Consider the following 115,343-nt stretch of genomic DNA (forward strand, 5'->3'; position numbering starts at 1 on the left):
TAATGGAGACAGTCATGACAGAAGGGTCGCCTATGAATCGAGCTTAACAGACTGTTCAACTTAAGGTGTGAAGCTATCAGGCCTCACATCATGACACCGTTCGCTTCAAGAAAAGTCACATCTTATCTAGACGCTAAACTCATCAGACACAATTTACATATAAAGAAGAGGCTCGGGCTTGTTCAACTCTGAATAAAGCTGTCGGCTGCGCGACAGCTATTCTTATTTGTTAGAGCTTTCCCTCTAACTCGCTCCTCACAGAACGGGGTTTAAACCCTACTCACCGTTGGGCGCCTTTTGCCCTTAAGCCAATGTTTCCAGCGGATGGGCATCATAGGCACGATAATCAGTAGAATGCCTAAAACGGTGTAACTGTCTGGCACTTCATCAAACCAAATCACCCCAAAGAAGGTGACAAACGCCAAGCCAGAATATTCCGCCAGAGCGATCTGGCTTGCCGGGGCTTGCTGAAATGCCTTCACCACCAAAGCGTGGTAGGCGAGCACAAACAGATTGATCGCCACAATCCATAAAATATGTTCGAAGCGAATCGCACTCCATTGCCAGTAGGCGAGGGCAAACGCAAAGGGCAGCGTCATCAAGGTCGTCCAAAAAAGTGTCGAAATCAGCGACTGTTCGGCAGGCACTTTGCGGATCAGAATATTGCCTACCCCCATGGATAACGCGCTGCCCAGCGCGACGATGGCAGCCCAGTGAAACTGCTCGGGGCGCAGCACAATCAGCACACCAACAAAGCCCAATAGCGTTGCAACCATTTTCCCTACGGCAGGGCGTTCCCCCAAAAAGACAAAGGCCAGTGGCAATACCAACAGCGGGCCAACGTAGAACATGGCATTGGCGGTCGCTAGTGGCAAATGGGTGATCGCTATCATGGCGCACGCGCTGCCGAGCAAGATCAGCTGCGCGCGCCAAAAGGTGATCCAGTCGCAGCCCTTTTTCCACTGCGATTTTTCCATGCGAAGCCAGAAAGGCAACAGCAGCACAAGGCTGATGGACTGGCGAATAAACACATATTGAAATGTGGGCACTTCGCCATTCAAAATTTTGAGTGACACATCAGAAAGTGAGGCAAGCAAATTGGCCGCCACCAGTAAAAAGATGGCGCGAGAAACGGTTGGGTTGTTCATGATACGAAGTGCTAATGGCTCGTCTACTGCCGCGTTGGCGAGTGTGTGAATAAGGTTAGTGGCGCGATGCTATCAGAGAGCAGCAGAACTCGAACCTGCCAAAACCGCAGAGTTGGATCTTGCTCACGATTAATTGAACCGTCGTTTTAAAAATATTGTTTCTGAGTTTTGTTGCTGCAATAATAGCAGCAATTACGTTAAGGAGACATCCTATGAATCACATCAATCGCGTTGCCATCATTGGTGAATGCATGGTTGAACTGAAAAAGGTCAACGGCGCGCTACAACAAGGTTTTGGTGGGGATACGCTCAACACCGCAGTTTACCTTTCCCGTTTGACCCAGCAATCCGGTGTTTCAACCTCTTATGTTACGGGATTAGGACAGGATCCATTTAGCCGAGAAATGCTTGCTGCTTGGCAAGACGAAGGTATCAACACGGATATGGTGTACCTTTCTCAAGACAAATTGCCAGGCATTTATGCCATCGAAACAGCAGACAATGGCGAGCGTAGCTTCTTCTATTGGCGCAACGATTCGGCGGCGAAATACTGGCTGCGTGACCGTGCCATCCTGACGCTGGCGAAAGAGCTGTGTCAGCATCAAATGATTTATCTCAGTGGTATCAGCTTGGCGATATTGTCGCAAGATTGCCGCGAAGCGCTGATCAAACTGCTCGCGCTTTGCCGCAGCGATGGGGTGAAAATCGCGTTTGATAACAACTTCCGACCTGCGCTGTGGAACAACGTGGCGGAAGCACAAGCGTTCTACCAGCAAATTCTGCAAGTCACCGATATGGCGTTTCTCACCTTTGATGATGAGATGCTGTTGTGGGGCGATAGCCATGAAGATCAAGCAATTGAGCGCACCAAGGGGTTTGGCGTGAGCGAAATCGTCATCAAACGTGGTGGGGATGCGTGTTTTGTCGTTACAGAAGCGGGCCGTCATGCGGTTGCTCCACTCAAAATTGACCATGTTATCGACACCACAGCCGCAGGAGATTCATTCAGTGCTGGCTATCTTGCAAAGCGTATTCTGGGTGGTGATTGTCAGCAAGCTGCTTTTGCTGGTCACACTGTTGCAGGTCATGTTATTCAACATCGTGGCGCGATTATTCCTCGCGAAGCGATGCCAACTATTTAAGGATTCAAACAAATGAAAGATTTAAATCAACAGCTTGCTGAAATCAAAGTGGTTCCGGTTATCGCCATCAAAGATGCCAACAAAGCGGCAAAATTGGCGCAAGTGCTGATTGAAAATGGCCTGCCTTGTGCCGAAGTGACGTTCCGCACTGCAGATGCGGCGTTGGCGATCAAAAACATGCGCGAAGCGTACCCAGAAATGCTGATTGGTGCGGGTACGGTACTGACGTCTGCACAAGTGGATGAAGCGATTGACGCAGGTGTGGATTTTATCGTCAGCCCAGGTTTCAACCCAACCACAGTGAAATATTGCCAACAGCGCAACGTGACCATTGTTCCGGGAGTGAACAACCCAAGTTTGGTTGAGCAAGCGATGGAAATGGGCCTACGTACCTTGAAATTCTTCCCTGCAGAGCCATCGGGTGGCGTGAACATGCTGAAAGCGCTAACGGCGGTTTACCCAGTGAAATTTATGCCGACGGGCGGCGTTAGCCCAAGCAACGTCAAAGATTATCTTGCTATCCCTGCTGTGTTGGCGTGTGGTGGCACATGGATGGTTCCGGGTGATTTGATCGACAACGAGCAATGGGACGATTTAGCGAAGCTAGTACGCGAAGTTGCGGGCATTATCGCTTAATTCCCCCCTGATTTGGCTCCCTTCACTATCTTCATAAATCGAAGATATTTGCTTTAGAAATCGAAGATATTTGGCTCTTCTTTGCCACGCCTGCACTGGTTGCAGGCGTTTTTCTACGCCCCTAGCGGCGAATTTGTGACCTCGGCAAAGTTTTAGGGCGTAGGGAGTGAGAAGGATGTGTTTGTTATTCCGTCGTTTTATTCTGAGCGTGATAAAAACGATCAAACGTCTACCCTTTTAAAGCGCCATAGTTTTAAGTATCTATTGGTTTAAGCATCTGTTGCGATTTGAGAGGGTAAGGCGTGAACAACGGATTGAACGATGAAACTGAACGCCATAACCCTAACTTTGCTCCTTAGCTCGGCAGCGGCGATTGCCGAGCCGAATTTAACCATTTCAACCACCACCAACAGCCGAGATTTTCCGCTCAGTGCCGAGCAGCCATTAGTGGTGTCGCTGGTCAAAGACAGTTATCAACTGAAAATCACCGGGTTGGAAGGCGATTGCCAAGCGCCCGATGCGCAGGTGATCAAGTTCAATCAACCCATGGCGCTGAACTGCGGTAAAGTGACGGAACTTCCGCTAAAAATTCGCTTTACGGGTGACTACAGCTTTGAACTGGACGCGAACGCCCACACGCTGACATTTAAACGTGAAGCGAAAAAGGTCGCCAAAACCGAGTTCAAACGCCCACTGCCGCAGGTGACTTGTGAAGTCTACCAAGGCGGAGAAGTGACGATTGAACTGGGCGACAGCTTCAAAGAGGGCACCTCACTGCGTGACGCCTATAGCGGCCAAGTGGTGAGCGTTAAGCAGGGTAAAGTCAGCTTAACGCCGTCGGCGCAATCCGGCGGTTTGGTGCTATTGGAACCGGTTAAACAAAACAAAAAAGCGCGCCCATCCGATTACCGCAACGCGAATATTTACTTCGTAATGGTGGATCGCTTTAACAATGGCGACTCCAGTAATGACCAAAGTTATGGTCGTCAGAAGGACGGCAAAGAGGAAATTGGCACCTTCCACGGCGGAGATCTTAAAGGCGTGATTGAAAAGCTCGATTACATTCAAAGTCTCGGCACGGATGCGATTTGGCTGTCACCGATTGTGGAACAAGTGCATGGTTTTGTTGGTGGTGGCGACAGCGGCTCTTTCCCATTTTATGCCTACCACGGCTATTGGACGCGTGATTTTACCAAGATCGATGAAAACTTTGGCCGCGATGAAGATTTGAAAACATTGGTGGAAGAAGCGCATAAGCGCGGCATCAAAATCTTGCTTGATGCGGTCATCAACCATTCAGGGTACTCAACGCTGGCGGATCTGCAATTTGATGGGATGCAAGTGACGGCAAAAGAAGCGAACTTGCCAGAAAAGTGGGCCAATTGGCAGCCAAAAGAGGGTGAAAACTGGCATAGTTACCACTCTGCGATCGATTATCAAAGCCAAAACTGGTCACAGTGGTGGGGGGCAGATTGGGTGCGCACTGGGCTGCCGGGTTACCAAAAACCGGGCAGCAGCGACATTACTTTGTCTCTCGCTGGGTTACCTGATTTTCGTACCGAGTCGACCCAAGCGGTGACGCCGCCACAGTGGCTGTTAGATAACCCCGGTACGCGTGTGGTGGCGCGTGACAACTACACCGTCAGCGACTATTTGATTGAGTGGCAAACCGATTGGGTGAAACGCTTTGGCATTGATGGTTATCGGGTAGATACGGTCAAACACGTAGAAGGCGAAGTGTGGAAGCGTCTGAAACAAGAAGCGACGAAAAGTCTCGATGCGTGGCGCAAAGCCAATGGTCAATCGGGTGCGCCGTTTTGGATGATGGGGGAAGTGTGGGGCCATTCTGCTTACCGCAGCCCTTATTTTGACGACGGTTTTGACGCGCTGATCAACTTTGATATGCAGAAGAAGCTCGATAAAGGCGCAGCCTGTTTTAGCCAAATGGCTGACACCTATCGCGATTACGCCAACACCATCGCGCAGCAAAGTGACTTCAACCCAGTGAGCTACATGTCCTCACACGATACTGAGCTGTTCTTTAGCCGTTTTAAAGACTATACCGTGCAGCGCAACGCCGCGAACGCATTGCTCCTCAGCCCAGGAGCGGTGCAGATTTATTATGGTGATGAAGTGGGGCGCAATATTGGCCCATATGCCGATGATTTCCATCAAGGCACCCGTTCAGATATGGTTTGGACACTGTCTGACGAACAACAACGCTTGCTTAACCACTGGCAGACGTTAGGGCAGTTTCGTCAAACACACCCTGCCATTGGCGCGGGTGTGCATAAAGAAATCGAACAAACAGGCGCGTACGTTTTTTCTCGCACGCTGGGGGATGACAAAGTGGTGATCGCCTTTGTCGGCAGAACGGAAAAATAACCCAATGCCGCCATCGTTATCGGTGGCGGCTTATTGTGCCAAACCGGCACAAACGCGTTGCAGTTTTTCTTTCACTTGCCCGGCTAGCCCCTCGATGCCGGGTTGATCCACCATGCTGAGCACCGCAGACGGGTCCATAAACGCCACCGTCACGCTGTCGTCTTCTTCCACCCGCACCACCACATTGCACGGCAGTAGTAAGCCAATATCTGGCTCGGCGGTGATGGCTTGATTGGCCAAGTGAGGGTTGCAAGCGCCGAGAATCACATAAGGTTTTCTATCCACATCGATCTTTTTCTTTAAGGTCGCTTTGACATCGATTTCGGTCAAAATACCAAAGCCTTCTTTGGCGAGCTCTTCGGTCACTTTGGTAATCGCTTGTTCATAGCTGCCAGCAAACTGAGTGCTAAATCCGTACATGTTTATCTCCTTGATGGATAAATTCTGTTTGAGTATAGGAGAGAATGTCGGCGTTTGAGCAATGGCACAAGGTGTGCTGACGGCGCGAAAGTTCGATGATCGCTGCAAATCTCTTTTATCTCGCTAAAGAAAAGCGACGTTTGCCGCAAAAGATCCATAAAAATTGCTAGCGCACTGTTATGAAATGTGGGGAATTTGGTTTCCAATTCGCTTGATTGTGAATAGATTAAAAAACCTAATTTGTGATATTAATTAATATAATATGTTAATTGTGATGGTTATCAAAAAATAATATTTCAATAGTGGCTTATTTAATCGTTTGGCGTGGGGGTTGACCCTGATCAGTATGTAACCCGTCTTCTACGTTCAAGATCCTATGCGTTCAGTTCCACAACCATAGGTGAATTTATGACAACTCCTGTTCAAACAGAACGCAAGGTAACGATTGGGAGCTACATTGCTCTCGCGTTCGCTGTTGTGTTCTTCTCGGGCCTACTGCAATCCAATCAGTGGTATGGCGTTTTTGACTTTACAACGCTAAACGGTGCGTTCGGTAAAGTGGCGTACGGCGTGAACGAAACGGCCGATGGCGTACAAGCCATGACCACCTCTTTCCGTGGTACAGGCGGTAGCGGTGCGCGTGATGGTTTCATCTTCGCGTTGACCTTAATTCCAACGGTGATGTTCGCATTGGGTATGATCAACGTGCTTGAACATTACGGCGCATTGGACGCAGCACGCAAATTGCTGACTCCGCTACTACGCCCATTGATGAACATCCCAGGTAACACAGGTCTTGCATTGATCGCCTCTCTACAAAGTACCGATGCGGGTGCGGCGATGACACGTCAGTTGAAAGACGAAGGCCACCTGACCAAGCGCGAAACCGATGTATTCACCATGTTCCAGTTCACTGCCGGTGCCACCATCGTTAACTTCTTCTCTTCTGGCGCGGTGCTCTTCACCCTCACCATGGCAGACGGTTCACCAGCAGTAACATCGTCTATCGGCCTAGCGGTTGCCGTGATGTTCGTCTTCAAAATCGTCGGCGCGAACTTGTTCCGCATCTACCTAAACCTAACGGAAGGTAAAGAAGACAAACAAGACAACGCGGATCAAGACAAACCACAAACGCTAAAAGAAGAGGCAGCAAAATGAGTGAAGTAAAAGCAAAGAAGCCAATTGTGACCGACATTTTTGTTGAAGGCGCGAAAAAAGGCTGGGTTATTGCCACCACCTCGACCGTTCCTAACGTTCTGATGGCGTTTGTGATCATCAAAGCGCTGCAAATCACGGGCACACTTGATTTGATGGGCAGCGTATTCTCACCCGTCATGGCAGTGTTTGGTTTGCCGGGTGAAGCGGCGGCGGTATTGATCGGCGCATGGATGTCGATGGGCGGCGCAGTGGGTGTGGTGATCAGCTTGTTTGACCAAGGCATCCTTAACGGCACTCACATTGCGATTTTGGCACCAGCGATCTACCTAATGGGCTCACAAGTTCAGTACGTTGGCCGTATTTTGGGTCCTATCGGCACTGAAGGCCGTTACATTCCAGTGATGATCGCAATTTCAGTATTGAACGCCTTTGGCGCCATGCTGGTCATGAACCTGTTTGTCTAGGAGTAAGATATGCAATTTTCTCTCGAGCATTATCTGGAAGAGTTAAAACCGCTGATCAACGTTGATTGTGGTACCTACACCCTAGAAGGCATCGAATGTATTGCCAGCCAGTTTGAGCAAAAGTTTCAAGCGATGAAGGGCTGGCAGATCAAGCGTGTTGACTGCGGTAAAGCCGGTGTCGGCCTTGAAATTCGCAACCAACCGGATGCCGCGCAGATCGATGTGATGATGATTGGTCACATGGATACGGTGTTCCCAGTCGGGACGGCCGCGGCGCGCCCGATGTCGCAAGACGCTGAGAAAGCGTACGGCCCAGGCGTGTCGGACATGAAATCTGGCTTGCTCAACATCGTATACGCGATGCGCAATTTGGACCAAGCCGTGCTGGATAAGCTTTCTATCTGCATTTGCATGAACCCAGACGAAGAAACAGGCTCTGGCGATTCGGTTGAATGGATTCAATCGGTCGCCAAACTGGCCAAAAACGTGCTGGTGGCAGAAGCCGCCCGCGCCGATGGCGGCTTAGTGAAAGCACGTAAAGGCATGGCGGGTTACAAGATCAACTTCAAAGGCATTGCGGCCCATGCGGGTAACGATCCTGAAAAAGGCCGCAGCGCGATCACCGAAATGGCGCAGTGGATCATGGCAATCAATGCGATGACCAACTTTGAATCGGGCACCACCTTAAACGTGGGTGTAGTATCTGGTGGTGCGGGTGCCAACATTGTGCCGGAACACGCGCAAGCGGTAGTCGACGTACGTTTCTGGAACAACGCAGAATACGATGATGTAGACACCAAGCTCAATGCTATGGCGCAAACACCCTTTGTGGACGGCGTCGGTGTCACCATCGAGCGCGATGCGTACAAGCCGTCTATGGTGCCAAGCGAGCAGACGGAAGGTCTGATGCAGTTGGTGGAAAGCGCCGCGCAAGAGCTGTCGATTGATCTGAACTGGCACGCGGTGGGCGGTGGCTCTGATGCGAACAACACGGCGATTTTGGGTGTTCCTACCCTTGATGGTTTGGGCCCAATTGGCGCGGGTTTCCACAGCGATCAAGAGTATCTAGTGCTGGCCTCGATCGAACCTCGTATCCGTATGCTGATGCGTGTGCTTGAAAAGCTGGCAGCCTAAACGCTTAACTGTTTAATAAGGCATTAAATTAAAACCCCGTGGTATCGCATGACCACGGGGTTTTTGTTTGGCTGTGAGTTTGTGCCACAGGTTTCAATCTTGAACCTGTCATTTCTACTTGGTCTCTTCTACGCTTTCATCAATGTATCCACAAAGGAAGTACTCACTATGACTATGAAAGCATTATTGATCACTCTGGTTATCGGGCTGGCAACGTCACCACTGGCGTTGGCTGAGAAACCGAACTGGGCAGGGGAAGGCAAACCCAGCAAGGAAGCAGTGGAACAACATGCCGAAGAAATGATGCAAAAACACTGTGACAAGAAAGACAAAGAGTGCCTGAAAAAACGAGAGCAAGAGCAGAAACAAGCCGCCAAAGAAAAAGGCAAGAAAGAAGAAAAAATGGCGATGAAAGAGCAAAAAATGCAGGACAAAGAAGCGCGTAAACAGGCGCTGAAAGAGAAAAAGCAAGCGTTAAAAGATCAACGCGAAAAGCTTGAAATGGAAGAAGAAAAGATAGAAAAAGAGCTCAAAAAACTGGAGGAAGATGACGAGTAAATTGTCGCCAATTTCTCATCGCTTACCTCGAGGTGTCTCTCTTTGCCATTCGCGCAAGGAGAGACACGACTTCAATCTGTTCCTGCCAACAAATATACCTTGCGCTGTCTATAGTAGATTACATTCAATTCCAAATTGGGATTATACGTATTCTATTTATTCATTTCTGTCATCACTCTGGTTTCCCTACACTTTCCATTGCCAATAAAAATCACCAAATTAAGGTAATTGAAGATGAAAAGAACACTCTTAGCGCTAACGCTGGTGACGGCGTTTTTTGGTAGCCACGCGGCTTTTGCTGATACTAACAGCACTCGAGATCCCTATATTACAGAGGCAGATGTGAGCGCGGTCCACGGCGTAAACTGGGACAATTATGTTCAAGCAGAAACGGATTGGAATTTCCGCCAAGTGACCGATAAAGTGGGTGTGAATCAGTGGATTCACGATGCACCAGTGAGCAAAGATAACCAAACGGTGATCCGTTCAAACCGCGATGTGGTCTATTCCATCGCAGTGGTGGATGTAAGCAAAGGCGCAACGTTCAGTGTGACGGACAAAAATAACGATGAGTTTCAGATTATCCACATCATCGACGAGAATCACTTAACCCATAAAGTGGTGCGCAGAGGGGAATCCGTGACCATCACCCCCGATGATCTTTCAGGCGGAAACTACGTTTACCTTTTAGCGCGAACCAAAGACAACGGCAACTTAGCGGATACTCAACGTCGTCAAAAGCTGCTTTCGTTTACGGCAAACTCCGCCAAACCCTATCCTGCTAAAGGTTTTACTGAGCAAGATGTGGTGGATTATCGCCTAAAACTGATCAACAACGTGATGACGGGGAAGGTGACAGTCGAGGGGGTGAAAGGTTTTGGCCAAACCTTGAATGATGTGGTCGATAAGGATTACCGCTATGCTGCGGCGTACGGATGGGGTGGGCTAATGCCGACGACAGCGCAATATTTAGAAGCGGTACCGGGACAAGGGGCGCCCGAATGTCAGGAATGGCGTATTCCTCAACCTAAGCTTAATCGCGAACTGGGAGGTTATTGGTCGGTCACCACTTATGGGCCAGATGGTTGGATCGCCAAAGATAAGTTCTACATCGCGGGAGAGAACACGAAGGATAATGGTGATGGCACTTCATCCGTGTTTTTCAATTGCGGAGGTGAGTTAGCCAAATACTCGTTGGATGTGATGAAGAACTGGGCTGCTATTGTCCGTTTCTACGAACCGAGTGATGTGCAAGAAACACTTGATTATTTACAGACGTTACGTGGTATCTCGGTAAAACCAGTGCAGTAATGACGATGACGCTAAAAAGCTGCCGATTAGAAGGCAGCTTTTTGTTTTTCGGCACCAAAGGTGTTGAGTTTTGGTGCATTTAATCTTTTTGGCTGGTCAGTGCGTCAATAGTGCGGCCAAGTACTTTATTGAGCCACAGTTGCATTGGGTGGCGGCGTTTATTGTGCGATTCCACCACCATGACGTGTGACACCTCTGTCGGTGTATGAAACGGGAACGTGACGCAAGCATATTGATCGCGGAGTTGTTCAGCCAGCAGCGAAGAACAAGGTAAAACCAAGTCACTTTCGTTGAGCAGAGCCAGCAGCATGTGTAGATAAGAGCTGCGAACCTGAGTGTTGACGGTAATACCATGTTGCTCAAAGTAGTAGTTGATGTAAGGCTGGTTCTCATTCCAACCTGGTACCACCAAGCTGGCAAACGCGACTTGTCTGGATTGTTCAATCGTCATGGTTTTTCCCGCCAGTGGATGACTTTTTCGCACTAATCCGACGTAATGATCTTCGGCTATTTTCCGCTGTGAAAACTGCTTGCTCGATTCAATGGGTGAATAGTTGATTGCGCAATGAATCGTACCCTCTTTGATCTTATCGAGTGTATTTGGATCCCAATTGATGATGTTTACCTGCGCGTTGGGTGCTTCTTGCAACAAGGTGTGGCAGAGGCTGGCACCCAGCCAGTTCGAAATAAACCCATTCATCGCGATGCTGATACTGCCCTCAAACCGAGCCGGTTCAAAATGAGGCGTATCGGTAACTACCTCGTCCAGCATGGCAAGGAGTGTTCCCACCTGCTTACCCAACTCGATCGCACGTGGTGTAGGCTCCACACCGGAATGAACGCGGGTAAACAGTTCATCACCAAAATAGAGGCGTAATTTGCTCAGAGATTTACTCACAGCCGATTGACTGGTCGCCAATGCTTCGGCGGCAACACGAGTGTTCTTTTTTTCTAACAGCACCACAAAGGTACGCAGTAAGTTGAGATCCAACTGTTTCATTTATCAGCCTTTTGCGCATGGAGAGAAAGAATGACTTGGCGAATACGTTGTTGTAACCATTGCCCCACATCTGAAGATTGGCTGTGGTGAGTGGCATGCAAAGCAATGTGATAATCGGGGAGAGTGATTTCGTTGGGGATCGGACTGAGTATCAACTCTTCTGGCAAAATATGTTGGACCAATGAACAAACGGGCATCACGGCATCGCCACTACTCACGATCGATAAGCACATATCGAGCTGATCACATCGAGCGATGACTTTTCCTTCCAATCCCGCAGATACCATCATTTTCTCTGCAATACTCAGCTTGTTCGCATAGCTTGGCATAACTAATACCGTTAACGGAGTGCTAGCGAGTTGTTTAATGGTGTAGCCCCGCTGGGCGAAAGGATCGTCATGGCGAGAGCACAATTGAAACTCCACAGGGCAGAGGTTAATGGCCTGGATATGAGAAGAGGTATCGAGTGGCGAAAAGTGAATCCCCATGTCGATTTGACCATTGAGTAACTTGACTTCTGCATCCCAAGACCAGTTGATAAATCGAAACACGGCATTAGGCGCTTCTTTTCTTAAAATGGGATAAAGGCGCGGGATCACCACGCGGTATAACAACGGATTAATGGCAATGCATAGCTCTCGATGAATGCTGGCAGGGTCAAACTGCTCTTGCTTATTGAGTAGCAGTTCAAAACTCTCCAGCAGTTTATTCACTTTGGGCATGATAGAGAGGCAGTAGGGCGTTGGTGTCAGGCCATGCCTTTCACGGGTAAACAGCTCATCGTAAAACAATTCTCGTAGTTTGCTTAGCGATTTGCTCACCGCCGATTGCCCGACAAACAAGCGTTCAGCTGCCAGACGAGTGTTTTGTTCTTCAGCGAGAACCCGAAGAATTTTGAGTAGATTTAAATCAATCTTATGCCAGTCGATGTCTTTCATAGGCGCGCGTGAGAGTGTATTAGTAAGTCCTGATAATCATATCTGGAGGTTAGATAAGTCATTTCAGGAAGTAAAGTTGTCTGGGGTAAATTTGCTGAACAATTACACAAAACAATCACACGCAAAACAACAAGGCAGGTCCTACGATGAAGAAAACCTTACTCACTTGTGTACTCACCACTCTTTCTATTTCTGCGTTTGCTGCGCCTTTTGATTCCATCCCACCGATTGATTCCAGCGATTGGGCGGTGAATCCGGTCACTCTGGGGATGACGGCGGAGCAGTTCATTGAAGCCGAATCACTCAACTTTATGGCTGGCATGGCGGCGCGAAATGGCATTAACCAATGGTTCCACTTCACCAGTTTAGCTGCAGCGGAAGATCGCTGGGTTGTCTCACCCAACAACGATGTGATTTATTCCATGATCATTGTTGATGCCAGCAAGGGTTTTACCCTTGAGCTGCCTGACACAGGCAAGCGCTATATTTCGGCGCAAATTGTCAGCCAAGAGCATATGTCGACACAAATTAAAGGCGGTGGTACCTACCGATTTACTGGCGAAGAATTTGAGGGCTCTCATGTTGCTATTGGCATTCGAGTTGGTACGGATGGCAGCAAAGAGGATATCAAAACCATCGTTGAACAGCTCCAACCTAAGATGAATGTGACGGCGTATTCAAGTAATCCAGTGCCAAGTTTTGACAAAGAGACGTTGTTGAAAGTACGCGCTGGCCTGATGACCGAATACGACAAAATGGACGACACTTTTGGCTTAATGACAGACAAAGTCACCAAAGTGAAAGATTGGGAGCGCTTTGTCTACGCGACGGCTGGTGCTTGGGGATTATCGGAAGACCAATATGCTATGTACATTCCTTATGCTTTAAAAGGGGTCAAAGCATCAGAATGTTATGTGGCGACCTATCCGCAGCCTAAGGTGAAGTATTTCTGGTCAATCACTGCGTACAATCATGATAAGTATTTGATGTCGAACCAAAGCAACATCGTTAACACGGGCAATGTGAAGCTCAACAAAGACAATACATTTACCGTGCACTTTGGTGCGTGTGATGGGGTAAAAGGCGTGAAAAACCACATTATAACCACAGAAGATAACTGGAGTTTCTTAATGCGAGCCTACGGTGCCGATGTAGAAGCGTTTAAACACTACCAAATGCCAGAAGTTCAGAAAGTCGTGAAGTAAACGCGATTGGAATGATGCCTGATCGCATTCGTTTTAGAGAAACCGCCAGTCTTATTTTGGGTAGGGCTGGTGGTTTTTACATAACCATTCCTTCTCATTTTGAAAAACTCAGAATATTTACTCAGCACCTATTAAGTATTTCTTTATGCTGGTGTCGATCACATCATCCCGAATGAGCCCTATCATTTCCCAAATGTTTTGCACTAATTGCGGATTCTCTTTGGCAAACTCATGGCTGAAAATAAGGTAGTAATCCTTAGTCGATATTGGTGGGGAAACGCGTTCAACGGTCGAAAGATGGTGTTCATTTATGTAACTGCTGGCAATGTTGCTTTGAATAGCAATGGCGGTTAAGCGTCGTTTGCCGAGCATCTCGAATAGCTTTTCTGTGCTGCCGATTTCGAGGATATTGACGTTACTCTCCTTCAGTCTCTTTGTAATGGAAAAACCAGTATGAGCCCCTACGGGGACGTCTCCAATCGAGCTCAGTTGTAGACCGTCCCATGTGAACGGTTGCTCTTTTAGCTTGTAAAAATAGTAGTCTAGTGTGGCGATGCGCAAGGTGTGATCGGCTTGCTGATCTTTCATCGGATAGCGCGCGTATTGAGCTCGCTCTTGACTGTAAGAAAAAATAAATCCTCCATCCACTTGGTTCGTTTTGATCTGGCTTAACACTCTTTTACCAGGAACCCTGACATATTTGATTTTGATGTTGAGCATACGGGCGGCTTGTTCGATGACATCGATGGCTAAACCAGGCGGTTCGACAACCAAGTTGCCATTGCCCATTTGAAAGGGAAAGGATTCGACGTCTCCATACGCCAGCGTTATTGTCGTGACGGGCGAAGCTTGTGGGCTGAATGGACTCAGCAACATGCAAAACAGGAACAATAGATAGCGCATTCAGTTTGCTCTGGATTCGATGATTGTTATTTTTCTCAGTATAGAACTCAGACGCGCATCATGCCCCGATTCGCTGAGAAAATGAGCCATTTTTCAAGATGTTGATTCGGGAGCGTATTCTACTCAAAGCACCGCCTGCTTATACCATTGCTCGCTTCTACCTTATCAGGCAATAATTTCGAGCTGGCGATCGCTGCTTCCATTGCGGTGTTTGGACTCAATTCATATCAAGCGTTTGCTGGCGTGATCTCTTTGTCATCTCGCCTTCGTTATTCATTCATTTTATTTCTTAAGCCAATCTTAAGTTTCGCTCGATATGATTCGCCTTGTTAAAGCACACACAAGGACGCAATCATGAAAAAAACACTTCTCTTGACCACCACCGCATTGATTTCATTGGGCAGCGCAACCAGTGCATTGGCCGATCCGCAGTGCACGAATGCACCAGAATCGCAATGGATTAACTTTGAGCAAGCCAAATCTCAAGTGGAAGCGATGGGGTACAAAATCAAAGTGTTCAAAAAGACCAAAACCGGTTGCTATGAGTTGTATGGTCACACCAAAGAGAACAAACGCGTCGAAATCTATTTTGATCCCACCGACATGCGCAAAGTGAAGGAAGAGTTGGATGACTAACACCTTTAAATGGGATTGGGTTGTGCGAGCAACCCATTGGACTGTGGCAGTGCTGTTTTTTGCCAACTTTTTTGTCTTGGAAGAGGGCAGCGAGTGGCATCACTGGGCGGGGTATTTGATCCTGCTGAGTTTGAGCCTTCGCTTTGCTTGGGGGTTAGTGGTGGAGTCACCAGCACGTTTAACTCGCTTTCTGCCTTCGGTTTCAGCCGCGCTGACGCATTTAAAAGAAGTGGTGAGCGACAGACAAGATAAGCACCTTGGTCATAACCCCGCAGGCGCAGTGATGATTTGGCTATTGTGGGGTTTGATTATCGCAACTGCTGGCAGTGGTTGGTTGACCGAGAGCGATCTTTTCTGGGGAGAAGAGTGGTTAGAGGAAGTGCACGAAGTGCTTGCCAACCTAACCTTAGTGGCCGTTGCAATTCACGTCTCGGCCGTGATTTTTATGAGCAAATGGAATCGCAAAAATTATCTCAAATCGATGCTGCCTTAGCAGCACATTCGCAGGGCTGTAAATGCTCTGCGCTGGTTTTGTTTCACATTGAGTTTAGTTGTTATGCAGCGAATTTTAAAAAATACCCATTTCTCGTACGTTGGCATCACATTGATGTTGGCGAGCTACTTTGCGTTTTTGGTTAACATCCCGATTTACGCCACGTTGCATTCGATCTTAAGTGGCTTAGACAGCGTTAAGATCGGCTTTGTTATTTCTATCCCGCTGTTTTTTCTCGCAGCGTTTAATTTGCTGTTTAATCTGTTTAGCTGGCCTTGGATCACCAAGCCCTTTTTTGTTGTATTGCTGCTGGTTTCAGCCGCGGTGAGTTATGCGGGCTTTAACTACGGCACCTTGTTTGATTCCGATATGATCGCCAACATTCTTGAAACGGACTCTGCCGAGGCGAGCTCATATCTCAGTGCCTATTCTGTGCTGTGGATCGGTTTGATGGGCGTACTACCTGCGGTGCTATTGGCGGTGATGCCGATTCGCTCAAGTGGGTCATGGCTGCGATTTGTTGGCCGCAAACTTGTCTCGATGGTGATTTCTCTGGCGGTGATTGTCGCGATTGCAGGGCTTTACTACCAAGATTACGCCTCCGTTGGGCGCAATAACCCTTACCTTCGTCAAGAGATCATTCCCACTCAACTGGTTTACAGCATCGGTAAGTATGTTCACCGCACGTACTTCTATCAGCCTATGGCATACCAAAAGTTGGGTGAGGATGCGCAGCAGTCGTCACAAGCGTTACAACAAGCGAAAACCAAGCCGACGCTGATGGTGTTCATCCTTGGCGAAACCGCGCGCTCAAATAACTTTGAGTTGAACGGTTACCCGAGAGCAACCAACGCGTACACTAAAGATCTGGATGTGATCTCATTTAGCCAAGTCTCGTCGTGTGGAACCGCAACGGCGGTATCGGTGCCTTGCATGTTTTCTGCAATGAAACACGCGAACTATTCGAAGAGCGTGGCGGATAATCAAGATAACGTCATCGACATTCTCAAGCGCGCCAACGTTGACCAATTGTGGCTTGAAAATGACGGCGGTGACAAAGGCGTAGCGCACAACATTCAAAAATCGGTGGTGGATCGCAACGCAAAAAATGCCTTCTGCGATGGCAATACCTGCTACGACATGGCGATGTTGGAAGACTTCTCCCAACGAGTGGATGGCATGCAAGGAAACCGAGTGGTATTTTTGCATGGTATGGGCAGCCATGGGCCGACTTATTTCCGACGCTACCCAGAGCAGCAGGCGGCGTTTCAACCAGATTGCCCTCGAGCTGACATTGAAAACTGCAGTGTCGAGCAGATCGTTAACAGTTACGACAACACCATCTTGTATACCGACTACGTGATTGCACAGACGATTGAACAGTTAAAAGCGCTGCAAAATCAGTTCAACACAGCGCTGTTTTATGTCTCTGATCACGGCGAATCATTGGGTGAAGATGGGCTCTTCTTGCACGGCATACCGTATGCGCTTGCGCCAGAAAACCAAACCAAAGTGCCCATGCTTTTTTGGGCATCCAACGGCTTTGCCAAGGAAAAAGGGCTAGACAGAAAGTGCTTAGCCAATGAAGCCACACACGGCGCGTTTTCTCACGACAACCTGTTCCACTCAATGCTTGGCATTATGGATGTGAAAACTCAGGTTTATCAAAGCGATCTGGATATTTTTGCCCAGTGCCGAAGCTGAGTTTGACCGCAAGTGAAAGCCGTTTCTAGGATCCATCGACCCTAGAAACGGTATCCGAAGTTTAAGGTCATTGAGTTGCGTGTTTCACCTTTATTGTAAAGGAAAGTCAGGTTGTAATTTTTGCCAAACTGTTTGTTAAAACCAATCAAATAGGCCCACTCTTCCATTTCCAAGCCGACGTTGTACTCAAACGGTTTTCCACCAATTTCTACGCTATCAATGGTACCGCTGATGGTTGGTTTTAAACCTTGGTACTCCGCTCCCACAAACAGCTGCGCTCGGTAATCCACCAGTTGATAACCCAACATTGGCTGAATGGTAATGATGGGATCGCCCCAATTCTCATTCCCTTTAAGGAGAGTGGTGGTGTAGGTGCCAGTGAGTGAGGCAAAGAACTCTTTATAACCGACCGAAAGGGTTGTACCAGCGCCGATGACATCGTATTCAAGATGCAAAGGCAGATGCACATTGCCTGGCTGACACAGTTTTGGTTCTTTCAGGCACAGCAAACCTAAAGGTGTCTCTTTTAGCGCGCCGGTGTAGTGTGCATCCACGGTGGCATCCACGTTCACTTTACCGATAATGCCGAACAGATTCCAAAACGGCAGAATGTTGATGTCTCCCCTAAGCGATAAACTCTCGGCGTTAACATGGCCGAAGGATTCTTTCGGGTCGAACAGCGCATTTAAGCCAACGCCCATGATGTGGAAATCAGTAAAAGGCAAGTTCATTTCTTGCTGACGGTAGGCAACAGAAAAACCGTATGGCAGCGGCAGATCGATGCCTTTTTGGCGAACCATGTCACCCATTAAAGGGAAAAGGCTATCGAGCTGATCGAAGCGGATCGTCTGTTGGTACGAATCGATTTGATGTCCCTCGTAAGAAAAGGGTTTCGCGTTGGTGATCACCATTTTCTGTGGCACACGGTTTTTGACCGTAATGGCCACCTTCATAAAGCGAAAGTATGCAATGTCTTGAGGGAGGCCGTATTTCGAGTAATTAAAGCTAACGATCACAGTCTCATCCGCCAATGTTTGCACTTGCACAGTGGCTGGGTCGTAGCTTTGCACGTAGTCGCGCAGGCGATATTCCGTTTTCGTGTTGCGTTCAATTTCATCGATCGCGTCGTCACGTTTATCCACTTGAGACGGATTGTATTTGATGCGCAGATCAATATTCCCTTTGGTGTCGGTTTCTTTGACCAGAAAAACTCGGGAAACGCGCTCGCTATCGCCGACTTTGATGCTGCGAGTGGTTTGCTCTACAAGGTGTTCACCCGCGGTGAGCGAGCTGAGGCTTAGTTTGATTAACTTCTCGTCAATGCCGTATTGAGCAAACACTTGTGAGCCAGTTGACGCTGTTTGCGCATACTCTGCTGTTGTGTCGCTCTGTGCAATAGAGTCGCTGGCAAAAGAAGAAGCTGAGAACAACGCGCTAACCAAAAAGGCGAGTGAAATAAGTGGAGTCGTACGAGTTTGAGCCTGTTTCATTTTACACCTCAATCGTGCTTCACCTCTGTGAAGAAACGATGATTACGTCTAAGTTGAACCTCCGTGTTCAACGAGGGTATCGCTTGGTATCCCCTTCCTACTTGAAGCTGCAGCGGTGTTGGCGACGCTCGTTCACTGGCACGCCAGCCCGGCCCAATCACATAGTCTGTCTATGTTCATGGGGATGGCCTCACTTGCCGCCTACCTGCAACTCCAAGTAGTTTGGGTATATAGGCGAAGCGACAGCACAGTGGTTGGGATAAGCACAGAGTAATGGGCGTGAAGCAAACTCGATAATCGCGTTTGGAGGATGAGATCCATCATGGCTTGGCTATGAGGCACTGAGTGAGCAGAGTAAAATGCAAAAAAGGCCTGCGTTGTGCGCAGGCCAAATAACATCTAGGTCAGAATAAAAATTAGGACAGAATAAAAATGAAAAAGTAACAATGGGCTTATAGATAAACTTTGTAGTTAAACCATACGCGAGTTTCGTCGATATCGACCGTTCGGGTATCGGACTCCATGCTGCCGTAGGTGTTCTCGAACTTGATCTGTCCCCAACGTGTTCTATCTGCACTCAGTGGTGTTGCTGCCATAAAGGTGGTTTTTACGGTAGACGACTCGATGTCACCACTGAGGTAAGTGAACTCAGGGTATAGTGCCAAAAAGGTACCGTCTTGCCCCGTTTTCCACACGGCATAGGCAGCGCCCATCCCCCCAACTAGGTTGCTATCGGTCACGCCAAAGTTGCTCAGTGCAGCATCTGAATATTTACCGGTTAACGCCCCAACACGGCCAAAGAAGGTGAGTGACTCAATAGGAGTACGGAAAATAGAGATAGCACCTAGGGCGGCGGTCGTCGCGGTTTCGTTATCAATCACATCCAATGAAACAGCAACACGAGGGGTAACCGCGTTGTTGATGCTGAAGACATGGAAGTATTGCAGGCGGCTATCACTGTATTTGCCTTCTTTGTTCATGGTGCCTTCTAAAGAGACCATAGACTCCATGCCATTGTCATAACGGTAAGAGAGAGAGCCCGATGCTTTCACGTCACCGTTATTGCTGGTTCCCACATACATGTTGGTATAAGCGCGAGTCATGTCGGATGCGTCAAGATCTTCTGCTTGCTTGTTGTCGCCAGCGAAAGCTCCGGCGGCCAGTGTGCTGCCGATAAGTGTTGTGATTACTGCTCGCTTAAAATGGTTCATTGTGTTGATTCCTGTTGTTGTCTTGATGTGCTCATACTATGAGGAAAATACAGGGCGAGTTAATCGCATATGATGGATTCAATCCTTCATTTAAATTGGAGAGAATCGTTGAAATAGAAACAAAAATGTCACTATTACTTTTTGATTAACAAAGAGATAGCTAAGTTGAAGTCAGCGTGGGTTGTCGTTGTAAGCGAGATTCCCTAAACACATACTCTCAATGAAAATCCGGTCGACGCACAAAAAATTTCGTCCGTTCTCAGCCGAAGGGAAGGGCGAGAAATAACTAAAACGGATAGCAAGAAAATTGAGGAGAGAAGAAAAGCGAGGAGAAAATTAAGCGTAAGCCGACCATCCCGGTGTGGAGTGGTCGGCGGTGGAATCAGTGGGGTAAGTGATAACGTGCTTTGGGGTGGAAGAGGCCAGCAAAAAACGAGGAAATCATCAAAAGAAGCAACACATAGACAACCATCATCGCGGGCAAACTGAAACTGTAACTGGGCGTTAAGTTTTGCGCACTGGAAGACAGCACCAGCAATAAGTTCACAGCAAGAACGCGAAAGATGCCCAGCCGAGCGGTATCAAACACCTTCCAAATGGCGACAACATTGATAAAGTAAAAACTCGCCAACTGCCATAGCTCCGAAAAAGAAGGCATAAGAAACACATACTGAACAAGATAGAAACTGCCTAGCCCAATGGTGCCCCAGAAGGCGTCTTTGATCGCGCTGGGTGGCAAGGGCGGTATGTTGGTGGCAAAAATACCGGCGATCATCGGGAAGACAAATCCTCCGGGGACGGGGAGATAAATCCAGAGCAAAACGGCCGTCACAAACATCGAAACGCCTTGCAGCACTTTCAAACCATCATCCTTAATGTGCTGTTTTACGCTGCGAGGATAGGAGAAAGGCTTGTGCTGTAGGTGGCGTTGAGCGCGCTCAAAAAGCGGTGATGGAATCAGCGGAGTGATGGGCGTTTTGGCATCAAACTGAGCGAGTAGGCGCGCCACTTCAGGCAAATAGTGGGCGAGGTTGTGACGATCTTTACAGACACTTTCGAGTAAGTGGGTGATGACCAGAATCTCACGCAACCGCTCTAACCACTCTTGCTGATAGAACTGCAAATCATAACTGCCGCTGTTTGGTAGCTCCAATAGGTGGTGCAGTTGTTTTGCCGATTGTTGCAAGGGCAAAATCTCATCACCAGAAAGTGTGCCCTGCTGTGCCTGTTCGACCGCTGTCTTCAGTGCGGTGTGCAGCGTTGCATAGTGCTGAGTGAACTTACTTTGTGTCGTTACCGGCCAAAGCAGTTTGTAGACAAGGATAAACACCACGATGCCCAATAGCGTTTCTTGAATCCGTAACATCATGTAGTGAAAGGTATAAATGCTATCAAAACCTCCCATGCAGCAGATGATGGTGCACACGGTGTAACCTTGCACAAAGATATAGCCTCGTTTTTCATCACTGGCCATAAAGAGGCTAACGGCAAGAAAAAGAGTATAAAAAGCAATAAACAAGAAGCGATCTTGTGAAAAAAGCGTAATTAAGAACAGCGCGTATCCCGTGCCCATCAGTGCACCTATTATGCGGTTCTGCCCCTTTTGCAGGGAATGGGCAAAGGTTTCATTGAGCGCCATCACCGCAACGGCAATGGCGGCCCAGTAGGGTTTATCCCATTGGAACCACATGGCTAAGCACAGCGCGAATACAATCGCTAATGCTGCTTTGATCGCTTCTTTCGTGGATGCGCTCAACATGGCTGACCTCACGACGCTTTGATGATTTTAATGGATGCTGTCATGCCGACACGCAGTTGAAACCCTTCTGGTCGTGTTTTTAGCGTGATTTTGACGGGGATGCGCTGCGCAAGGCGAATCCACTGGAAATTCGGATTAACGTTCGGCAGTAACTCATTGCCCGTTACGCCATCTTGTTTTGCCACACCGTATCCAATGCTGTTCACTTCACCAGTCAGCACTTGTTTGGAATCGCTTAACAGTGTCACGTAGGCGGTATCGTGCGGATCGACCCCTTCAAGATCGGTTTCTTTAAAGTAGCCCTCAATCCAGAAGCTATTGGCATCAATTAACGCCACCACTGGTGTGTTCGCAACCACCTGTGAGCCGACGCGAAGGTGAAAGTTGGTAATAAAGCCATCGGTAGGCGCGTAGACCTTGGTGTACTGCAAGTTCAACTTCGCCTCTTCCACCATCGCGCTCATCAAATCGAAGTTGGCACTGGCCGCTTCAACGGCATTGTGAAGATTGTTCAGAGTCAAAATCGGCACTGAGCCCGGCGTGCGTTTTTGTAGTGCTTTGGCGCGTTTTTCTTCATTAAGTGCTTTATCCAGTGCGGCTTTGGCTTGCGCTTGAGACGCGATGGCTTTGTGGTAAGCGACACGATAAAGGCTGTCATCAATTTCAAACATCACATCGCCTTGTTTCACTTCACTGTTGTCGGAGAGGTGAACTTTGGTGACTTGGCCTGTCACCCTCGGGGTAATAGAGACAATGTGCGCATTAACGCGGCCATCTCGTGTCCAAGGGTTTTGGGTATAAACACGATAAAAATTGGCGAGTACCGTGCCAGCACCCAGCACAAGTAATAGGGTAAGAAAGTAACGTTTAAACACAGTGGGCGGCCTCAAAAGATGTGAATAAATTGGCCAATAAGGCCAGTGAAGATGACGACAAGGCTGATTTCCGCGATCGCGGGGTGCGCGATATAGCGATAGAGGCCCGTTTTCACCACCGCGCTCGTTACCAACATGGTTAAGCCATAGGCGAGCGCGACAACGAGCAGTAAAGGTGGGAAGTAAATCTCTCCCCAGACAAGTTCATGTGGGATAGGAAGCATAAAACCTCTCGGCAGTCGCTGAATAGGACAAGGCTATAGGTAATGGCGAACAATCCACACTCGCATATGTAGGGTGTCGTCCATCAAACGCCGCGAGAACGTGTTGGACGGGGTGGGTGGAAAACGGACAAGAAAAGAAATGAGGCGAAAAGAACGTGGAGCTTACCAATAGCAGGCTACCTTTTACTAGGGAAGATCGCCTTTTGTAGGGTTGTATCCTACAAAAGCGATTGGTTAAGGCGATTTTTTTTAACGATACTGAGCTCATCGAAAAGACATTCACCCACCAGTTTCTGACTAAATCGAGGAATCTCGTTATGACAAAGCAATCAAAGCTCTTTACCAGTATCGCTTCTGCTTTGGCACTCAGTGCCAGTGTTTCCGCTTGGGCGGTAAACGATCAAGACTTCAGCTCAATGCAAATGAAAGGCGTTGAACAAGTAGAAGTGAAAGTGGATCTTGAAGGCGCGGCACAGCGTTTATCTCAAGCGGTTCAATTTCCCACCATTTCTAATCAAGATCGCAGTGATTTTGACGAAGATGCCTTCAATCGCTACCACAAGTTTATTGAGCAATCTTACCCATTGGTGCACAAAACCTTAAAACGTGAACTGGTTGGTGAGCCACGCCCATTTAGCCTTATCTACACATGGGAAGGGAAAGATCCGTCACTACCCCCTGCGATTTTCATGGCGCACCAAGACGTTGTGCCGATCGCACAAGAATCACGCGACCAATGGGAAGTGGAACCTTTTTCTGGCTTGATTAAAGACGGTTATATCTGGGGCCGTGGTTCTTTAGACGATAAGAACCAAATCCACGCGATTTTGGAAGCGGCGGAAATGAAGATCAAAGAAGGTTTCCAGCCAGAGCGCACAATTTTGTTTGTTTTTGGTCATGACGAAGAAGTGGGTGGCCCAGAAGGGGCAAAACACGCGGCCGATATCATCGAACAGCGTTACGAAAAAATTGCTTTTGTTCTTGATGAATCTGCCCCTTTGATTCCTGGTGTGTTTCCTGGTATTCGTGAAAACACCGCGCTGATCGGCATTGCGCAAAAAGGTTTTGTCAGCTTAGAAATCGCCATCAATGGCGTGGGTGGTCACTCATCGCAACCGGGTACCGAGTCCAACATCGTGGCATTGGCGAAAGCAGTGACTAAAGTAGAAGCGGCGCAATTCCCATACAAAATTCACGATGCAGTGCGCTACCAGTACCGATTCATGGGGCCTGAGTTACCAAAAGAACAGCAACCCATGTACAAAGCGGTTGCCTATGGCAACAACGATTCCGTTAGTGATCTTGAGAAGAAATTCCTTGATGTGATGTCGCAAAACCAAGTGACACGCGCGATGCTGCACACCACCACCGCCGTGACCATGTTTAATGCCGGTATTAAAGATAACGTATTGCCACCTGCAGCGACCGCCGTGGTGAACTTTAGACCGATGCCTGGTGACACGCCAGAAGTGATCATCGAACACGTGAAGAAAGCGATCAACGATGACCGTATCACCGTACGTGATATTTCGGCTTCGACACCAGCGACTAACGTTGCCGATCCTAATGGCGAGGGTTACAAAATGCTTGAAAAAACCATTCGTCAAACTTGGGGGAATGATCTGATTGTGTCGCCATTCTTTGTGATTGGTGGTTCGGATTCAAAACACTTCCAAGCGCGTGCGTTTGCACCTGATGTTTACACAATGACGGCACTGCAGTTGGAAAGTGTAAAAGAGTTTGAAGGTTTCCATGGCGTGAACGAGCGAATTCTGGTTGAAGAATATGGCCGCTCAATTGGTTTCTTCTATCAGCTAATGGATAACCTAGGTCAGCTTTAATCCGCTCATCCAACGTTAATCCGCGAAACAGCGTACCCAGTGGCCAGCGTTATCGCTGCCACTGGGTGGCTGTCAATGTGAATTTCCGCCTGCCTTTTTGTGTCCATTTCTGCCTTTGGGAGCTCTGCAATGAAACCGTTACTGTTAATGATCGCGCTGTCTATCGCACCTTTGGTTAATGCCGCTGAAACCCTAACATGGGATGCTTTGCGTCCTGTACAAACGGTACAGGAAACCATTTCACCGAGCGATAAAGCATTGATTACCGAGATCTATCTTTATGAAGTGGCGCAGCGGACGAGAAATCTTAGCCCATTAGAGCACGATGGTTATGTTCAGCGTATCGCACTGGCGGAAAAGCTGGGGCTTAACGTGAGAGAGCAAATTGATCACTTGGTGACGGGCAAACAATCGTCCAGCGCGGTGATTCACGATCTCGCGATCGATGAGATGCGTCTCGGTGGTTACTTGGTGCCTTTAGAGATGGAAGGTCTTAAAGGAACTCAGTTTATTTTGGTGCCCACTGCAGGGGCGTGCATTCATACGCCACCACCGCCAGCCAATCAAACCGTGTTGGTGGAATTTCCACAAGGGTATGAGCTGCAAAGTTTGTACACCCCGGTTTGGGTCAAAGGAGCGATCAAAGCGGATGTTGCTTCCGCCTCGGTTGCGCTGTCAGATGGTGATCAAGCCATCGAAACCGGTTATGTGATTCAAGCCTCTCGCATTGAAGCGTATCAATAACCCACTCGTTTCCATTTTATACGGCGGGCAACTTCCCGCTTTCCCCTCTACCAAAATAGGTAGAGGCAGACAAATCATCATAAGAGATCGGGCGGCAGCATGGCTGCCATGACCCACCATCCCTCTGCTGTTGTTTAGGTTTAAAAGTAACTATGAAAGGCATTATTTCTATTCAGCCCCACACGGTTTTTGGGCATGCAGGAAACAGCTCTGCGGTATTTCCGGTGCAACGCATGGGAATTGAAATGTGGCCAATACACACGCTTCAGCGCTCAAACCACACCCACTATTCGCAAGGCTGTGTCGAGGAAGCGTTCTCAGCTTGTGACATATTAAAATTGGTGAAAAGGTTGGACGATCTTGAGCAACTGACAAACTGTGAGGCGATCATCTCAGGCCAGGCGATGAACGATGAACAGTGTCGGGCGGTTTGTGAAGTGGTTGAACTGGTGAAATCACGCAACCCGCAAGCATGGTATGTGTGTGAGCCAACGGTGGGCACGACTCTGGAGCAGGATCTGTTAGCGCACGCCGACGTCATTGTGCTGGGGGCGAAAGCGCTAAGTCACTACACTGGAATGCCGATTCAGACGCTGGATGAAGCGGTGTTGGCCTCTCAAGCCGCGTTAGAGTTTGGCCCCAAAATGGTGCTGGTTAAGGAGCTTGAGTTCTTTGGTGAGGGGACTTCCTCTCTGTTGCTGACCACGGCCAAAGTCACCTATTTATGCCAACGCCCACAAACGGAGATGGAGTCGCAACTTGTTGGCGTAGAAGATTTAATTACGGCAATATTTTGCGCCTGCTTGGTCAAAAAAATGTCACCCGTGGCGGCGTTGCGCCATACCAATAACGCGGTATATGGAGTGCTGGATCAGACTCAAGAGAGTCACAGTTTAGAATTAGAAACGGTGAGTGCTCAGTATGAGTTTGTGGAGCCAACGTTCGATTTCCCCGTCACCAAGATAAATGTGTAAGCCAGCACATCTTATTGTTTAATTTGGTGATACTGAGATAAATGGTGCTATCTTTTAGCCATTACTCATAGACATTGCTCAATGCACAGAGAATTGCATGAATTTTAGCCTAGAACAGTTGTTGGCGTTTGTTACTGTTTACGAGAAACTCTCTTTCAGTAAAGCCGCCGTGAAACTCAATAAACACCGTACCACCATCGGCCAAGTGATCACCAATCTGGAAGACCAATTGGCGGTCACCCTTTTTGAACGCATCGGGCGCGCGGTTGAACCGACGGAAGATGGCCACCTTCTCTACCATTATGCAAAGCAAGTGATAGAACAGGCGAGAGCGTTTGATAAAGTTGCGTTAAGTCTTTCCTATGGCACCTTGGGGCGTGTGGTGATTGCCTATCCAAGTTTCATTCCTCATCAAGCACTGTATGTCATTCGCAAACAGTTGGAACGAGATTTCCCTGAAATGCGTGTTGAGTGTTTAGTGCGAGATCGCGAGAGCATCAAAAAAGGCATTGTGGATGGCTCCATTCATTTTGGTTTGGTGAATATTCACGACAGCACGGCGATACACAGCATGGATTCAACCTTTACTGGGCACGTTGAGTTTCTTCCTTACGTTCAAACCAACGGAAAGCTGTACACGATGGACAAAAGCAGCGTGGCCAACGCGTTGCAAACAGACCGGCAGTTAATACTTAAATCGTTGATTGATGAAGGGCTAGGCGACAAATTTCTCTACTCTGCCAATAATGAGCAAGTTGACCAATTGGCGCTTGTGGTCGAAATGATCAAAGAAGGGCTGGGGTGGGCATGGTTGCCTAAAGCGTTGTCAGAACCGCAATTTGCCGTTCAGGGCATTTCGCCCCTCTATCTTGATATGATGCTGGAGGGGGTGAAGTTGCCCATTTCGCTCTGGTGTCCTCATGCAAAAAACGTCAAAGAAGTAAAAGCCTCGATCATGAAAGCCATTCGTGATCATCAGCAAAAGAACCCACGCAAATAACCTCCATCTTGTTGCTTACGTAGGATGAGATCCTACGTAAGCGATTCAACGAAATCGGCTGTGGATCGTAAAGTCTCATCATTCGATGCGCAAAAATTGCAACTATCAATCTCCTTTGCTCACCATGAGACAAACGTTATGACCAATAAATCTTCCCCCCTCTTTCTTGTTTTAGCAGGCATGCTCACCTCGAACATGGCGCATGCCTCGTTTTTCGACCAGCAGGATGGTCGATTTGATATGGGGCATCATATTGCGGAAAACGCAGTGGGCTTTTTGCCCATACCGATCCTGATAACTGAGCCTGCGCTGGGTTATGGTGGTGGTGTTGCAGGCCTCTTTTTGCACGAAGATGACGAAGCCAAAGAAAAGCGCAAACAAGCCGCTTTGGCGGCCATCGATGGTGGTGCGCAACTCGTACCCGCTGCGATTACCTTGGCAGGTGCAGCCGGCACTGAGAATGGGTCATGGTTTGTCTTTGCTGGGCATCGTCACTCATGGCGAGAAGACCGAATTCGCTATACGGGCGGCGTAGGTTTTGGTCAAGCTAACCTCGATATTTATCAACATTTATCAGGTGGGCCGATTGGACCTCTGCCACCATTCGATGTGCCAGTGCATATCGCAACCAGTACAACGGGCGCAGGTTTAATGCAGCAGTTACAGTTTCGTGTCGCAGAGACTCCACTGCTATTGGGCGTAAAGCAGGTGTTGGCGAAGTCCAGCATTGAGGCGGAAAATTCGCTGGTGGATAAGCTACTGGAGCGGCTGCTGGGAAAAGAGTCGGTGACCTCTGGTCTTGGCATCGTGGCGGATTATGACAAACGCGACAATTTGTTTTATCCCACTCGCGGCTACTCACTTACCGCGCAATACATGGTGTATGACGATGCGTTGGGCAGCGATCAGGAATATCGCTCGTTTGCTTTGGATGGAGAGATCTACCTGCCACTGAATGATGATTGGAACTTGGCTTTTGCGGGTAACTACCAAAACTTTTCCAGTGACAGTGCAGTCACGCCAACGGCTAAACCATACGTTGCATTACGTGGTGTCTCTTCCTATCGATACCAAGGGGATGAGGTTGCGGTGGTGCAAACACAGCTCAGTTATGACATTGATTCACGATGGAAAGTATCGGCGTTTTATGGTTATGGAGAAGCGTCAAGCCGAGCAAGCATAGAGGAGGCGTCGTCTGTTCATGCGTATGGCGCAGGCTTTCGCTACCAGATAGCGAGACGCTATGGCCTCCATCTTGGCATTGATGTGGCGTTTAGTGATGAAGAGAGCGCCTTGTATTTCAATATTGGCAGCGGTTTATAGGTTGTCGCTATCCATCTGAGGTGGTTGAATTACTGCGAGCGAAAGTAATGTTTCAACGTTTCTCTTAACCATTGGTTGGCAGGGCTGTTTTTCTCTCGGTTGTGTACCATCAAACGGTAAGTGATGGGCAGTCCCGACAAAGGTGCCTCGATCACTTGTAAACCAAGAACATCGGCAAACTGTGTGGCCAGACTTTTTGTTACCACGGCAATGCAATCGCTGCTGGCGACCAAAGACATCTGAACCATCATCGAGTCACATTCGGCGGCGACCTTGCGTTCGTTCAGCAGTTCCTCAGTAAAGTAATCTGCCAGGTAGACATCCTCACGACGTAACTTGAGTGTGATGTGTTTTTCTTGGTAGTAACCGAGTGGCGATAGTTTGCCAGTAATCCTTGGATGCCCCTTTCTGGCGATGACGCAGATTTCATCTTCCATTAATTTTTCTGAGAAAAACGATGCAGCGGAGTGATGAGCGAAATCAATCACCAGATCGGCCTGCTGTTGATTGAGATGGGTGAGCTGCTCGCTCAAACTGTGCTGCATTGGATGCAGTACAATCTCGATATTGCCTAAGGTGGTGTCTTGCTCCAGCTTTGGTAACAACACCAACATCAAAGGCTCAGGGACATAAATGATAAATTTGCGATGGGTTTGTGGGCCAAATGATTCCAACCCTTCAAGTGCATTGTGAATTTGGCTGAGTGCTGGCTCGACTTGTCTTGCCAACTCATGTGCATGGTGTGTGGGGGCAATCCCACGGCCATCCCGAGTAAACAGGGTGACGCCAAGTTGCTCTTGTAGGCGTTTTAAAATGCCACTGACGCCTGGCTGGGTTAACCCCATGGCGTCAGCCGCCAAGGTGATCGAACGGTGGCGATACACGGTGACAAATACTTTCAGTAAGTTGAAGTCGATCGGGTTATCCATAGCCTTAATACATCGCGTTTTGTTATGTTTTGAGCTAAGTTTTATAGAACTTTAGCGATGAGTCAATGAAGGTTTTGGCTCAACAGTGAGAGGAGGCGGAAAATGATCTCTGTTCGTTTCACTGTCATCAGTCAAAAACACAACAAAGATGAGCATAACAATAGGGAGTTCACATGGATGAGGTGATTCAATCCGCAATCCAATTGAGAAAAGCTGGGCAATACGATCAAAGCCGGGCGCAATTAACCACCTTGCTTCAAGACGCGCACTACAAAGCGCTAGCGCATCTCCATATTGCTTGGAGCTATGATAATCAAGGGTTGGAATCACAAGCGGTGCCCCACTATTTGGCGGCAATACAAGGTGACTTGACTGGAGATGACCGCTTTGAAGCCCTGTTTGGTTTGGCCAGTACATTGAGAAGCTTAGGGGACTATCAAGATGCACAGAACTGGTTTGAGAAAACGCTGCAGGAGTTTCCTGAGCGAAGAGAAGTGATGCCGTTCTACGCAATGTGCCTTTATAACTTGGGCAAACATCATCAATCGACCGCGTTGCTACTCAATCTACTGGTGGAGACGACACAATCTCAAGCCATTCTGGGTTATCAAAGAGCCATTTCTTTGTATGCGGAAGATTTGGATCGTGTCTGGCCTAAGGGCTAAAGCGCGCGATGAGGTATGGAGGAATTTCTTGATTGAGTGAATCGTTAAAACATCGCGATTCGTGATGTTTCAAATAAACATTCATGCATGTATCTCTATGTGTTGTTTTTCTAAAGTATGCCCATAACAACGCACTGAGAGAGATAACGTTATGAATATCCGCTTTGTACCCTCAACCCTTACCCTTGCTTTGATGGTGTCTTTTGCTGCATCGGCGGACTACGCCAGCTTAGAAAACTATCAAGGCAAGCCAGCAACGACGCACACAAAACAAGCCAATGCTGAATTGGCAAAGCAGTTGCCTTGGCATGATACTTCGGCATTTGAGCGCACTGGGCGTGGGCTCATTGCTGAGTTCGGAAGTCACCAAGCTGGCGAGTTAAAGCAGCGCTTTGACTACATGGCAGAAATGAACGTAGCACAGCTGCCAGACACGGTGAATCCTTCGATTTGGCGTCAAGGCATGCTTAACTACACGGCAGGCGGCTTGTATGAAGTGACGGATGGGGTGTATCAAATTCGTGGTGCTGACCTCTCGAATATGACCATTTACCGCACCAACAATGGCTACGTGATTCATGATCCACTGCTTTCTCGAGAAGCGTCAGCGGCGTCTTGGGAATTTGCCAAACAGCATCTACCGAAAGTGAAAGGCGGCCACAAAATAATGGGCATGTTCTATTCACACATGCATGTTGACCACTTTGGCGGCTCTCGCGGCATTCTCGATTCCGGCGATATGGTGAAAAATGCGCCTATCTATGCGCCGAAAGATTTCATCAAAGAGTTGGCCGATGAAAACATCATTGCCGGAACCGCAATGGGGCGTCGTGCTAACTACCAATATGGCACCACGTTGGGTAATAACCCAAAAGGTATTGTCGACAACGCACTGGGTTTAGGCACCTCTCGAGGAGAGATTACTCTTGTTCCTCCAACGCAAGAGATTCAACCTCGTGAAAAAGAGATCACGATTGATGGTTTAACTTTCCTCGCGATCAATATGCCAGGCGCAGAAGCTCCAGCAGAAATCGTGCTTTATGTCCCTAAGTATCGCTCTCTCAATACCGCAGAGCTGACTTACGATGGCATGCACAATATCTACACATTCCGCGGCGCGAAAGTGCGCGATTCCCTAGCGTGGACCAAATACCTCACCGAGCTAAAACTGCGTTTTGTCGACAGCGGTTTGGTGGACAACATCCACGCTGCGCACTCAGCGCCAGTGTGGAATGATCCGAGCACTGAGGTGAATGAGATTTCACAATACATGACATTGCAGCGCGACAACTATGGCTTTATCCATAACCAGTCAATGCGCTTAGCAAATCATGGCGTGACCATTCACGATGTGGGTCGTGAGATTGAGAAAATTGTGCCTCAAACGCAAAAAGAAACTTGGCACACCAATGGTTACCATGGCTCCTACAGTCACAATGCGCGTGCGGTAGTGAACTTGTATCTTGGTTATCACGATATGAATCCAGTGAACACCAATCCATTGGAGACTCAGGATAAATCGTGTGTTTACGTCGAAGCTGCGGGTGCAGAGAGATTGTTTAAAGCTGGCCAAAGCCACTTTAGCAAAGGTGAATATCAACAAGCATCGCAACTGTTTAACGACTTAGTTCAGTGTGAGCCGAACAATATTCAATACCGTTTTGCCTTAGCAGACAGCTTTGAACAGCAAGGCTATCAGTCGGAAACCATGGCATGGCGTAACTCCTATCTGCAAGGTGCTGTTGAGTTGAGAACCGGAGAAATTCGTCCGTCAATCAAAGCGGCATCGGCAGACGTGATTGCCAATACTCCAACGGGTATGTTCCTTGATTTCGTTGCGGTGAAGCTCAATGCAACAAAAGCAGAGCAAGCGGGTTTGGATTTCCGTTTTGGTGTGTCACACCCTGAGCTGAAAGAGCATTACTATGGTGAAGTGTCCAACGCGAATATGGCCAATATTCAAGTAGATAAGTTACCAAAAACGGATGTGACTCTATCCATCAGTAAGAGTGACTTAACGCAAATCGTACTAGGCAAAACAACGTTAGATAAGCTAGTGAAAGAAGGAAAGGCAAACCTGAAAGGGGATGCCCGACTGATAAAAGCATTGTCGGAATGTTTAGATGAGTTTGATGGCTTGTTTGAGATTCTTCCAATGCCGAATAAAAAAGCATAGGAAATGCTAACCCCATATCCCTCAACTTCGGTTGAGGGATTTTTTCTTAATTCCCGTCGTTGAATCAAAAAAAGTGCAAAAAGTGGGCACTGAATGGAATAGCGACAATTCCCAATTGATTAGAACGATTTTGTAAAATGCTGAGTTTAAACGACCAATAAAACAAGGCTCTACATCATGTCTACCTCTGCAGAAACCCTAGTGCCAAAGGAAGGTCTAGGCATCAAAATAACAAGGTTTGTTATGGGCATCCTACGGTTTATTTTTAAAGCCCTACTGGTGATTGGCACGTTAGTCGGCTCGTCACTTGCGCTATCCAAATTGGGGGCCATTCACGGTAAAGACTTGCCTGAAAGCTATTTTTCTCATGGCTATCCGAGCATATTGCGCCTGTTGGATTCTGAGATCTTTATGGGATTCATTTTCTTTGTCACCGTCGCCGTCCTTATCTATGTGGTTTATCTTTTTTGGCGTTTACACGAAGTGGCGGTTCATCGAGCCTCTGAAATGTCGAGTGCTCACACCCAATTGGTCTTTGCTTTATCACTGTGCGGGTTATTTGTCGATAAAGCATGGTGGGTGTTGGCGATCATTATTGCCTTTGCACGTTGGGATGTGTTGGCCAAAGAGCTCTCTAACATCATCCGCAATGGTGTACGAAACAATAAATCAACAGAGAATAACGCATGAAAGAGATAATGCTGCCCTATGTGTTCATCTGCTGGCTGTTGGTGAAAACAGGCTTGGTGAAGTGGACGCTGAAAAACGCCGTGATCATTGTTGGTATTGGTGTGGTGTTGGCGTTGGCTCTGTTTACTGCCCACCGTTTTTGGTCTCCAGCGGATCTAACCAATAGCACCACAGTCAAAGCTCCTCATGCAGTGCTCAGCCCACTGATAGGACAAGAAGTGGAAGCGGTGTTTGTCGATCACAACCAAATGGTGAAAAAAGGCGATTTGATCTACACGCTGCGTACCGAAGATACGGAATCGCAGATGAATGGTTTGCTGGCGCAAAAAAAAGCGGCGCAAGCTGAGATTTTGGCGCTGACTTATCAAATTGAAAATGACGAAAAGAACCTGCAGAGGCTTGAAAAACTGCACGACTATGCGCAGGAATTTCAACGAGATGATGTGCGCACGCGCATTGAATCCACTGAAGCAAAAATCGCCTCGGTTAATGCACAAATCCTCAATATTGAAGCGCAAATGGCAACCGCGACTTGGCAAAATGAACGCCGTGAGATCCGTGCGCCGTTTGATGGCCAACTGTCGATCACCAACATCGTCAGTGGTACGCGTTTAGGTAACATGCATCTGTATGACACTAGTAAGAAGTTTGTCGAAATGCGTATTGCCGATCAGACCTTTAGAGGGATTGAAATTGGCCAATTTGCTGAGTTCTATGTGGATGCCTATCCGGGAGAAATCTTCCGTGGGCGAGTTCATAGCGTAACGACGGGGACGGGAGAAGCGGCGGTCTCGGTGATCAACGGCTCGCAGCATGTTCGTCAGCACGTTGGCAACAATATGGGATCGCATGGTCGTACCATTATTATTGAGTTTATCGAACCGGCTGGTTACAACGTGCCAATTGGCGCGACTGGGGCGGGGTGGGTGTCGGCCAAAAAACCACATCCACTGCTTGGATTTATGGATATTATTGGCGCGGCAACGGTTCGCTTAAAAGCGTATAAGTCCTATTTGTCGGCGATGTAAGTGCCTCGTTTTTCGCAACAATGAGCGAGTGTGGGTGGTTAAAATCAAGGCCATGAGCTTAAATGCGCGTGGCCTTGTTTTGTGTTTCACCAATGTGTTTGCAATCCGGTTTGAAAAGAGGAAATGAAAGGTTTAAATCGTGAGCTTGCATTGGTTTGTGATTACGCGTGATGTTTATTGCTCCAGCGCGTTTTAATATTGTGTTCCACCACTGAAATAATGAGATCAGTGAGCCATTTTTGTTTTGCCGCATGGCGAAGAGAGGCTTTCGTAATGAGTGCGACATCAATATTCAATCGTGTCTGTTTGGTAGAAGAAAAATGCGGTTCATAACGCAAGGTATAACAATCTTCCATTAACTGCATCATAAGTGCGTGGCTATCAACAATAATGCCAACATTCGTCTCCGGTTCGAGCATTTTAAAATGATCACTGTATTCGTTTACTCCTGAAACAATAAATTTCACATACTCGCCTTCTTTATTGCCTTCAAAATATCCTGCACCAGGATGTATTCTTTTTTGATAGAACGCTTGAGGCTTATCATTAATAATGTGCAAGCCAATATCGACACTCTCATTTAGAATAAGAGACTCGCTGTGTTCTCCCCATTGCCTAATTTCAATTTTGGCCTTGGTCTCGGATCGAATAGCTTCAATGAGTGCTTTGCCGATCTGAATCAAATAAGGTTCAACAATGTGTAAGGTGACTTTATCAAGCAGAGAAGGATCAAACTGCTGTGGAACGAGTGCAGAGTCGATTTGTTCTAAGGCGATACGAATCTTAGGTTCTATGACGTTTGCATAGTCAGTGGGCACTAACCCTGTACTTTCCCGTAGAAAAAGTGGATCGGCCAACTCTTCCCTCAACTGCGCCAAAACTTTTGAAACGTAAGATTGTGAACGCCCTAATTTTTTTGCACAACGTTGTGTCGAACGAGTTTGCATTAATAGTAGGAATACGTGGAGGTTATTTAAATTGTTCATAGCCTTCTTCTTATCTTGTTTTGAACAATAATAATATCCAATATTTTGTTTTTTCGTGTGTGGTTATTGTAAGATAAATTCAGTGTTCTACACTATCACTTGTTGATAACTATATAATTTAAAGTAAATAATTTCAGGTCAAGGTGCGGAAAGGAATAACCATTATTCCAAAATGGAAAGTACATCAAAGTAAAATTAGGTTTATTTTTAAAAGAATCTAAGTATGAAAAATATCTTCTCTTCTGTTTTGAGTGACCACGACAATAGGGAGGAAGGTGGCACTTTGCGCCCTTCCAACTGGCTAACATTTTCACTGCTGAGTGTCTCTCTTTTTACTCCTTTTCCCGCCATCGGCAGTGGCATTTTTCTGCAAGAAGCGGTCATCGCAAACGCCGGTACTACGGGCGCAGGGGATGGTGTGTATACGCAGTCGGCGGCGGCAATGTGGGCAAATCCAGCAACCATGCCGTGGATGGGCGAGACACTGACAACCGTCAATGTCACGGCGTTTGACTTGCAAATGAACTATCACGATCAATCGGGTGTCGGTGATGGGCAAGCGGCGTCTTTGATGCCATCTGCTGGCCTGTTTCATGTTCGCCAACTCAACGAAGACGTGCACTTTGGCATCGCGTTGGGCACGGTGGGCGGCTCCAGCCTAGATTACGGCTCTGAGTGGCAAGGTGCGGCACTGATGACGGATATTGCATTGGCGGCAGTGCAAATCAACCCTGCACTCGGTTTTAAAGTGACCGACCAGCTTTCTTGGGGGATCGGCGCGCAAATCAGTTGGGCTTCTTTGGAAATGGGCATGGCTAATGCTCGACGGCTTGAGCAATCTTCTGATTGGGCCTACGGTTTCAACGCTGGCGTGATGTATCGGGTGAGTGAGCGGTGGAATTTGGGGGCAAGTTTTCGTTCCAAAGTGAATCATGAGTTTTCAACTGAGCTCAGTGGTGGGCAACGTGCACTTCCAGTAGGCACGGATCTGGTTGTGCCCGCGATTGTGGATGTGAGTAGCAGCTACGCAGTGAATCCGAAGCTTAAGTTACTCGCTTCGATCCAATTACACCGCTGGAGTGAATGGGATGAGACAGTGTTTGATTTTGGCCGTGTAGATTCAAATCCTCTAGGGCTGAACTCGATAGATCGCCAGTGGGAGGATGTCTGGAAGATAGCCATTGGTACGGATTACCAGCTCAATGCCGATTGGCGTTTAAAGGCCGGTTTCTCGTACGAATCTTCACCACAAGATGATCCCAGCAAACAGTGGGTCGATTTGCCCGTTGGTCAGCAATATCGTTACTCAGTTGGTGCTACGACGCAGTGGGATAGTTATGTCCTCGATGTTTACTACGAGTATGCAGATCTAGGAGAAGTGGATATTGCTCCGCGGAAAATAGCGAATCAAGATGTGGGTATAAGTGGCGCCTTTGAAGGCCGTATTCACTTTGTTGGTTTGAGCGTCAGCTTTAAGTAAGCGCATCTGCTCCGAGTTTTTGAGCTCGGAGCTTTCTTGATCCGGTTAAAGTGTTCGTAAAAGTGGTGAGGCCGCGATAAAGTGTGTTCTTCCATGGATTTAAAAAGAGAGCACCTTCCATGCCCTATTCCCCAGTAAAAACCGCCCTCATCGGTTACGGTTTTTCCGCTAAAACCTTCCATCTGCCATTTATCGAATCTTTACCTGAGTTAGCCTTGTGTGCGATAAGCTCCAGCCAGCAAGCGGCTGTGTTAGCCGATTTTCCGCAAGCAGAGTGGTATGGCGATGCTTACCAAATGCTGGATCAAAGTGATGCGGAACTGGTGATCATAACTGCGCCAAATGACGTGCATTTCCCATTGGCAAAATATGCCCTGGAGCGGGGTAAACATGTGATCGTGGAAAAACCATTTGTGACGCGCAAAGAAGATGGGGAAGCGCTTATTCAGTTGGCTGAGCAACAAGGCTTAGTGTTGAGTGTTTTTCACAATAGACGCTGGGATGGTGACTTCCTGACGGTGAAAAAGCTGATTGAAACAGGTCAGCTAGGCGAGGTGAAACTGTTTGAGTCGCATTTTGACCGCTACCGTCCTGAAGTTCGCCAGCGCTGGCGTGAGCTGGCTCAAGAGGGAGGCGGTATTTTGTATGACTTGGCGCCGCATTTGCTTGATCAAACACTCGCGCTGTTTGGCTTGCCGCAAGCGATCAATGCGCAATGTCGAATCATGCGCCCGCAAGGGCAAACCATCGATTACTACAATTTGATTCTCCATTACCCTGACCACTTGGTGCATTTACATTCCAACTTATACAGCCCAGAGCCTAACTTACGTTTTCGTGTATTAGGCTCGTTGGCGAAATACGAAAAGTATGGCTTGGATCCGCAGGAAGGTTATTTGAAACAAGGGGTTCAGCCAAAAGACGAAAGCTGGTCGCGTGAAGAGCCTGAGCACTATGGCCGAATGTATCGTGAATCGGATGCGGAAACGGTGCCTACCGAGTTGGGGGGCTACCAGCACTATTTTACTGGCGTAGCGAATGCCATCCGTCTTGGGGCGGCGAATCCTGTCACAGCGCAAGAGGCATTGAATAATATTGCCCTGATTGAACTGGCGCTAGAAAGTAGCCGTACAGGGCAAACTCTAACCATTGATTGGTGATGGAAGGAGTGCTTGATGAAGCCAGCACAAAGCTGGCTTCGTGATGCCTAAGTAAGGCTTACCTTTGAGTGAGTTTCACCATCGCAAACTGCTTTTTGCCCCTTTGCACAATATAGTATTGATCATACAAAGCGAATGTCTGCGCTAAGGTCTGCTCATGCCAACGTTCGCCGTTAATACGAATCGCCCCATTTTCCAACCATTCACGAGCCTGACGCTTTGAGCTCGCTAGGCCTGTCTCCAAGAGCAAGGTGATCACATCACTCACATGCGTCAGTAGGGTACAAGGTAACCCATCTTGCTCTAGTTGTTGCAACTCGGCCAAATTCAGTTGGTTGAGTTGGCCGCTAAATAACGCCTCTGATATACGCTGCGCACTCTCTAGCCCCGCTTGCCCATGTACAAATCGCGTCATTTCTTCGGCGAGAATTCTCTGTGCGCTTGGTTTGCCTACTTGCGCTTTATCAGAGGTTTCAATGTGTTCAATCTGCTCGACAGAGAGGAAGGTGTAGTAGCGAAGGAAGCGATACACGTCCGCATCATCGCTGTTGAGCCAAAATTGATAAAACATGTAGGGTGAGGTTTTCGCCGCATCAAGCCAGATTGCTCCGCTCTCGGTTTTGCCAAACTTTGTGCCATCGGATTTAGTGATCAAAGGCAAAGTTAAACCATGTACGGTAGTGCCATTGAGGCGGCGAGTTAAATCAATACCGCTGACGATGTTGCCCCACTGATCATTGCCGCCAATTTGCAATACGCATTGGTGCGTTTGGTTCAGTTGAGCGAAGTCGTAAGATTGCAACAGCGAATAGCTGAACTCAGTGAAAGAGATGCCTTGATCTGGGCGAGCCAAACGCTGTTTAACCGATTCTCGCTGAATCATGGCATTGACGGAAAAATGCTTGCCAATATCGCGGAAAAACGCGATCACGCCAATGGATTGCATCCAATCAGCATTATTCACCATGAGGAGCGGTTGAGTGAGGTGCGGTGTCATCAACTGTTGAATCTGCGCAGCCAACGCGCTCACCCAGGCCGCCACCGTTTCGGCGCTATTGAGGCTTCTTTCGCTGGCTTTAAAGCTTGGGTCTCCAATCATGCCCGTTGCACCGCCGATGAGCGCGATGCCTTGATGCCCGGCATCTTGAAAGCGTTTTAGCATAATCAAAGGCACTAAATGACCGATATGTAAGCTGCCCGCGGTGGGGTCAAAACCGCAGTAGAGTGTTTGTGGTTGGCAAAACAGCGCGATGAGTTGTTCAAGGTCGGTGGTTTGCGCGATCAGCCCTCGTTGGGCCAAGTCATCAAAGAGTAATTGTGAATTCATGCTGCCTCCAAAATCTAGACAGGCAGCGTATAAGAACAGTCCAGCTCATGACGATATCCCTAAAGGGATAAAAGCGGTGATTAAGCTAGCGAGATCTGGAAACTATGCTTTGAGAGCAATCAAATGATTGAGAAACAACTGAAACAGTTCGCTGAGCGAGGCGACGTTGAGCTGCGCATAGATGCGTTTTCGATGGTTTTTCACGGTACCCAGTGTGATGCCGAGCTGCTGGGCAATTTCTTTAGAGTCGAGCCCTTGGATGAGTAGTGCTGCAATTTCTTGCTCTCGTTGGCTGAGTTGCTGTTGACCAAAATCGCCAATTGCTTTGCGTACCCACTGGCTTACGTCGTGTTGTGCGGTTTGGGGTTCTGCCAGCAACAAATCGGCGTTGAGCCAATGTTGTCGGCACAAGGCGGCGATGGTGTCAAAGCGCTGCGACAGCGCGTTGATGTCCGCTGTTTGGAAGGCGTTATCTGCTTGCGTAACGCCTAAATAGATGGCGATGGCACGTTGTTCATCAAGGGTGATGATGATCGCCGCTTCGTCTTGCCATTGGGTTTGCTGGTAAAACTCTTGCTGGTAGATGGCGTGAGGCGCCAGTGTTGAGCTGGTGTCTTTTTTCATTACCTGCGCAAGGTGAAAAACCCCTTGCTGCGCCGCACCGAGCACGGAGTCGTAGAGTGGGTCATGTTGATAGTAATGGAGCAAGTAGCGTTGAAACAGCAACTCTCGTTGTGTCTGAATGGAGTCAAACAGGTAAATGGGATGCTTGTTGTCACGATGGCCTAAAATGATGGCGCAGTCGAACGCGACCACTTCCGCTAACATTGCGATCAGTGTTGAGCTAAAACTTGGTGAGTGCAATGCGGTAATGCATTGGCTCAGTTTGTGATACTCAGAAGAAGAAATAGCCACAGAGATATCCATCAGTTCGGGGGAAGTCAGTATGCCGATTCTGGCAAACAAAATCGACAGGGCTCGTCAGTTTTCAGCCACCCAATTTTTCAAGCGCTAGGTGGCTGAATGATTTAGCGACTGACAGAGCGCTCTTTACGGCGCAAAGACTAGATAAGCAGCTGGCCTTTGAGGGTCGTGACCGCAGTGCCGATCAGTTTCACGCGTTGATAGGGAAGCAAAGCCATTTCGATGCGACCACCACGAGCGGACGCTTGATAGCCCGCAAGATAATCCTTCTCGAGTTTACTGCCCCAGTAACCCGCGAGGGCACAGTGAGTTGAGCCGGTCACGGGATCCTCGTTGACACCAACCCACGGCGCAAAATAGCGAGAGATAAAATCGTAAATCGGTGAATCGGAACGCGCGGTTACAACCACGCCGCGTCCAGTCAAGGTTGCAAGAGCATCAAAATTGGGAGAGAGGGCCAAAAGTGCCTCTTCACTGGTGATTTCGATAAAATCTTTCTGTTGAAACTGACCACTACAAAGGACTTCCTCTGGTTTAATGCCTAGGTGAGCCAGTTTATTGGCATCGATGTTGACGGAGAAATCGATGGGGGATTGTGGAAAGTCCATTTCAATTTTGTTCGCGCTCACCTTGACTTTCAGTTCACCCGATAAGGTATCAAAGGCGATCTCTTCGCCTGCTTTGAGTAGCCCTTGTTGTTGCATGATATGGGCGGTGGCTAGTGTGCCGTGTCCACACAGTGCCACTTCGGCTCTCGGTGTAAACCAGCGTAGATTCATGGTTTCTAAGCTTAAGAAGGCGGTTTCGGAGACGGCCATTTCAGCAGCGATCAACTGCATCAAACGTTCATCAAGCGGTTTCTCTGTAATACAAACACCAGCGGGGTTTCCTTTAAATGCTTCACGGGCAAAGGCGTCTACTTGGTAGATATCGAGTTCTGTTTTCATGTGAATGGCCAAAGCGTCAGTGCTTTTGTTCCTTAGCGTGTTTTGAGTAGCGTAGATTGGTTGATGTAGAGTAGCTCGAAAAACTCATGCATTTATCTGATAGAACTATCAAAAAATTGCATGATTTTGTCTTAATGTTGAGATGTAAGCCTATCGTCATCGAGTGATAGAGAGATTATCGAAAGGCAAGAAGTTTGTCAGAGAACTGTTTTTCAAGCTGTTTCAGCCATGTTTGGCTCAACAATGGGTGCGATTTTGCAGACACGGCCAACACGATGTCTACCTTAGGTAGTGGTGGAAAATCCCTTAGTAGCCTCACTTTGTCCCCCATGCTGAGTTTGCCCATCGCACCAATCGCAAGCCCTTGCTCCACCAAAGCGCGCTGTGCCGATGCGGTATTGCAACAAGCCAGTAGTTGGAAAGCTTGGCCGCGTTTGGTGAGGCCATCAATCGCCGCCGCGTGGTACTTACAATCCGCTTGAAAAAGAGCGAGCGGTAGGGCGGAGTGGGCTTCGACACAAAAGGTTTGACTGGCAATCCACACCCCTTGATCGGAGGTGAGCCAATAGCCCTCTTCACTGTTTGGTGCGCGAGTTAAAATGGCGCAGTCCAGCTCGCCCGCATCGAGCTTTCTTCTCAGCTCAATGCTAGGCTCACTAAACACTTGGATAGAGCATGTAGGTTGCGCTTGATGGAGCAGGGCAATCAAACTGGGGAGCACTTTCTCGTTGTAATCTTCAGGGCAGCCCAAGCGCAGCGGGCGTTTATCTTGAAAATGTTTGAGCTCCGAGAGAGTCTGATCATGTTGCGACACAAGCTGACGTGCGTGAGAAGTGAGGCGAATGCCCGCGTCGCTCAGTACTAAATAGCGCCCTTCTTTGATGAACAGCTCTGCGCCTATTTCTTCTTCGAGCTTGCGCATCTGGGCGCTAAAAGCCGACTGAGTACGGCTGATCTGTTTGGCTGCGCGGGTAAAACTGCCCGTCTCAACAAAAGCAAGAAAACTGCGTAGTGCTTCAATATCCATATTGAGTCTAATCCATCGTATTTTTAAATAGGTTGTATCAAAACTATCCGTTGGTCGTGGCAAGGAAGTTGCCCTAATCTGCGATTGAACTTAACAGAAATGGCAGGGAATGACGATGAAGTTGTATATAGGAAATCAAAACTACTCGAGTTGGTCGCTCAGAGCGTGGGTGGTGTTTGCCACCTACAACCTTGAGGTGGAAGTGGAAAAACTGGTGCTTTTTACTCCTGAGTTTTATCAAACGTTGGAAGGCATTACGCCAACGGCGAAAGTGCCGACGCTGGTGGATGGGCCTTGCACGGTATGGGACTCTTTGGCCATTTTGGAGTACGTCAATGAAACGCAACTGGCGGGTAAAGCGTGGCCTGACGATCGCGCCTCAAAAGCCAAAGCACGTGCGCTTGCGTGTGAAATGCATTCGGGTTTTCAAGCTCTGCGCAATGAGCTGCCGATGAACTGCCGAGCAAAACGCAAAGTGACGCTTTCAGCGCAAGCTCAGAAAGACGTTGCGCGCATTGATCAAATTTGGTCGCAGCAGATGGAAGCGAATCCTCATGCTTGGTTATTCGGTGAATGGTCAATTGCCGATGCGATGTTCGCGCCGGTGGCGCTTCGTTTTGAAACGTATCAAATCCCGCTTTCGGAAACCGCTCAGCTTTATCAGAACAAGGTGCTGGCGAGTGCGCCAATCCAACGTTGGTTGGCGGAGGCAGCGTTGGAAACCGATATTGTGGAGGAAGATGAAGCGGGAGAGCCGATTTAGTCATCATTCTCGTATCGTTAGTATGGAAGCAGATAACACGATTTGTCTGCTTTTCTTTTTGTCTTGGTTTTTTATCGTCTTACCTAGCACCTAGCACCTAGCACCTAGCACCTAGCACCTAGCACCTAGCACCTAGCACCTAGCACCTAGCTCCTTCCCTTTTTTCTTAAATCCATCTATTTAATGTGGTTATTTGCTTGGAAAATACCTCTAAATGGGGTGTTTTTGCTTAAAAATTTGGCTCAAAAGAATATGAAATTGATTGCTTTATGATGTGTGTCAAATTGTAAACAAAAAAAGCGGAGCGATATTGGTCAGCGTATATAGTTAACTTAGCAGCAGTATGTCGTGTTTATAGCGGTTTTCTCGGAGGAAACATGGATATGCGTCATCTCGCTTTTTGTGTTGTTTTGTTTTTTTCTCCTTGGCTCAGTGCGAGCCAACAGATTGTTTATATGGTTTCCGATCTGCGGATCCCATTTTGGCAAATCATGTGGGGAGGCATTGAGAATGAAGCAAAACAGTTGGGTTATGAAGCCGTGGTGTTAAGTGCAGAAAATGACGCCAAAACCGAGTTGGAAAACATCATCAAAGCCATCGCCCTCAAACCGAATGGCATTATTTTATCGCCGACCAATTCCTCGGCCGCGGTCACTATTCTCAAAATGGCGGAGCAAGCGAATATTCCAGTGGTCATTAGCGATATCGGCACCGAAGGCGGCACCTTTGTCAGCTATATTGAGTCGGATAACTTTTCCGGCGCCTTTCAATTAGCTCAAATACTGGCGTCGGCCATGAAAGAGAAAGGCTGGCAAAATGGTGAAGTTGGTGTGGTCGCCATTCCGCAAAAACGCAAGAATGGCATTGAACGAACGGAAGGGTTTATTGAGGCGGCCAAGCAACAGGGCATGCGCATTGCGGCGATCAAACAGCAAAAAGATTTCAGCTACCAAGAGACCTTTATTTTCACCCAAACGATGTTGCGTGAGCATCGCAAAATACGCGCCATTTGGTTGCAGGGCTCGGATCGCTACCAAGCGGCACTCGATGCGATTGATTCATTAGGTCAAAGAGACAAAGTGTTGTTGATCTGTTTTGACGCTGAGCCAGAATTCATCGATATGATCCGTTCTCAGCAGCTCGTTGGCTCAGGCATGCAACAACCTTTTTTGATGGGGGAGAGAGCAATGAACTCTCTGCATCAGTTTCTTTTAGGTCATACGGTGGCAAAAGAGCAACAACTGGAAGTACTGGCCGTGTCATCGCAAAACCTAGACAGCCTGCTCAGCACCATTCAGCGTAATGTACTTGGGCACGAAGGAGGGGCGCAATGACAGTGAGGTGGCCGCTTTTTCATCATCGGCGTTCATTAACGCTCTTTCTTAGTATCAGTATGATCATCACCTCATCCATCGTCTTCATTGGCTATGGTGTTTACAACTATTCCTTGCGCAGCGAGCACGTAGAAAGCGAGATACGTGGCCAAGCGGAAGAGAGTGCCGTGAGGCTAAGTACGACGATTTCAGGGTATGTGGACACCTACCAGATCAACGAATACGACAAACTGCTCTATACCGAAATCAACACAGAGAATCACGATGCATTGCTGGCTATCTTGGTCGATAACTTTCAAATGGCAGAGCTGACAGGGCAAAAAAGTTATCTCACTGGCTACGTGAAAAGGTCCTCTTCTCATCTGAGTGAATTTCAAAGCGAAGACTTACAACAACAAACCTTATTGAATCAGGCACTCTACCAAAAGAGTTCAGAGATCCACGATGAAGAAGGCAATCAGATCGGACGTGTGGATGTGTATGTGAGTGGGGAGCTATTGGTGCTGGAAAAGCGCTATTTGCTACTGAACATTACCGCCACCGTGTTGGTGCTCTTGTTGGTCCAAGCGTTTTTGGCCATGTTTCTTATCCGCTGGATTTTGATTCATCCACTAAATCGGATTGCCCATTCGCTTGAGCATCGAGATCAGGATGGCTTACCTATCAATATGTTGGCGCCTTCCCCTTACACAGAATTGAACATTTTAACCAAAACGGTCAATGACATGTTGAAGGTGATTTCACTGACACGAAACAAGTTGAAAGAAGAGCATGAGCGTCTGGAGAACGTGATTCGAGGCACTGACGCGGGCACTTGGTATTGGAACATCAAAACCGGTGCGGCGAGGTTTAACCCACGTTGGGCCGAAATCATAGGTTATCAGTTGGAAGAACTGATGCCTGTCTCGATTGACACCTGGATGAAATACGTTCATCCCACTGACTTAACATTGTCACAACGACGCCTATCCGATTACTTCTCCGGTAAGACAGACATCTATGAGTGCGAAGTAAGAATGAAGCACAAAGATGGCCATTGGGTGTGGGTTCTCGATCGCGGCCGTGTCGCGCAGTGGGATGACGATGGTCAACCGTTGGAGATGTTTGGCACCCATGTCGATATCAGTGAAAGTAAAGCGCGAGAGAGCCAATTGGAGCTGGCGGCCAATGTGTTTAAATACGTTCACGAAGGGATTGTGATTACCGACAGTAATGGCAGGATTGTTGATGTGAATCAGGCATTTACCTACATATCGGGCTATGAAAAATCTGAGCTTGAAGGACAAACGCTTAAACTGTTGAAGTCCGGTATGCACGATGAAGACTTCTATCATGATCTTTGGGAAATGTTGCTTTCTCGTGGTTACTGGCGGGGAGAAGTTTGGAATAAGCGTAAAGATGGTGAGGTTTGCCCCGATCTAGTGACCATCAGCAAGGTAGAAGATAGACGAGAGGATGAGATTCGTTTTGTCGCGCTCTTCTCTGACATCTCAGCGTTGAAAGAGCATGAATCACAGTTAGAAAAAATCGCTCACTATGATCCCCTGACAGAGATCCCCAATCGCTTGTTGCTTAAAGAGCGATTACTCAATGCGATGGAGCGCTCACGTCGTTATAAGCAGCGTTTGGCAGTGTTGTTTCTTGATCTCGATGGTTTCAAGCAAGTAAATGACACTTTTGGTCACGATGCGGGAGATGATGTGCTCTACCATGTTGCCGCCAGAATGAAAGATTTGGTCAGGGAAGGTGATACGTTGGCTCGCCTCGGTGGCGATGAGTTCATTATTTTGGTGCCTCGGGTGCGAGACAGCTACGACATTGAACCGCTGGCGCAGCGCTTCCTACATTCAATCAGTCAGCCTATCACCATTGGAAAAGAGGAGATTACCCTCTCTGCCAGCATTGGTGTTTCTATCTATTTTGGCGGGGAACAGCAAGATTCTGACAGCCTGATTCGACAGGCTGACCAAGCGATGTATCAAGCAAAACTGGCAGGGAAAAACTGCTACATGTTCTATAGCGACCAAACCCCAATGCGCCAACTAAACGGTTAGGGTTTCAGCGACTTAACCCTTTGGTGGCTGAGCTCGTGGCGATGGCTGTTTGGGTGTCTCGATTATCTCGCTGACTTAATCATCCCTAAGCTTTTGAGTTTACGATAAATGGTGTTGCGGCTGATGCCGAGCAATCGCGAGGTTTGGCTGATATTGCCTTGCGTCGCCTGGTAGGTCTTCACTAACGACTCATCCACTGTTGAGCGTAGGTCTTTGACTTCTTTCTCTGTGGCATCAGGTTCTATAAGTTGCCCCAGTTTTTGAGCTAGATGCGCAGGCACATGAGCCAAAGACACTGAAGGCTCACCTTGCGCCATTAAGGTGGCGACTTTCAATAAGCTGTCCAATTCGCGCAAATTACCGGGCCATGCATAGTGCAACAGTAGCGTCATCAGGTGTGAACAGATATCTTGATGTTCTTGCGCGTAACGTCGATGGATATGCTCAATGAGTGCGCTTTTATCGTCACGTTTGGCAAAACGGGGCAGCTCAATGATCAAACCATTGAGACGATAGTAGAGATCTTGACGGAACAGGCCGAGCTGCACGAGTTGTTCGAGATCTTTATGTGTGGCAGCGATAATTTGGGTATCCACCTGCCATGTTTGGTTAGAGCCAATCGGCAATACGGTTTTGTCTTGCAGCACATGCAGTAATCGGCTTTGCGCATCCAATGGCAGATCGGCAATCTCATCAAGAAATAAGATCCCTTTATCCGCTTGGCGGATCTTGCCTTGATACCCTTTGCTACTGGCGCCAGTAAATGCCCCAGCGACGTAGCCAAACAGTTCCGACTCAATCAGATCTTTCGGCAGGGCGCCACAATTGACGCAGACTAATGGTCCTTGTTTACGCTGGCTATTTTTGTGCAGCGCTTTGACAAATTCATTTTTGCCCACGCCTGTTTCACCAAGGATCAGTAAGCTAATGTCTTTATCAATCACACGATTGGCTTGTTGCCAACAGTGCTCGACAGTGGCATCACCAAAATGAAGATCGCTGGAAGGGCTTAACGCGCGGCTACGAGGGCGTTTTGCCTGCAAGGTTTTGGTTTCAAAAAACAGAGGAGAATGGCTCTGCTGCGATTGCAAAATGGCGTCTAATGATTCCCCAACCACCTGCTGTTTGGCCAGAAGTTGCCCTGCCACTTGGTTGTGCGCCACCACTTGACCGGATTCATCCGCAATGAGAATGCCTTGCCAGCCACTGTTCAACAACGATTTTTCACAAGCCAGATCCACACGAAAATGCCCTTCTGGAACTTGATTCAATAATTGGTTTTCCACCAACTGCACCATGTTTTGTACCAACACCTGTGTAGACAGATCATGTTTTTGCTGTTCGCTGGTGATGTCCAAAATGCCCACCAGATTGCCTTTGTGATCAAACAATGGGCTTGCAGAGCAACTGATAAAGCGATGGCGCTGGATGTAATGCTCATCCCCCACCACGGTGACGGGTTTGGCTTCAACTAGGGCGGTGCCAATGGCGTTGGTGCCTTTCAATCGTTCTTGCCAACAGGCGCCGGAGCTCAACGCGATCTCGGTGAGTTTTTCACGAAACTTGGGTTGTCCCCAACTGCCGATGATCACGCCTTGGTTGTCGGTCAGAATCAAACGGCTATCACTGTGGGCAAACAGTTGGTTAAACAACGGCAAAGCAAATTGAGTGATCGCATCGATTAACGCGTGATGTTGCTGGCGTCGATCTTTGAGCATCGCGGGGGAAATGCGCACATCCTCGGGGAGGCGACGCTCTTTCAAACCCGCCTGTTCGCTTCTGTCCCAAGAGTTCATCAGCCAGTTGGGTTTGCTAACATGTTGAAGTTGCATGACTGTTCCATTTTGCCACAGTTTGGGTGTACCAATTTGGAACAGTTGAACAGCGCGTATCACGCCACTCGTCGTTCCATTCTTGACAAACCCAAGTTGTTATCGTTTGGTAATCATAGTTTTACATTTAATTAACAACAAGCGTTGTGTTTCTGGCCTGTGACTTGCGTTATAGGTGACGTGAAGTAGCGCAATTCGACGCTGCGTTTTAAACCAAACGAGCAACAAAAGGACGAGTTATGATTTATGCACAACCAGGTAGTGACAACGCTGTCGTGAATTTCAAAAGCCACTATGACAACTACATTGGCGGGGAGTGGGTGAAACCGGTGAGCGGTGAATATTTCGATAATATTTCACCTGTTAACGGCCAGGCTTATTGTAAAGTGGCTCGCTCAAACGCGGCAGACATTAACTTGGCCTTGGATGCGGCGCACAGCGTTCGTTATCAATGGGCAAAAACCAGCGTGACGGAGCGTGCCAATATCTTGCTGAAAATCGCTGATCGCATTGAAGCGCATCTCGAAGAGTTGGCGGTGGCAGAAACGTGGGAAAACGGCAAACCTGTGCGTGAAACGCTGGCGGCAGATTTACCGCTGGTGGTTGATCACTTCCGCTATTTCGCCGGGTGTATTCGTGCGCAAGAAGGCAGCGCTGCGGAGCTGGATGCCAATACCGCGAGCTACCATTTCCCAGAGCCGATTGGTGTGGTTGGGCAGATCATTCCTTGGAACTTCCCAATGCTCATGGCGGCATGGAAACTGGCACCAGCGTTAGCGGCGGGCTGCTGCGTGGTTCTTAAACCAGCAGAGCAAACGCCGACCTCAATTCTGGTGCTGATGGAAAAGATTGGTGATCTCATTCCAGCTGGTGTAGTGAACGTGGTTAACGGCTTTGGCGCAGAAGCAGGCCAAGCTCTAGCAACCAGTAATCGCATTGCCAAACTGGCGTTTACGGGTTCAACCGAAGTGGGTAATCACATACTCAAATGCGCGGCGGAAAGCTTGATTCCATCGACGGTCGAACTCGGCGGTAAGTCGCCAAACATCTACTTTCCTGATGTGTTTGATCATGAAGATGCTTATCTGGACAAATGCATTGAGGGCACGTTACTTGCCTTCTTCAACCAAGGTGAAGTGTGTACTTGCCCCTCACGCGTGCTGGTTCATGAGTCGATTTATGATCAGTTCATTGCCAAAGTGGCGGAGCGTGCCAAGAGCATCAAACAGGGCAACCCGCTCGATACCGACACTCAAGTTGGCGCCCAAGCGTCGCAAGAGCAGTTTGATAAGATATTGAGCTACTTGGAAATCGGTCGCCAAGAAGGGGCAAAAGTGGTGTTTGGTGGTGAGATTGCCAAGCAAGAAAACGATCTAGCGACCGGTTACTACATCCAGCCGACTTTGCTGCAAGGTCACAACAAAATGCGTGTGTTCCAAGAAGAGATTTTTGGCCCGGTGATCGCGGTGACAACCTTTAAAGACGAAGATGAAGCGCTGGCCATTGCCAACGACACTGAGTATGGTTTAGGCGCTGGCGTGTGGACTCGCGATCAAAACCTAGCCTATCGCATGGGGCGTAACATTGAAGCGGGCCGGATTTGGATCAACTGCTACCACGCATATCCTGCACACGCCGCATTCGGTGGTTACAAAAAATCGGGCATTGGTCGTGAAACTCACAAGATGATGCTAAATCACTACCAAAATACCAAAAACTTGCTGATTAGCTACGATGTGAATCCGTTAGGTTTCTTCTAAGCGAACTGGCATTTTATACGACCAAGAAGCCCCTGACGATTGGGGCTTCTTTCTTATTGTGGTATTTACCCCAGATAAAAAATCAGCCAAAGCGAAGGGCAATGGCTGATGAAATGGGTTGTGAGTGTTGACGTTATTCCTCGTGGCTTGGATGAGCCTCCACTTCCACACGGGTGACCAGCAGTTGGTCAACTTTGTAGTTATCAATGTCCACCACTTCGAACTTGTAACCAGAGTAAATGATGGCATCCGTTCTGCGTGGGATCTTTCTCAGCATGTACATCATAAAACCGGCAATGGTTTCGTAGTTTTGTGGATGTGGAAACTCGTTGATATTGAGTGCTCGCATCACATCGGTAATTGGCGTAACACCGTCCACTAACCAAGAGTTCGGGTCGCGTGCAACGATTTGTTCTTCGCCTTCGGCCAGCACCCAGGTCCCCATCACCGCACTTTGCAGATCGTTAAAAGTGACAATACCGAGCACCAGCGCATATTCGTTCATGATCACGGCAAAGTCCGCGCGGGTATTTTTAAAGTAATCTAACGCTTCTGAAAGGCTCAAAGTGTCAGGAATAATCGGGCAGCTCTGCACCATGCTGCTGTCTTTGACGTTTAATGTATGACCGTTAATTAAACGAGTAAGCAGTTCTTTGGAATCGATGTACCCTTTGATGGCATCGAGTTGACCATCACACACCAGAAACTTGTGGTGAGGATCTTCGGCGATCTTCTTTCTCAGCGTCTCTTCATCGTCTTCAAGCGAAAGGAAGGTCAGGCTTTCGCGTGGCGTCATGGCAGAGGTGACGGGCACCGACTGCATCTCAAACACGCTTTCCATCATTTTTTGTTCGCCGCGATCAAGCACGCCCGCCTCAGCGCCTGCATCCATCACTGCATAAATATCGTCAGAGGTAATGTCGTCGTTGCGCTCGGCAGGAATGCTCAGCAGTTGGAAAATCAGGTTGGCTAAGCCGTTAAAGACAAAAATAAATGGCTTGAGAATGGAAATGCAGACCAACATCGGGCCGACCAAGGTCATGGCGATTTTTTCTGGCACCGCCATAGCGATGCGCTTGGGCATTAAGTCGGCAAACAAAATAAACATGCTGGTGACTAAAAAGAAGGAGAGGAAGAAACTCACCTGTGCCAACCAAGCTGCTGGGACAACACCGTCAAGAGCGGCTTTGATGTAAGGCGTGAAGGCAGACTCACCCACAATACCGCCCATGATGGCCACAGCGTTAAGGCCAATTTGCACCACGGTGAAGAAGTTACCCGGATTGGCTTGCAGTTCAAGCACTTTGGTTGCGCGCTCATCTCCTTCGTCAGAAAACTGCTTTAAGCGAATTTTTCTGGCGGCGGCAAGTGCAATTTCTGACATAGAGAAAAAGCAGCTGGATAAGATCAGGGCAAAGATGATTGAGAGATTCTCAAATAGACTCATGTTAGTTTCCAAGTTTTCTTCAGGGTTACCACACCGAATGAATGGGAGAGAAAGGGCGTGGTTTGTCTGCTAAACAAATGAGAGGTTCGGACGGGATACTCAGCAAGCGAGATACAGGCTGTTTCTGCTTATTGGTTCGAGTTCGCCTCGGCTCTGATATTCTATACCTAAGCCGGGAAGAGATGAAGCTGCTCACCCATTTCTCACGGTGATTTTTGTGGGTAAAAATCATCTAAATTATTGAATTGTTGAATATTTATAAATCCACTGAATTATTGACTGAACCTCTCATATTGAATCTTTTCAGTATGGCATTTTGGAACTGCACTCTCATTCCGTTCAATCTTCATTTTTAAATTGCTTGTCTCATAAATGATAATTAAATCCTAACCTACTTATTAATAACAATATTTCTTAGATTTTTAGAGAAATGTTGTGGGTTAGTGTTGCCTAAATTTGGGCTCAATCTATTCAAATAATAATGAGATAAGCCAATCATGAAGAAAAAACCACTGACACTTCTCATAGCGGGGCTATTGGGAAGCACCGCTGTGTGGGCGCAACCTGAGTTGACGCTGGTACAGATCGGAGAGAAAACCGTCGAGCGTTTGGAATCGATCAAAGCGATGGCTGAACGCGGAGAAGGCGTGTTTGAGCGTGATGGGGAGCGCTGGATTACCTATAAAGATGTGGAATACCGTTTAAGCTATAAAAATGATATTAAGTTCCCATTCCTCCCTTACCAAGGAGGTGACGACACGCCTTATCGTAATGTGATCGACTTTGTGGATGAGAGTTGGGAGTTCATGATGTACAACGGTGGCTTCTATCTTATGAGCCGCGAGTTTGGCGTTTATGAATCGGATGAACAGGGCTGTTTTGTTGAATACATACCAGCGGCACATGGCTCAAAAAATAACGATGGCAGTTACGCATGGGAGCGCGATGTTACCTATCGCACGGAAACCAACGATTGTGGCGAGCTGGTTAAACCGAGTCTGACTTCGTTGACGGTATCGAGCGTGTCTGATCTCGGTGCCTCTTTTGATTGGCTAGGTCAAAACCCGTCAGACAAGGTGACACTCACGTTAACCAACTTAAGTGATGAAGAAGATGCTCGCCGCTATGACGCTGTCTCTGCGGGCTTTTTTATCGGCGGGCTCAAGCCTGAAACACAATATGAAGTGGCGCTGCGCTCTTGCAATTCGGTGGATTGTGCTGAGCCACAGTTAGTGCGTTTCACCACTCAAGCCTCTCGTGTTGGTTTTGCCGATGAGATCCCAACCCCGAACCATTTGCAAGGCAGTTTAGAAGGCGGTTTGGGCATCACGCAAACGCACACTTCGGTGGCACCAAATGGCAATGAACTGACGGGGCAAGGCCATTTGGATGTGATCATGAATCGTGACGCGATGCTGCTCTTCACGTCTTCGCAAGGCGAAGAGATCAACCAAATACGTGCTGAAGTACTCCTTGATGGCGAGGTGGTCCACAGCAGCTTGATGCTGCCGCCAAGTGCTCTGGCTGCATCGGATCAGCCTGATAATGGACGTATGAAAGTGGTCTTCTCTCATCATGCTTGGTCGCTGCCACTGCAATGGAACTGGATGAAGCCGGGTCTATCGCTGCGCTTGACCGACAACTTAGGCCGAGAAGGGGTACTAAGCCAAGGAGAGATCCAATTTGGTGGCGCACCAGAGTTGGTGATTCAAAACATCGACATGGGCATGCTTATTGAGCCGCGTAATCGCAATACCATGATCCAAAACTTACCGACGCTTGCGGCGGATTACTTCCAGAAAATCCCGGCCTCCAAGTTGGTGATGGCCGATTACACGCCAGCGCATTTCCCGATTGTGACGATGCCAAACGGCGTGGTGTACACCGATAAAAGCGCCAGCACAGGTGGTTGGCACAGTGGCGATATGCGCGAAGCGATTGGTAAAGCCATGGTATCGATTGGCATTAACAATGCCAACGTGGGTATTTTGACTAGCGCAGGTTATACCCAGCAGTACAATCGTCGCTTTAATCACATCACCGCCCATACCAACGTGGGTGTTTACACCAAAAAAGACACCGATCTACCCCAAGTGGTGGTGCATGGTGGCAGTGGTGGTGGTGGCATTGTCACGCTAGAAGCGACCACGGGCAACGAATGGTCACATGAACTTGGCCACAATTATGGGCTGGGGCACTGGCCGTATATGGCGTCGATTCACGATATGGAATCAGGCTGGGGATGGGATGCTTTCCATCAACGTTTTATCGGCAACCTGCATTGGAAAGGCAGTGTGTATACACAGCAACAAGGTGATGACATTGTTCCGCCATTCAAAGATGCGTTCCGTTTCCTCGTTGATGCTCAAAACGGCGGTGAGCAAGAGTATGTTGGTACGATTAGCCGCTTTACCCTTGAGCATCCAGCACAGTCGCGCAAAGCGCAGCGTTGGATGAACAGTGGTTTCAACCTTGATAGCAGTAGCCCAAGTGGCTATGTGCAGTGGGATCAAGCAGCGCAGCGTTATCAAACGGTCGAGACCGACACGCCAAAACCGCAACAAACGGGTGTGCCTGTGGTGACGCTGTTGGGAATTTACGACCCACTTAATATCAACCCAAGCCAAGTTTATCCACCGGTGTACTCGAACTACGGTAACGTGTTTGAATTGCCGCGGTCAGAGCAAGGAGAATTTCAGCCAGAAGGTTGGCAAGCCGTCGCTGATTTAACCCCTGAGCAGATTGCCAGCAATGTTTGGCAAACGCTTCGAATCAATGGCGAGCAACAACGCGTTTGTAAATTTACTTACCAATCTGCCAACGGCGATAGCGCGGTGTTTGTCGGTGGGGTGATTCCACAAACCAACCGATGTGGCACTGGTCTTGATATGCAATGGCATGTCAATCGCGATATGCAATCGGCGCCTGCAGATTACGAGCTGTTGTCTAAGTATGGTGTTGGTGCCGTCACTTACGCGCCAACGCCAGAAATCGGTGACGTTGAGCTCTGCACTCTGAACAAGAGCGGTAATGATCATGACGGTGCTGGCTTTGTTGTTGGTAGTTATTGCCAGCAAATTTCAGGGGTTATGCACAAATACGGGAAAACATGGCGCTACGCTCTACGTGGTGATGAAGTACTGCGCCCTAACTACCAGACGCAAGGTCAGTGTCAGTTAGATGTTGAGTTTGCAAATGGTGCCAGTGAGCGAGTGCTTCTCAATGCCTCTCGTCATAGTGTCAATGAAAGTAACAAGTTCCATGTTAACTTGCCGATGGATAACGGTGTACCAACATCGGTGGCATTGAGCTGTGCGGATGCCAATGGCGAAACACAAATCGCGCATTTGACGCCGGATCAAAACCCGCCAATTGATCAATTGAAAGGGCCGATCATCATTGGTCAGGAATATGGCTACAGCCAAGTGGTCGACACCACACCTACGTTTGCCGAAAACCAAGCGTTGTTGAATGTCGATTTTGCTACCATCGCACAATTTGATGCGTACGTTGCTGAGTACTATGGTCGTGGTACGTTGAATAACGGCGTGACTCATTCTGAACGTCGCGCAGGTGCACTGTATGTTTTCCTTAATCCAGAGCTTGGAACGCGAGACTACTTTGTGATGCGCCAGCAAGATGCAGGGGCATTCCCAGTTGATCAAACCGACAACCAAGATTGGAAATACCTCGGTTCGGCAGAAGAGCATATCAATTTTGCCTTCAATCCACTGCAGTTCGACCGTAGTTCAGAGAGTGCAGTAGAAGTAAAAGTGACCAGTTATTTTGGCTTGTCGCGTCTGATGAGTTGGGATGAACGCACTGCCACCACATGGCAAACCATGAACAGCGCTGTCTTTGTGGGGCAGGTTGACGGTGAAAATCACTACTTTATCCAGAAACGCCCGGGTGAAGGTGACGCATTCCCAACCAACGGTGAAACCAATCAAGATTGGTATTTCCTCGGTACTGACAGCACCATTCAAGCTTATCTGGATGAGCTCAATCGTGATTTAGCGAGTTTTGAACGTGCCGTGCTGCAATGGCATCAGCAAGAGGTCATGGGCGAATGGGGCAGCCATGGGCAACGTGGCAAAGTGAACGATATTTATCAGTACGCTTTCCGTGGTGGTTATCATTACTATCGCCTAAAAACCGAGAGTTATGGTTATTTCCCTTGGCCGACCGATGGCAATGCCACCAACCATCAATGGGAATATTTAGGGCAGTTTTGATCTAAATAATCACCACTCACGTAATCAAGCCAGTCGAATTGACTGGCTTTCCTCATTTTAAGCTCAAGAATAAGGAAAACTGGGCATTGATGCTAACCTTAGGTTTACAACGTGGAGAGAAAACACTATCTTACGCCGCGTTATTTTTACTCAATTGATGATTTAAGGAACTCATGGCTGTTTTAGACATTTTAACTGCACCCGATCCACGTCTACGCGTTGAATCAAAGCAAGTCACCGATGTGGCTGCGGTACAAACTCTGATCGATGATCTGCTAGACACACTTTACGCTACAGACAATGGGGTGGGCTTAGCTGCACCGCAAGTTGGCCGCGAAGAAGCGATTGTGGTGATTGACCTGTCTGAAAATCGCGATGAGCCATTAGTGCTGGTGAACCCAAAAGTGGTGAGTGGCAGCAACAAAGAAATGGGTCAAGAAGGCTGTTTGTCTGTTCCTGACTACTACGCCGATGTTGAGCGTTACACTTCTGTGGTTGTGGAAGCGCTTGATCGTAACGGTAAAGAGTTGCGAATCGAAACCAGCGAGTTTCTCGCGATCGTGATGCAACACGAGATTGACCATCTTTCTGGTAATCTCTTCATCGACTACTTGTCGCCACTGAAGCAGCAAATGGCGATGAAAAAAGTGAAAAAACACAACAAGCTTCGTGCTCGCTAATTGTGTGATGAAAAATGAAAAAGCCGCTTATCTTGAAGCGGCTTTTTATTGGTTTTTATCGGATTAAGAATGGCTTAACGCACAATCAGACCAAGTAGAATACCGACAGCACCGAAGTCCGCGTCACTGAAGGTGGTGTTGGCAAAGCCAAGATCACCCAGTACTGGCATCAGGAAGACAGGCAGGAAGGTGATCAGCAGACCTTGGGCAAAAGCCCCTAGGATTGCGCCACGGCGACCACCGGTGGCGTTACCAAATACCCCAGCCGCTGCACCAACGAAGAAGTGTGGAACCACACCTGGAATAATCACGGTTAAGCCCATTACGTACAGTAGGAACATGCCAAGCAAACCCGCAGCAAAACTTGATAGGAAACCCACCAATACTGCATTCGGGGCGTAAGGGAAAACCACTGGGCAATCTAGCGCAGGTTTAGCATTCGGTACGAGTTTGTCCGAGATGCCTTTGAACGCAGGTACGATTTCCGCAATCACCATACGCACACCTTGCAGGATAACGTACACACCACCGGCAAACGTGATGGATTGCATCAGCGCGAACATAAACCAATGTTTACCGCCGCTCACTTCACGCACAAAGTCACCGCCAGCGAAGAGACAAGTCACCATAAAAATGATGCCCATGGTAAACGAGATCGCCACTGGCGTGTCACGCAAGAACAGCAGGCTCTTTGGTACGTTCATCTCTTCAGTCGAGTGTTCTTTGTTACCAAATTTGCTGCCGATAAAGCCAGCCAACACGTAAGAAAGTGTGGAGAAGTGGCCAATTGCAACGTCGTCTGAACCCGTCACTTGTTTCATGTACTTGTGTGCAATCGCAGGGAAGAACACCATCACAGCGCCCACGACCAGTGAACCCAGAGCAATCAGAGGAACGCCACTCATACCGCTAGAAGAAAGGATGGCGGCAACCATCATCGACATAAACAAAGTGTGGTGACCCGTCAAGAAAATGAATTTCCACGGCGTAAAGCGAGCAATCAGAATATTCACCAACATGGCAAAGAACATGATCATCGCCATCTCTTTACCAAAGGCTTCTTGTGCAATCGACACGATGGCTTCGTTGTTAGGAACAACACCTGTGATGCCAAATGCTTGTTGGAAAATAGTGGCAAAATCGCCGAGTGAGCTTACGACCAAGCCAGCACCTGCGCCAAGCACGATAAAACCTAAGATGGTTTTAACTGTACCTTTGATACACTCGGTGACAGGCTTTTTCTGTGCGATTAGGCCGATGAGTGCAATCAGGCCCACCAAAACGGCAGGTTCTGATAGAACGTCATTCATTAAGAAACGGAAGAATTCCATAACGCCCCCTTAAAGTGCGCCAAGTTCTTGAAGTGCAGCAGATAAGCGATCTTTCATCGCCACTTTATCTACCATGTTATCTAGGCTGACAATCTTAGGTTCTACACCCAGAGATTTTAACTGATCGGTGATGTCGTTAGTGCCGATAAAGATGTCGCAATCGGTGCCTTTGGCACTGCCCAGATCAATATGATCAACGGCAGCGTCGACATTCAGATCTTTAACAATCGCTTTAATACTCATTTCCATCATTAGGCTAGTGCCTAAACCATGACCGCAAACAACCATAATTTTCATCATTCTGTACCTTATTGTTTATTTAAATCTATATAGGGGTATAGACAGGAGTTAATAGTTCTTGATGACCGCTAGGACATCGTCAGGAGTTTGAGCTTGGCAAATCTGTTCGACATGCTCTTCATTCATAAAAAGTTCTGCCAGTTTTGCAATTGCCCCGACATGGCTATTGCTGTCGGTAGCCGCAAGCGTCACCAGCATTTTTACAGGATCATTACCTTCAGAATCGAAATGAACACCTTGTTGAATAACGGTGATCGCCAACGCCAGGCGGTTGACGCCATCTTCTGGACGAGCGTGCGGCATGGCCATGCCCGGGCCAATCACATAGTAGGGCCCCAGTTCTTGGTGTGAGCGAAAAATAGCGTCGACGTAACGTGCTTCGACTGCACCATTATCAATGAGTGCCTGACACGATTTTTGAACCGCATCTTGCCAATCTGTTGCTTGAGGGTGGACTCGAATAACGTCAGAGGTAATCAGTTCACTTAGCATTGTTGTATTCCGATTTCTGTTGCTGAGATGGCGCTACTCTAACGATGATTTTGGCATAAAAACCAGATTGTGATCACAAATGATAGCGCTATCTGATAGCGCTATCATTAAGTGTGATAGCGCTACCATTTTTGCTAACACATTGAGTTTCATATGCTGGAGTTCAACCTTTCGTAAGCTACACTCTTCAGCATCTCTCCTCTGTGGTAAGATGCCGCAGCCTGCAAATAAGTAAAATTAATCCAATGAGCGAACCTCGAAAACGAAGAAGCACAGGGAGCGTCACCCTAGCCGATGTGGCCAAGAAAGCTGGCGTAGGAACCATGACGGTATCGCGTGCATTGCGCACACCAGAACTCGTCTCAGATAAGTTACGAGATAAGATTCAACAAGTCGTCGATGAGCTTGGCTACATTCCCAATAAAGCTGCTGGTGCACTTGCTTCGGCAGAGAGTTATTCGATAGCACTGATTTTGCCTTCATTGGTGGAGAAATCGTGTGCGCTGTTTTTGCCCTCTTTTCAGCACACGCTCAACAAGGCGGGTTACCAACTCTTGCTGGGTTACAGCGATTATTCGACAGAGCAAGAAGAAAAATTACTCAGCACGTTTCTGGAAGATAGGCCGGCAGGGGTGGTGTTGTTTGGCAGCAGCCACAGTGACCGCACGCATCAACTTTTGCACAGTGCCAACACGCAGGTTCTTGAAATTGCGGAACTGAGCAGCGAGCCTCGCTATATGAACATTGGCGTTGATCACTTTGATGTGGGCAAGGTTTGTACCAAACATTTGGTAGAACAAGGTTTTCGTAATATTGGCTTTATTGGTGCGCGTGGGAATCACTCAACTTTGCAACGAAAATTGCATGGTTGGCAAAGTGCCATGATTGAAAACTACCTCACGCCGGATCATTTTCTTACCACTCATGAGGCGCCATCGGCTCAATTAGGGGCTGAAGGTTTGGCAAAGCTGCTGTTGCGTGATTCTACGCTGGACGCGCTGGTGTGTAGCCATGAGGAAATTGCCATTGGGGCGCTGTTTGAATGCCATCGCCGCGTGCTCAAGGTGCCGGGCGATATGGCGATCATCTGTTTAGAAGGTTCCACGCTCGCTGAGCACGCTTATCCCAGCATCAGCAGTGCAGAATACGACTACGATAATATGGGCACACGCGCAGCGGAGAAGTTACTCCATGCGATTAAAGGTGAGCGTTTTCAAGAAGTGACGGATTTAGGCTTTCGACTCAAGCGCAGATCCAGTACGCAAGTGAAGTCGTAACAACAAGCGCATCCTTTACCCAAATTTACATGCTGGCGACGTTGCTTTACGTTAGGATTGTTACTCTAAAATAACCTTATAAATAAAGTGGATTTGGTTATGGACAGAGTAAAACAATCGATAGGGATCGCCGTCGCCATCATGACGCTTTTGTGGCTGCAAGCCGAGCCTTCGCTTCTCTCTTCACAAAATGTGTTTCAATGGCGCTCAGCCCTTGTTCAGTACTCCGGTATTCTGGCACTTATGATGTTCTCAGCCGCTATGCTGCTTGCGTTGCGCCTTGCCACTATTGAGCGTTGGACTCAGGGTATCGACAAAGGGTATCGGATCCATAAATGGCTTGGCATTGTGGGTTTATCGCTCGGTGTGTTTCATTGGTTTACTTACCATTTACCTAAATGGTTAATCTCTCTTGAGCTGCTGGAAAAACCGCTTCGCTTCGATGGCAGTGGCCCACATGGCCAGCTTTCTGAATGGGGCGTGTGGTTAAAACAAGCGAAACCTGTTGCCATGGCGATGGGGGAGTGGGGATTTTATCTGCTGATTGCCTTAGTCGTGGTGTCATTATGGTCTGCGGTTAAGTACAAATCCTTCCGCTTGAGTCACCAATTGATGCCAGTAGCTTACCTATTGATTGCTGCGCACGCTTTTATTTTGCTGAAAAAAGCGTATTTGGGCACGCCTATCTACTGGATCACGTTATTGTTTTTAAGCGTGGGAAGTTTGGCGGCGCTCTACAGTTTATTTGGATTGATAGGCAAGAAAGCACGCTATGCAGCCCAGGTAACTCGACTTCATTATTGCCCGAATAGCCAAACGTTGGATTTGACTGTCACGGTTGAAAACCGATGGAATGGGCACAAAGCGGGTCAGTTTGTCTATCTACGATTTGCCGATGAAGAGCCTCATCCCTTCACCATTGCTAGTGCAACGCAAGGCAATCAACTGCGTTTTCTCATTAAAGAACTGGGTGATTTTACCACGGGTTTACGCGATCGAATCCGTGTTGGTGAGCAGCTTGAAATCGAAGGGCCTTACGGTCAGTTTGATTTCTCAGCAAATAAAGCGCAGATCTGGATTGGTGGTGGGGTCGGGATTGCCCCGTTTATGGCCGGCTTAGAGGCCTTAGCCGCAATAGAACATTCCCGGCGCGTGCATCTTTTCTTCTGTTGCCAGAAAGTGGATCCGCAGATGTGTGAGGAACTTAAGCGTAAAGCGCACGCTGCTCACGCCTCACTGACCATTATCGATGCGAGCGTGGCCCCTTTGTTGACTGCGGAAGACATTGCTAAGCAATGCGGTGACCTGCGCGACTATGATTTCTACTTCTGTGGACCTGTGGCCTTCTCGCATGCCTTAAAGCAAGCGCTAAAACCCTATCGGGTCGATATTCGCCAGCGCTTTCACGAAGAATGGTTTGTGATGCGCTAACAAGAGAAAACGCAGCTTGAAATGGCTGCGTTTGTTGATTTAAACGGTGCTTATATTGAAAATCACGCGTCGTTTCCATTGAGATAAATAACGATAACGTCGTAGAAACAAGGGAAGAGGGCATCTCTTCCCTAAATAACACAGATTAACACCGATTTATTGGTCTAGATTTCGATGGTCTTTAGAACAAAACGGTAAGGTGAATATCGAAGCCACTGCCGTCAAAGGTTTCACCTGTTGAGGATACTTCATACTCGATATTGGTGTATTTGGCACCAACTGCGATTTGGCCAAGAGCTCCAGGCGCAAATGCGTACTCATATTGCACCACCAAACCTGCTGCATCATCGAATTCCACTTCGCCACTGCAGATCCCGCTGACATCACACTCATAGCTAACCGCGGTGTGATAGGTAAACCCTGCGCCTAACTTGTGGTTGCTTAAGCTCTTGAAAACTGTGAACTCAACGGGAACTCGGCTGAATGAGATATCACCGTTTGACGCATCAATAGTGTCAAACTTGTAACCTAGGGTGCCACGAAACAAGAAGTCTTGTGGAAGCGCTAAATCCGCCCCGCCAAAGATCGAAAAACCTTCGTTCGCTTTTATATCATCGCTATCGCCATTGACGAAAACGCCTTCACCCAGTTTATCGCCTCCAAAGCCATATCCAATGCCGACTACTCCTGTCAATACGTTCGCATTTGCATACGAAGAGGCCAATAAGCCCAACAGAAAAACTTTAGATAATGCCAACTTTTTCACACAAATTTCCTTATTGATATTTAACGTATTTTTAATAACTATGCGATTGAAATAATAGGTATATTTTATTTGCATAGAGGCGGGCGAAAATACCACAACACTCATTTGTTGCATTTATGATTTATCAAATACTTATCAATGATCACAAAAAGATTCTTATTGATTATTTTGTTTTTAATCATTGCTTTAGCACTACATTATTTAGCTTTTTGTTGTGTATTGATTCATGAGTTGCACTTGACACCTCGTTTGTTCAATTGTTAACCTCTTGCCATCCTTTCTTGCGGAGATAACGCCTACATGAACATCTAACTTCCCTACATTCCGATGATTTTTATTCATTCGGCTCTTGGAGTTAGTCGGCGTTATTGCGTTTTTTATTCTCAAATGAGTTTTCATTCCATCTGTGCGTCATGCATTGCTTGATGCCTGTGTTGCCACACGTGATGCTCGTAATTTTGCCTACTGACTTCTTACTTTTCTTTGAATCGTAAGGGGGTCTCTATGCCCGTTATTCACGCTCAGCAACTGAGCTATCAATTAAACAGCGGTGAATGGTTATTTCACCATCTTGATTTTCAACTTTCCGAGGGACGAACGGCGTTGGTAGGCCGAAATGGTGTGGGTAAGTCTCTCCTGCTGCAATTGCTGGTCGGCCAAAGGACGCCGACATCAGGTCACGTTGTTGCTCATGGCCGAATTGGCTACTACTCGCAACAAGCATCCGATCAAAAGCCACAAGGCTCCATTGCGCAATACCTTGGTGTCAGTCAAAAACTGAATGCCCTCAAGCAAATAGAAAAGGGCAGTGTGGATCCACTTCATTTTGAACAGCTGGAAGAAGATTGGCAGATTGAGCACACCACGCAAGCTTTGCTTGATGAGCTTAGGATCACGCAACCCCTCGATGCCAGTTGTCAGCAACTTAGCGGTGGACAGCTTGCGATGCTCACTTTAAAGCGCTTGTTTTTGGCGGACAACGAGGTGTTGATCCTTGATGAGCCGAGTAATCATCTCGACCACATTGGTAAACAATGGTTGATTGAGCAAATGAGGCTCGAGTCGCGGCCAATCTTGTTGGTGAGCCATGATCGCGCTTTGTTGATGGCGGTGGATCGAGTCGTGCGTTTGACATCAGAAGGGTTGCACTGGTTTGATGGTCACTATGCGCAATATCAGCAGCAGTGGCAGGCGCAGCAAGAAGCGGTGACTCGCAAGCTCAATCATCTGCAACGTGAACAAAAAGCAATACAACGCGAGATACAAAAGAGCAAAGAGAAAGCGCAGAAGCGAGAAAGCCAGGGTAAGAAAAAGCGTACGTCAGGTAGCCAACCCAAAATATTGACAGACGGCATGAAAAACAGCGCTGAAAATCGCCGCGCGAGCGCCAACATCAAGGAGCAAAATCAACTTAAGCGAAATCAGCATCTGCAACACAATTTAAAGCAGAAGTTGGTGCTAGAGGAAGAACCAAAGTTGTACTTGTCTGAAACGCATGAGTACAAAAAGAGGACGTTGCTGAATGTGAAAGATTATCGAACGCAAGGGCTTACGCACACGCCTCTCTCCTTTCAGCTCAAACAAGGAGAACGCTACCGTTTGTTTGGTGCCAATGGCGTGGGGAAAAGCAGGCTACTGAAAGCGTTGACCGGTCTACATAAGGAATACAGTGGTGAGATTTGCCGCTATGCGCCTGCGGTTTATCTTGACCAACACTACCAAATCATCAACCTTCAGCTCTCTTTGCTGGAAAATCTCACTCACTTTTGCTCTGGGATAACTACCAATGAGGCTCGTCTGTTGCTTGCTGGTATCGGTTTTCGTCGAGATAGCGTTGATCGGCAAGCGGCACATCTGAGTGGCGGTGAGAAAATGAAATTGGCGATGTTGATGGTAAGCCATGTACCTAACCAGCCTCTGTTGCTGTTGGATGAACCGGACAATCATCTCGATTTGGAATCCAAACAGGCATTGGCCCACGCGCTGGCCCGCTACCAGGGCGCATTAATTTTGGTGAGTCACGACGATCATTTTGTCGCTGAAGCGCAAATTACGCGGAGTTGGCATTTGTAACAACAAGCCAGCCACCTTGAGGTGGCTGGCGTTATCTTTACCCCGTAAATGCGGGCAGCATATTGGCCATGGCCAGCATATGGAAGATGGCGGTTAACACACCAAAACCCAGAACCAGAATGAGCACCGATATGCCACCTGGTACCACAAAGCCTTGGTAGCCATTCTCCATCGAACGAGATTTGTAGGCGAGAAGTACAGGGATGATACATGCCCAGACGGTGGCCGCCGCGCCAGCATAACCAATGGCAATGATGAAACCAAATGGGAACAGCAGCGACAAGATCAACGGTGGAAGGAAGGTGACTAACCAAGTTTGCGTTCTGCCCATTTTGCTGTTGCTGAATTGAAACAGATCAGCCAAGAAATCAAACACCCCTAATCCAACACCAATGAAAGACGAGAGAATCGCCGCCATCGAGAATGCGTTGATCGCGTGCGAGACCTTCTCTGATTCAATCACCGAACCCAGTGCTTTTAGCAGCACATCGACATTACCACCTTGCTCTATCACCGAGCCAAACTCTGAGCGAGGTAAGTTGCCGAAGATGCTCAGTAGCCATAAGAAATAGAGGCTAAGCGCAATAATCGTTCCGCCAAGAATGGCGTATTTGGCTTTTCGTTCATCACCGTAATAAGAGCGCATAGAAGAGACGGAATGGTGATAACCAAAAGAGGTTAGAGCAACGGGAAGCATCGCCATGGCGTAGGGCGCGTAATCTGCATTCTCATTGATGGTATCGAATAAAACGGAGGTTTTGACGTTGATCGCTAACCCTGAAACGCCAAAGATAAAACTGAGAACCATAAAGACAATGAGAATGACCGAGATACGGTCAACGGCGCGTGTTGAATGCCAAACAAAGGCCGAGAATACCGCAACGAATAAGACAGAGGCCACTTTACTGTCTATTTGCAGAACATCTTGCAAGATAAGACCAGAAGAAGTGATGTAAGCGTACAGCAAAATGCCACCTACAAAGTAAACCATCAAATTGTTGAACCAGTTTACTTTGTTGCCGAGCATATCTTTGGTGACGGTATTGAAGGAAACCCGCAGTTCGTAGTGTTTAAAAGCTTCGAGCAGCAGCCAACCAGATAGAGTCATGACGACCATGGTAAGAGTGAGAGCCAATAGAGACCAGAGCGTCCACGCGCCAGCCCCTGCGCTGGGGAGGCCGAGCATTCCTGCGCCGACACAGACGCTGGCAATAATGCACGCTCCCCCAATTAACGAGGGTTGCTTTGACATGATAATAATCCTTGAGTTTCACGTTATTGTTTAATCTATCGTTATCTTTTTTTGGCCAAAAAAACGCAGCCACTGTAGGGCTGCGTTTTGGCGAGTGTTATGCGTCGATTTCCTTCAGTCGCGCGGTAAAGTGACGAAGGACTTGCGGCTCATAGGTGAACTCGAGCCCTTTGACGTTTGCCGCATTGGCTTTGACTTTACCAAACGCTTCGATGATGAAATCCATGTGCGTTTGAGTATACGTGGCGCGTGGAATGGTTAGGCGCAGTAACTCCGCAGGACACGGGTGCTGCTTGCCTGTCGCAGGATCGCGCCCGAGGAGCAGCGAGCCGATTTCGACCGCGCGGATACCCGCGACCTTATAGAGCTCGCATGCTAAAGCATGGGCAGGGAACTGGTCTGCTTGAATATGAGGAAGCAGTTTACCTGCATCAACAAAGGCCGCGTGTCCACCGGCTTGCTGACAAACCACGCCAATGCTTTCGAGGCCATTCACCAAATATTCCACCTGGTTAATTCGGTAGGCCAGCCAATCTTGGCGCATACCATCGTATAGGCCAACCGCTAAGCGCTCCATCGCACCGCCTTCTAAGCCACCGTAAGTGGGGAAACCTTCTTGAACCACACACAAGGTGCGGCATTCTGTGTAAACATCTAGGAAGCTTTCATCTTTAAAGCAAAGCAGACCGCCCATTTGTACCATGGCGTCTTTTTTCGCTGACATGGCCAAACCATCAGCGTATTTGTAGCTTTCGCGGGTGATCTCCTCGATGCTCCAGTTTTGGTAATCCTTTTCGCGTTGCTGGATGAAATAAGCATTCTCCGCAAAACGGGCTGAGTCCATGATCACAGGGATCTCATAGCGTTGGGCAATCTCGTAAACCGCTTTTAAGTTAGCAAGTGAAACCGGTTGGCCGCCAGCAGAGTTACAGGTAATGGTGCTGACGATGTACGGCACATTGGCAGGGCCCGCTTCGAGAATCGCTTCTTCCAGCTTTTCTAAATCAAAATTGCCTTTAAAGTCGGCTTTCACGCCAGTATCAAAGGCTTCTTCGGTGTAGACGTTTTTCGCCACACAGCAGTTAATTTGCGTGTGACCTTGGGTGGTATCGAAGAAGTAGTTCGACAGGGCGACCATCTTAGAGCGATCCAATCCCTTTTCGATTTCACGTTTTTTGATCAACACAGGAATGTAGATTTGCTCTGCACCACGGCCTTGGTGTGTCGGAATGGTGAATTCGTAACCAAAAATGTCTTTTACGGCGTTGGCTAATGCGTGATAACTGCGGCTGCCACTATACGCTTCATCACCACGGAACATCGCCGCTTGCATATCTTGAGTGATGGCCCCTGTGCCACTGTCGGTCAGCAAGTCGATAAAGACATCTTCACTATCCAGTAGGAAAGGGTTCATGCCCGCTTTTAAAATCGCTTCTTCGCGATACTCGCGAGTGGTGCGTTTTACTGGCTCAATAACGCGAATACGAAAGGGTTCTGGAAGATGCTTAAAATTATCCATAATAGTTTCCTGAAATTTTAAATATACTTATTACCTCAAGAATAGTTTGTTTATTCTCGAGTGTTTTAAATTGATTGAAAATACCAGTGGATAGACGCGAAATATCATATTAAGCGCCAGTCTAATAACTGGTAAGAACAAGTAGATAAATTAAAATTCAATGGCTACAAAACGTACTAATAAACTAGTATGCGAGTTTTATTACATTAAGTAATATCTAATGTATTGAAAATTAATTTAATTGTGGGAATTAAGCAGGAAAGAAGAACGCGATTTTATAATCGAGTGTAAACCAGAGACTAGAAGTGTTGTATGTGGTCATAATATTCACCTAATTGAAATGAACCATTTCAGACTCATAGTCATTATGTATGAAAAAAATCCCTCGTCATTATTGTGATTATAAAAGTGAGAGATCTTAGACAAAAAATATTTTACCAATAATAAGCTGTTGTTTTTTCGATAAGCAATAAGTGGCAGGAAATAATGGCGTTCGGTTTTTCCTTTTGATTTGAGTGTGTAATTTATCCCCCAGCTCAATATGTTGAAGCTAATGAGTAGGGGGCTGTGGTCTATTGTTTGGCTAGCGTGGTGACACGCTATAGAGTTACAGTTCTATTTTCTTCACCATACCCGCTTCGGCGTGGCCTGGAATGTTACATGCAAACTCGACTTTGTTATCGCCGTGGAAATGCCACATCAGTTGTTTCGCTTTGCCTGGTTGAACGGTCACGGTGCTGCCGCTGTCATGTGCATGGTTGCCCATCTGCTTCATCATTTCACGATGTTCAAGCTGTTCAGCCATAGAGCCGATAGAAAACTCATGGTCGATTTTACCGGTGTTCATGACAACGAACTGCACTACGTCGTTTGGCTCAATTTTGACTTCTTTTTTAAAGGTGATTTTCATGTCATCGCTCAAAATAACATGCACGATTTTGTTTGGTTTTGAACCTTTGGCTGGCATACCAACATCCGACATGCCTTCCATTCCCATCATGTTCGAGTGGTCCATCTTCATGCTGCCTTCTTTCATGTTGCCGTGATCCATTTTACTGTGGTCCACTTTTCCATGATCCATCTTAGAATGATCCATTTTTGAGTGATCCATGGTGTTCGCAAATACTGCGGTGGCAGAGAAAGTCAGTGCTGCTGCAATCAGTGTTTTTGTCATTTTGTTCATGGTTTTTTCCTTTTTAAGTCGTGTTCTTTTTGTTTTCTGTTGTTGATTGTTTTGTTAAGGGGGCAGTCAGTACTGCCCCTGATTTTCTATTCGGTTTTAGTCAGTTCTTTGCTTTTCCATAACTTGAATATGGCAGGGAGAACCAATAGCGTGAGCAGAAGTGCTGAAGCCATGCCGCCAATCATCGGGGCTGCGATGCGTTGCATCACCTCAGAGCCCGTACCTTCACCGTACATGATTGGGATAAGGCCAATAATCACCGTTAGAACCGTCATCATGACTGGGCGTACACGTAAGCCAGCGCCTTCGCGGATCGCATCGGTGAGATCTTGTGGCTTAAGCGCTTGCTTGTTTTCTTCAGCGTGAAGCTTTTTGTAATGCCATGCTTGGTTGAGGTAGACGAGCATGATGACACCGATTTCCACCGCCACCCCGGCCAGTGCGATAAAGCCGACCCCTACCGCAATGGAGAAGTTGTAACCGAGGTAATGCATTAGCCATAGGCCTCCCACCATTGCGAGTGGTAATGTCGCCATAATGATCAGCACTTCACCAACGCGGCGGAAGCTGAAGTACAACAGCAGCATGATGATGGCTAAAGTAATTGGCACCACGACACTGAGTCGCTCTTTGGCGCGTTCCATATATTCATACTGACCAGACCAAGCAAGTGAGTAACCAGCAGGAAGTTCAAGCTGCTCTGCTACCACTTGTTGCGCTTCTTGTACGTAGGAGCCTAAATCGCGACCATCAATATCGACAAACACCCAGCCATTTGGACGTGCGTTTTCGGTTTTGATCATCGGTGGGCCATCTTCATAGCGAACATCCGCCACATCGGCGAGTGTAATGCGTGCTCCGTTTGGCGTTACCAGTGGTAGGTTTTGCAGTTTGACGACTGAATCACGATAATCTTGTGGGTAACGCACGTTAATCGGGTAGCGTTCTAGCCCTTCGATGGTCTCACCCACGTTCATGCCGCCCACTGCCGTGGAAACCACTTGTTGAACGTCTTTGATACTCAAACCGTAACGTGCTGCTGCTTTACGTTTGATGTCGATGGTGACATAACGCCCACCCGCAACACGTTCAGCGTAAACAGACGCAGTGCCTTGCACGCCTTTGAGGATCGGTTCGAGTTGGGCGCCAATCTGCTCGATCTCTTTCAAATCAGGACCCGCGATTTTAATCCCGATTGGTGTCTTGATACCCGTCGCGAGCATGTCGATACGAGTTTTGATAGGCATTACCCATGCGTTGGTTAAACCAGGGAATTGGACTAAGTTATCAAACTCCTTGCGAAGTGATTCTGTCGTCACGCCTTCACGCCATTGGTCGCGCGCTTTGAGCTGGATAACCGTCTCGATCATGGTCAGTGGAGCGGGATCAGTCGCGGTATCGGCACGGCCAATTTTGCCCCATACCGTTTCGACTTCGGGTACGGTTTTGATCAGTTTGTTGGTTTGTTGCAAGAGCTCACGCGCTTTACCGATGGAAATGCCCGGATAAGTGGTTGGCATGTACATCAAGTCGCCTTCATCCAATGGCGGGATAAATTCACTGCCCAGTTTACTGGTTGGATAGTAAGCCGAGGCCATCAGTCCCAGCGCCAGTACAATCATCGATTTCGGGTATTTCAGGCTTAAACTCAGTAGTGGTCGATAGAGCGAAACTAGCCCTTTGTTGACCGGGTTTTTGTGCTCAGGCAGTACGTTACCACGAATAAAGTAACCCATCAGCACAGGTACAAGTGTAATCGCTAGACCTGCCGCTGCCGCCATCGCGTAGGTTTTGGTGAAGGCAAGTGGCGAGAACATTTTGCCTTCTTGACCTTCAAGAGCGAACACGGGCACAAAGCTTAACGTAATGATAAGCAGTGAGAAGAACAGCGGTGCACCGACTTCTTCGGCTGCTTTGCCAATCACTTGCCAACGGTTTTTGTCCGTGAGTGGTGTCCGTTCGATGTGCTTGTGCACGTTTTCGATCATTACGATTGCCCCGTCCACCATGGCACCAATCGCAATCGCGATACCACCGAGAGACATGATATTGGCGTTAATCCCTTGCCAGTGCATGACAATAAAGGCAGAGAGAATACCGACAGGCAGGCTAAGCGCGATGACCAGTGACGAGCGAATGTGGAACAAGAACAGCGCACAGACGACGGCAACCACAATGAACTCTTCGGCGAGTTTTTTCCAAAGGTTCTCAACGGCGGCGTTGATCAGCGTTGAACGGTCATAAGTCGAGACGATTTCGACCCCTTCTGGCAGGCTGCGTTGCAGATCGGCCAGCTTGGCTTTGACGTTATCAATCACTTCGCTCGCATTTTCGCCAAAGCGCATGACAATAACGCCGCCTACGGCTTCCCCTTCACCATTAAACTCAGAGATACCACGACGCATTTGTGGGCCAATATTGATATCGGCAATATCCCCCAATAGCAGTGGCGTACCCTTGTCGGTCACCTTGAGTGGCAGTGACTGAATATCCTCGATACTGGTGAGATAGCCCGTTGTGCGCACCATGTGCTCGGCTTCTGCTACCTCAATCACGGACGCACCGCTTTCTTGGTTGCCGTTTAGGATGGCCATGTTGATTTGTTGCAAAGTCAGGTTGTATGCGCGCAATTTCGCGGGATCAATTTGCACTTGATACTGCTTGACCATGCCGCCAACGGTGGCGACTTCAGAGACCCCTTCGACCGTTTGCAGTTCATACTTTAGGAACCAGTCCTGTAGGCTTCGTAGTTGGGCTAAGTCATGCTTTCCTGTTTTGTCTTGCAACACGTAGCTGTATATCCAGCCCACACCTGTTGCGTCTGGACCGAGGGTAGGTTTGGCATTCGCGGGTAACTTTGGCGCGACTTGGCTTAAGTATTCCAATACGCGTGAGCGAGCCCAATACATGTCGGTCTTATCATTGAAGATGATGTAGACGTATGAATCACCAAAAAACGAGTAACCGCGCACCGTTTCTGCACCCGGTACCGCTAACATGGCGGTGGTGAGTGGATAGGTGACTTGGTCTTCCACGACCTGTGGCGCTTGACCTGGGTAACTGGTTTTTATGATCACCTGGACATCGGAAAGGTCGGGTAGTGCGTCAACGGGGGTATTTTTGACGCTATACAAACCACCAAGAGTCAGGAATACGGTGGCAATCAACACCAGAAAGCGGTTGTTGAGTGACCAGCGAATAATGGCAGGAATCATTGTTTACCTCCCAATACTTCAAGCTGTTTTAAAACGTACTCTGAGCCCTGTTTCGCTACTAGAAATCGTACTTTCTGCCCTTCTTCAAAGCCCGACAAATTGATCTCTTCACCTACGGAGAAGTTCATTTCACCTGAATCCCAGTTCCATTCAGCGACGGGAAGGTGGGAGAGGGTAACCATGCCAAAATCCGCCATCAGCATTGAGACATCACCACTTAGCCAGACTTCGTTAACGATGACGCTGTTGTCTGCTTTCAGCGCAATAATTTGGTATTGGCCTTCTGGGGTTTTCTCCATTTCAAACTCAATCGCTTGGCCTTTTTGTAGCGCACTCAGGTCTACACCTTGCGCGGTGTTGAAGTTCATGGTCATGCCTGGCCAGTTCCATTCAGGTACGGGCTGGTGGTTAATGGTTAACATGCCGTGATCTGCCATTAGATCGGTGATTTCACCTTTTGCCCATGCGGTTTCTGCCGCAGCTTCAACCCCGTTTATACGAGAGAGATCTGCGCTTTGACTGGATTCAGAGTCGAGCATAAAGTGCGCAGAAGTCACAATGCGATCATTGACGGTTAAACCTTGCAGCACTTCGATTTTATCACCCGCTTCGCGTCCAATTTCGATGCGCGCCGAGCGGTATTTACCTTCGCCTTCCGCTAGGACAACACGTGTCATGCCACCAGAGCGGATCACAGAAGATTTCGGAATCGTCAGAACGTCGGAGTCACTCACGGGTTGCAGTGTGATGTTGGCAAACATATTGGGTTTGAGTTCACCATTGGGATTGGCAAACTTCAGGCGCATACGTAGCGTGCGTGTTTTTGGGTCGAGAATAGGGTAAACATAGTCGATAGCTCCTTGCCACTCTTTACCGGGCAATGAATCCAACGTCATGCTGGCTTGGCTACCGTTGGTTAGCCAGTGCGCTTGTCGCTCGAACACTTCCGCATCCACCCAAACTTCGTTGAGGGGGCCAGCACTGATGACGGCTTGAGCGGGAGACAAATAGCCCCCTTCACGAATGTTTAGGCTGGCGATAACACCATTGGCTAACGCTTTGACTTCGATGGTTTGCGATGCTTTACCGCGGCGAAGGACTTGGTTTATCTGCTCGCGATCCACACCGAGTGAGAGGAGTCGTTCTGTTGCCCCCTTGACGAGCCCATCGCGGCCAGTGCGTTTGGCATTGAGCAGCTCTTCTTGCGCTTTAACCAGTTCAGGAGAGTAAAGCGTAAAGAGGACATCGCCTTTTTTCACCTGTTCGCCCACTGCATTGATGTAGAGTTTTTCTACCCAGCCGGAAACACGGACGTTGGTTTGCCAGAGCTTACTTTCGTCAAAGGCGATATAACCAACGGTTTCAATACGTGGAGATAGCTTGGCCAGTGTCACGCTATCGGTTTTGACACCGAGATTGTTTTCAACCGATGGATCGATTTTCACAGTACCTGCTTTGTCATTCGCACCGGCTAAATCTTCCGCATAAACAGGGATGAGGTCCATGCCCATTGGCGATTTTCCTGGCTTGTCACGTTTGTAGTTTGGGTCCATAGGAGCAACCCAATACAGAGGCTCATTGCTGCTTTGAGCGCTGCTTGTTGAGGCCATTGCACTCATATCGTGGCCACTCAAATAACTGTTTGTTGCGAATCCGACAGCACCGCCAACCAAAAGGGCAATAGTGGCAACTTGTAGTGTTTTCATGATTTTATTCCTTTGCTGATTGCTGACGAGTGGCATCGATATGGGTGAGTTCTGGTTTAGCAACGACATAGTTAAAACCACCAAGTAGCATGCTGAGGTTGCTGTTCACTTGGTTAAGGTCGGTGATGAGTCGTTGAGATTCCAGTTCGACGGCCAGCTCGTCACGAGTGGCGGCAATCACATCATTAAATTGTGCGGTACTGTTTTGGTAGCCTCGCTCAACCGCTTTGGTGCGAGCTTTAGCTTGTTCTACCAATGTGGTTTGGTAGCGCTCAAGGCGCTGTTCAAGATTGGTTCGATCAACCATCAGTGCATTGACCTTGGCATTCATCTGAGAGAGCAGTAGATCTTTCTGTGATTGAGCGGCACCCACCTGATATTGTGCGGCAGCATGATTACGATCTTGGCGGTTGCCGGTAAACAGAGGAATATCCATGGTTAAATAGGCACTGACCAAATCAGAGGCTGGCTCACCTTTCATGTTGTTCGCTTGGCGATACGCATACATCACTTCGACACCAAACTGCGGAGTGTAGGATTGCTCTGCCAGTTCCACCTGCGTCTGGCTAACGGCGATACTCGCATCGGCCATTCGCACCATCGGATGTTGTGCGAGAAGTGAAAAGTATTGCTCATTGTTGACCGACGCGAGCAGAGTATCGAGCGATTGCCAGTTCAGTTGATTGGTCGCTTGCAGCATGGTTTGTTTACCCAACCATTCGCTACCTAACCACTCAGACATTTGTGACAGAATGCGACGTTGCATCTGTTGGTTGGCTTGCAGCTTTTCTTCTAATTGGCTGACTTGCAACTGTGCGTTGAGCAGGTCTTGGGCTTCACTCTTACCAATCGAATAGTTGGTACTGATGAAACTTTCCAGCTCACGCATTAAACGCTGATTTTCACGTAGAACGCGTTCAGCTTGCTGCTGATAGCCGAGTTCCAGCCAAAGTTGCGTCATACTGTTGGCCACTTCCCGTTCGCGGGTGTCGACTTGAAGCGCCATACCATCGGCTTGCTGAGTGGCTTTTTTACTCTGTAAGTCTAGCGTTGAACCTCGTTCAAACTGCTGCATTAGACCAACAGAAATGTTGGTCATTGGGTCTTCGTCGAACTTAAAGCTATCGACCGGTAAACCACCAAAACCCACTTTGAGTTTGGGATCCATGAGAGTCGCAGCGGCGACACCGGTTTCTCGCATTGCTTGCGATTGGGCATAGAACTGCTTGCGGCTGGCGTCGTTTGCCAGAGCTTGCTCAATAAGCAGCGTTAAAGGTTCACTCTTGGAAAGTGACTGACTTGGGCTGGCAACGACTGATTGTGCCATCACTGGAGTCACCACCAGAGCAGATACGCTGATGCACAGCGCTAAAAGGCTCGGTTTCATTTTTATAATCCAATCTGCACGTCAAAAAGCGACGTGAAAATACACACCACAGCTCGTTAGAGCTTGTGATACGACATATCGATGATCGGATTACGCTATCGGGGGGCGATAGAGAGATTGCTGTCTTTGGATGACCAATGTGGAGGATTCATGCGGAATCAACGCCAACTGGTAATGGGCTTGTAGGCTGTAGCTACTTTGTGGAAGAAAGGCAAAAACACTCACGCAGGCTGCAGTACAGCAACTATGAATGGCAAGGTCATCATTCATACAGGGTGGGTGACTGTTTTTCTCAGAAGAGGGGGGCATATGCATCGCATGAGAAGACATCTCATCCATTGTCATTGAGCAGGCAGAGGCGACATCGGTTTGTATTGAGGATGCATTGAGCATTTGAAAAGTCATTAAAGGCGCGCTGGAGGCAAAACTTGAGCTCAGCATGGCGAACATACTGATAAAGGATATCCAGAATATGCGAAGAGAAGAGAAACGCATGTCGTGCCTTTAATGAAAAACTTAGCGACACTCTAAAGCTTTACCCTAGGGTAAGGTCAAGCCTAGATTACTTAAAGTTTGATATCACAAGGTTTGTTACCCAGTGAGGACGTGTTACGGTTTTGCTGCTAACTTATTGGTCAGACCAGGTGAGCTAGGGATTTGCTCATTTTTAACGCAATGAAAGGAATGACTGTGCGTTTACATAAAATTCAAGGTTATATTCAGATCATGTACTTGGTGGAATATCCCGACAAACTTCTTTTGCTTGATGGGGCGAGTCGCGCGGACATTTCCTATCTGCGCCGTTTCATTGAACAGGATTTAACGCGTTCTTTTTGTGATTTGAAAGTGGTCGTGGTGACACACATGCATCCAGACCATGCTGGCGGTGCGCATCGATTACGTCAGTTGACGGGATGCCAAGTCGTGGCAGCCAATCGAGATCTCGATTGGTATCATGGTGTTGATGGCTGGTTGATGCATCTGACAGACTTACTGTTGGCAGCATGGATGGCAAATCGGTTAAAAAAACCGTGGCGAAATCTATGGTATTCACGAGCGTTAAACCCAGATCATAAGCTCAATGATGGTGAATGCATTCCGGAGTTTCCTGAGTGGGTGGTGCTTGAAACGCCCGGTCATACCGATCGCGATTTGTCGGTGTATCATGCTGAACAGGGGATTCTGTATGTGGCGGATTTGATGGTTGAAGTGAAACGAAAGCTCATCGCGCCATTTCCCATTTTCCATCCCAACAAATATCGCGCTTCATTAGAGCGCGTTTTCCACATGCAGCCGACAACCTTGCTGTTGGCTCATGGCGGAGAGCGTACGTTTGATCTTGCCGCATACCAGCATATTTTGGACACCTCCCCTCAACGCCCTGTGACTCACTGGCGAGTGACAAAAATCAAGCTACGTGGTTTGTGGCGTTCGCTCTGGAAAAAGAGCCAATAAAAAACGGAGAGCCGAAGCTCTCCGTGGAATGAGATGACAAATCTCGTTAGTTGGCCAAAATGTGTGACTGGCTTGGGTCTACCAATACGCGATCAGCCATGCCTTGGCGGCCCAACAACATCATGTAAGTCATGTCTTGGCGATTACTCAAGGTAATGTCAATTGGCCACTCTTGATCGGCTAAGCGCAGAGTGGTGGTGATCACGCAGCGGTGTTCAAAGGTACCGTTTGATGATTTGACCTTTCTATTGCCTTTTAGTCGAGCGCAACAGCGTACCGTTTTCGCCAGATTATAAACATCTGGGTGAAGATCGAACTCAACGTATTCTTTGCCGTCTTTCTTTATGCAGATCAAATTATCCACGTGCAGAGAAGAAGTCTGCGCGCCAGTATCAATTCGTGTCTCTAGGTGAGTAATCCCTAACTCTGGTAAGCAGACAGCTTCAGTATTTCCAATGATCAGTTTCTGAGTCATAGTCATTATCCAAGCTTGCTTCGCAATTTTAAGAATAGTGGAAGTCTGGCTTCCACCGCGTCATTAACCTCTACCTTTGGTACGGTTTGAATTTGGTTTGGCGTTCTTTTCGATAAACTCGTAAATCATGCCTGCCACATCTTTGTTGGTCGCTTGTTCGATACCTTCTAAACCAGGAGAAGAGTTTACTTCCATGACCACAGGGCCATTTTTAGATTGAAGAATATCAACACCACACAGGTTTAGCCCCATTACTTTTGCCGCATTAATAGCGGTAGCACGCTCTTCTTTGCTCAAACGAACCAATTGCGCACTGCCACCACGGTGTAAGTTAGAACGGAACTCGCCTTCTTTCGCTTGACGTTTCATCGCAGCAATCACTTTGTTGCCCACAACGAAACAGCGAATGTCTGCGCCTTTTGCTTCTTCAATGAATTCTTGCACCATGATATTGGCTTTTAAACCCATGAAGGCTTCAATGACACTTTCTGCCGCTTTATTGGTTTCTGCCAATACCACACCAATGCCTTGCGTGCCTTCCAGTAACTTAATCACCAAAGGTGCGCCGCCTACATTGCGGATCACGTCTTGGATGTTGTCTGGATGGTGAGCAAAACCGGTACGTGGCAAACCAATGCCTTTACGTGACAACAATTGCAGAGAGCGCAATTTATCGCGAGAGCGGCTGATGGCAACGGATTCGTTAACCACGAAAGTGCCCATCATTTCAAACTGGCGGACGACCGCTGTACCGTAGAAAGTGACAGAGGCACCAATGCGCGGAATGATGGCATCGTATTGCGGCAATTCTTCACCCTTATAGCGGATCTTCGGGTTGTTACTCGTAATATCCATATAGCAGTGTAACGTGTCGATCACGTCGACCTCGTGACCACGTGCTTCACCCGCCTGTTTTAGACGCATGGTGGAATACAGATTCTCATTACGAGAAAGAATAGCAATACGCATGGCAATTCCTTAGTAAGTCAGTACCAGTTTTAAATAATTGTAGGATAAAGCGAACAGGTTTAAATGATGTGACATGAACCGAATAAATCGGCACTAACCATTCGCTAATACGATTAAGGAGTGTGGTAGGACACCACATCGTTTAGAGGTGCGCACCTTAGTTTTTTTTATAAGACGATGAAAACGAAAAAAAATCATCGTAATGACAAAAAAAATCTATCGCCATTGCACCCTTATCGCAGTTGAGTGTCAAGAGCTGTCTGGAAATTATTTTACTATTGGCTTGCGGTTTTGCACGATGAGAAAGTAGTAGAAAACGGGCACTCAGCAGGTTATTTCGAGATATTCACCGCATAGATGGAATGCTTTATTGATAAATATGTCTAATTTGCGAGTTAAAAAAATAAAACCCCGCCTGGTTTCCCAGGCGGGGCTTATTCTTTTTCGCAGCAATCCAGCTACTGATAGTGCTCCCTGCATCTATCCATGATATTGGCTAAATCCTTTAACCTAATCCTTTGTCCATCGCCTTCCTAGCGGTGTCCTTCCTGGCCTGTCATCCTGACTGGCGTAACTCTATCCCAGAGTGTAACGTCCTTGCTGACAACTCATCCTAAGCTATCAAATCTTCATCCTGAAGATACCCAATCCTTTAGGCTTTGTTCCTGTTCCCGCCAACATCCTGTTGACGAAGACAGTATTGAATTTTTGTCGGTTGGCGGCAATTGTCTGCAGAGAATTTTTTTCGTGTATTTTTAGAGTAAAAAAGTGATAGTTAATAAAATACAATAACTTAGCCTGTTGATTAATACGTTTTCCTCGAAATAAAAAGTGAAAAGCTTACAAGGCTTGTAAGAGATCTCGCACAAAGCGAATGGCAAATTGGTCGCAGCGCTTTTTTATCTCACCTTCACTCGGAATGCGTGACATCACATTTTCTTTTTATTAGCGCTGAATTCGTCTATGCAGGCTTGTCGAAGCAGCAAATGGTGTCCTACTTTTAATGGTACAAAAATTGTATGTTTTGTAATCGTCAGGAAAACGGAACAAAAATGCCATTTTTCTGTCATAAGAGAAGCATAAGTTAATAACGGTTAGGAAATGAAACCTGCCTAAGTGTTCAAAAACGAATTGTAACGGTCAGGTGTTTATCATTAACTTGTGAAATTAATCACGGTCAAAACGAACGTTACTCGATATGTTATTGAGGAATACGACCTAAACAAAAAGTCCTGCATGAGTAGGGCACATAATTAATGAGGAAGATGGCTATGAAAAAAATGAGAAAAGCTCAGCTTCATCGCATCCGCATCCAGTATTGGAAAGATGCTAAAGAAGCTTCTAAACAAGCCTAGTGTTACCCAAAGCAAGCTGAGCTGGTAAGCGATTAAATTACCTTTCTTAATACCAGCTCATTATTTTTTCCCAACAACAACTTTCCCAGATAATAACCCAACAAACATCAGATTATTTGTAATTGATAATTATTATCATTGATTGCAATGGTGATGTTGTTATCATTTGTTCTATCTTTTATCACGATTCGATAGGCAAATGAGTAAACCTGTGTTTTTCCCACTCTCTTTGGCTCAGCAAGAATACTGGGCTGACTATCTTGCTTTTCCTGAAAGACCTTTTTCCAATGTGGCGCACTGTATCGAGATCAGCGGAGAGTGCGATATCGAATGTTTGTATCAAGCTATTTTGCAAACCACACAAGAAGCGGAAGCGCTGCGGCTCTCTTTTGGTTGCGATGAGCAAGGGTATCCACACCAAAAGGTGCTCGACGGTTCTGCGATAGTGCTGGATTGCATCAACTTGATTGATGAAGCCGAAGCGGAACAACTTGCGTGGCAGAAAATCCGTGATGACATTGCGAAGCCAATTGATCTGATAGGGAAGGTGCTGACCTATCAAGCCATTTTTCGGCTCAGTGAGGTTAAGACACTTTGGTACATAAGAAGCCACCACATCGCGCTTGATGGCTACAGCTTGCACTTAATAGAGCAACGATGTGCTTCTCTCTATTCTGCATTCATACAAAGTCAGACGCTTCCCGCTGTGTTTAAAGGATTCGATACTTACGTCAGAAATGAGCAGGCTTATCTGTGTAGTGAGCGAGCAGAGCAAGACCAACGTTTTTGGTTGGATTATACCAATCAACGCCCGTTTATCTCGTGCAAAGATGATGACTTCAATAACGACACTTTTGCTATTGCAAAGGAGGTTGCTCCCGAGCTAAGAGCCGCGCTCTTAAACGTCAGCCAACAACAGCAGTGGGCTTGGGTGGATCTGTTGGTGGTTTTGGTCGGTCTGTATTGCGTTGAAAAGCCGGTTCTCACAGAGCTGCAATCGGCAAGTGACGGATGGTGGATCTGGCTACCCTATTTAAATCGAATGGGTAACCGCTGCGCCAATACGCCTTGTTTGATGGTCAACACCTTACCGCTGTGGATCAATGCCGATATCGAGGAAAACTTTGTGGATAGGGTGAAGCGGCTCATGGTTGAGTTACGTCTTCTTTATCGCCACGGTAAGTACCCTCTAAGTGCCAGTCTCAATGTAAAAGCAAGTCAGTCCCCCTATATCAATGTGCTTATTGATGAGGATATTGTTTTTGGTGGGTGTCAGAGTGAGCGCAAGGTTGTCGCGAATGGCACCAATGATGGACTCAATATGACATTTCGAGTAAGGAAGGATGCAGCCAACATTACCTTCACGGTAGAAGGCGAACAACGATGGTTTGGACAAGAGCAAATCACCCATCTCAGTGGGCAGTTGATGGCGTTTATGCATCAATCACTCAATACCTTAGCCGAACAACACTCAGGACAATGAAGGCATCTCATGTGGTGAGTAGCATATATTCCTATTAATGCAAATGAGAATGCTTTACATTTAAATTATCAATAATTAGAATGCGTTGTGAACTACGTTGTTATACCACTCGATAGTTGAGTTTATGCTTTTGGCCTGAATCAGCCTCGTTTGGAACGTATGTCAGTCGGAATATTTGCAATCAAGCACATGGCTTTTGAGCGTGACTCTATAGTGCAACGCTGTTCAGTTTTGGTCTCTTTACGCCTCTCTACTCAATCTCGAGGTAGAAGCACCACTCGCTATGCCTGTGCATCCTGAATGCAATCAGTTGTTTATTAGAGTTAAGGAGAAATTCAAATGGCAGCTTTACGCCCAGCGCGAACGAGCGTTGCAGAAAAAAAAACCTTTAAACTGCACGCTTTGTCTGCGGTAGTGATGGGGCTTTGTGCCAGTGGTCAAGCCTATGCTCAAACCGAGAGTACCAACAGCAACAAAAAAGAAGAGATGCCTGTTGTCGTTGTGATCGGTGAGAAAACAGAAAGAACCATTTATGACACCAGTTCGAGTGTCCAAGTGTTCGACCAAGAGACGATAGACAATACCCCAGGTGCAACAGAGATCGATGACCTGTTGCAACTTATTCCTAATATGGTGGACTCTGGCCAAGGTAACAGCATGCCAACGGTGCGTGGTATTGATGGTTCTGGCCCGTCGATTGGCGGTTTGGCGAGCTTTGCAGGTACTTCACCTCGTTTGAATATGTCCATTGATGGCCGCTCACTGACGTATTCGGAAATTGCGTTTGGTCCGCGTTCTCTTTGGGACATGCAGCAAGTCGAAGTGTATTTAGGTCCGCAAAGCTATATTCAAGGGCGCAACGCTTCTGCGGGCGCGATTGTAATGAAAACCAACGATCCTACCCACCATTTTGAAAGTGCGGTAAAAGCAGGTGTTGGTGAGCGAAATTATTCACAAACCGCTGCGATGATCTCTGCCCCAATCATCCAAGACGAACTTGCATTCCGCCTCAGCTTTGATCAACAAAAGCGCGACAGTTTTGTTGATTTAGCCTCTTATGAGCCAGCTGGCGATGCTAAGAAAATTGAGATGAATTCCGTACGCGGTAAGCTACTTTATGAACCATCTGCGTTGGCGGGTTTTAAGACAACTCTCGGTGTTTCTCATATGGATTCCCGTGGTCCACAGTCTGAAAGTACTAACGTTGTTGGGAATGAAGCGTTCAGACCTGTTTATGAAACGAAGTCACTGAGCACCGCTTGGGATATTTCTTGGCAGTTGAATGAGGTACTGACCTTTGAAAACAACCTTGTCTACTCAAAGTTTGCTTATGATCGATACACTAATCCGACGCCACGTCAAAAAGGCGATTTTACCACTGAAGGTAAAGAGTTCCATGTAGAGCCATTACTAAGGTACCTTTCTTTAGACGGCCGAGTAAATGCGTTAGTCGGCGCTCGTTATTACAAATCTTCTCAAGATGATGAATACATCGATGCGACAAGCGCGAACCCAATGAGCGGCAGTACTAAAACGCAATCGGCATTTGCCGAACTGACGTATGCGCTGACAGAGTCAATTGATGTGACTGTTGCGGGTCGATATGAAAAAGAACGCGTGAAGAGAAAAGTAAGTGACCCACGTTTTAAATTGGATCATGACGACACGCTAAGTGTTTTCTTACCTAAGTTTGATATCGCGTTTAAACCTGATATGGCTCAGACCTTTGGTTTTAAAGTGGCAAAAGGTTACAACTCTGGTGGCGCTGGTTTGGCGTTTAACCCAAATCAAAGTGGCGTTTTTGTTCCATATCAGTTTGAAGAAGAGTATATCTGGAACTACGAGTTTTATACCCGCCACCGCCTCGGCAATTCGGTTGAGCTAATGACCAACACCTTCTATAACGATTTTGACAATATGCAGATGACTCAAACGTTATCTAACGGCGATGTGCTTATTGCAAACCTAGACAACGCTAAGACATACGGTGCAGAAATTGGTACACGTTGGTATGCCACAGATTCACTGGAGCTATTTGCTAACTTAGGTTTATTGAAAACAGAATACAAAGAGGTGAATGGAACTTCTAAAGAACTAGAGCGAGCACCAAACATGACAGGTAATTTAGGGGGGCAGTATAGCTTCTTTGATGGTTTTGAGTTAAGTGCCAATGCAGCCTACACGGGGGATTACTTCTCAGACCTTAGTAATACAGAAATCGTAAAGATTGATGCTTATTGGATCGCTAATGCTCAATTGGCTTATGTATTCGAGAACGGCAGAGCCGCTCTGTTTGCCACCAATCTATTTGACTCCGATAAAACGACTCTATACGCAAGAGGTAGCTTGAACGAACCGCTAAAACAGCAACCACGTATGATTGGTGCTTCATTGCAGTTGAACTTCTAGCCCTTCCCAAAGTAAAACGCCTCTGATGTTGATCAGAGGCGTTTTTTATAGCAATGAGTTTCTCTATATCAACTGGCGAGAATGGCTACAATTCGACGGTCTCTTTGATGTCGGAAACCATCTTTTCCGTTGCAGAAATACCTGAGATTGAGAGATACCAAGCGTCTAGATCAAGCAAGGTGATTCGTTTGTTCTTGTAAGCGTTGGTGGCTTTGACCAGATCGTTGTCAAGATACTGTTCTTCAACCTGATTGCCTTTTCCTGAGAGCTTATCACCGTCAATCACTAATAGCGTACTTGGGTTGGCTTTATTAATGTACTCGTAAGAGATGATATCACCGTGGTTGTTGGTCTTAACGTTAGAGGAGCTTTCCTTAAAACCAAAATCTTCGTAAACCGACACAAAGCGGGATTGTGAGCCAAACGTCGTGATATTGCCGCCGGATGTCATGATGGTGAGCGCATCTACTTGGTTTTTCTGGTTGTATTGTTTGATGGCGGCAAACTCTTCATTGAGCTGACTAATCTTCTGCTCAATCTTTTGTTGGGCGTTGAAGATTTCGCCCATATTACGCCATTGTTTTTGTGTGCTCTGCCAGTAGCCTTGCTTGAGATCGGCACTGAACACGATGGTCGGGGCAATTTCCGACAGCTCTTTGTATTTGGACGTCGCACGAGGACCAATGATGATCAAGTCCGGCTTTTGACTGTAGATGGTTTCAAAATCTGGCTCAAATAAGCTGCCCGCCGAGGCGTATTTCGCATCCTGAAACTTATCGAGGTATTGTGGCATTATCGGTGCTTTTGCAACGGCAACGGGCTCGATACCGAGATAATCCAGAGCGTCTAAGGCCCCATGGCCAATAACAACAACGCGTTTTGGTGCATCTGAAATTTTAGTGCTCCCCATGTAATGCTCGATCACAAGATCTTTCGCCATTGCACCACCAGAAAGCAGGGTGCTGACCAACATAACGCTTAATTTTAGTTTCATTTTTTTGTCCTATTGAAAAGGCCATTGCAAACGAATAGCCCATGTCCGTGGTGCTTTAGGCAAGTGCCTTTGCGTTGAATATGATGGTTTGCCAAGAGCTGAACGTTGGTGAGTTCATCAGTTGAGCAAAGTTGACTTCGATACCCACTTGGCGAAGGCGCCCAGTGAGGCGCATTAAACTGATGGAGTCGAGGCCCAGTTCAATCAGGTTGGTGTCGGACTGAATTTCAGCTTCGCTCACTCGCAGTAACTCGCTGAGAGTGGTAAGCAAATCAAACTCTTTTAGAGGTTCTGACAAAATAATTTCCTTTCATTTTTCGCGACTTATTGCCGATTTTCGTTGCGGCTAAGTGTAGGAATTAACCATATCATTACTTGATTGATTTATTCAAATGATTATTATTACCATTTGCATTTGGTGCTATTAATATCACTGATTTGCGTATTGGTTTGGGTTACTCATGCCGAATGCAACGGCCAGTAATCCAAATAGGAGTGACCTTAAAGAAAGGCAAGGATAGATATGGTCGTCGCGACAACCGAAACACCAAAGCAGATACTCGATGGCTTTGTGCGTAAACCTAGAGTTCAACGTGAACAATATCAGGCTGCCAATTTGTGGCGCAATTCGCCGCTGTGGCAAATTCTTCATCAGGGAGTAGAGCGTCACCCTGATAGCATAGCGGTGACCGACAACCACACTTCACTGAGCTATCTCGAGTTAGCCAATCGCGCGGATAGGATCGCCGCTGGGTTGCGAGAAGAAGGGCTTGCGTGCGGCGACAGTGTTGTCTTGCAGTTAGCCAATACACTCGATTTTCTCGTCGTGTTTTTTGCTCTGCAGCGCCTTGGTGTGGTGCCTGTGCTGGCATTACCCGCACATGGTTTGGTCGAAATTCGTCACTTTATGCAACTCTCTGAGGCAAAAGTGTATATCGGCTCCAATCATGAAAAGGATGGTAAAGCGTTGGCGATTGCCACTCAGTTGCAAGCGGAACTATCAGTGCCCATTTGCTGTTATATCAGTGGGCATTTTGGTCAGTTTTCGCCGTTGCCAGAGTGTGACGCTGACGATTTTACACCAGCGATGGTAGACCCAGAACACCCGGCACTTTTTCTCGTTTCTGGAGGCACAACAGGGCTACCTAAACTTATCCCCCGAACTCACAATGATTATCTGTTTAATGTTGAGCAATGTGCGAAAGCCAGTGAAATCAGCGCGCAGGATGTGTATTTGGCGGTATTGCCTGCGGCACACAATTTTACCTTGGGTTGTCCAGGGATCTTAGGGGTATTGAATGCTGGCGGCAAAGTGGTTTTAACCACCAACCCAAGTCCAGATCATTGTTTTGAACTTATTGAAAAACAGTGTATTACCGCAACGGCGTTAGTGCCTGCGTTGGCGCAACTGTGGACGGAGGCAACTCAATGGGAGTCGACGGATCGTTCGAGTTTACGTTTGATGCAAGTCGGTGGTTCCAAGCTTGCTCATAGCGATGCGCTGGAAATGCAAAACGCCTTCCCCAATGCGTTGCAGCAAGTTTTTGGTATGGCGGAAGGCTTGATTGCCTGTACCCGTTTGGGCGACGACAAAGGAATAATTGCAACAAGGCAAGGTCGTCCTGTCAGCGAATGGGACGAAGTCCTCGTTGTGGATGAACAAGGCAAGCCAGTTGCGGTTGGAGAGGAGGGGGAACTACTGACCCGAGGGCCATATACCCTTAGCGGATATTACCGTGCGCCAGAGCATAATCTGCGGGCGTTTACGGATGGTGGGTATTATCGCAGTGGCGATCGCGTGGTCGTCGATGCCAACGGTTACTTCACGGTCACTGGACGGATAAAGGATGTGATCATTCGTGCTGGCGAAAACATTGCCGCTGATGAGTTAGAAGAGCTCTTATTGTCGCATCCTCACATTGCCCAAGTAGCGGTATTTCCCCTGCCAGATGCTCATTTAGGCGAAAAAATCGCCGTCGCCGCCGTCGTTCGAGGCGCCGAGATGATGTTGCGTGATATTCGGCAATTTCTCCAAACCAAAGAGATCGCCGCATTCAAGCTTCCTGATGAACTGTTTGTGGTCAAATCGTTGCCAAAAACGGCCGTAGGCAAAATCGACAAGAAGCGCATTTTGAGCACCATTCTGCCGTAATGGTTCTACAACCTATTGGTCGAAAAAGAAAAACACGATGAGGGTAGGTGACCGTATGGTAAAGAAATGGTTGTGTGTGGTTGTATAAATGTTGTTAATGATATACATTCTCATTTATGTTTTATGTGGTTTCGAAATGAACAACCACTGAAATAACCTGTTTGTCTGTGCCAACCGCTTCGAGGCGGCGCACATAAAGCAAGGAATTCAATCGAAAGGAAATAACCGTGGCATCATTGAAGAAACCAGAAGCGTGTGAAAGCCTCAATGATATTCGACTGGGAATCGACACTCTTGATAAAGAGATTGTCCACATCCTCTCTCAGAGAATGGGATACGTGAAAGCTGCCGCACAATTTAAACCTGATGAGAAAAGCATACCCGCCCCTGAGCGAGTGGCGTCCATGCTGGAAGAACGCCGGCATTGGGCTAATGAACAGGGGTTATCAGAAGAGTATGTGGAAGCACTTTTTGACAACATTATCCAATGGTACATCAGTCAGCAGATCCAACATTGGCGCAGCCAAAAAGGCCTTGCACCGGTGAGTCAAGATTAGCTTATCACTCGTAAAAACGACGCTAAGCGTCATGCTTCGTCTGTGAGTGGCGCAATCGAATCGCCACCGTCATGACAAACAAAATGAAAGGATTATCAACATGGGAATCCCCAAAATTGCTGGCTATCCGTTGCCAACTCCCGCTGAATTTCCAGACAACAGAACGGGCTGGACAATTGATCCCGACCAGGCCGCACTTTTGATCCACGATATGCAAGAATATTTCGTCAACTATTATCAGCCAGATTCCTCGCCAGTTGTTGACATCATTCAACATATCCAACGCTTAAAAGCAGCAGCGAAAAAAGCGGGCATTCCCGTTATCTATACGGCGCAGCCTGCCAACCAGCATCCGACAGACCGAGCGCTGCTTACAGATTTCTGGGGCCCGGGCCTGAATGGTGATCATGTGCCTATCGTTGAAGCACTCAGCCCGGAAGAGGGTGACATCGAATACGTCAAATGGCGTTACAGCGCATTTAAGAAAACCCCGTTGCTCGAGTTTATGCGCACACAGGGGAAAAGCCAGCTCATCATTTCTGGGATTTATGGCCATATCGGCATTCTTTCGACCACGCTAGACGCCTTCATGCTGGACATTCAGCCGTTTGTGATTGGTGATGCCATCGCGGATTTTACTCGAGAAGATCATTTACGAACCTTGCAATACGTGGCCAGTCGTAGTGGCAGCGTAAAGCGTCTCGATGAGGCATTAGATGAAATCAGTTCGCATAAGCCGCTAACGCTGGAACAGATCCAGCAGGACGTTGCGACGAGCTTAGGAATACAGCCAGACGAGGTTGATCTTGATGAAGATTTAATGTTCGTTGGCTTGGACTCGATGCGGGCGATGGTGCTGGTGGAAAAATGGCATCAACAGGGTGAGAACATTTCGTTTGGTCAATTGATGGAAGCGGCTTCGCTTAGAGAGTGGTGGCTGGTGATTGAACAAGCGAGAAATGAAGAACAAACCATGGCCGTCGCCTAAGTGTGAAGGTCAAAGACAACAACGTCAGCTAGGCAAAAATAACAAAAAGATTAGGTGAAAGAATGAGTGACAGCCCAGAGCGCGTCTATCCAATGTTACTGGATTTTGTACGCAAAGAAGCCATCTCAAAAAACTTACTTCGAGTAACGTTAACCGGAGAGGATTTAATTGGCTTCCCGGAAGACCAAAATGGTTCGCACATCAAAGTGTTTTTCCCAAACCAAGCAAGTGGCATTCTCCAGTTGCCTGTGCGAGAAGGGGATAACGTCATTTGGCCTGAACACAAACCCGTTCCGAGAGCTTACTCAGTCAGACAATATCGTGCGGCTGTGAATGAGCTGGATATCGATTTTGTGACGCATGGGGAAGAGACTCCGGGCGGAGGTTGGGCGCTAAAGGCAGGCATTGGCTCGCAGATTGGTTTAATTGGGCCAGCAGGACCTGACCCGCTTATTGAGCCCGCGGATTGGCATATAATCGCGGGTGATCTCTCGGCGGTGCCTGCCATGAGTGCCATCTTGGAAAAGCTGCCAAGTGATGCCAAAGGCTATGTGTTTATTGAGGTGGATGAAATTGAAGATATCCACGATCTTGTTCATCCTGAAGGGATGGCCATCAATTGGTTGATGCGCAATCCTCATGATGCCGAGCCCGCCTTAGCTAAGGCGATTCAGCAACTGCCCGCACCGGAGAAAGCGACCTCGCTGTCTGCTTTTATCGCGGGTGAAAACCAGAGTGTGATTAGCTGCCGTAAGATCTTGCGCAATGACTATCAGATCGCGCGTGACAAGCTCTACGCGATTCCTTACTGGAAAAGAGGTAAGACGGAAGAAGCGTATCACGATGAACGCCATGATGTGATGGATGCTGCGTATTAGTCCACTGCCGCTGTTCATCGATAGCGCCGCCAAACAGAAGAAAGCCGATTTCATTGAAATCGGCTTTCTTTTTACTCCACTTTTTATTCCGTTCTGTTCACGACTTACTTTTCGCTACTCAGTACTCAAACCAAGTTGGGCGTAAGATTCGCGCAAGCGTTTCTTGTCGATCTTTCCTACGGATGTTTTGGGCAGGGTATCGGCAAATTGGATCACATCGGGGATCTTATAGTCCGCCAACCCTTTGCTGCGCAAGTAGCGCTTTAGCTCCGTTCCTGTGGTATTGAGATGATGGTTAGTAACGACCACTGCGCAGCTTCGTTCACCCAACAAGCGGTCGGGAATGGCAATCAGCGCCACATCATGAATCGCACTGTGGCCCAGCAAATGATTCTCCACTTCTTCTGCCGCGATTTTTTCACCGCCACGATTGATCTGATCTTTGTCTCGGCCTGTGACGATGATATTGCCTTGCTCTGTTATCTTCACAATATCGCCAGTGCGATAAAAACCATTGTGAGTGAACGAACGCTGATTGTGCTCCGGTGCTCGGTAGTAGCCGCGAATCGTATAAGGCCCTTGGGTAAGGAGAAAGCCTTCTTCTCCGCACGCAACCTCTTCGCCAGCTTCATTGACCACTTTCACCTGGTCATGGGCGGATATAGGGCGACCTTGCGTTTCGATGATCACCTCGAGCGGATCGTCTAGGCGAGTATAATTCACTAGCCCTTCAGCCATGCCGAACACTTGTTGAAGCTGGCAATTGAGTGCTTTTGGCAAAGCTTTTGCCGCACTTTGGCTCAACTTAGCACCACCAACTTGGATTAACTGTAAGCTCGATAAGTTATAGCGTGTGTGTGGCGCCGCATCCATCCACAGCAAAGCTAACGGGGGAACCAGAGCCGATACGGTTACTTTGTGACGTTCAATCAGAGGAAATGCCGCTTTAGGCGTTGGGTCTTGCGTTAGGATAACGGTGCCGCCAGCGAAAAATACCCCAAGCGAACCTGGGGAACTGAGCGGAAAATTATGCGCAGCGGGTAGCGCGCAAAGATAGCGTGTGTACTCATTAAAACCACAGATGGCGTTACTGCCGACCACACTGTAAGCATAATCATTGTGCGTACGTGGGATCAATTTGGGAGTGCCCGTCGTCCCGCCGGAAAGTTGAAAAAAGGCAACCTGACTTGCGTTACTGACAGGGGCCAGTTCTCGTTCATCGCGAAAGTCGTCAAATGAGATGAAATGAGATTGCAGCAGCTCGGAGTGATTGGCTCTGACGATAACATGGCGCAAACATGGGTTCTCTTTGAGGAGTTTTTCGGCCAGCGTTTGGTAGTCAAAACCACGAGTTTGGCCATCGATCAGATACGCTTTGGCTTGGGCATGTTGGCAGAAGTAGCTAATCTCAGCGTGACGATGGGCAGGTAACGCCAATATTGGGCGAATGCCTTGATGAATCAGCGCAAAGTAACTGATATAGAACTCGGCGATATTGGTCATCTGCAGAATCACGTTATCGCCTTCAGAGAGGCCCAGCGAACGAAACCCGTTGGCGGCCGCATGGATTTTTCGCTCAAGCTCAGCGTATGTGATGCTTTGTTGACCGCATACAATGGCGATATTGGTCGGGTAGCGAATAATGGATTGCTTGAGATACTGATAGAGCGTTTTATCTTGCCATAAGCCAAGGCGGCGATAATCGTTCGCCATCTGCTCTGGCCATGGTGTGAAATCAGATTGTACAGAGTTCATGCCGATACCTTACGCCGTTAACATTTCGTTCAGTTGAATCCCTGCGGCTTTTAAGATGGTGTTCATTTTGGCCCCTGTTTCATCAAGTTCACTTTGAGGTTGTGACTCGTTGACGATGCCCGCTCCAGCAAACACCTTCATCCTACGCGGCTGCACTTCTGCGCAGCGAATCGTCACAACCCACTCCCCATTTCCACGCGAATCACACCATCCGACCATGCCGGTAAAATAACCGCGATCAAACTGTTCCAATCTTTTGATCGCTTCATAGGCTTTCTCGCGAGGGTAGCCACAGACCGCTGGGGTTGGATGTAGCTCCGCAGCCACTTGCAACACATTGATGGCAGGATCCAATACTTGTCCTTCGAGTTGTGTAGAAAGATGCAGCATCGTCTGGGTCTCGATGACAGACGGAACCATCGGGGTGTACAAATTGCAGCAATACTTGCTCATGACGCGCTCAACTTCTTCCACCACCAAGCCGTGTTCATGGAGATCCTTGCCCGTATTGAGCAGCGATTGAATGGACGCCTGATTTTGTTGCTCAGACTCTGAACGTGGTCTTGAACCGGCCAGCGGATTGGAAATCAGGTGGCTGCCTTTTTTGGCCACAAGTAGCTCTGGGCTGGCTCCCATCAATTTTTGGTTGTCGCCAATTTGCGCAGCAAAGGTGTAGCCTTTGGCGTTAATGGAGAGCAAGTTTCTCAGTAAGGCTTGCTGTTGAATGTCGGTTTCTGTCGCCACTTCTATCGCACGAGACAGTACGACTTTCGAGAGTTCCTGATTGGCAAACATCCCCAAGAGATCATGCACCCCCTGCTTATAGTGGTGGCCACTTGGCGAAGAAATAAGACGAGCTTGTGGTGCTGAGGAGGTGGACGTTTGCGAAGCGCGGGTGCTACTGGAGATGTACAACGTCTGTGGAATAACAAATCGAGTCATGTTTTCCTGATTAAATGGCACAACACCAAACAAAACTGGATTGTCTGATTCGCTAGTTTTGGCATTTTTGAGCATGTTATTTGCCACATCAGCCAGTTCAGAAAATGGCAAGGTTTGAAGACGCTCTTCTTGAACACCAATGCCCATCATAGTGTTATTTGGAGAAGCGAAGAAAAATGGCGACGATGGTAGTTCGTTATCCAACAGTTCGTTTGCCATTTTGGTATAGCCAATCACTTCACGTTTCATAACAGATCCCTCTAGATATTTAGATCGTGGTATACGAAAGAGTACTCTTTTAGCGGCGCAAGGTGCGGATAAAGGAGTGCACTCTTTTCCCAACTGAATCGACCTTGCGGTGGTGGCGACGGACTGATCTCAATGCCATAGACTCGTTATGTTTTTGAGTCGGCATGTGTGTCTGGCCTGCAATGTCATCGGTTGGGTATAGGTTGCTTATTCAGTGGAGTAAGATTACAGTTATCACGATTTAAATGCTAACGATAATAATTATCATTAATATCTAAGTTTATTTTTGTGCATTAAATCACGAATTTATAGCATGGGTGCAGATATCCATGACGGGATAAGTGAACACAGATTAAAGAGATAACGTTTTTTATGTTTAACCAATTTCTTGAAAAACAAACGGTTTTTCTGAGTGGTGCGGCGAAAGGCATTGGTTTCAGTGTGATGCAGCATCTACTTGAAGCGGGTGCTCGAGTGGTCGCCACGGACATCGATGAAGTGCGACTCAAGGCAGACAGTGACGCATTGATGAACCGCTATCGCGAGCAGTTATTTTGCTATCACTTGGATCTTTCTCAGCCGGAGTCTGTGGCTCGTCGTGTGGCGCAAATGGTTGAACAACATGGCCCGTTTGATCACCTGGTGTGTTGTGCGGGCGTGTTGCATCTTGGCGCCATTGCGAGCATGCCTCTGGCTCAAATTGAGCACACTTTCAATGTGAACACGTTTGGTACCTTGGCGGTGATGCAGGTCTTGGCAGAAGGAATGAAAGCACGACGCGCAGGCAGTATGGTGATTGTTGGTTCTAATGCGGCCAATACACCTCGTCCAAATATGGGGGCTTATGGGGCATCTAAGGCGGCGTTGCACATGTTGGTTAAATCGATGGGAATTGAGTTGGCGGAATATGGGGTGCGCTGCAATATCGTTAGCCCCGGTTCAACGCGCACAGACATGCAGATGCAATTGTGGTCGGAAGAATACGGTGAACCTCAAGTCATTGCAGGGAATTTAGAGCAGTTTCGTTTGGGAATCCCGTTAAGAAAAATGGCTGAGCCACAAGACATCGCTCGGTCGGTATTGTTTTTACTTTCTGATCACGCGGGGCACATTACCTTGCACGATCTCAGAGTCGATGGCGGTGCGACATTGGATAATTAATTGCTGGGATAATTAATAACTTGCTGAAGTAAAAGAAAAGGAATGGTGGATGGTAACCATTCCTTTGATACGCTTGCTAGGTTGCTAGGTTGCTAGGTTGCTGGGTTGCTGGGTTGCTGGGTTGCTGGGTTGCTGGGTTGCTAGTTTTCTAGTTTTCTAGTTTTCTAGTCCCTAGTCCCTAGTCCCTAGTCCCTAGTCCCTAGTCCCTAGTCCCCACCTTCCTACATCTCTATCTCTCTCATTTTGACCTAAACCATCTCAACGAACCCGCTGCCCATTGGTGATTTAGGCAACGGTGGAAAAGCGCTCCATCATCACGACATTCACCGCTTCCGCAAAAATATTGAGAATACTTTCCGTCTCTTCCCAACCCAAACATTCATCAGTAATCGACATGCCTTTGACCAACGGACGATCGGAGATCTTTTGTGCGCCTGCAACCAAGAAGCTTTCCGCCATCACGCCAGCAATGCACTTTTCCCCTTCGATCAACTGACAGGCGATGTTTCTCGCCACATCGAGTTGGTTCTTTGCTACTTTCAGGCTATTGCCATGGCTACAATCGATGATCAGGCGCGGGTTAAGATCGTTGGCTTCCAGTTGTTGGCTCACTTGGCAAACATGCTCCGTGGTGTAGTTAGGCGTTTTGCCACCTCGCAAAATGATATGGCCATTGGGGTTACCATGGCTGATGGCCGTGAGAGTACGTGCCCCAAACCCTGGCACACAGATGAGATGGGGTGAGTTTGCCGCGTGTATCGCGTCGATAGCGATATCAACATTGCCGTCGGTCCCGTTTTTGAAACCAATAGGGCAGGGAAGCGCCGAGGCCATTTGGCGGTGAATTTGAGATTCAGTTGTCCGTGCACCAATGGCACCCCAGCAAATTAGGTCAGAAATATAGGGGTAAGTCGTGGTGTCTAAATACTCGGTTGCCGTCGCGAGGCCGAGCTTGATGACTTGCTGTAAGAATTGTCGAGCGAGCAGCAACCCTTTATTCATGTCGTGGCTGTTATCGAGATCGGGATCGACGATCAGCCCTTTCCATCCGGCGCGTGTGCGTGGTTTTTCAAAGTAAGTACGCATCACAATCAGAAGTTGCTTTTCATGCTGACGCTGAATGTTGGCTAGTTTCTGAGCATATTCAAGGCCTGCTTGTGGATCGTGAATTGAGCATGGGCCGATGATCACCAGTAATCGAGGGTCTTGGCCATTCAGAATTCGAGTGATCTCTTGGCGGCGTTGTCGAATAAACGCTTCGCTCTCTTCGTCCAGTGAGGCATGTTGAATGATCTCTTCCACAGAAGGGAGTGTTCCACAAGGAGTGGAGTGAATCAATTTGCTGAGCGTAGGCATGTTTCCCCCTGAGCCATAATCGGTAACTGAGTTTTAGAAATAAATCATGTTAATGATAATCATTATCGTTAATGGTGGGATTATTAAGAAAGAGGAATCGATATGTCAAGCCGAAATCTTGCTCAAGTCACCCTATGCTAACCAGTAAAATCAACAAGATGAACTGACATTCTTTCACTACAAGCACCGTTGTTTGACATTTTAAATGCTTTACATGCAAATGATAATGATTATTATTAATGTAAATTTGGGTGGCAAAATGCTATCAAATTGTGCGCCGACAGACCGACAGGCGAAGTGAATGGACTATGTTTGGATTTTAACATGAAAGAAATGACGGCAATGCAGGCCGCTTATTGGTTAGGAAGGCAAAAAGGCAATGCGATGGAAGGCTTGGCTGCCCATCTCTATGCCGAGTTCGATGGACAAGATTTAAATCGCGAAGCGTTATCAATGGCGGTGCGGGCACTGTATGCGAAACATCCCATGTTGCGTTTAACGATCACTGCAGAGGGGCAACAACACATTCTCCCTCTTTCTGCTTGTCACCAACTGACGGTGGAAGACATTACGCGCTATTCCAAGCAAGAGGCCGAGCAATTCTTGCATAACAAGCGAGAGCGAATGAGCCACCAAATCTTGGATTTGAATCAAAGCAGCCCCATCGAGATCAGTGTGACCTTGCTCGCCAATAATGAGCATCGATTGCACATTGATGCGGATATGATTGCGTGCGATGCGCAGAGTTTCCGAATTGTGGTCGAAGACTTAGCGCGACTTTATCTGTCTGCACAAGAATCCGATTTAGCCGTGAGCGAAGAGCCTCAGCTAACCTATTTTCATTACCTTGACCATCAGCAAACGGATCGCTATTTAGCACAGCGCAAGGCCAGCGATAAACAGTGGTGGCAAACACGTTTATTATCATTGCCCCCTGAACCTCCATTGCCGTATTTGTCCTGCCATGGTAACGAAGCTCGTCCACAAACTCAGCGCTTGGCGCATCAGTTTACCCATCAAGAGCGCGTTGCGTTGGAGGCATTGGCGAAAGAGCACCATCTCACGTTAACACAGCTATTTCTTGCCCTGTTTTCGCAAGTGATTGCCACTGGTGCGCGTGAGCATCGTTTCCGATTAAACGTACCGACTTTTCACCGTGGTATTTATGACCCTCAGATAGAGCAGTGCGTAGGCGATTTTTCCAACCTACTGATCTTTAGTGCTCACGTCGACAAAACACAGACGCTGCTGTCGCATTGCCGCCAAGTAGCGAGCCAACTGAACCTGTTGCTGAGCCATGAAACATACTCAGGTGTGCAGGTCATGCGTGATTTGTCACGCTTGGCGGGTCAGGTGCAACGCTCGCCCGTGGTGTTTACCTCCGGTATGGATATCGACGGTGGCGAGCTCTTTTCTCAGCGAGTGACGGACAGTTTAGGCCACATGAATTGGGTGATTTCGCAAGGGGCACAGGTAACGCTAGATGCGCAGATTGCCCCTGCTTATGGCGGCATTTTGGCTAACTGGGATGTTCGCGCGGATCTCTTGGAGCAAGAGGTGATTGAGCCCATGTTTGCTCATTACGTTGCGTTGATTCGTCGCCTTGCGACGTTCCCACAAATCATGCATCAGACGCTCGAACAGCTAGACGCGGCATTGGGGCTATCCGAGTCGGAAGATATAGCGGCGACGCCATTGAGTAACTTGCAGAAATCGTATTTGTTGGGGCGTTCAACTCAAATTGCCTTAGGTGGCGTTGCGATGCATGAGTTTCGCGAATATCGCGGCAACTTGGCAACTGAGACGGTGCGAGAAAATCTCACCCGCTTGGTTGAACAGATCCCGGCATTGAGGACGCACATCGATCAAGATAAATTGCTGCAGTTTGTTTCTCCCATTATTGAACTCAATTTAAAAACGTTTGATTTTCAGCTCCTTTCTCGTGAAAAAGCACTTTTAGCGGTGGAGCCACTTCGCGAGCACTATCGACATAAAATGCACGATTTAAGCGGTTCGCCTTGGGAAGTGTGTGTCGTTCAATTACCCCCAGAGTACGCCAGTCGAATAAACACCATTATTTTCACCAGCTTTGATGCCTTGATTGTTGATGGGCGTAGTCATTCGATCATTCTCGCTGCGCTGTTTGGTCAGCAAGAAGATGGCATTCAAGGTTTGATGGCCCCTCGCTCACCAAAGCGTCAAGGGGCCGTCATAGATACTGCGAAACGAGCGCAAGACGAACGCTATTGGCAAGAAAAATTGCATCGTGACTGCTTGCCTCCAGCATTGCCTTGGAAGCAACCGCTGGAGACCATCCGCACTTCTCGTTATGCGCGAGAAAGCTTGCAAATTCGCCGTTCTGAGCTGCAACAACTGACCCAGATGGGGGTGGAAAATGGTCTGTTCGTCAACTCATTGTTGACCGCCGCTATTGTGCAAGTGTTGGCTTGTTGGACAACCGAAAATGGTATGCGAATTGGTTTTCCGGTGGTGATACCGCAGCAAGATGAGTTGGCGGGCAATGAATCCACTTTTGTGATTTTAGAGCATGAAAAATCGGACGCCTCTGTGCTGAGTCAAGCTCTTGAATTGCAATCGAATATGCTGGAAGCGCTGGAACACCTCGATTTTTCGGGGGTGGACGTAAACCGCTTATTGATAAATGGCTCTTCACCTGCATTAGCTTTGCCTGTGGTGATCACTAATGGCTTGTCATGGCAGACGCTCAAAGAAACCGACGATGTGGCGCTCTTTTCTGGGGTGACTCAGACACCGCAAATGGCATTGGACATCCGACTGACTTACGATGAGCAGAAAAATCTCATTATCAGCTTCGATTACGCGGTGGATGCGCTGGAGACGAACGTTGTGTGCGATATTCTCAATGCGCTCAAAACGCTGTTGCGACAACTGTCTGAATCCCAGCAAGGACTCTTGCCAACCTCGTCTTTTCTTGATCTTTCCCACTATCGCCTCAATAGCGATGAAACGCACTGTTACCCTTCGGATTTCTTGTCGCACATTGCGCGTCAACTGTTTGATGAAACCAACGAAAAAACGGCGATCATTTGTGGTGAAACCGCGGTTTCGTATGCAGAACTGGGCTCGAAAGTCACTTGTGTAATGCGCCACCTTAATGCCAGAGGGTTGCAACAAGGCAGCGTGGTGGCTATCTGTCTTCCACGAAGTGTGGAGCACTTGGTGATGACGTTGGCATGCTCACTGTCGGGCATGGTATGGGTACCCATTGATGCCTCCTCACCTCATGACCGATTGGCTTATTTGCTCAGCAATTGCAACGCGGAACTGGTGGTCACGCAACACGGTGACGTTGTGGAATCCGTCACCTTCTCAGAGCTCCTCTGCCCCATCGCAAGTGAGGCTCCGTTGCCGAGTTATGAACAGTTGTCGCGTTTAAGTCAAAGCACCCAAACGGCCTACTATCTGTATACCTCAGGCACCACTGGCAAGCCGAAATGCGTGGTGGTCAATAATCAAGCGACGTCCAATGTCATTGGTCAAACCTGCCGTGAGTGGTCGATTTCGTCTCAGGATGTGATCATGTCCGTGACACCGTATCACCACGATATGTCGGTGTTTGACGTGTTTGCGGCTTTTAGCACCGGGGCGACGCTGGTGCTTCCTGGCGCCGATGGTGAAAAAGATGCGTTGAAATGGAACCAATTGATCGAGCAGCATAAGGTGACGATTTGGGTGTCAGTGCCGGCGATTTTGGAAATGCTGCTTTCTTGCTCGCAAGGCTCGCAACTGCAATCGTTGCGTTTGGTTGCCCAAGGTGGCGACTACATTAAACCAGCGACTATTGCTCAACTACGCGCACTGGAGAGTTCGACCCGTTTGATTTCGCTTGGCGGACCGACAGAAACCACCATTTGGAGTATTTGGCATGAACTGACGGATGTGGATGTGTCGACCATTCCTTATGGACGGCCATTGCCGGGGAATCGCTATTTCATTTTGGATGAGAGGCAGCAGCATGTGCCTCAAGGGGTGGTTGGGCGCATTTACACCGTCGGGGTGAACTTAGCGCAAGGCTATTTAGAAAACGGCGAACTGAAGCAGACGGATTTTGTCACCATCTATGATGATCGTGGCGAGCCTGTACGCGCGTTTCGAACCGGTGACCAAGGTTACTACCGACAAGATGGCAACATCATTTTCGCTAGCCGAGTGAATGGTTATGTCAAAGTTCGCGGGGTGAGAGTCTCTTTGCCGGATATTGAAAAAGAGCTGTTGAAGCATCCTTTGATCGCCAATGCGGTTGTCGTCGATTATCTCGATGGCAATGGGGATAGTGCTTTGGCGGCGCTCTTTACTCTGAATTCAGATAAGCCGCTGACTGCTCAGCAACTGCGCCAGTTTGCTCAGCAATGTTTACCTCAATCGCACATCCCAACCCACTTTATGCCGATGACCGTTCTGCCTCTTTCCGCCAATGGCAAAGTCGATAGAAAGCAGTGCCAAGCGCAAGTGGCGGCCTCTTTACTGCCAAGCAAATCCTCCATGCATATCGAGCGTGAGCAAGGGGAGGTGCTGAAGCCAACTCTACTTGCACAGATTGAACAGATTTATCGACAAGTGATCGCGACAGATGAGCCTTTCGATGATGCGCAAGAGTTGGCATTTTTGTCGAGGGGATTACTTCCGTTTCACCTTGTCAGCATTGCTTCACTTTTGAATCAACGCTTTGCTAGCCAGTTGAGCGCCTCGCAGTTGCTTCGCTGTCAATCTGCGCAACAGGTCGCGGCTTTACTCGCATAGCCAGCCTTAATTTATTAACCGATTTTATCGCCGTGAAATGGCGCAATGGCGCCTTTTGGAGAAAGGAATATGACGCTTAACCTGGATGTTTCCAAGCTGGAAGCCCATCGAGACGGTATCCCACTACAAACTATCGAGCCATCGCTTAGCGTGAGCGAGTTTGAGCAACGAGTTTGGCTGTATCACCAACAACATGGTGATGGACGTAGCCAGTATGCTTCCGCTTACCATCTGACTGGTGAAGTGAACATGGGTAAATTGGTGGCTGCGCTTTCTCAGTTGTCGCAAGATTTTCCCCTATTCAATCAGCGCTACCTGTTTAACGACGCGTTAGGCCTGACTAAACAAGGGATTGAAGCGAGTTTACTCCGTGTTGATATCGAGAATGTTGTTTCACTCGAACAGGCGATGCAGCATTTAATGGCGTTGCAAAACCAACCCATAGCCCTAGATGACGATGCGCCGATTCGTTTTGTCTTGTACAGCGGTGACATTGACGGTGTCGTGCTTGGCGTCGTGACGCACCAGATCCTCAGTGAGCGAATGGATTGGCAAAGTGTGTTCCAGCGTTTGAGTGCGCGCTACAACCAGCCGTCGTTGAAGCGCGATTGGGAAGGGGCTTCACCGGGCCGAAGTGCTCATGTCGGCTATACGCCTCTCACCCCTCAAAGGGATATCGGCAATACTTGCTTTGCATGGTTGCAAAGTGCGCAGCCTGACATTGTGATCGAGCAAAGTTGGCCAGCGACGCCAACGCATTCACCCGAGCGCTCGTTGCTTGCCCGTAAGTATCGTGTTTCTCTACAAGGCAGTGTGCTGGAAGACTATGGGTTGTCTCAACCAAATAAAAAAGAGGTGCTTTCTGTCATTGCCGCACTGTTTGCCCGCTTTTTAGCGGTCAACGCCCACGCTCAACAGTTCGACTTATATCTGCCTTATGATGTGGAACGTCGAGCGTTTGAGCTTAATGGCGCGATGATTGAAACGGGGTTAATCGCGGTTAAGGTGCCTCATGTATCCACCCCGATGGAGCGCAGCAGTGCGGAAATACTGGCGCAGCTCAACCTAAGCCGCGAACATTATTCAGCCTCCTATCATGGTCAACAAGGGGCAGCCCTCGTTACTTGGCTGGTGGACCCTTCGGTGCATCTGCAATTGGATCAGGTCAACGCCGAAAAGCTTTTGTTTGCCGCGGCACATCCCAAGTTTGCGGTAACATTAGGTGTGGGTCTGAATTGTCAGGGAGCATTGGTACTAGAGCTAACACTGGCTGCTGGTGCATCGCCACACATTGGCGCCTTTATGCTTGAGCAGTTTGTCGCCCTGATTGGAGGTAAAGCCGCCAGCTCTTTGCATTTGCATGAGTCTGACAACCGCGAGCCAGCAAACATCAGTAACACCACGATGCAAACTCATGAGCAAACGCAAGCTGCGGTGGAAGCGGCGATCTTGGCAGAGTTTCGTACGGCGCTTGCGAACCAAACGATGGCGGCTGACGATGACTTTTTTGATTTTGGTGGCCACTCCCTCATCGCGACCAGAGTGATTGGTCGACTGCTATCGGATCATGGCATAGAAATCCACATCAACGACATGTTCAGCTTCCCGAGTGCGAAACAGTTGGCGCAACAGGCGAGAGTGTATCAGGCGATAGTGCATCAGCCGTCTCACTTCGACGCCAAGGCAGCAGTACCATCGCAGCGCAACCCCATCGCATTGGACAAAGCGCCGTTGTCATTGGCACAAAATTCTTTGTGGAAAGCGATGAGCAAATACGCCAGCGTTGGTCTCAACAATATCTTCAATTTGCCGTTTGCGCTGAAGTTTTTGGATCGTGTTGATGAAGCGGCATTTGGCCGGGCTTTCCATGCAATTTTGCTGCGCCACACTGGGCTGCGTACGCGATTTTCCACCGAAGACAACCAGCCATATCAGCAAGTGATTCCGGTAGAAAAACTGGCAGAGTATCAATGGTTTTGGACTTCGCAGCAAAGTGAAGGATTGCCGGTTAACGACCTTTTGGCGCAAGAAGCTGAGTACGCGTTTGATCTGGACAACGAATTACCCCTGCGGCTGAGGTTTGTGACGGACGATGCTGACGGAGCCCAGTACTTGTCTCTGCTGTTCCACCACATCGTACTGGATGAGTGGTCGTTGAACACCATGATGGATGAATTGGCGCTGGCTTATCGGTGTTATGTTCAAGGTCGCGAACCGCAGTGGCCAATGCAGCCACGACCGTTCCATGAGTTCGCCAGAAAACAACGTGCTTCCGATGTTAACCAAGCGCATTTATCCTACTGGCTGAACAAATTTGAAGGGCTGCCTTGGGCGGAGCCGATCTTTCCCGCTCATCATCCGTTAAGTGTTGAACAACAAGTCGAATGTGGTGAAGGCGGTTGGGTAGAAATAAAAATTCCTCAGCGCGTCAGTCGCCAGCTGTATGTTTTGGCTAAAGCGCGCAGTGCGTCGTTGTTCAACGTCGTGTATGCCGCTATTGCCGCTTCATTACGCTTACTGGGTGCGCCTGAAAAGCTGATCGTCGGCACACCTGCCGCTGGCCGTTTGGATGCAGACTATTTTGATACGGTCGGGTATTTCACTACGCTAGGCGTGCAATTGGTCGATTTCGCTGGGGTCAAATCCATCTGGCAGTTGATTGAGCAGGTAAAAAACAGCATCAATGAATCTATGTCTTACACGGATATTCCTATTGATCTGATTGAAGAGGGCTTAAAAGGGGTTGACCACGGCACCGAAGGACATATGTTTGAAGTCTTCATTCAATTGCACGCCAAGAACAAATTTCATGGTGCGTTTGAACTGCCTGAAAACGAGCGTGTCCGCTTCCAACAAGTTGATCCAGACAAAAGTGAATCGGGTTTGGGGCTGCAGTTTGAAGTCATGGAAGAGAGCATTGATGGCGAGCAAACTCTGCGCGTGATGATGAGTTACATGAACAAAAATTACAGTCCAGCTCAAGTGACGCTGCTTTCGAACGTCAATCGTCGCTTGTTTGAGGTGTTCGCTGATTGTGTCGCGCAGGATCAGGATTTGGATCAGCTACAAGAACAAGTGGCAGCGTTAGAGGCAACAGCCTGTCTGGCACACAAAGGCGCGTAAACCGATGTGGATCTCAGAACCCACCACATTGAGTTTAGGTGGATACACGGTTTGGCAACGTCAGTTTGAGGCGTCTAGCTTTCTGCCCAACAGTGCGCAAGCGTGGCAGATCGCGTTGCCAGATTCACTGCAGCAGGCAAGTAGCAAGCGTCGGGCGGAGTTTGTGGCTGGTCGCGTGGTCGCGCGTGATGCGTTAGTGGCGCTTAAAAGTCCTTCACATCATGTTTTTGTCGGGGAACACCGAGCACCGCAATGGCCGTCAGGATGGCTTGGCAGCATATCGCATACCAATCACACTGCGGTTTGTGTGGCAAGAAAAATGCACAAACATGCAAAACTTGGTATTGATATGGAGAGATTTGTCAGTGAACGTGCAGCAAAGGAAATTATGCCGCTGATTTTGATAACGCCACAAGAGCGGGCTTTGGTGGCATCGACGGATTGGCCAATCCATCGTTTGGTGACCTTGATTTTTTCTGCCAAAGAAAGCTTATTTAAAGCGATTTATCCGACAGTCGGTCGTTACTTGGAATTCGCCCATTCCTACGTAGAGGAGATCGATCTTCATCGCGGTAAGCTGACGTTACGTTTGTGTCGAGGGGCAGAACAAAACATGCTTCAGAAGCGGTTTACGGCTTTTTTTCATCTGTATGATGACAGTGTGGTTACCCTAGTGAGTGAAAACGATCAAACACTTTAAGCCAAAACAAAAACGGCCCATCATGGGCCGTTTCTTCATTCCGCTGCGAATTATAAGTAGTTCGCATCTGCTAGGTCACTTACCAATACAGATTTCACTTCTGCACGTGCGTTCAACCATTCTACAACGGCGGCGCGCTGTTCTTCAGTTGCGCTTTCGTAACGCTCTTTCGCACAGATGAAACCTTCAAAGTGCTCAAGACCGCCACCACCAAAACATAGGCCTTTTGCGTCAATAAAATCAATGAAGTCATCAACGAACACGTCGTAACGATCAAAGTCGTGAATATCGGTTTCACAGCTGATCTCGAAACCGAGAATAGCGAATTCACCTAAAAAGAGTTTTTTACGTAGGCGGCGATTTTTGTTTTCCACTTTATCTAGTTTCATGGTCTTCTCTCGATTTATATTGACTAAAATGTGCTTGCTTGTGTTGCGTTTCACTCAGCAACTCTAGGGGGAAGTTCTAGACTTAAAAGATGACGACCTCAAGCATAGGCGAGCTCTTTATACTCTTGATTGCCCATGAAACCAAATACAATTGCGTCAATATTCAATGAATTGACCAACTGACAACACAAACACAACAAAACATTCATAAAGATAGACCTGTTTTGTCATTTTTCTAGCCTATCTTGGGTCGCGCTCAACTTCATTAACCCAAGAGATAAACATCATGAGTAAGGAAACCTTCGACGCGACTCGCTACAACCAAAGCAAAAACAAACCTTTTGAGGAGGTGTTAGAAGCGAGTTTATCCCGTCGCAACATTTTGAAAGGTGGTTTAGGCATTAGTGCTATGACAGCCTTTGGCGCATTTGGTCTCGCCGGTTGCAACAGCTCTTCAAACAGCGGAAGTGTCGCAGGTGGTGCTTCTGGTACTCAATCTCAAGCTGTTTTGAATTTTGACTCTATTGCAGGATCACTCACCGATGCCGTGAGCGTTCCAAATGGCTACAAAGCACAAGTGTTGGTGCCATGGGGTACGCCTTTAAATGGCAATGCCAGCGCGTGGCAAGCGGATGGCAGCAACACCGCAGAAGACCAACTCAATGCATTGGGCATGCACCATGATGGCATGCATTTCTTCCCGATCAATGGCAATCCAAACGATGGTTTACTGTGCGTGAACCACGAGTACATCGATCTCGCGGCTTTGCATCCAGCGGGTCCGACGGTGCTTAACGGTGCGCGTACTGTTGTTGATGAAGTACGTAAAGAGATCAACGCTCACGGGGTCTCAGTGGTTCGAATCCAACTCGACAATGATGTGTGGAAAATGGTCGACAGTGATCCATTGAATCGCCGTTATACTGGTGCAACGGTCATGGACATCTCAGGCCCAATGGCTTATTCCTCTCACCTCGTTACCCGTTTTTCACCCGACGGCAGTCAGGCGCGCGGCACACTGAACAACTGTGGTAACGGTTATACCCCTTGGGGCACTTACCTTACGTGTGAAGAAAACTGGCCTGGCTATTTCATTAACACAGGAACGCGTACCGCAGAACAAGATCGCATTGGTATTGATGGTTCCGGTACCACTCGTTATGCATGGGAAACGTTGGCAGGCGATGCCGAGGAGCGTTTAGACGAGTTCACCCGATTCAACTTGTTGCCAACGGGCGCCTCTGCGCAAGATGATTATCGTAATGAAGCCAATGGTCACGGCTATATTGTGGAAATTGACCCTTACACCGCCAATTCACGCGCGAAAAAACGCACGGCACTGGGCCGTTTTCGCCATGAAGGGTGTACCTTTGGCAAGCTTGTTGCGGGCAAGCCGGTGGTGTTTTATTCCGGCCACGATTCTCGTTTTGAATACCTCTACAAGTTTGAATCAAAAGCATTGTGGGATGCTAGCGACGCCAATCCAAGCCACCGTTTAGCGACCGGGGACAAGTACATGGACGAAGGCACCTTGTATGTCGCGCGTTTTAATGAAGATGGTAGTGGATCTTGGTTGCCACTCACTTTAAGCAGTGTAACCACCTCGGGCGGTACTTTGGCCGACCATTTTTCAACGCTGGCGGACATTATCTTAAATACCGCAGGTGCGGCAGATCGGGTTGGTGCCACGCCAATGGATAGACCTGAGTGGTGCACGGTAGATCCATTTACGGGTACGGTATACCTCACGCTGACCAACAACAGCAAACGTACTGAAGCAAACCCGGCCAACCCACGCCTAAACAACAAGTTTGGTCATGTGATTCGTTGGGATGAAGGGGCGAGTGCCACAGAATTTAGTTGGGATATCTTTGTCTTTGGTTCACCAGCGAACGGCGATGCAGAGACAAACCGTTCTGGGTTAACCGATTTAAACCAGTTTGCCAGCCCTGATGGTTTGGCGTTTGACGGCCGCGGGATCTTGTGGATTCAAACCGATAACGGTGCGGGTGAAGTGACCAGTTATACCAACGATCAAATGTTGGCGGTGGTGCCTTCACGCATGGTGGATGAAACGGGCGCGCAAACACAAGTTAATGCGTCTAACCAAGCGCAATTGAAACGCTTCTTTGTTGGACCGAATGGTTGTGAAGTGACTGGCTTTGCCATCAGTCCAGATTACAAATCGCTGTTTGTGAATATCCAACATCCAGGCAATTGGCCATACAGCGATAATGCGGCTGAAGAAACGCCAGCAGGCATGACCGTGCGCCCACGTGCAGCGACGGTGGTGATTCGCCGCGAAGACGGTGGTGAGATCGCACTATAAACGTGAGCTTTACTGAGAAGTTCAATAACAGCCCAGAGTGATCTGGGCTGTTTGCGTTTTGTTAGCGTGAAAGGCAAGTTATTGGATGCCGTATTTCATCAGGATTTTGTCAAAGGTGCCGTTTGCTTTGATCTCTGCGAGACCCTTATTAAATGCCTCAATAATTTCACCATTTTTGGCGTTGGCTAAACCTGATGTGACGTGCAATGGATTGACGGAAAGGGCGTTATTGGTAAAGTCAAAATCACTTAAAGTCATGCCCGCACCGGACAGAGTGGCTTTAGCCACCAGTTCATCCTCCAAGGTCAAATCAATGCGTTTGGCCAGCAATTTTTTTGCGTTTGCCACCAAGTCGTTCGCTTCGGGTTTGTTGAAATTAGTGGCTTTTAGGAACTCGTCCCCATAACCGTAGTTGCGAATAATACCAACGTTTTTGCCACTTAAACTGTCCATGCCATTGTATTCAAATCCATCACCACTGCGTTTGATAAACTTGAGTGAATTTTCCAGATAGGGCTGACTGTAGTTGAGGTATGAGGTGCGTTCTTGGGTAAACCAAGTGGCGACAAGGACATCAACCCGTCCGTCTTTGACTTCATTCAAGGCTCTGGTCCACGGCATGATTTTAAAATCCACATCGTGCCCTTGGGTTTTAAAGGCTTCGATAACAATTTCCACCGAAATACCTGGGTTGGCGTTGTTTTGTTGCACAAATGGAGCCCAAGGGTCTTGGGCGGCTGTGATGGTTGCTGCGTGACTCAAAAAAGAGAGCAATAGAGTTGTCACAACAAATAAGAGCTTATTCATGAGTTATCCTCTTTGGTTTATCCAATCTGGCCTATTGTTTTGGGGCTTAGGATGTTCCACAGCCATCCATGAGCTAGGTTCTGAATTTTTTCATGTGCTGTGCGATGTTTTTACTCAGGCTGAGCACCTCTTCTGTTCGTTGCGCGGTTTGGACCGCTCCTGAGGAAACATCATTGGAAGCTTCAGACGCTTCGACGATCGCTTGGCTGATCTCTTCCACAGCTTGCCTTTGTTCCTCGGTGGCTTGGGATATTTGCCCATTGCGATCCGAGATAATGCTGATCAACTCCTGTACTTGATTGACGGAGTGTTGCGATTCACTCACACGACTGGCGGTCTTTTCCAGCAAAGAGGCGATACGGCTCAGCTCTTGTTCTACCGAGTTGGTGGCGTTGCCCAAAGCAACAATGTTCTTTTGGATCTGTTCGGTGGATTGACTGGTTTTCACTGCCAAATTACGCACTTCATCGGCGACGACCGCGAAGCCTCGGCCCTGTTCACCAGCTCGGGCCGCTTCAATTGCTGCATTGAGCGCCAGCAGGTTGGTCTGCTCAGAAATGTCGTTGATGACATTGAGGACGGTGGTGATCTTGTCACCTTCTCCAACAAGAATGTGCATTTCTTGATTCACGTGATCCATTTCTTCACGCATATTGACAATTTCGCTGGCAGATTTTTCGATCGCCTCATTAACGCTGTGGGTAAGATCGGTCGCGGTATGGGCTTGGTCAGCGGTTTGCGCCGCAGTATCGGCAACGATAGAGACCGAATGGTTTAGCTCTGTCGCGGCGGCGGCGACGGTCGTCAGCTGGTGGCGTTGCTGGTTAAGCTTGTCGGCATTGGTTCTGGCCGCTGTACCGTTAGCGCGGGCTTTCTCTTCCAACGTCACCGACGACAGACTGACGTCTTGCACAATCACGCGAAGCGATTCAGTGAAGGTGTTGATACCATCGGTAATGTCATCAAACTCTTTGAAACGGGCTGGTGCGAGCTTGTTGGATAAATCGCCATCCCCAGAAGAGAGGTCGTGAATGACCTCCGTCAACTGACGAATTGGCCGTAGCACAGTGGCCGCGAGTACCGCGACAATAACGATGGAAATGATCAGATCTAAAACGACGAGCTCAATGATGTTGAGTAATAGGGACTCACGCAGTTTTTGTTCCAAAATGGCCGTGTCAAAAAAGACTTTCACCGTACCGACCGGCTTTTCTTCGCCATAATCGAGAAAGGTTAACTCGCGTGACAAGCTCTGTTGTTCAGAATAGCGTTGTTTGTTTTTGACATCGGTGAGTTTTTTGTTTTCCCCTTGTCCCTCTAATCTCAAAAACAGCAGTTCTGCCCCTTGGGTATCGGTCAATTGAATCGCCGATATTTCAGGAAGATTGAGTTCGGCAGAAATGGCAGTGCGCGCCGTGTCGAGGTCGAAATCCCATACTGCTCTAGGTAAGCTGACAGACATGCGCTGGCTGGTGTTTTGTACACTGGTATGCAGATCGGCGGTGAGGCTTTGCTTAAAATCTTGATACTTGATGAAAGCGGAAACAAGTAACACCAATGTCACTGCAAATATGACTTGAAGCAGAAAGACGACTTTTAAACTTTTCACTGCAGCTACTCTTCTTTTGGGCGTTAATAATAGAAAAGTAGTAATTGATTAAATAATAATCAAATTGGCCTATTTTTGTGATTGACATCTTGTTTATTCTTGTGTGCGACAAAACAAAGAGTTAGCGCTAAACCTATTTTATTCGTTTATTTTTTGCTTTAACCATAAAAAATAAACAGTTCTTCAGTATCAAATAGTTGAAAGAAATTCATCTTAGTACTCCTGCAATAACAAAAAGGATAAAAAAGCCGGAGCAACGGGTTTTCGGACAAGCACGACTAACAATGCGCAATGTTGCTCCGGCAATGTCCACAGATTAATTAGGTATTACGCAACAATAAAATCGATTGTATATATTGTTGGTATAGGTAAATCCGATGTAGGGAGATCATCGTGAAAAATAAATTCCTATTGATTATCTCAGTGTGGCTGTCGTTTGGCGCGATGGCGAATGAAAAGCGTGTGTTAGAAATCGTCACACTAGAGTACCCGCCATACATAGAAACACGAGACGATGTGGTTTCGGGCGTTGCTGTGACTTTGGTAGAACATGCCTTTGCTAAACTGCAACAGCCGATAAAAATCACCGTGCTGCCTTGGGCAAGAGCATTGAACTATGTTGAATCGGGCCAAGCAGATGCCATTTTTACTATTTTTAAAACCGAGCAGAGGGAACGTTTTGCTGATTTCAGTGAACAAGTCCTGTTCAGGCAAAATATCAGTTTAGTTCAGATGGACAACGGGCCCGTTGATGCTAGCCAGATTGAGCAAAGAGCCTTCAAACAACGGACATTGTGTGTGGTGAACAAAGTCAGCTATGGGGCGATCATGGATGACGCGATCAATACCAATCAGTTTAAATCGGTGATACGGCAAAATTCCGCTGAGCAGTGTGCGCTGATGCTCAGTGCAGGCCGTGTTGATTTGTGGGTGTCTAATGAGTTTGGTGCGCGAAGCGTGATTGCCTCTTTAGGGCTGTCGCAACAACTTGAGATTCTGATGCCACCGATGCAAACCACCCTCAGCTACATCGCGTTTTCCAAGCAAAATCAGCATAGTGAACTGCGCCAACGCTTTGACTTGGAGCTGCTCAAGATGAAACAAGATGGCAGTTACTTCCAGTTAATTGACGACTATTTTGCGGCTTTAATGGAAAAATAAACTCTTGATTTAGCAGGCTGGTGGTGCGGAGGAGCAGTACGCTCACAACCACGTCTCTCGCGGCTGTGAGCGTTGATTTATCCATTAGTATGGGGGCGTCAAAAGTGCTTGTTGACGAATAAACTGTGAAAGTTGTGTGGCAATCTCGCGGTGTTCTTGCGCCGTAGGGTGCCAGATGCAGCCTTCAAGTGGTGAAACAAAGGTATGGCTATAGACCTGATGGATCTCTTGCTGTGCCAAGGTTTCTATGGCGTCCTGAGTTGCGGGAATAATGTAGTCATACGGGTACGCAGGACGCGGCATGAGGATGATCGGCACCTCATGATAGCGGTGTTTCAACTCACTCACATATTCCACCATACGTTCGGTCCACGCTTGTTTGACCTCTTCAATGTTGCTCCAAGGTTCATGGGCTTGCGGATCGGTACTAAAATCGTTGGTGCCCACTTCCACCACAATCAGATTGGGAAACTTGTCTTCATAATCGAGTGTTAGACCATAGACTGCGGATACTTTGTCTGTGTAGGTGGTGAGGTTATGGTGTGGTTGGTTTCCTCCCCAGTTACGAATTAACCCTAACCCAGAGAAAGACACTTGAGTAATGGTTGTGTTGAGCTGCTGGCCCGTTTGGTAAGGAAAAGCCAAACGCGCATTGGAGGTGGCGTAGACTTCTTCCCATGTACATTCCCTTTTTTCTGATTCACTGCCAAAGCCAGCGCTGATGGAATCTCCAATAAAGAGAATATGCGGCTTGTGTCCCCACACTCCGTCTAGTGAACCGTTGTGTTCAACCGAGAGAAAACGGCTCATGCTGGCGTAGTTTTCAGTTCGTTTAACCACTTCGAGCAACACATGTTGTGCGCTTTCCGATGCAAAGATCTCGAAGGTTTCCGTCACGCCATTGGGTTGCGTCATCAGTGTTTTGCTCAGCTTACCGTCAACCAATACATCAAAATAGTCGCCATTCCCTTGCATGGTGAGGGCAAAGTGGCTGCCGATGAAGCGTGTTTTCAGCGTTGAACCTGGCCAATTGACCGTAACGGAACCGTCTTGATAATTTTTGCTGTTTCGCCCTTCAAAAGTGAGATTGTGATGAGTGGCTGGCAGTGATTGTGCGAGTGTGCTTGCGGCGCAAAGTCCTAGCGCTAAGCTGCATATGAGTCGATGAAACATGTCCTTTCCTTGGCTGTTGATATACCCAAACAACCTCAAGACGTGAGTTAAGATCTGAATCCTGCATCTTGAAGTTGCTTGGGTATATTGTGCAAATGAGTATGGTCTAGCAATGTGTCAGGTAAAGGCGATGGCAGTGGGAGAGGCGACTTTTGAGCAAGCCTTTCGACATACTTCATACAATACACGTTTTGTGAAACATCCTTGTTGCATCAGAGGATGATCACCTTACGACAAACTCAGTGCTTAAGTTGATTTTGTAAATAGAGTTCTTATTTATAACATGGCAGTTGCACTTCAACTTGGTTATCATGTGTAAGCATTCATAAGAGGCTAAATCATGCAACCAAAAATAGTAAAACTGCCCAATATTGGGATTGGTGTGGCCGCTTACTTTGCTGTCCTGCTGGCATTTTGGACGTCAAGTCAATTCTCTATTCATCATGAACAGTATCAGTTGATTTCTTTCGTCGCGTCTGTCGTGATTTCGGCTGTATTGGTGTTTCACCTTAAAGTACTGCTGCCGATTATTCTCGCTTTCTTCAGTTATTATTTGCACGTTGGTCGGCCATTCGAAGTGGCACTCTTGTACGCGCTGTTGTTGCCACTTTTGCCGATTGCCACTGCGCTGCTGTTCATCCAAATAGAAAAACGTCTCGAAGGCTATTCAGCCATGAAGCGACTGTTGGCTTATTCGGTGACGTTTGGCTTGTTCTATCCATTGATGAGTACGTTTATGATCAGTGTCATCAGTGCTTTGAGTGAACAACTGCATATGACGCGCGAGTTCTTGCTTTATTCGGTGTTAGGCAGTGCGCTGACTCAGCTAACGGTGACACCAGCGTTGGTGATTTTGCTTGCCATGCTGCTCAAAAATGAACGGCATGAATATCTGATTCTCGATAAGTTACTGCGACGCTCTTCGAAAACATCGCCTTCGTATTGGTTGTGGCTGTTGTGCTGTTTTTCATTGATGGCTGTCGCAATTCAACATCCTAGCTCCTTTACGCTCTATTCTTCCTGCTTTGTCCTGTTGGTACTGGTGATTGTTGGGTTTGGCAAGCACGGCTTGATTCGCCCGTTATTCATGGGAACGTTAGCCATCCTGGTGATGGCGAACGACAGCCTTAATCGGGTGAATACCTATCAAATACTGGACGAGCAGTTTTTCGGCTTATTGTTGATTTTAAATGTTGTCACGGTATTGGGCTATTTTGTCGGTGGGTACGCGATAAAGCACTATGAGCTGGCACAACAGCAGATTCGTGCAGAGCGAATAGACCCTTACACAGGGTTGTTTAACCTCTCTCAACTTGAGGAAGACCTCACGACGATTCCCAAGGCCGTGTTGATTTATCTCGATTTGTCACCAACGTTGTCTCGTTTAAGCGAGTTAGGGCACGATGGCAAAGCGCAACTGATTAGACAGATTTTTCAATTCGTCAATCGAAACCAAGATGAGAACGCCAAGTGTTATCGCCCTCCATTTTCGACTGGCGTATTGGGGTTTATTGAAGGTGATGAACGAATGAAACCGTTTGTGGCGGAGATGGCTCAGCAGCTCGACAATTTCCAGTTTTATTGGCGAGGAACGTCGATCTCACTGGTTTCTCCGACACTGCATTGTGTCGTGGTAAAACACGGAGAAGACTTAACCGATGTCGTCTCGCATCTGTGTGAGCATCAAGGCAGCAATCAGCAAGTGAACTGGATTGATGGTGAGGCGATCGCAGAATCTCAGATCGACAAACTCGCCTACATTCAGCGCGTATTTAAAAATAACGAGTTTGAACTCTATTGCCAGCGCTACATGAAATTGGCAGATCCTAGTTCTCAGCAATTAAGCTTTGAAGTGCTAACGCGAGTGAAAACGTCGCAGGACAACCGTTTGCTGCCATCAGAGTTCTTTCCTTTGATTAACCAGTTTGGGTTAGAAGTGCAGTTAGATCAGTGGGTGGTGGAGCAGACATTCCGTTTATTGAGCGAGCAAGTGCGTCATTGGTGCCGTGTGGAAAAATGTGCGGTGAACTTAACCGCCCGATCACTGGCGATGGCTGGTTTGAGTACGTGGATTATCGAAAAAGCGCACCAGTACCGAGTGCCCCTAGATAAAATATGTTTTGAAGTGACCGAGTCCTCCGCACTGCAAAATGAAGAGCAGGCGATTGAAACACTCAAAGTGCTGCGAACTGCAGGGTGTAAAATTGCGTTGGATGATTTTGGTACTGGTTACGCGAGCTTTGCTTATTTAAGACGTCTACCGCTTGATATTGTCAAAATAGACGGGGAGTTTATAAAAGATCTGCCGTTCAATGAAACCGACAGATTAATTGTTGAGTCAATAAGCAATGTCGCCAATGATATTGGTTTGGAAACCGTGGCTGAATTTGTCGAAAGTGAACAACACATTGAGATGCTTAAACAATGGCATATTACTTATGCGCAAGGTTTTGGAGTTTATAAACCCAAACCATTAGTGCAAGTTTTGCGAGAGTTTGAAACATCGAGTGTCGTTTAAATCCTCGATCTCCTCCTTCATTCTTCATGCTTGAGTTATGAGTGTGATAAGGAGGGAAATGCCGAGCCGATTTATCGCCGATTGGCTCGGCTTTTTCCTCTTGTTCATCAAGAATAAATGCTCTAAAAATAGTAAGTTATAGACAGTATTGGTGGTCATTATCAGAACGTTGGATAATCAAGTTGATCATCAATGATTGCAATTCGCTCATCTTGTAACAAAATGTTTCTCTGTAATTTTAAAATGAAAAATAACAATGTGGGAATATTCTTACATGGCATTTCTTTGTCTATTTTCCGTTGTCGTTTTGAAATAAATTATTTTTAATTGGTTATCAATTCATTCAATTTATAGGAAGCAATCTCTAAGTTTAATTTTCTATGGTGAGTTTGATGAGAAAATCTTAATGAAATACGTTCGATTAAAATGTGTATTTTCAGAAACATTTTGTTACATGCGTTGCGTGCCTTATTTCTTTTGCAGATTTATATAATGAAGATTCTAATTTTTCTTCAATAAAAAAGTTGTCCAATTATGAATAATAAAGCTCTAAGGTTAGTGCCTACTGTCCTTGCGCTCGCAGTGAGTATGGCTTTTCCTGTCGCACAGGCGGCAGTAAACAGCGAGATTTCAATTGTTGGTTCCGAAAGCCAATGGTGGAACACCTACAAGGTCAGCCTTACCAATACAGGCTCGAAGGCCATTGAACTTCGCGATGCCAAAATTGTGTTTGATTCAAACCTAACGATGTCCTCGCCTTCTTGGTCGGCGGCTGGAATCAGTTACCCCAATATGAGTTTCACCAGCAATGCGCAAGGTAATGTGTTCAAAAACACGCTGGCTTTGGGTTTCGATAATGGTAGCTGGGTGAAATCTCAACTGCCTTCAGGCCAGAACATTGTGCTCACAATCGGTGTGAGCGGCGTATTGGATATGACTCTGCTACAAGATACCATTCGTCTGATTGCTGACGATGAAGGTGAAGTGGGGGATCCAGAACTTTCTCTGAAAATCGCCTCACCAATGAATGGCGCGGAGTTTGAAGAAGGTCAAACCGTTACCATGCTCGCAAACGTAACCGCAACCAACACCACTGTTAAAGCGGTGACTTTCTTCGTTGACAACCAACAAGTCGCACGTGTAACACAAGCACCTTTCCAAGCAAATTGGCTGTCAGCGGGTGTGGGGCCACACACGATTAAAGCGATGGTGGAAAGTCACTCTGGTCTAAAACAAGAGCAAGCCGTCAGCATCACGGTGAAAGAGAAGCAGGTTGAGCCACCTGTTGATCCTGTTGTGCGTGAACTGGCGTTTGTCGCACCAACACAAGGTCAAACGCTTACCGTCGATCAGGCGACAACAATCCAAGCGCGTGTTGAAGGCGATTCGATTTCCACTCTTGAGTTTTGGGCAAACGACCGCAAACTTGGTCAACGTAATATCACGCCGACCCAAACAACATACTCGCACCCCTGGACGCCAAGCGAAGTGGGCGACGCAGCACTCAAAGTGGTGGTGCTAGACCAGAACAACCAACTGGTTGAGCAGCGCAGCATCGCAGTTTCTGTTGAAAAACCAAACTTTGTGAGTCCTGAAGTTAGCTTTATTTCGCCAGCGAATGGCTCTAAGCTTGAAGAAGGCAATGCCGTTGCGATCACCGTTCGTGCGACAGACGCAGATGATGACTTGTCACGCGTTATCGTAAAAGCAAACAACCAGCAAATTTGTGCGTTTAACGCGTCGACAGAAAGCCAATACTCATGCAACTGGACGGCATCTCAAGTGGGTGATGTCACTCTTGAAGCGGTGGCCACTGATGCGGAAAACTTAACATCGACTGCGCGTGTGAAGATCACCGTTGAAAAAGTAGAAACGCCGACCCCTCCGCCTCCGGGTGGTTTGTGTGCCGATTTCAACGTGTACCCAGATTGGACTCGCGGTGATCACGCCACGGGCGGTGACATCATGGTCCACAAAAACATTGCTTACTCAGCGGTTTACTGGACACAAACGGTTCCTGGTAGTGATAGCTCATGGTCGTTGCATTTAAACTGTGATGGCACAGATCCGGGCACTGCTCCAGCACTGTCACTACGTAACCCAATGGACCCAGTACGTCTAGAAGTCGCAGGCTGGCCAAACACATTCGTGGTGGCTAGCCCATCAACTCAAGCACCAAATACTCTGGCGGTCGAAGCAAGCAGCAGTGATGCCCTAGCCGATGTAGAACAACTAACGCGTGCGTTTGTGTCAGTTTTGGATCAAGCAGAGAATGCAGGTACCGCATCCATCGTGATTCAATCGGATGTCCTGGATCTTGCCACGCGAGACAAAGGTGCATCGTTTGGTACGGTTGCGGTTAAACAAGCCTTGACGAATGCTATTGATATCACGGGTAGCCGTATTGATATTGATGCGATTAATGCACTGAGTGACGATGTGAAAGGCTGGGCGAATGCGCACAACTTGATCTTCACCACGCTTGCTCCACAAGCGACATTTGGTTGGTCACTGAGCATTGGTGACTTCGCTTACGATACGCATTCTGGCCGTCAATCGGTATGGGATGAAGCGTCTGTTTTCACGGCGGATTTACTGGATAACTTCGAGCTTTACAAAGTGGATTCTGCAAACAAAGCGGATTTTGTCGCCTTTACTAAGTCGAGCGAGACGGCTGCGCTAACCAGCGAGCAGTGGCATCACGCGCTTGAGTTCGTCAAACAGGTTACAGATTACGTTGAAGCGCCTGCAATGCTTAGCAATATGCCGACTGAGCAAAGCGCCAACTATTTCATGGGCAACACACAAAGTGAGCAGCAAATTCGTAAAGTGGCTTACAGTAACGTGTTTGCACTGATGTTTGACCAAGACTCTCCTGTACTAACCAGCAAGATTGAACTGTATCAAACGGCAAAAGTACCGCTGTACTACGTAGGTGAAGAGTTAGAGAAAGGTTCATTGACTCGCATTGAAGCGCTCAACCAAGAGTTGACGAATGCGGAAAATGTCATGAACAACGAAGTCTTCTTATACGAAACGCCTCAATCTCAGTGGGTTCCGTCAACCGTTTATAAGTGGAACGATTTCCTCGATGGTTTGAACGCAATGCACAACATTGGTGTGGCGGGCAACAAGTTCTGGCTAATGAACGATGAAGATGATGACGCGACCAACATCAAATACGCGAAAGTCGCGATTGCTGCGTTCCTTGCACAAAGTATGCAAGAGACCATTCGTTACAACGCCTGTGATGAAAACAACTGGTCTGAAACGAAATATGGCGCGCCAACGGATTACCCAATGACAGCCAGCTGTGGGCAACTTGGTCAAAAATACGCAGATTACGGTGTCAACCCAGTCTCCGGTTTGGATTATGCGTACTCTTGTCCTCGCGATGACAAGATGGAAGTGAGTGCTCTGACTCATGCGAAATGGTATGGCGCACCGGCTCCTGTCTTTGCCGCGCCAGATGCTGTGCTTGAAGAGCGCGGTCTGCTGGTGAACGGCGCAGTAGGACGTTGG

General features: G+C 47.8%; 88 protein-coding genes (1 of these 88 running past the window's edge). 47 read left to right on the forward strand and 41 right to left on the reverse strand.

What is annotated here, in order from left to right; all coding sequences use genetic code 11:
- Nucleotides 1-269: 269 nt before the first annotated feature.
- Nucleotides 270-1,148 carry a DMT family transporter gene (locus CIK04_RS11720; protein ID WP_097352281.1) on the reverse strand — a complete coding sequence of 293 codons (879 nt, stop codon included), beginning with the start codon at nt 1,146-1,148 and terminating at the stop codon, nt 270-272.
- Nucleotides 1,149-1,360: 212 nt separating this feature from the next.
- Here CIK04_RS11720 and CIK04_RS11725 point away from each other — a divergent pair, with 212 nt between their 5' ends.
- From CIK04_RS11725 to CIK04_RS11735, 3 genes are all read left to right on the forward strand, one after another.
- The gene (locus CIK04_RS11725) at nt 1,361-2,290 is read left to right on the forward strand and encodes a sugar kinase (protein WP_080527484.1); all 930 of its coding nucleotides are present in this window, start codon (nt 1,361-1,363) and stop codon (nt 2,288-2,290) included.
- Nucleotides 2,291-2,302: 12 nt separating this feature from the next.
- Entirely contained in the window at nt 2,303-2,926 is a 624-nt protein-coding gene (locus CIK04_RS11730) for a bifunctional 4-hydroxy-2-oxoglutarate aldolase/2-dehydro-3-deoxy-phosphogluconate aldolase (RefSeq protein ID WP_038963358.1), read from the forward strand.
- 321 nt (nt 2,927-3,247) lie between these two features.
- A complete protein-coding gene (locus CIK04_RS11735) occupies nt 3,248-5,311 on the forward strand; it encodes an alpha-amylase (RefSeq protein WP_097352280.1) in 2,064 nt (687 codons plus the stop codon).
- A 30-nt stretch (nt 5,312-5,341) separates the two neighbouring features.
- On the opposite strand, the gene CIK04_RS11740 is transcribed toward CIK04_RS11735, so the two are convergent.
- Nucleotides 5,342-5,731, reverse strand: coding sequence for a DUF302 domain-containing protein (locus CIK04_RS11740; RefSeq protein WP_038963356.1), 390 nt, complete (start codon nt 5,729-5,731; stop codon nt 5,342-5,344).
- Nucleotides 5,732-6,139: 408 nt separating this feature from the next.
- Between CIK04_RS11740 and CIK04_RS11745 the strand changes: the two genes are divergently transcribed.
- The 5 genes from CIK04_RS11745 (at nt 6,140) to CIK04_RS11765 (ending at nt 10,356) form a co-directional block, all read left to right on the forward strand.
- Nucleotides 6,140-6,889: a nucleoside recognition domain-containing protein gene (locus tag CIK04_RS11745; protein ID WP_011081811.1), complete on the forward strand. Its 750-nt coding sequence runs from the start codon at nt 6,140-6,142 to the stop codon at nt 6,887-6,889.
- Nucleotides 6,886-7,353, forward strand: coding sequence for a YjiG family protein (locus CIK04_RS11750; protein ID WP_011081810.1), 468 nt, complete (start codon nt 6,886-6,888; stop codon nt 7,351-7,353). The genes CIK04_RS11745 and CIK04_RS11750 overlap by 4 nt, the downstream gene beginning before the upstream one ends.
- 9 nt (nt 7,354-7,362) lie before the next feature.
- Entirely contained in the window at nt 7,363-8,487 is a 1,125-nt protein-coding gene (locus tag CIK04_RS11755) for a M20 family metallopeptidase (RefSeq protein ID WP_097352279.1), read from the forward strand.
- A gap of 168 nt (nt 8,488-8,655) precedes the next feature.
- Nucleotides 8,656-9,045 carry a hypothetical protein gene (locus CIK04_RS11760; RefSeq protein WP_232708601.1) on the forward strand — a complete coding sequence of 130 codons (390 nt, stop codon included), beginning with the start codon at nt 8,656-8,658 and terminating at the stop codon, nt 9,043-9,045.
- Between the two features lie 234 nt (nt 9,046-9,279).
- Nucleotides 9,280-10,356: a DUF1254 domain-containing protein gene (locus tag CIK04_RS11765; RefSeq protein WP_097352278.1), complete on the forward strand. Its 1,077-nt coding sequence runs from the start codon at nt 9,280-9,282 to the stop codon at nt 10,354-10,356.
- Between the two features lie 79 nt (nt 10,357-10,435).
- On the opposite strand, the gene CIK04_RS11770 is transcribed toward CIK04_RS11765, so the two are convergent.
- Both CIK04_RS11770 and CIK04_RS11775 read right to left on the reverse strand, forming a co-directional pair.
- A complete protein-coding gene (locus CIK04_RS11770) occupies nt 10,436-11,356 on the reverse strand; it encodes a LysR family transcriptional regulator (protein ID WP_097352277.1) in 921 nt (306 codons plus the stop codon).
- On the reverse strand, nt 11,353-12,294 hold the full coding sequence (locus CIK04_RS11775) for a LysR family transcriptional regulator (RefSeq protein ID WP_097352276.1): 942 nt from the start codon (nt 12,292-12,294) through the stop codon (nt 11,353-11,355). Before CIK04_RS11775 ends, CIK04_RS11770 begins: the two co-directional genes overlap by 4 nt.
- A 146-nt stretch (nt 12,295-12,440) precedes the next feature.
- Between CIK04_RS11775 and CIK04_RS11780 the strand changes: the two genes are divergently transcribed.
- Entirely contained in the window at nt 12,441-13,499 is a 1,059-nt protein-coding gene (locus CIK04_RS11780) for a DUF1254 domain-containing protein (RefSeq protein ID WP_097352275.1), read from the forward strand.
- 117 nt (nt 13,500-13,616) lie between these two features.
- Here CIK04_RS11780 and CIK04_RS11785 read toward each other — a convergent pair whose 3' ends face one another.
- Complete coding sequence (locus tag CIK04_RS11785; RefSeq protein WP_097352274.1) at nt 13,617-14,402, reverse strand: ABC transporter substrate-binding protein; 786 nt, start codon at nt 14,400-14,402, stop codon at nt 13,617-13,619.
- Between the two features lie 354 nt (nt 14,403-14,756).
- Between CIK04_RS11785 and CIK04_RS11795 the strand changes: the two genes are divergently transcribed.
- The 3 genes from CIK04_RS11795 (at nt 14,757) to CIK04_RS11805 (ending at nt 17,235) form a co-directional block, all read left to right on the forward strand.
- Entirely contained in the window at nt 14,757-15,038 is a 282-nt protein-coding gene (locus CIK04_RS11795; RefSeq protein WP_017421534.1) for a PepSY domain-containing protein, read from the forward strand.
- Nucleotides 15,031-15,531, forward strand: a complete 501-nt coding sequence (locus tag CIK04_RS11800; RefSeq protein WP_039546284.1) for a cytochrome b/b6 domain-containing protein — start codon at nt 15,031-15,033, stop codon at nt 15,529-15,531. Before CIK04_RS11795 ends, CIK04_RS11800 begins: the two co-directional genes overlap by 8 nt.
- Before the next feature lie 63 nt (nt 15,532-15,594).
- On the forward strand, nt 15,595-17,235 hold the full coding sequence (locus CIK04_RS11805; protein ID WP_097352272.1) for a phosphoethanolamine transferase: 1,641 nt from the start codon (nt 15,595-15,597) through the stop codon (nt 17,233-17,235).
- A 41-nt stretch (nt 17,236-17,276) separates the two neighbouring features.
- Here the strand turns inward: CIK04_RS11805 and CIK04_RS11810 are convergent, their stop codons facing one another.
- The 5 genes from CIK04_RS11810 to CIK04_RS11830 all read right to left on the reverse strand — a co-directional run bounded on the left by CIK04_RS11810 (nt 17,277) and on the right by CIK04_RS11830 (nt 22,794).
- Nucleotides 17,277-18,725, reverse strand: coding sequence for a hypothetical protein (locus CIK04_RS11810; protein WP_097352271.1), 1,449 nt, complete (start codon nt 18,723-18,725; stop codon nt 17,277-17,279).
- Between the two features lie 452 nt (nt 18,726-19,177).
- Nucleotides 19,178-19,936, reverse strand: a complete 759-nt coding sequence (locus CIK04_RS11815; RefSeq protein ID WP_039546276.1) for a hypothetical protein — start codon at nt 19,934-19,936, stop codon at nt 19,178-19,180.
- 382 nt (nt 19,937-20,318) lie between these two features.
- Nucleotides 20,319-21,695: an FUSC family protein gene (locus tag CIK04_RS11820; RefSeq protein WP_097352270.1), complete on the reverse strand. Its 1,377-nt coding sequence runs from the start codon at nt 21,693-21,695 to the stop codon at nt 20,319-20,321.
- Nucleotides 21,696-21,703: 8 nt separating this feature from the next.
- Entirely contained in the window at nt 21,704-22,570 is an 867-nt protein-coding gene (locus CIK04_RS11825) for an HlyD family secretion protein (RefSeq protein WP_097352269.1), read from the reverse strand.
- Between the two features lie 11 nt (nt 22,571-22,581).
- Nucleotides 22,582-22,794: a DUF1656 domain-containing protein gene (locus CIK04_RS11830; RefSeq protein ID WP_039537114.1), complete on the reverse strand. Its 213-nt coding sequence runs from the start codon at nt 22,792-22,794 to the stop codon at nt 22,582-22,584.
- A 317-nt stretch (nt 22,795-23,111) separates the two neighbouring features.
- Here CIK04_RS11830 and CIK04_RS11835 point away from each other — a divergent pair, with 317 nt between their 5' ends.
- The 5 genes from CIK04_RS11835 to CIK04_RS11855 all read left to right on the forward strand — a co-directional run bounded on the left by CIK04_RS11835 (nt 23,112) and on the right by CIK04_RS11855 (nt 28,676).
- Nucleotides 23,112-24,635 carry a M20 family peptidase gene (locus CIK04_RS11835; protein WP_045613323.1) on the forward strand — a complete coding sequence of 508 codons (1,524 nt, stop codon included), beginning with the start codon at nt 23,112-23,114 and terminating at the stop codon, nt 24,633-24,635.
- A 129-nt stretch (nt 24,636-24,764) separates the two neighbouring features.
- The gene (locus CIK04_RS11840; RefSeq protein WP_045589710.1) at nt 24,765-25,379 is read left to right on the forward strand and encodes a DUF3299 domain-containing protein; all 615 of its coding nucleotides are present in this window, start codon (nt 24,765-24,767) and stop codon (nt 25,377-25,379) included.
- Between the two features lie 152 nt (nt 25,380-25,531).
- Entirely contained in the window at nt 25,532-26,353 is an 822-nt protein-coding gene (gene pdxY, locus CIK04_RS11845) for a pyridoxal kinase (protein ID WP_097352268.1), read from the forward strand.
- 97 nt (nt 26,354-26,450) lie between these two features.
- A complete protein-coding gene (locus CIK04_RS11850) occupies nt 26,451-27,353 on the forward strand; it encodes a LysR family transcriptional regulator (RefSeq protein ID WP_097352267.1) in 903 nt (300 codons plus the stop codon).
- 180 nt (nt 27,354-27,533) lie between these two features.
- Nucleotides 27,534-28,676 (forward strand): BamA/TamA family outer membrane protein, encoded by a 1,143-nt coding sequence (locus CIK04_RS11855; RefSeq protein ID WP_045610246.1) that lies wholly within the window; start codon nt 27,534-27,536, stop codon nt 28,674-28,676.
- A gap of 29 nt (nt 28,677-28,705) precedes the next feature.
- Here CIK04_RS11855 and CIK04_RS11860 read toward each other — a convergent pair whose 3' ends face one another.
- Complete coding sequence (locus tag CIK04_RS11860) at nt 28,706-29,605, reverse strand: LysR family transcriptional regulator (protein ID WP_097352266.1); 900 nt, start codon at nt 29,603-29,605, stop codon at nt 28,706-28,708.
- A gap of 173 nt (nt 29,606-29,778) precedes the next feature.
- Here CIK04_RS11860 and CIK04_RS11865 point away from each other — a divergent pair, with 173 nt between their 5' ends.
- From CIK04_RS11865 to CIK04_RS11880, 4 genes are all read left to right on the forward strand, one after another.
- On the forward strand, nt 29,779-30,270 hold the full coding sequence (locus CIK04_RS11865) for a tol-pal system YbgF family protein (RefSeq protein ID WP_017421538.1): 492 nt from the start codon (nt 29,779-29,781) through the stop codon (nt 30,268-30,270).
- Between the two features lie 151 nt (nt 30,271-30,421).
- Nucleotides 30,422-32,446: an alkyl/aryl-sulfatase gene (locus CIK04_RS11870; RefSeq protein ID WP_097352265.1), complete on the forward strand. Its 2,025-nt coding sequence runs from the start codon at nt 30,422-30,424 to the stop codon at nt 32,444-32,446.
- Nucleotides 32,447-32,623: 177 nt separating this feature from the next.
- Nucleotides 32,624-33,136, forward strand: a complete 513-nt coding sequence (locus tag CIK04_RS11875; RefSeq protein ID WP_097352264.1) for a magnesium transporter — start codon at nt 32,624-32,626, stop codon at nt 33,134-33,136.
- Nucleotides 33,133-34,164 carry an HlyD family secretion protein gene (locus tag CIK04_RS11880; protein ID WP_097352263.1) on the forward strand — a complete coding sequence of 344 codons (1,032 nt, stop codon included), beginning with the start codon at nt 33,133-33,135 and terminating at the stop codon, nt 34,162-34,164. The genes CIK04_RS11875 and CIK04_RS11880 overlap by 4 nt, the downstream gene beginning before the upstream one ends.
- A 161-nt stretch (nt 34,165-34,325) precedes the next feature.
- Here CIK04_RS11880 and CIK04_RS11885 read toward each other — a convergent pair whose 3' ends face one another.
- Nucleotides 34,326-35,150 (reverse strand): LysR family transcriptional regulator, encoded by an 825-nt coding sequence (locus tag CIK04_RS11885; RefSeq protein WP_097352262.1) that lies wholly within the window; start codon nt 35,148-35,150, stop codon nt 34,326-34,328.
- A 223-nt stretch (nt 35,151-35,373) separates the two neighbouring features.
- Here CIK04_RS11885 and CIK04_RS11890 point away from each other — a divergent pair, with 223 nt between their 5' ends.
- Nucleotides 35,374-36,630 (forward strand): OmpP1/FadL family transporter, encoded by a 1,257-nt coding sequence (locus CIK04_RS11890; protein ID WP_097352261.1) that lies wholly within the window; start codon nt 35,374-35,376, stop codon nt 36,628-36,630.
- 119 nt (nt 36,631-36,749) lie between these two features.
- Complete coding sequence (locus CIK04_RS11895; protein ID WP_165386763.1) at nt 36,750-37,790, forward strand: oxidoreductase; 1,041 nt, start codon at nt 36,750-36,752, stop codon at nt 37,788-37,790.
- A 58-nt stretch (nt 37,791-37,848) separates the two neighbouring features.
- Here CIK04_RS11895 and tyrS read toward each other — a convergent pair whose 3' ends face one another.
- From tyrS to CIK04_RS11915, 4 genes are all read right to left on the reverse strand, one after another.
- The gene (gene tyrS / locus CIK04_RS11900) at nt 37,849-39,117 is read right to left on the reverse strand and encodes a tyrosine--tRNA ligase (protein WP_097352260.1); all 1,269 of its coding nucleotides are present in this window, start codon (nt 39,115-39,117) and stop codon (nt 37,849-37,851) included.
- Between the two features lie 102 nt (nt 39,118-39,219).
- Complete coding sequence (locus CIK04_RS11905; RefSeq protein WP_097352259.1) at nt 39,220-40,044, reverse strand: helix-turn-helix transcriptional regulator; 825 nt, start codon at nt 40,042-40,044, stop codon at nt 39,220-39,222.
- 137 nt (nt 40,045-40,181) lie between these two features.
- A complete protein-coding gene (locus CIK04_RS11910; RefSeq protein WP_176463325.1) occupies nt 40,182-40,988 on the reverse strand; it encodes a PhzF family phenazine biosynthesis protein in 807 nt (268 codons plus the stop codon).
- A gap of 175 nt (nt 40,989-41,163) precedes the next feature.
- Entirely contained in the window at nt 41,164-42,015 is an 852-nt protein-coding gene (locus CIK04_RS11915; RefSeq protein WP_045608979.1) for a LysR family transcriptional regulator, read from the reverse strand.
- 115 nt (nt 42,016-42,130) lie between these two features.
- Here CIK04_RS11915 and CIK04_RS11920 point away from each other — a divergent pair, with 115 nt between their 5' ends.
- The 3 genes from CIK04_RS11920 (at nt 42,131) to CIK04_RS11930 (ending at nt 46,166) form a co-directional block, all read left to right on the forward strand.
- The gene (locus CIK04_RS11920) at nt 42,131-42,778 is read left to right on the forward strand and encodes a glutathione S-transferase family protein (RefSeq protein WP_170937752.1); all 648 of its coding nucleotides are present in this window, start codon (nt 42,131-42,133) and stop codon (nt 42,776-42,778) included.
- Nucleotides 42,779-43,155: 377 nt separating this feature from the next.
- Nucleotides 43,156-44,112 carry a substrate-binding domain-containing protein gene (locus CIK04_RS11925; RefSeq protein WP_072609469.1) on the forward strand — a complete coding sequence of 319 codons (957 nt, stop codon included), beginning with the start codon at nt 43,156-43,158 and terminating at the stop codon, nt 44,110-44,112.
- Nucleotides 44,109-46,166: a sensor domain-containing diguanylate cyclase gene (locus CIK04_RS11930; RefSeq protein WP_097352257.1), complete on the forward strand. Its 2,058-nt coding sequence runs from the start codon at nt 44,109-44,111 to the stop codon at nt 46,164-46,166. Before CIK04_RS11925 ends, CIK04_RS11930 begins: the two co-directional genes overlap by 4 nt.
- A 62-nt stretch (nt 46,167-46,228) precedes the next feature.
- Here CIK04_RS11930 and CIK04_RS11935 read toward each other — a convergent pair whose 3' ends face one another.
- The gene (locus CIK04_RS11935) at nt 46,229-47,998 is read right to left on the reverse strand and encodes a sigma-54-dependent Fis family transcriptional regulator (protein ID WP_097352256.1); all 1,770 of its coding nucleotides are present in this window, start codon (nt 47,996-47,998) and stop codon (nt 46,229-46,231) included.
- A 239-nt stretch (nt 47,999-48,237) separates the two neighbouring features.
- Between CIK04_RS11935 and CIK04_RS11940 the strand changes: the two genes are divergently transcribed.
- Complete coding sequence (locus tag CIK04_RS11940; protein ID WP_097352255.1) at nt 48,238-49,758, forward strand: aldehyde dehydrogenase family protein; 1,521 nt, start codon at nt 48,238-48,240, stop codon at nt 49,756-49,758.
- Nucleotides 49,759-49,891: 133 nt separating this feature from the next.
- Here the strand turns inward: CIK04_RS11940 and CIK04_RS11945 are convergent, their stop codons facing one another.
- Nucleotides 49,892-51,205 carry a hemolysin family protein gene (locus CIK04_RS11945; protein ID WP_026050658.1) on the reverse strand — a complete coding sequence of 438 codons (1,314 nt, stop codon included), beginning with the start codon at nt 51,203-51,205 and terminating at the stop codon, nt 49,892-49,894.
- A gap of 497 nt (nt 51,206-51,702) precedes the next feature.
- Here CIK04_RS11945 and CIK04_RS11950 point away from each other — a divergent pair, with 497 nt between their 5' ends.
- Entirely contained in the window at nt 51,703-55,440 is a 3,738-nt protein-coding gene (locus CIK04_RS11950; RefSeq protein WP_097352254.1) for a M66 family metalloprotease, read from the forward strand.
- Nucleotides 55,441-55,613: 173 nt separating this feature from the next.
- A complete protein-coding gene (def, locus tag CIK04_RS11955; RefSeq protein ID WP_017421556.1) occupies nt 55,614-56,120 on the forward strand; it encodes a peptide deformylase in 507 nt (168 codons plus the stop codon).
- Nucleotides 56,121-56,194: 74 nt separating this feature from the next.
- Here the strand turns inward: def and CIK04_RS11960 are convergent, their stop codons facing one another.
- Genes CIK04_RS11960 through CIK04_RS11970 form a run of 3 tightly spaced genes read right to left on the reverse strand, consistent with a single transcriptional unit; the run spans nt 56,195 to nt 58,243 of the window.
- Nucleotides 56,195-57,451: a PTS ascorbate transporter subunit IIC gene (locus CIK04_RS11960; RefSeq protein WP_017421557.1), complete on the reverse strand. Its 1,257-nt coding sequence runs from the start codon at nt 57,449-57,451 to the stop codon at nt 56,195-56,197.
- 9 nt (nt 57,452-57,460) lie between these two features.
- A complete protein-coding gene (locus CIK04_RS11965) occupies nt 57,461-57,748 on the reverse strand; it encodes a PTS sugar transporter subunit IIB (RefSeq protein WP_038940415.1) in 288 nt (95 codons plus the stop codon).
- Between the two features lie 51 nt (nt 57,749-57,799).
- Nucleotides 57,800-58,243 (reverse strand): PTS sugar transporter subunit IIA, encoded by a 444-nt coding sequence (locus CIK04_RS11970; protein ID WP_011081777.1) that lies wholly within the window; start codon nt 58,241-58,243, stop codon nt 57,800-57,802.
- A 245-nt stretch (nt 58,244-58,488) separates the two neighbouring features.
- On the opposite strand from CIK04_RS11970, the gene CIK04_RS11975 reads away from it, so the two are divergent.
- Nucleotides 58,489-59,520 (forward strand): LacI family DNA-binding transcriptional regulator, encoded by a 1,032-nt coding sequence (locus CIK04_RS11975; protein WP_026050660.1) that lies wholly within the window; start codon nt 58,489-58,491, stop codon nt 59,518-59,520.
- A gap of 99 nt (nt 59,521-59,619) precedes the next feature.
- Complete coding sequence (locus tag CIK04_RS11980) at nt 59,620-60,951, forward strand: ferric reductase-like transmembrane domain-containing protein (RefSeq protein WP_176463326.1); 1,332 nt, start codon at nt 59,620-59,622, stop codon at nt 60,949-60,951.
- 181 nt (nt 60,952-61,132) lie between these two features.
- Here CIK04_RS11980 and CIK04_RS11985 read toward each other — a convergent pair whose 3' ends face one another.
- Nucleotides 61,133-61,717, reverse strand: coding sequence for a hypothetical protein (locus tag CIK04_RS11985; protein ID WP_232708600.1), 585 nt, complete (start codon nt 61,715-61,717; stop codon nt 61,133-61,135).
- A gap of 504 nt (nt 61,718-62,221) precedes the next feature.
- Between CIK04_RS11985 and CIK04_RS11990 the strand changes: the two genes are divergently transcribed.
- Nucleotides 62,222-63,790: an ATP-binding cassette domain-containing protein gene (locus CIK04_RS11990; protein ID WP_097352251.1), complete on the forward strand. Its 1,569-nt coding sequence runs from the start codon at nt 62,222-62,224 to the stop codon at nt 63,788-63,790.
- Between the two features lie 37 nt (nt 63,791-63,827).
- Here CIK04_RS11990 and CIK04_RS11995 read toward each other — a convergent pair whose 3' ends face one another.
- The 8 genes from CIK04_RS11995 to CIK04_RS12030 form a co-directional block, all read right to left on the reverse strand.
- On the reverse strand, nt 63,828-65,042 hold the full coding sequence (locus CIK04_RS11995; protein WP_097352250.1) for an aromatic amino acid transporter: 1,215 nt from the start codon (nt 65,040-65,042) through the stop codon (nt 63,828-63,830).
- A gap of 97 nt (nt 65,043-65,139) precedes the next feature.
- On the reverse strand, nt 65,140-66,561 hold the full coding sequence (gene tnaA, locus CIK04_RS12000) for a tryptophanase (RefSeq protein WP_017421563.1): 1,422 nt from the start codon (nt 66,559-66,561) through the stop codon (nt 65,140-65,142).
- A gap of 250 nt (nt 66,562-66,811) precedes the next feature.
- A complete protein-coding gene (gene tnaC, locus CIK04_RS35520) occupies nt 66,812-66,883 on the reverse strand; it encodes a tryptophanase leader peptide (RefSeq protein WP_123773448.1) in 72 nt (23 codons plus the stop codon).
- A 285-nt stretch (nt 66,884-67,168) separates the two neighbouring features.
- Entirely contained in the window at nt 67,169-67,735 is a 567-nt protein-coding gene (locus CIK04_RS12010) for a cupredoxin family protein (RefSeq protein ID WP_176463328.1), read from the reverse strand.
- Between the two features lie 95 nt (nt 67,736-67,830).
- Nucleotides 67,831-70,959: an efflux RND transporter permease subunit gene (locus tag CIK04_RS12015; protein ID WP_097352248.1), complete on the reverse strand. Its 3,129-nt coding sequence runs from the start codon at nt 70,957-70,959 to the stop codon at nt 67,831-67,833.
- A complete protein-coding gene (locus tag CIK04_RS12020) occupies nt 70,956-72,665 on the reverse strand; it encodes an efflux RND transporter periplasmic adaptor subunit (RefSeq protein ID WP_097352247.1) in 1,710 nt (569 codons plus the stop codon). The genes CIK04_RS12015 and CIK04_RS12020 overlap by 4 nt, the downstream gene beginning before the upstream one ends.
- A 4-nt stretch (nt 72,666-72,669) precedes the next feature.
- The gene (locus tag CIK04_RS12025) at nt 72,670-74,052 is read right to left on the reverse strand and encodes a TolC family protein (protein WP_017791251.1); all 1,383 of its coding nucleotides are present in this window, start codon (nt 74,050-74,052) and stop codon (nt 72,670-72,672) included.
- A 90-nt stretch (nt 74,053-74,142) separates the two neighbouring features.
- On the reverse strand, nt 74,143-74,547 hold the full coding sequence (locus tag CIK04_RS12030; protein ID WP_176463327.1) for a hypothetical protein: 405 nt from the start codon (nt 74,545-74,547) through the stop codon (nt 74,143-74,145).
- A 189-nt stretch (nt 74,548-74,736) separates the two neighbouring features.
- On the opposite strand from CIK04_RS12030, the gene CIK04_RS12035 reads away from it, so the two are divergent.
- The gene (locus CIK04_RS12035; protein ID WP_097352246.1) at nt 74,737-75,507 is read left to right on the forward strand and encodes an MBL fold metallo-hydrolase; all 771 of its coding nucleotides are present in this window, start codon (nt 74,737-74,739) and stop codon (nt 75,505-75,507) included.
- A gap of 46 nt (nt 75,508-75,553) precedes the next feature.
- Here the strand turns inward: CIK04_RS12035 and CIK04_RS12040 are convergent, their stop codons facing one another.
- Together CIK04_RS12040 and rimK are read right to left on the reverse strand one after the other, a co-directional pair.
- The gene (locus tag CIK04_RS12040) at nt 75,554-75,982 is read right to left on the reverse strand and encodes a RimK/LysX family protein (RefSeq protein ID WP_026050663.1); all 429 of its coding nucleotides are present in this window, start codon (nt 75,980-75,982) and stop codon (nt 75,554-75,556) included.
- Between the two features lie 63 nt (nt 75,983-76,045).
- Nucleotides 76,046-76,951, reverse strand: a complete 906-nt coding sequence (gene rimK / locus CIK04_RS12045) for a 30S ribosomal protein S6--L-glutamate ligase (RefSeq protein ID WP_011081763.1) — start codon at nt 76,949-76,951, stop codon at nt 76,046-76,048.
- Nucleotides 76,952-78,505: 1,554 nt separating this feature from the next.
- On the opposite strand from rimK, the gene CIK04_RS12050 reads away from it, so the two are divergent.
- Together CIK04_RS12050 and vvuA are read left to right on the forward strand one after the other, a co-directional pair.
- A complete protein-coding gene (locus tag CIK04_RS12050) occupies nt 78,506-79,789 on the forward strand; it encodes a condensation domain-containing protein (protein WP_232708598.1) in 1,284 nt (427 codons plus the stop codon).
- 339 nt (nt 79,790-80,128) lie between these two features.
- Nucleotides 80,129-82,198, forward strand: coding sequence for a TonB-dependent siderophore vulnibactin receptor VvuA (vvuA, locus tag CIK04_RS12055; protein WP_097352244.1), 2,070 nt, complete (start codon nt 80,129-80,131; stop codon nt 82,196-82,198).
- Between the two features lie 85 nt (nt 82,199-82,283).
- On the opposite strand, the gene CIK04_RS12060 is transcribed toward vvuA, so the two are convergent.
- Nucleotides 82,284-83,192, reverse strand: coding sequence for a siderophore ABC transporter substrate-binding protein (locus CIK04_RS12060; protein WP_097352243.1), 909 nt, complete (start codon nt 83,190-83,192; stop codon nt 82,284-82,286).
- A gap of 55 nt (nt 83,193-83,247) precedes the next feature.
- Nucleotides 83,248-83,490, reverse strand: coding sequence for a phosphopantetheine-binding protein (locus tag CIK04_RS12065; protein ID WP_017791171.1), 243 nt, complete (start codon nt 83,488-83,490; stop codon nt 83,248-83,250).
- Nucleotides 83,491-83,715: 225 nt separating this feature from the next.
- Between CIK04_RS12065 and CIK04_RS12070 the strand changes: the two genes are divergently transcribed.
- The 4 genes from CIK04_RS12070 to CIK04_RS12085 all read left to right on the forward strand — a co-directional run bounded on the left by CIK04_RS12070 (nt 83,716) and on the right by CIK04_RS12085 (nt 87,767).
- On the forward strand, nt 83,716-85,344 hold the full coding sequence (locus CIK04_RS12070) for a (2,3-dihydroxybenzoyl)adenylate synthase (RefSeq protein ID WP_097352242.1): 1,629 nt from the start codon (nt 83,716-83,718) through the stop codon (nt 85,342-85,344).
- A 227-nt stretch (nt 85,345-85,571) separates the two neighbouring features.
- Nucleotides 85,572-85,901 carry an isochorismate lyase gene (locus tag CIK04_RS12075; protein ID WP_011081756.1) on the forward strand — a complete coding sequence of 110 codons (330 nt, stop codon included), beginning with the start codon at nt 85,572-85,574 and terminating at the stop codon, nt 85,899-85,901.
- A gap of 100 nt (nt 85,902-86,001) precedes the next feature.
- On the forward strand, nt 86,002-86,889 hold the full coding sequence (locus CIK04_RS12080; protein ID WP_097352241.1) for an isochorismatase family protein: 888 nt from the start codon (nt 86,002-86,004) through the stop codon (nt 86,887-86,889).
- Between the two features lie 62 nt (nt 86,890-86,951).
- Nucleotides 86,952-87,767, forward strand: a complete 816-nt coding sequence (locus CIK04_RS12085) for a siderophore-interacting protein (RefSeq protein WP_038963771.1) — start codon at nt 86,952-86,954, stop codon at nt 87,765-87,767.
- Between the two features lie 114 nt (nt 87,768-87,881).
- Here CIK04_RS12085 and CIK04_RS12090 read toward each other — a convergent pair whose 3' ends face one another.
- Nucleotides 87,882-89,522 (reverse strand): (2,3-dihydroxybenzoyl)adenylate synthase, encoded by a 1,641-nt coding sequence (locus CIK04_RS12090; RefSeq protein ID WP_097352240.1) that lies wholly within the window; start codon nt 89,520-89,522, stop codon nt 87,882-87,884.
- A gap of 9 nt (nt 89,523-89,531) precedes the next feature.
- The gene (locus CIK04_RS12095) at nt 89,532-90,713 is read right to left on the reverse strand and encodes an isochorismate synthase (protein ID WP_038968143.1); all 1,182 of its coding nucleotides are present in this window, start codon (nt 90,711-90,713) and stop codon (nt 89,532-89,534) included.
- 372 nt (nt 90,714-91,085) lie between these two features.
- Between CIK04_RS12095 and CIK04_RS12100 the strand changes: the two genes are divergently transcribed.
- A complete protein-coding gene (locus tag CIK04_RS12100; protein WP_097352239.1) occupies nt 91,086-91,874 on the forward strand; it encodes a 2,3-dihydro-2,3-dihydroxybenzoate dehydrogenase in 789 nt (262 codons plus the stop codon).
- Between the two features lie 285 nt (nt 91,875-92,159).
- On the opposite strand, the gene CIK04_RS12105 is transcribed toward CIK04_RS12100, so the two are convergent.
- Entirely contained in the window at nt 92,160-93,230 is a 1,071-nt protein-coding gene (locus tag CIK04_RS12105; RefSeq protein ID WP_097352238.1) for a 3-deoxy-7-phosphoheptulonate synthase, read from the reverse strand.
- A gap of 324 nt (nt 93,231-93,554) precedes the next feature.
- Between CIK04_RS12105 and CIK04_RS12110 the strand changes: the two genes are divergently transcribed.
- From CIK04_RS12110 to CIK04_RS12120, 3 genes are all read left to right on the forward strand, one after another.
- Nucleotides 93,555-98,012 carry an amino acid adenylation domain-containing protein gene (locus tag CIK04_RS12110; protein ID WP_097352237.1) on the forward strand — a complete coding sequence of 1,486 codons (4,458 nt, stop codon included), beginning with the start codon at nt 93,555-93,557 and terminating at the stop codon, nt 98,010-98,012.
- 69 nt (nt 98,013-98,081) lie between these two features.
- Nucleotides 98,082-101,135: a condensation domain-containing protein gene (locus tag CIK04_RS12115; RefSeq protein WP_097352236.1), complete on the forward strand. Its 3,054-nt coding sequence runs from the start codon at nt 98,082-98,084 to the stop codon at nt 101,133-101,135.
- 4 nt (nt 101,136-101,139) lie between these two features.
- On the forward strand, nt 101,140-101,835 hold the full coding sequence (locus tag CIK04_RS12120; RefSeq protein ID WP_097352235.1) for a 4'-phosphopantetheinyl transferase: 696 nt from the start codon (nt 101,140-101,142) through the stop codon (nt 101,833-101,835).
- Nucleotides 101,836-101,885: 50 nt separating this feature from the next.
- Here CIK04_RS12120 and CIK04_RS12125 read toward each other — a convergent pair whose 3' ends face one another.
- Entirely contained in the window at nt 101,886-102,224 is a 339-nt protein-coding gene (locus CIK04_RS12125; protein ID WP_011081746.1) for a YggL family protein, read from the reverse strand.
- Nucleotides 102,225-102,510: 286 nt separating this feature from the next.
- Here CIK04_RS12125 and CIK04_RS12130 point away from each other — a divergent pair, with 286 nt between their 5' ends.
- Nucleotides 102,511-104,553 carry a PhoX family phosphatase gene (locus CIK04_RS12130; RefSeq protein ID WP_097352234.1) on the forward strand — a complete coding sequence of 681 codons (2,043 nt, stop codon included), beginning with the start codon at nt 102,511-102,513 and terminating at the stop codon, nt 104,551-104,553.
- A 78-nt stretch (nt 104,554-104,631) separates the two neighbouring features.
- Here CIK04_RS12130 and CIK04_RS12135 read toward each other — a convergent pair whose 3' ends face one another.
- Nucleotides 104,632-105,360 carry a transporter substrate-binding domain-containing protein gene (locus CIK04_RS12135; protein ID WP_072612378.1) on the reverse strand — a complete coding sequence of 243 codons (729 nt, stop codon included), beginning with the start codon at nt 105,358-105,360 and terminating at the stop codon, nt 104,632-104,634.
- Between the two features lie 73 nt (nt 105,361-105,433).
- Complete coding sequence (locus CIK04_RS12140) at nt 105,434-106,969, reverse strand: methyl-accepting chemotaxis protein (protein ID WP_017421588.1); 1,536 nt, start codon at nt 106,967-106,969, stop codon at nt 105,434-105,436.
- A 393-nt stretch (nt 106,970-107,362) separates the two neighbouring features.
- Here CIK04_RS12140 and CIK04_RS12145 point away from each other — a divergent pair, with 393 nt between their 5' ends.
- Complete coding sequence (locus CIK04_RS12145) at nt 107,363-108,130, forward strand: ABC transporter substrate-binding protein (protein WP_039547004.1); 768 nt, start codon at nt 107,363-107,365, stop codon at nt 108,128-108,130.
- Between the two features lie 84 nt (nt 108,131-108,214).
- Here the strand turns inward: CIK04_RS12145 and CIK04_RS12150 are convergent, their stop codons facing one another.
- Nucleotides 108,215-109,303 carry an SGNH/GDSL hydrolase family protein gene (locus CIK04_RS12150; RefSeq protein WP_165387596.1) on the reverse strand — a complete coding sequence of 363 codons (1,089 nt, stop codon included), beginning with the start codon at nt 109,301-109,303 and terminating at the stop codon, nt 108,215-108,217.
- Nucleotides 109,304-109,643: 340 nt separating this feature from the next.
- Between CIK04_RS12150 and CIK04_RS12155 the strand changes: the two genes are divergently transcribed.
- On the forward strand, nt 109,644-111,821 hold the full coding sequence (locus CIK04_RS12155) for an EAL domain-containing protein (protein WP_097352232.1): 2,178 nt from the start codon (nt 109,644-109,646) through the stop codon (nt 111,819-111,821).
- 534 nt (nt 111,822-112,355) lie between these two features.
- Nucleotides 112,356-115,343, forward strand: partial view of an Ig-like domain-containing protein gene (locus CIK04_RS12160; RefSeq protein ID WP_097352231.1) — the 5' portion only. Its footprint extends 633 nt past the window's final position; only the first 2,988 of its 3,621 coding nucleotides appear in the window; it begins with the start codon at nt 112,356-112,358; its stop codon lies off the right edge, out of view.

Source organism: Vibrio sp. 03_296, from assembly GCF_002265885.1.

What these genes read in the sequence shown, in the direction of transcription:
- CIK04_RS11960 (WP_017421557.1), bottom strand. Translation starts at nt 57,451, where the DNA reads ATGGAATTCTTCCGTTTCTTAATGAATGACGTTCTATCAGAACCTGCC.
- CIK04_RS11805 (WP_097352272.1), top strand. Translation starts at nt 15,595, where the DNA reads ATGCAGCGAATTTTAAAAAATACCCATTTCTCGTACGTTGGCATCACA.
- CIK04_RS11755 (WP_097352279.1), top strand. Translation starts at nt 7,363, where the DNA reads ATGCAATTTTCTCTCGAGCATTATCTGGAAGAGTTAAAACCGCTGATC.
- CIK04_RS12085 (WP_038963771.1), top strand. Translation starts at nt 86,952, where the DNA reads ATGAGTGACAGCCCAGAGCGCGTCTATCCAATGTTACTGGATTTTGTA.
- CIK04_RS11880 (WP_097352263.1), top strand. Translation starts at nt 33,133, where the DNA reads ATGAAAGAGATAATGCTGCCCTATGTGTTCATCTGCTGGCTGTTGGTG.
- CIK04_RS11915 (WP_045608979.1), bottom strand. Translation starts at nt 42,015, where the DNA reads ATGGATATTGAAGCACTACGCAGTTTTCTTGCTTTTGTTGAGACGGGC.
- CIK04_RS12015 (WP_097352248.1), bottom strand. Translation starts at nt 70,959, where the DNA reads ATGATTCCTGCCATTATTCGCTGGTCACTCAACAACCGCTTTCTGGTG.
- CIK04_RS12030 (WP_176463327.1), bottom strand. Translation starts at nt 74,547, where the DNA reads ATGCGTTTCTCTTCTCTTCGCATATTCTGGATATCCTTTATCAGTATG.
- CIK04_RS12095 (WP_038968143.1), bottom strand. Translation starts at nt 90,713, where the DNA reads ATGAAACGTGAAGTGATTGGCTATACCAAAATGGCAAACGAACTGTTG.
- CIK04_RS11945 (WP_026050658.1), bottom strand. Translation starts at nt 51,205, where the DNA reads ATGAGTCTATTTGAGAATCTCTCAATCATCTTTGCCCTGATCTTATCC.
- CIK04_RS11895 (WP_165386763.1), top strand. Translation starts at nt 36,750, where the DNA reads ATGCCCTATTCCCCAGTAAAAACCGCCCTCATCGGTTACGGTTTTTCC.
- CIK04_RS11905 (WP_097352259.1), bottom strand. Translation starts at nt 40,044, where the DNA reads ATGGATATCTCTGTGGCTATTTCTTCTTCTGAGTATCACAAACTGAGC.
- CIK04_RS11760 (WP_232708601.1), top strand. Translation starts at nt 8,656, where the DNA reads ATGACTATGAAAGCATTATTGATCACTCTGGTTATCGGGCTGGCAACG.
- CIK04_RS12150 (WP_165387596.1), bottom strand. Translation starts at nt 109,303, where the DNA reads ATGTTTCATCGACTCATATGCAGCTTAGCGCTAGGACTTTGCGCCGCA.
- CIK04_RS11735 (WP_097352280.1), top strand. Translation starts at nt 3,248, where the DNA reads ATGAAACTGAACGCCATAACCCTAACTTTGCTCCTTAGCTCGGCAGCG.
- CIK04_RS11835 (WP_045613323.1), top strand. Translation starts at nt 23,112, where the DNA reads ATGACAAAGCAATCAAAGCTCTTTACCAGTATCGCTTCTGCTTTGGCA.
- CIK04_RS11890 (WP_097352261.1), top strand. Translation starts at nt 35,374, where the DNA reads ATGAAAAATATCTTCTCTTCTGTTTTGAGTGACCACGACAATAGGGAG.
- CIK04_RS11725 (WP_080527484.1), top strand. Translation starts at nt 1,361, where the DNA reads ATGAATCACATCAATCGCGTTGCCATCATTGGTGAATGCATGGTTGAA.
- CIK04_RS12060 (WP_097352243.1), bottom strand. Translation starts at nt 83,192, where the DNA reads ATGAAACTAAAATTAAGCGTTATGTTGGTCAGCACCCTGCTTTCTGGT.
- CIK04_RS11840 (WP_045589710.1), top strand. Translation starts at nt 24,765, where the DNA reads ATGAAACCGTTACTGTTAATGATCGCGCTGTCTATCGCACCTTTGGTT.
- rimK (WP_011081763.1), bottom strand. Translation starts at nt 76,951, where the DNA reads ATGCGTATTGCTATTCTTTCTCGTAATGAGAATCTGTATTCCACCATG.
- CIK04_RS11765 (WP_097352278.1), top strand. Translation starts at nt 9,280, where the DNA reads ATGAAAAGAACACTCTTAGCGCTAACGCTGGTGACGGCGTTTTTTGGT.
- CIK04_RS12110 (WP_097352237.1), top strand. Translation starts at nt 93,555, where the DNA reads ATGAAAGAAATGACGGCAATGCAGGCCGCTTATTGGTTAGGAAGGCAA.
- CIK04_RS12155 (WP_097352232.1), top strand. Translation starts at nt 109,644, where the DNA reads ATGCAACCAAAAATAGTAAAACTGCCCAATATTGGGATTGGTGTGGCC.
- CIK04_RS11775 (WP_097352276.1), bottom strand. Translation starts at nt 12,294, where the DNA reads ATGAAAGACATCGACTGGCATAAGATTGATTTAAATCTACTCAAAATT.
- CIK04_RS11920 (WP_170937752.1), top strand. Translation starts at nt 42,131, where the DNA reads ATGAAGTTGTATATAGGAAATCAAAACTACTCGAGTTGGTCGCTCAGA.
- CIK04_RS11855 (WP_045610246.1), top strand. Translation starts at nt 27,534, where the DNA reads ATGCTCACCTCGAACATGGCGCATGCCTCGTTTTTCGACCAGCAGGAT.
- CIK04_RS12020 (WP_097352247.1), bottom strand. Translation starts at nt 72,665, where the DNA reads ATGAAAACACTACAAGTTGCCACTATTGCCCTTTTGGTTGGCGGTGCT.
- CIK04_RS11785 (WP_097352274.1), bottom strand. Translation starts at nt 14,402, where the DNA reads ATGCGCTATCTATTGTTCCTGTTTTGCATGTTGCTGAGTCCATTCAGC.
- CIK04_RS12040 (WP_026050663.1), bottom strand. Translation starts at nt 75,982, where the DNA reads ATGACTCAGAAACTGATCATTGGAAATACTGAAGCTGTCTGCTTACCA.
- CIK04_RS11975 (WP_026050660.1), top strand. Translation starts at nt 58,489, where the DNA reads ATGAGCGAACCTCGAAAACGAAGAAGCACAGGGAGCGTCACCCTAGCC.
- CIK04_RS11970 (WP_011081777.1), bottom strand. Translation starts at nt 58,243, where the DNA reads ATGCTAAGTGAACTGATTACCTCTGACGTTATTCGAGTCCACCCTCAA.
- CIK04_RS11950 (WP_097352254.1), top strand. Translation starts at nt 51,703, where the DNA reads ATGAAGAAAAAACCACTGACACTTCTCATAGCGGGGCTATTGGGAAGC.
- CIK04_RS12125 (WP_011081746.1), bottom strand. Translation starts at nt 102,224, where the DNA reads ATGAAACTAGATAAAGTGGAAAACAAAAATCGCCGCCTACGTAAAAAA.
- def (WP_017421556.1), top strand. Translation starts at nt 55,614, where the DNA reads ATGGCTGTTTTAGACATTTTAACTGCACCCGATCCACGTCTACGCGTT.
- CIK04_RS11740 (WP_038963356.1), bottom strand. Translation starts at nt 5,731, where the DNA reads ATGTACGGATTTAGCACTCAGTTTGCTGGCAGCTATGAACAAGCGATT.
- CIK04_RS11980 (WP_176463326.1), top strand. Translation starts at nt 59,620, where the DNA reads ATGGACAGAGTAAAACAATCGATAGGGATCGCCGTCGCCATCATGACG.
- CIK04_RS12115 (WP_097352236.1), top strand. Translation starts at nt 98,082, where the DNA reads ATGACGCTTAACCTGGATGTTTCCAAGCTGGAAGCCCATCGAGACGGT.
- CIK04_RS11780 (WP_097352275.1), top strand. Translation starts at nt 12,441, where the DNA reads ATGAAGAAAACCTTACTCACTTGTGTACTCACCACTCTTTCTATTTCT.
- CIK04_RS11885 (WP_097352262.1), bottom strand. Translation starts at nt 35,150, where the DNA reads ATGAACAATTTAAATAACCTCCACGTATTCCTACTATTAATGCAAACT.
- CIK04_RS11910 (WP_176463325.1), bottom strand. Translation starts at nt 40,988, where the DNA reads ATGAAAACAGAACTCGATATCTACCAAGTAGACGCCTTTGCCCGTGAA.
- CIK04_RS12050 (WP_232708598.1), top strand. Translation starts at nt 78,506, where the DNA reads ATGAGTAAACCTGTGTTTTTCCCACTCTCTTTGGCTCAGCAAGAATAC.
- CIK04_RS11720 (WP_097352281.1), bottom strand. Translation starts at nt 1,148, where the DNA reads ATGAACAACCCAACCGTTTCTCGCGCCATCTTTTTACTGGTGGCGGCC.
- CIK04_RS11935 (WP_097352256.1), bottom strand. Translation starts at nt 47,998, where the DNA reads ATGCAACTTCAACATGTTAGCAAACCCAACTGGCTGATGAACTCTTGG.
- CIK04_RS11940 (WP_097352255.1), top strand. Translation starts at nt 48,238, where the DNA reads ATGATTTATGCACAACCAGGTAGTGACAACGCTGTCGTGAATTTCAAA.
- CIK04_RS11820 (WP_097352270.1), bottom strand. Translation starts at nt 21,695, where the DNA reads ATGTTGAGCGCATCCACGAAAGAAGCGATCAAAGCAGCATTAGCGATT.
- CIK04_RS12035 (WP_097352246.1), top strand. Translation starts at nt 74,737, where the DNA reads ATGACTGTGCGTTTACATAAAATTCAAGGTTATATTCAGATCATGTAC.
- CIK04_RS11815 (WP_039546276.1), bottom strand. Translation starts at nt 19,936, where the DNA reads ATGAACCATTTTAAGCGAGCAGTAATCACAACACTTATCGGCAGCACA.
- CIK04_RS11770 (WP_097352277.1), bottom strand. Translation starts at nt 11,356, where the DNA reads ATGAAACAGTTGGATCTCAACTTACTGCGTACCTTTGTGGTGCTGTTA.
- CIK04_RS11870 (WP_097352265.1), top strand. Translation starts at nt 30,422, where the DNA reads ATGAATATCCGCTTTGTACCCTCAACCCTTACCCTTGCTTTGATGGTG.
- CIK04_RS11830 (WP_039537114.1), bottom strand. Translation starts at nt 22,794, where the DNA reads ATGCTTCCTATCCCACATGAACTTGTCTGGGGAGAGATTTACTTCCCA.
- CIK04_RS11745 (WP_011081811.1), top strand. Translation starts at nt 6,140, where the DNA reads ATGACAACTCCTGTTCAAACAGAACGCAAGGTAACGATTGGGAGCTAC.
- CIK04_RS11990 (WP_097352251.1), top strand. Translation starts at nt 62,222, where the DNA reads ATGCCCGTTATTCACGCTCAGCAACTGAGCTATCAATTAAACAGCGGT.
- CIK04_RS12010 (WP_176463328.1), bottom strand. Translation starts at nt 67,735, where the DNA reads ATGACAAAAACACTGATTGCAGCAGCACTGACTTTCTCTGCCACCGCA.
- CIK04_RS12120 (WP_097352235.1), top strand. Translation starts at nt 101,140, where the DNA reads ATGTGGATCTCAGAACCCACCACATTGAGTTTAGGTGGATACACGGTT.
- CIK04_RS12105 (WP_097352238.1), bottom strand. Translation starts at nt 93,230, where the DNA reads ATGCCTACGCTCAGCAAATTGATTCACTCCACTCCTTGTGGAACACTC.
- CIK04_RS12090 (WP_097352240.1), bottom strand. Translation starts at nt 89,522, where the DNA reads ATGAACTCTGTACAATCTGATTTCACACCATGGCCAGAGCAGATGGCG.
- CIK04_RS12130 (WP_097352234.1), top strand. Translation starts at nt 102,511, where the DNA reads ATGAGTAAGGAAACCTTCGACGCGACTCGCTACAACCAAAGCAAAAAC.
- CIK04_RS11810 (WP_097352271.1), bottom strand. Translation starts at nt 18,725, where the DNA reads ATGAAACAGGCTCAAACTCGTACGACTCCACTTATTTCACTCGCCTTT.
- tnaA (WP_017421563.1), bottom strand. Translation starts at nt 66,561, where the DNA reads ATGGATAATTTTAAGCATCTTCCAGAACCCTTTCGTATTCGCGTTATT.
- CIK04_RS12025 (WP_017791251.1), bottom strand. Translation starts at nt 74,052, where the DNA reads ATGAAACCGAGCCTTTTAGCGCTGTGCATCAGCGTATCTGCTCTGGTG.
- CIK04_RS11930 (WP_097352257.1), top strand. Translation starts at nt 44,109, where the DNA reads ATGACAGTGAGGTGGCCGCTTTTTCATCATCGGCGTTCATTAACGCTC.
- CIK04_RS11995 (WP_097352250.1), bottom strand. Translation starts at nt 65,042, where the DNA reads ATGTCAAAGCAACCCTCGTTAATTGGGGGAGCGTGCATTATTGCCAGC.
- CIK04_RS11795 (WP_017421534.1), top strand. Translation starts at nt 14,757, where the DNA reads ATGAAAAAAACACTTCTCTTGACCACCACCGCATTGATTTCATTGGGC.
- CIK04_RS11860 (WP_097352266.1), bottom strand. Translation starts at nt 29,605, where the DNA reads ATGGATAACCCGATCGACTTCAACTTACTGAAAGTATTTGTCACCGTG.
- CIK04_RS12135 (WP_072612378.1), bottom strand. Translation starts at nt 105,360, where the DNA reads ATGAATAAGCTCTTATTTGTTGTGACAACTCTATTGCTCTCTTTTTTG.
- CIK04_RS11750 (WP_011081810.1), top strand. Translation starts at nt 6,886, where the DNA reads ATGAGTGAAGTAAAAGCAAAGAAGCCAATTGTGACCGACATTTTTGTT.
- tyrS (WP_097352260.1), bottom strand. Translation starts at nt 39,117, where the DNA reads ATGAATTCACAATTACTCTTTGATGACTTGGCCCAACGAGGGCTGATC.
- CIK04_RS11865 (WP_017421538.1), top strand. Translation starts at nt 29,779, where the DNA reads ATGGATGAGGTGATTCAATCCGCAATCCAATTGAGAAAAGCTGGGCAA.
- pdxY (WP_097352268.1), top strand. Translation starts at nt 25,532, where the DNA reads ATGAAAGGCATTATTTCTATTCAGCCCCACACGGTTTTTGGGCATGCA.
- CIK04_RS12070 (WP_097352242.1), top strand. Translation starts at nt 83,716, where the DNA reads ATGGTCGTCGCGACAACCGAAACACCAAAGCAGATACTCGATGGCTTT.
- CIK04_RS12080 (WP_097352241.1), top strand. Translation starts at nt 86,002, where the DNA reads ATGGGAATCCCCAAAATTGCTGGCTATCCGTTGCCAACTCCCGCTGAA.
- CIK04_RS11850 (WP_097352267.1), top strand. Translation starts at nt 26,451, where the DNA reads ATGAATTTTAGCCTAGAACAGTTGTTGGCGTTTGTTACTGTTTACGAG.
- CIK04_RS11875 (WP_097352264.1), top strand. Translation starts at nt 32,624, where the DNA reads ATGTCTACCTCTGCAGAAACCCTAGTGCCAAAGGAAGGTCTAGGCATC.
- CIK04_RS11730 (WP_038963358.1), top strand. Translation starts at nt 2,303, where the DNA reads ATGAAAGATTTAAATCAACAGCTTGCTGAAATCAAAGTGGTTCCGGTT.
- vvuA (WP_097352244.1), top strand. Translation starts at nt 80,129, where the DNA reads ATGGCAGCTTTACGCCCAGCGCGAACGAGCGTTGCAGAAAAAAAAACC.
- CIK04_RS12100 (WP_097352239.1), top strand. Translation starts at nt 91,086, where the DNA reads ATGTTTAACCAATTTCTTGAAAAACAAACGGTTTTTCTGAGTGGTGCG.
- CIK04_RS11925 (WP_072609469.1), top strand. Translation starts at nt 43,156, where the DNA reads ATGGATATGCGTCATCTCGCTTTTTGTGTTGTTTTGTTTTTTTCTCCT.
- CIK04_RS11800 (WP_039546284.1), top strand. Translation starts at nt 15,031, where the DNA reads ATGACTAACACCTTTAAATGGGATTGGGTTGTGCGAGCAACCCATTGG.
- CIK04_RS11965 (WP_038940415.1), bottom strand. Translation starts at nt 57,748, where the DNA reads ATGAAAATTATGGTTGTTTGCGGTCATGGTTTAGGCACTAGCCTAATG.